This is a genomic window from Streptomyces sp. NPDC002144 (assembly GCF_053593695.1).
Map to the genome: position 1 here is coordinate 56,900 of NZ_JBSFDB010000021.1, position 112,982 is coordinate 169,881.

Annotated in this window: 98 protein-coding genes, 1 pseudogene and 1 riboswitch (2 of these 100 running past the window's edge); of the genes and pseudogenes, 36 read left to right on the top strand and 63 right to left on the bottom strand. The window is 70.3% G+C overall.

What is annotated here, in order from left to right:
* Positions 1–403, bottom strand: partial view of an ANTAR domain-containing protein gene (locus ACWCQ1_RS28705; RefSeq protein ID WP_358601436.1) — the 5' portion only. The gene continues 26 nt to the left of window position 1, outside the view; 403 of the gene's 429 nt are visible here — the first part of the coding sequence; its start codon is at positions 401–403; the stop codon falls past the left edge of the window.
* Between the two features lie 246 nt (positions 404–649).
* Between ACWCQ1_RS28705 and ACWCQ1_RS28710 the strand changes: the two genes are divergently transcribed.
* Positions 650–1,606 carry a helix-turn-helix transcriptional regulator gene (locus ACWCQ1_RS28710; protein WP_451027681.1) on the top strand — a complete coding sequence of 319 codons (957 nt, stop codon included), beginning with the start codon at positions 650–652 and terminating at the stop codon, positions 1,604–1,606.
* A 34-nt stretch (positions 1,607–1,640) separates the two neighbouring features.
* On the opposite strand, the gene ACWCQ1_RS28715 is transcribed toward ACWCQ1_RS28710, so the two are convergent.
* The 3 genes from ACWCQ1_RS28715 to ACWCQ1_RS28725 are packed head-to-tail and all read right to left on the bottom strand — an operon-like array spanning position 1,641 to position 3,176.
* Positions 1,641–2,606: a YihY/virulence factor BrkB family protein gene (locus ACWCQ1_RS28715; protein ID WP_358601430.1), complete on the bottom strand. Its 966-nt coding sequence runs from the start codon at positions 2,604–2,606 to the stop codon at positions 1,641–1,643.
* A 14-nt stretch (positions 2,607–2,620) separates the two neighbouring features.
* Positions 2,621–2,794, bottom strand: a complete 174-nt coding sequence (locus ACWCQ1_RS28720; protein ID WP_165954784.1) for a hypothetical protein — start codon at positions 2,792–2,794, stop codon at positions 2,621–2,623.
* Positions 2,795–2,819: 25 nt separating this feature from the next.
* A complete protein-coding gene (locus ACWCQ1_RS28725) occupies positions 2,820–3,176 on the bottom strand; it encodes a PRC-barrel domain-containing protein (RefSeq protein ID WP_133042636.1) in 357 nt (118 codons plus the stop codon).
* A gap of 260 nt (positions 3,177–3,436) precedes the next feature.
* On the opposite strand from ACWCQ1_RS28725, the gene msrA reads away from it, so the two are divergent.
* Positions 3,437–3,949 carry a peptide-methionine (S)-S-oxide reductase MsrA gene (gene msrA / locus ACWCQ1_RS28730; protein WP_133042546.1) on the top strand — a complete coding sequence of 171 codons (513 nt, stop codon included), beginning with the start codon at positions 3,437–3,439 and terminating at the stop codon, positions 3,947–3,949.
* Between the two features lie 85 nt (positions 3,950–4,034).
* Here msrA and ACWCQ1_RS28735 read toward each other — a convergent pair whose 3' ends face one another.
* The gene (locus tag ACWCQ1_RS28735; protein WP_451027682.1) at positions 4,035–5,141 is read right to left on the bottom strand and encodes an epoxide hydrolase family protein; all 1,107 of its coding nucleotides are present in this window, start codon (positions 5,139–5,141) and stop codon (positions 4,035–4,037) included.
* 120 nt (positions 5,142–5,261) lie between these two features.
* Entirely contained in the window at positions 5,262–6,128 is an 867-nt protein-coding gene (locus ACWCQ1_RS28740; RefSeq protein ID WP_451027683.1) for an SCO6745 family protein, read from the bottom strand.
* 203 nt (positions 6,129–6,331) lie between these two features.
* Between ACWCQ1_RS28740 and ACWCQ1_RS28745 the strand changes: the two genes are divergently transcribed.
* On the top strand, positions 6,332–8,680 hold the full coding sequence (locus ACWCQ1_RS28745; RefSeq protein ID WP_358601419.1) for a glycosyl hydrolase family 95 catalytic domain-containing protein: 2,349 nt from the start codon (positions 6,332–6,334) through the stop codon (positions 8,678–8,680).
* On the opposite strand, the gene ACWCQ1_RS28750 is transcribed toward ACWCQ1_RS28745, so the two are convergent.
* Complete coding sequence (locus ACWCQ1_RS28750) at positions 8,628–9,059, bottom strand: STAS domain-containing protein (RefSeq protein WP_451027684.1); 432 nt, start codon at positions 9,057–9,059, stop codon at positions 8,628–8,630. The genes ACWCQ1_RS28745 and ACWCQ1_RS28750 overlap by 53 nt on opposite strands.
* Complete coding sequence (locus ACWCQ1_RS28755) at positions 9,056–9,355, bottom strand: hypothetical protein (RefSeq protein ID WP_451027685.1); 300 nt, start codon at positions 9,353–9,355, stop codon at positions 9,056–9,058. Before ACWCQ1_RS28755 ends, ACWCQ1_RS28750 begins: the two co-directional genes overlap by 4 nt.
* Before the next feature lie 289 nt (positions 9,356–9,644).
* Between ACWCQ1_RS28755 and ACWCQ1_RS28760 the strand changes: the two genes are divergently transcribed.
* Both ACWCQ1_RS28760 and ACWCQ1_RS28765 read left to right on the top strand, forming a co-directional pair.
* Complete coding sequence (locus ACWCQ1_RS28760; protein WP_133042543.1) at positions 9,645–9,851, top strand: hypothetical protein; 207 nt, start codon at positions 9,645–9,647, stop codon at positions 9,849–9,851.
* A gap of 101 nt (positions 9,852–9,952) precedes the next feature.
* Entirely contained in the window at positions 9,953–10,378 is a 426-nt protein-coding gene (locus ACWCQ1_RS28765) for a DUF6003 family protein (RefSeq protein ID WP_358601410.1), read from the top strand.
* Positions 10,379–10,420: 42 nt separating this feature from the next.
* Here the strand turns inward: ACWCQ1_RS28765 and ACWCQ1_RS28770 are convergent, their stop codons facing one another.
* Together ACWCQ1_RS28770 and ACWCQ1_RS28775 are read right to left on the bottom strand one after the other, a co-directional pair.
* Complete coding sequence (locus ACWCQ1_RS28770; protein WP_451027736.1) at positions 10,421–11,953, bottom strand: MFS transporter; 1,533 nt, start codon at positions 11,951–11,953, stop codon at positions 10,421–10,423.
* Between the two features lie 145 nt (positions 11,954–12,098).
* Complete coding sequence (locus ACWCQ1_RS28775; protein ID WP_358601407.1) at positions 12,099–12,953, bottom strand: DMT family transporter; 855 nt, start codon at positions 12,951–12,953, stop codon at positions 12,099–12,101.
* A 148-nt stretch (positions 12,954–13,101) separates the two neighbouring features.
* Here ACWCQ1_RS28775 and ACWCQ1_RS28780 point away from each other — a divergent pair, with 148 nt between their 5' ends.
* Together ACWCQ1_RS28780 and ACWCQ1_RS28785 are read left to right on the top strand one after the other, a co-directional pair.
* Positions 13,102–13,641, top strand: coding sequence for an isochorismatase family cysteine hydrolase (locus ACWCQ1_RS28780; RefSeq protein ID WP_208778516.1), 540 nt, complete (start codon positions 13,102–13,104; stop codon positions 13,639–13,641).
* A 254-nt stretch (positions 13,642–13,895) separates the two neighbouring features.
* Positions 13,896–15,815 carry an N-acetylmuramoyl-L-alanine amidase gene (locus tag ACWCQ1_RS28785; RefSeq protein ID WP_358601403.1) on the top strand — a complete coding sequence of 640 codons (1,920 nt, stop codon included), beginning with the start codon at positions 13,896–13,898 and terminating at the stop codon, positions 15,813–15,815.
* A 120-nt stretch (positions 15,816–15,935) separates the two neighbouring features.
* Here the strand turns inward: ACWCQ1_RS28785 and ACWCQ1_RS28790 are convergent, their stop codons facing one another.
* From ACWCQ1_RS28790 to ACWCQ1_RS28810, 5 genes are read right to left on the bottom strand one after another with little or no spacing between them, the layout of a single operon-like run.
* The gene (locus tag ACWCQ1_RS28790) at positions 15,936–16,949 is read right to left on the bottom strand and encodes a Gfo/Idh/MocA family protein (RefSeq protein WP_451027686.1); all 1,014 of its coding nucleotides are present in this window, start codon (positions 16,947–16,949) and stop codon (positions 15,936–15,938) included.
* A complete protein-coding gene (locus ACWCQ1_RS28795) occupies positions 16,946–17,950 on the bottom strand; it encodes a Gfo/Idh/MocA family protein (RefSeq protein ID WP_358601397.1) in 1,005 nt (334 codons plus the stop codon). The genes ACWCQ1_RS28790 and ACWCQ1_RS28795 overlap by 4 nt, the downstream gene beginning before the upstream one ends.
* A gap of 14 nt (positions 17,951–17,964) precedes the next feature.
* Positions 17,965–18,792, bottom strand: coding sequence for a carbohydrate ABC transporter permease (locus tag ACWCQ1_RS28800; RefSeq protein WP_133042536.1), 828 nt, complete (start codon positions 18,790–18,792; stop codon positions 17,965–17,967).
* Positions 18,789–19,733: a carbohydrate ABC transporter permease gene (locus tag ACWCQ1_RS28805; RefSeq protein WP_358601393.1), complete on the bottom strand. Its 945-nt coding sequence runs from the start codon at positions 19,731–19,733 to the stop codon at positions 18,789–18,791. The genes ACWCQ1_RS28800 and ACWCQ1_RS28805 overlap by 4 nt, the downstream gene beginning before the upstream one ends.
* Positions 19,733–21,079 (bottom strand): ABC transporter substrate-binding protein, encoded by a 1,347-nt coding sequence (locus tag ACWCQ1_RS28810; protein WP_451027687.1) that lies wholly within the window; start codon positions 21,077–21,079, stop codon positions 19,733–19,735. The genes ACWCQ1_RS28805 and ACWCQ1_RS28810 overlap by 1 nt, the downstream gene beginning before the upstream one ends.
* Before the next feature lie 190 nt (positions 21,080–21,269).
* Between ACWCQ1_RS28810 and ACWCQ1_RS28815 the strand changes: the two genes are divergently transcribed.
* From ACWCQ1_RS28815 to ACWCQ1_RS28835, 5 genes are all read left to right on the top strand, one after another.
* Positions 21,270–22,697: an ROK family transcriptional regulator gene (locus tag ACWCQ1_RS28815; protein ID WP_358601387.1), complete on the top strand. Its 1,428-nt coding sequence runs from the start codon at positions 21,270–21,272 to the stop codon at positions 22,695–22,697.
* 108 nt (positions 22,698–22,805) lie between these two features.
* Positions 22,806–23,645 carry a hypothetical protein gene (locus ACWCQ1_RS28820; RefSeq protein ID WP_358601384.1) on the top strand — a complete coding sequence of 280 codons (840 nt, stop codon included), beginning with the start codon at positions 22,806–22,808 and terminating at the stop codon, positions 23,643–23,645.
* A 191-nt stretch (positions 23,646–23,836) separates the two neighbouring features.
* Complete coding sequence (locus ACWCQ1_RS28825) at positions 23,837–24,610, top strand: DUF5995 family protein (protein WP_133042531.1); 774 nt, start codon at positions 23,837–23,839, stop codon at positions 24,608–24,610.
* Positions 24,611–24,980: 370 nt separating this feature from the next.
* Positions 24,981–25,349 carry a BlaI/MecI/CopY family transcriptional regulator gene (locus tag ACWCQ1_RS28830; protein WP_133042530.1) on the top strand — a complete coding sequence of 123 codons (369 nt, stop codon included), beginning with the start codon at positions 24,981–24,983 and terminating at the stop codon, positions 25,347–25,349.
* Positions 25,346–26,254 (top strand): M56 family metallopeptidase, encoded by a 909-nt coding sequence (locus tag ACWCQ1_RS28835; RefSeq protein WP_358601380.1) that lies wholly within the window; start codon positions 25,346–25,348, stop codon positions 26,252–26,254. The genes ACWCQ1_RS28830 and ACWCQ1_RS28835 overlap by 4 nt, the downstream gene beginning before the upstream one ends.
* A gap of 300 nt (positions 26,255–26,554) precedes the next feature.
* On the opposite strand, the gene ACWCQ1_RS28840 is transcribed toward ACWCQ1_RS28835, so the two are convergent.
* From ACWCQ1_RS28840 to ACWCQ1_RS28900, 13 genes are all read right to left on the bottom strand, one after another.
* On the bottom strand, positions 26,555–28,831 hold the full coding sequence (locus tag ACWCQ1_RS28840; RefSeq protein ID WP_451027688.1) for a heavy metal translocating P-type ATPase: 2,277 nt from the start codon (positions 28,829–28,831) through the stop codon (positions 26,555–26,557).
* A 114-nt stretch (positions 28,832–28,945) separates the two neighbouring features.
* The gene (locus ACWCQ1_RS28845; protein ID WP_358601374.1) at positions 28,946–29,251 is read right to left on the bottom strand and encodes a heavy-metal-associated domain-containing protein; all 306 of its coding nucleotides are present in this window, start codon (positions 29,249–29,251) and stop codon (positions 28,946–28,948) included.
* Positions 29,252–29,511: 260 nt separating this feature from the next.
* A complete protein-coding gene (locus ACWCQ1_RS28850) occupies positions 29,512–30,381 on the bottom strand; it encodes a DUF5134 domain-containing protein (RefSeq protein WP_451027689.1) in 870 nt (289 codons plus the stop codon).
* 68 nt (positions 30,382–30,449) lie between these two features.
* A complete protein-coding gene (locus tag ACWCQ1_RS28855) occupies positions 30,450–31,877 on the bottom strand; it encodes a hypothetical protein (RefSeq protein ID WP_358601369.1) in 1,428 nt (475 codons plus the stop codon).
* 259 nt (positions 31,878–32,136) lie between these two features.
* Positions 32,137–33,348: a nitric oxide synthase oxygenase gene (locus ACWCQ1_RS28860; protein ID WP_451027690.1), complete on the bottom strand. Its 1,212-nt coding sequence runs from the start codon at positions 33,346–33,348 to the stop codon at positions 32,137–32,139.
* A gap of 174 nt (positions 33,349–33,522) precedes the next feature.
* A complete protein-coding gene (locus tag ACWCQ1_RS28865) occupies positions 33,523–34,224 on the bottom strand; it encodes a sterol desaturase family protein (RefSeq protein WP_133042522.1) in 702 nt (233 codons plus the stop codon).
* A complete protein-coding gene (locus ACWCQ1_RS28870) occupies positions 34,224–35,063 on the bottom strand; it encodes an SDR family oxidoreductase (RefSeq protein WP_451027691.1) in 840 nt (279 codons plus the stop codon). The genes ACWCQ1_RS28865 and ACWCQ1_RS28870 overlap by 1 nt, the downstream gene beginning before the upstream one ends.
* Positions 35,064–35,107: 44 nt before the next feature.
* Positions 35,108–35,659, bottom strand: coding sequence for a flavin reductase family protein (locus tag ACWCQ1_RS28875; RefSeq protein WP_207929701.1), 552 nt, complete (start codon positions 35,657–35,659; stop codon positions 35,108–35,110).
* Positions 35,656–36,153, bottom strand: a complete 498-nt coding sequence (locus ACWCQ1_RS28880) for a type II toxin-antitoxin system RatA family toxin (RefSeq protein WP_133042520.1) — start codon at positions 36,151–36,153, stop codon at positions 35,656–35,658. Before ACWCQ1_RS28880 ends, ACWCQ1_RS28875 begins: the two co-directional genes overlap by 4 nt.
* A 1-nt stretch (position 36,154) precedes the next feature.
* On the bottom strand, positions 36,155–37,417 hold the full coding sequence (locus tag ACWCQ1_RS28885; protein WP_133042519.1) for an aminotransferase class III-fold pyridoxal phosphate-dependent enzyme: 1,263 nt from the start codon (positions 37,415–37,417) through the stop codon (positions 36,155–36,157).
* Positions 37,414–38,502: an SDR family oxidoreductase gene (locus tag ACWCQ1_RS28890; RefSeq protein ID WP_358601353.1), complete on the bottom strand. Its 1,089-nt coding sequence runs from the start codon at positions 38,500–38,502 to the stop codon at positions 37,414–37,416. The genes ACWCQ1_RS28885 and ACWCQ1_RS28890 overlap by 4 nt, the downstream gene beginning before the upstream one ends.
* 86 nt (positions 38,503–38,588) lie before the next feature.
* The gene (locus ACWCQ1_RS28895) at positions 38,589–39,725 is read right to left on the bottom strand and encodes an acyl-CoA dehydrogenase family protein (protein ID WP_358601350.1); all 1,137 of its coding nucleotides are present in this window, start codon (positions 39,723–39,725) and stop codon (positions 38,589–38,591) included.
* A gap of 192 nt (positions 39,726–39,917) precedes the next feature.
* A complete protein-coding gene (locus ACWCQ1_RS28900) occupies positions 39,918–40,394 on the bottom strand; it encodes an SRPBCC family protein (protein WP_358601347.1) in 477 nt (158 codons plus the stop codon).
* Between the two features lie 277 nt (positions 40,395–40,671).
* Here ACWCQ1_RS28900 and ACWCQ1_RS28905 point away from each other — a divergent pair, with 277 nt between their 5' ends.
* Both ACWCQ1_RS28905 and ACWCQ1_RS28910 read left to right on the top strand, forming a co-directional pair.
* Positions 40,672–41,376, top strand: a complete 705-nt coding sequence (locus ACWCQ1_RS28905) for a response regulator transcription factor (protein WP_133042515.1) — start codon at positions 40,672–40,674, stop codon at positions 41,374–41,376.
* A gap of 38 nt (positions 41,377–41,414) precedes the next feature.
* Positions 41,415–42,899, top strand: coding sequence for a sensor histidine kinase (locus tag ACWCQ1_RS28910; RefSeq protein ID WP_133042514.1), 1,485 nt, complete (start codon positions 41,415–41,417; stop codon positions 42,897–42,899).
* 1 nt (position 42,900) lies between these two features.
* Here the strand turns inward: ACWCQ1_RS28910 and ACWCQ1_RS28915 are convergent, their stop codons facing one another.
* Complete coding sequence (locus ACWCQ1_RS28915; protein WP_358601342.1) at positions 42,901–44,130, bottom strand: glycosyltransferase; 1,230 nt, start codon at positions 44,128–44,130, stop codon at positions 42,901–42,903.
* Entirely contained in the window at positions 44,127–45,827 is a 1,701-nt protein-coding gene (locus ACWCQ1_RS28920; RefSeq protein WP_451027692.1) for an MFS transporter, read from the bottom strand. Before ACWCQ1_RS28920 ends, ACWCQ1_RS28915 begins: the two co-directional genes overlap by 4 nt.
* A gap of 196 nt (positions 45,828–46,023) precedes the next feature.
* Between ACWCQ1_RS28920 and ACWCQ1_RS28925 the strand changes: the two genes are divergently transcribed.
* The 3 genes from ACWCQ1_RS28925 (at position 46,024) to ACWCQ1_RS28935 (ending at position 48,989) form a co-directional block, all read left to right on the top strand.
* Complete coding sequence (locus tag ACWCQ1_RS28925) at positions 46,024–46,641, top strand: COG4315 family predicted lipoprotein (protein WP_165954780.1); 618 nt, start codon at positions 46,024–46,026, stop codon at positions 46,639–46,641.
* A gap of 139 nt (positions 46,642–46,780) precedes the next feature.
* Positions 46,781–47,233 carry a hypothetical protein gene (locus tag ACWCQ1_RS28930; protein WP_451027693.1) on the top strand — a complete coding sequence of 151 codons (453 nt, stop codon included), beginning with the start codon at positions 46,781–46,783 and terminating at the stop codon, positions 47,231–47,233.
* Between the two features lie 103 nt (positions 47,234–47,336).
* Positions 47,337–48,989 (top strand): multicopper oxidase family protein, encoded by a 1,653-nt coding sequence (locus ACWCQ1_RS28935; protein WP_451027694.1) that lies wholly within the window; start codon positions 47,337–47,339, stop codon positions 48,987–48,989.
* A 77-nt stretch (positions 48,990–49,066) separates the two neighbouring features.
* Here ACWCQ1_RS28935 and ACWCQ1_RS28940 read toward each other — a convergent pair whose 3' ends face one another.
* The 10 genes from ACWCQ1_RS28940 to ACWCQ1_RS28985 form a co-directional block, all read right to left on the bottom strand.
* Complete coding sequence (locus ACWCQ1_RS28940; RefSeq protein WP_133042508.1) at positions 49,067–50,107, bottom strand: NlpC/P60 family protein; 1,041 nt, start codon at positions 50,105–50,107, stop codon at positions 49,067–49,069.
* A gap of 133 nt (positions 50,108–50,240) precedes the next feature.
* Positions 50,241–50,612, bottom strand: a complete 372-nt coding sequence (locus tag ACWCQ1_RS28945; protein ID WP_133042507.1) for a BlaI/MecI/CopY family transcriptional regulator — start codon at positions 50,610–50,612, stop codon at positions 50,241–50,243.
* A gap of 107 nt (positions 50,613–50,719) precedes the next feature.
* A complete protein-coding gene (locus tag ACWCQ1_RS28950; protein ID WP_451027695.1) occupies positions 50,720–52,129 on the bottom strand; it encodes an NADH-quinone oxidoreductase subunit N in 1,410 nt (469 codons plus the stop codon).
* Positions 52,126–53,634: an NADH-quinone oxidoreductase subunit M gene (locus ACWCQ1_RS28955; RefSeq protein WP_207929712.1), complete on the bottom strand. Its 1,509-nt coding sequence runs from the start codon at positions 53,632–53,634 to the stop codon at positions 52,126–52,128. Before ACWCQ1_RS28955 ends, ACWCQ1_RS28950 begins: the two co-directional genes overlap by 4 nt.
* 5 nt (positions 53,635–53,639) lie before the next feature.
* Positions 53,640–55,508: an NADH-quinone oxidoreductase subunit 5 family protein gene (locus tag ACWCQ1_RS28960; RefSeq protein ID WP_451027696.1), complete on the bottom strand. Its 1,869-nt coding sequence runs from the start codon at positions 55,506–55,508 to the stop codon at positions 53,640–53,642.
* Positions 55,505–55,810, bottom strand: coding sequence for an NADH-quinone oxidoreductase subunit NuoK (gene nuoK / locus ACWCQ1_RS28965; protein ID WP_133042503.1), 306 nt, complete (start codon positions 55,808–55,810; stop codon positions 55,505–55,507). Before nuoK ends, ACWCQ1_RS28960 begins: the two co-directional genes overlap by 4 nt.
* Complete coding sequence (locus tag ACWCQ1_RS28970) at positions 55,807–56,313, bottom strand: NADH-quinone oxidoreductase subunit J (RefSeq protein WP_451027737.1); 507 nt, start codon at positions 56,311–56,313, stop codon at positions 55,807–55,809. The genes nuoK and ACWCQ1_RS28970 overlap by 4 nt, the downstream gene beginning before the upstream one ends.
* A gap of 76 nt (positions 56,314–56,389) precedes the next feature.
* Positions 56,390–57,334 (bottom strand): complex I subunit 1 family protein, encoded by a 945-nt coding sequence (locus tag ACWCQ1_RS28975; RefSeq protein WP_451027697.1) that lies wholly within the window; start codon positions 57,332–57,334, stop codon positions 56,390–56,392.
* The gene (locus tag ACWCQ1_RS28980) at positions 57,327–58,739 is read right to left on the bottom strand and encodes a hypothetical protein (RefSeq protein ID WP_451027698.1); all 1,413 of its coding nucleotides are present in this window, start codon (positions 58,737–58,739) and stop codon (positions 57,327–57,329) included. The genes ACWCQ1_RS28975 and ACWCQ1_RS28980 overlap by 8 nt, the downstream gene beginning before the upstream one ends.
* Positions 58,730–59,080, bottom strand: coding sequence for an NADH-quinone oxidoreductase subunit A (locus ACWCQ1_RS28985; RefSeq protein WP_133042499.1), 351 nt, complete (start codon positions 59,078–59,080; stop codon positions 58,730–58,732). The genes ACWCQ1_RS28980 and ACWCQ1_RS28985 overlap by 10 nt, the downstream gene beginning before the upstream one ends.
* Before the next feature lie 1,371 nt (positions 59,081–60,451).
* On the opposite strand from ACWCQ1_RS28985, the gene denD reads away from it, so the two are divergent.
* The 5 genes from denD (at position 60,452) to ACWCQ1_RS29010 (ending at position 64,153) form a co-directional block, all read left to right on the top strand.
* A complete protein-coding gene (gene denD, locus ACWCQ1_RS28990; protein ID WP_451027699.1) occupies positions 60,452–61,468 on the top strand; it encodes a D-erythronate dehydrogenase in 1,017 nt (338 codons plus the stop codon).
* Between the two features lie 116 nt (positions 61,469–61,584).
* Positions 61,585–62,331, top strand: a complete 747-nt coding sequence (locus ACWCQ1_RS28995; protein ID WP_451027700.1) for a phosphotransferase family protein — start codon at positions 61,585–61,587, stop codon at positions 62,329–62,331.
* Between the two features lie 118 nt (positions 62,332–62,449).
* Positions 62,450–62,941, top strand: coding sequence for a DUF2975 domain-containing protein (locus ACWCQ1_RS29000; RefSeq protein ID WP_133042458.1), 492 nt, complete (start codon positions 62,450–62,452; stop codon positions 62,939–62,941).
* Positions 62,941–63,162 carry a helix-turn-helix domain-containing protein gene (locus tag ACWCQ1_RS29005; protein WP_451027701.1) on the top strand — a complete coding sequence of 74 codons (222 nt, stop codon included), beginning with the start codon at positions 62,941–62,943 and terminating at the stop codon, positions 63,160–63,162. The genes ACWCQ1_RS29000 and ACWCQ1_RS29005 overlap by 1 nt, the downstream gene beginning before the upstream one ends.
* An 85-nt stretch (positions 63,163–63,247) precedes the next feature.
* Positions 63,248–64,153: an NAD-dependent protein deacetylase gene (locus ACWCQ1_RS29010; protein WP_358599394.1), complete on the top strand. Its 906-nt coding sequence runs from the start codon at positions 63,248–63,250 to the stop codon at positions 64,151–64,153.
* A 74-nt stretch (positions 64,154–64,227) separates the two neighbouring features.
* Here ACWCQ1_RS29010 and ACWCQ1_RS29015 read toward each other — a convergent pair whose 3' ends face one another.
* Positions 64,228–68,403, bottom strand: a complete 4,176-nt coding sequence (locus tag ACWCQ1_RS29015) for a beta-galactosidase (RefSeq protein WP_451027702.1) — start codon at positions 68,401–68,403, stop codon at positions 64,228–64,230.
* Between the two features lie 428 nt (positions 68,404–68,831).
* Here ACWCQ1_RS29015 and ACWCQ1_RS29020 point away from each other — a divergent pair, with 428 nt between their 5' ends.
* Both ACWCQ1_RS29020 and ACWCQ1_RS29025 read left to right on the top strand, forming a co-directional pair.
* The gene (locus tag ACWCQ1_RS29020) at positions 68,832–71,264 is read left to right on the top strand and encodes a SpoIIE family protein phosphatase (RefSeq protein ID WP_451027703.1); all 2,433 of its coding nucleotides are present in this window, start codon (positions 68,832–68,834) and stop codon (positions 71,262–71,264) included.
* An 84-nt stretch (positions 71,265–71,348) separates the two neighbouring features.
* Positions 71,349–71,591: a DUF5302 domain-containing protein gene (locus tag ACWCQ1_RS29025; RefSeq protein ID WP_133042453.1), complete on the top strand. Its 243-nt coding sequence runs from the start codon at positions 71,349–71,351 to the stop codon at positions 71,589–71,591.
* An 18-nt stretch (positions 71,592–71,609) separates the two neighbouring features.
* Here the strand turns inward: ACWCQ1_RS29025 and ACWCQ1_RS29030 are convergent, their stop codons facing one another.
* Positions 71,610–72,293, bottom strand: coding sequence for a class I SAM-dependent methyltransferase (locus tag ACWCQ1_RS29030; protein ID WP_133042452.1), 684 nt, complete (start codon positions 72,291–72,293; stop codon positions 71,610–71,612).
* A 140-nt stretch (positions 72,294–72,433) separates the two neighbouring features.
* A complete protein-coding gene (locus ACWCQ1_RS29035; RefSeq protein WP_133042451.1) occupies positions 72,434–72,970 on the bottom strand; it encodes a TetR/AcrR family transcriptional regulator in 537 nt (178 codons plus the stop codon).
* 76 nt (positions 72,971–73,046) lie between these two features.
* Here ACWCQ1_RS29035 and ACWCQ1_RS29040 point away from each other — a divergent pair, with 76 nt between their 5' ends.
* A complete protein-coding gene (locus ACWCQ1_RS29040; protein WP_358599404.1) occupies positions 73,047–74,096 on the top strand; it encodes an aldo/keto reductase in 1,050 nt (349 codons plus the stop codon).
* A gap of 156 nt (positions 74,097–74,252) precedes the next feature.
* Positions 74,253–75,272, top strand: coding sequence for an SDR family oxidoreductase (locus tag ACWCQ1_RS29045; protein WP_451027704.1), 1,020 nt, complete (start codon positions 74,253–74,255; stop codon positions 75,270–75,272).
* Positions 75,273–75,546: 274 nt separating this feature from the next.
* Here ACWCQ1_RS29045 and ACWCQ1_RS29050 read toward each other — a convergent pair whose 3' ends face one another.
* The gene (locus tag ACWCQ1_RS29050) at positions 75,547–75,993 is read right to left on the bottom strand and encodes a DUF2690 domain-containing protein (protein WP_451027705.1); all 447 of its coding nucleotides are present in this window, start codon (positions 75,991–75,993) and stop codon (positions 75,547–75,549) included.
* Positions 75,994–76,111: 118 nt separating this feature from the next.
* Here ACWCQ1_RS29050 and ACWCQ1_RS29055 point away from each other — a divergent pair, with 118 nt between their 5' ends.
* Entirely contained in the window at positions 76,112–79,168 is a 3,057-nt protein-coding gene (locus ACWCQ1_RS29055; RefSeq protein ID WP_451027706.1) for an AfsR/SARP family transcriptional regulator, read from the top strand.
* 106 nt (positions 79,169–79,274) lie between these two features.
* Here ACWCQ1_RS29055 and ACWCQ1_RS29060 read toward each other — a convergent pair whose 3' ends face one another.
* Complete coding sequence (locus ACWCQ1_RS29060; RefSeq protein WP_133042446.1) at positions 79,275–79,826, bottom strand: hypothetical protein; 552 nt, start codon at positions 79,824–79,826, stop codon at positions 79,275–79,277.
* A complete protein-coding gene (locus ACWCQ1_RS29065; RefSeq protein WP_451027707.1) occupies positions 79,823–80,407 on the bottom strand; it encodes an RNA polymerase sigma factor in 585 nt (194 codons plus the stop codon). The genes ACWCQ1_RS29060 and ACWCQ1_RS29065 overlap by 4 nt, the downstream gene beginning before the upstream one ends.
* 425 nt (positions 80,408–80,832) lie before the next feature.
* Between ACWCQ1_RS29065 and ACWCQ1_RS29070 the strand changes: the two genes are divergently transcribed.
* The 3 genes from ACWCQ1_RS29070 to ACWCQ1_RS29080 all read left to right on the top strand — a co-directional run bounded on the left by ACWCQ1_RS29070 (position 80,833) and on the right by ACWCQ1_RS29080 (position 83,840).
* Positions 80,833–82,629, top strand: a complete 1,797-nt coding sequence (locus ACWCQ1_RS29070) for a phosphatidylglycerol lysyltransferase domain-containing protein (protein ID WP_133042444.1) — start codon at positions 80,833–80,835, stop codon at positions 82,627–82,629.
* Between the two features lie 27 nt (positions 82,630–82,656).
* A riboswitch (cobalamin riboswitch) is annotated at positions 82,657–82,802 on the top strand.
* A 35-nt stretch (positions 82,803–82,837) separates the two neighbouring features.
* Positions 82,838–83,059: a CbtB domain-containing protein gene (locus ACWCQ1_RS29075; protein WP_016432160.1), complete on the top strand. Its 222-nt coding sequence runs from the start codon at positions 82,838–82,840 to the stop codon at positions 83,057–83,059.
* 22 nt (positions 83,060–83,081) lie between these two features.
* Positions 83,082–83,840 carry a CbtA family protein gene (locus tag ACWCQ1_RS29080; protein WP_358599424.1) on the top strand — a complete coding sequence of 253 codons (759 nt, stop codon included), beginning with the start codon at positions 83,082–83,084 and terminating at the stop codon, positions 83,838–83,840.
* A gap of 56 nt (positions 83,841–83,896) precedes the next feature.
* Here ACWCQ1_RS29080 and ACWCQ1_RS29085 read toward each other — a convergent pair whose 3' ends face one another.
* Positions 83,897–84,484, bottom strand: coding sequence for a histidine phosphatase family protein (locus tag ACWCQ1_RS29085; RefSeq protein ID WP_451027708.1), 588 nt, complete (start codon positions 84,482–84,484; stop codon positions 83,897–83,899).
* A gap of 146 nt (positions 84,485–84,630) precedes the next feature.
* Here ACWCQ1_RS29085 and ACWCQ1_RS29090 point away from each other — a divergent pair, with 146 nt between their 5' ends.
* Both ACWCQ1_RS29090 and ACWCQ1_RS29095 read left to right on the top strand, forming a co-directional pair.
* A complete protein-coding gene (locus ACWCQ1_RS29090) occupies positions 84,631–86,733 on the top strand; it encodes a SpoIIE family protein phosphatase (protein ID WP_451027709.1) in 2,103 nt (700 codons plus the stop codon).
* Between the two features lie 413 nt (positions 86,734–87,146).
* Positions 87,147–87,893, top strand: a complete 747-nt coding sequence (locus ACWCQ1_RS29095) for an MFS transporter (protein ID WP_451027710.1) — start codon at positions 87,147–87,149, stop codon at positions 87,891–87,893.
* A 143-nt stretch (positions 87,894–88,036) separates the two neighbouring features.
* On the opposite strand, the gene ACWCQ1_RS29100 is transcribed toward ACWCQ1_RS29095, so the two are convergent.
* Complete coding sequence (locus ACWCQ1_RS29100; protein WP_451027711.1) at positions 88,037–88,996, bottom strand: transglycosylase domain-containing protein; 960 nt, start codon at positions 88,994–88,996, stop codon at positions 88,037–88,039.
* 198 nt (positions 88,997–89,194) lie between these two features.
* The gene (locus tag ACWCQ1_RS29105; RefSeq protein WP_451027712.1) at positions 89,195–91,297 is read right to left on the bottom strand and encodes a transglycosylase domain-containing protein; all 2,103 of its coding nucleotides are present in this window, start codon (positions 91,295–91,297) and stop codon (positions 89,195–89,197) included.
* Positions 91,298–91,608: 311 nt separating this feature from the next.
* Here ACWCQ1_RS29105 and ACWCQ1_RS29110 point away from each other — a divergent pair, with 311 nt between their 5' ends.
* Positions 91,609–92,478, top strand: coding sequence for an alpha/beta fold hydrolase (locus ACWCQ1_RS29110; protein ID WP_358599436.1), 870 nt, complete (start codon positions 91,609–91,611; stop codon positions 92,476–92,478).
* Positions 92,479–92,964: 486 nt separating this feature from the next.
* On the opposite strand, the gene ACWCQ1_RS29115 is transcribed toward ACWCQ1_RS29110, so the two are convergent.
* From ACWCQ1_RS29115 to ACWCQ1_RS29155, 9 genes are all read right to left on the bottom strand, one after another.
* Entirely contained in the window at positions 92,965–93,807 is an 843-nt protein-coding gene (locus ACWCQ1_RS29115; protein ID WP_451027713.1) for a DUF6461 domain-containing protein, read from the bottom strand.
* 176 nt (positions 93,808–93,983) lie between these two features.
* Positions 93,984–95,573: an alpha/beta fold hydrolase gene (locus ACWCQ1_RS29120; RefSeq protein ID WP_358599691.1), complete on the bottom strand. Its 1,590-nt coding sequence runs from the start codon at positions 95,571–95,573 to the stop codon at positions 93,984–93,986.
* A gap of 15 nt (positions 95,574–95,588) precedes the next feature.
* Positions 95,589–96,932 carry an alpha/beta fold hydrolase gene (locus ACWCQ1_RS29125; RefSeq protein WP_451027714.1) on the bottom strand — a complete coding sequence of 448 codons (1,344 nt, stop codon included), beginning with the start codon at positions 96,930–96,932 and terminating at the stop codon, positions 95,589–95,591.
* Between the two features lie 815 nt (positions 96,933–97,747).
* Positions 97,748–98,128: a spore-associated protein gene (locus ACWCQ1_RS29130; RefSeq protein ID WP_451027715.1), complete on the bottom strand. Its 381-nt coding sequence runs from the start codon at positions 98,126–98,128 to the stop codon at positions 97,748–97,750.
* A 250-nt stretch (positions 98,129–98,378) separates the two neighbouring features.
* Positions 98,379–99,233: an alpha/beta hydrolase gene (locus ACWCQ1_RS29135; RefSeq protein ID WP_358599445.1), complete on the bottom strand. Its 855-nt coding sequence runs from the start codon at positions 99,231–99,233 to the stop codon at positions 98,379–98,381.
* A gap of 126 nt (positions 99,234–99,359) precedes the next feature.
* Positions 99,360–100,073 (bottom strand): ABC transporter ATP-binding protein, encoded by a 714-nt coding sequence (locus ACWCQ1_RS29140; protein WP_133042434.1) that lies wholly within the window; start codon positions 100,071–100,073, stop codon positions 99,360–99,362.
* Positions 100,074–100,404: 331 nt separating this feature from the next.
* Positions 100,405–101,220: an ABC transporter ATP-binding protein gene (locus ACWCQ1_RS29145; RefSeq protein WP_451027716.1), complete on the bottom strand. Its 816-nt coding sequence runs from the start codon at positions 101,218–101,220 to the stop codon at positions 100,405–100,407.
* Complete coding sequence (locus tag ACWCQ1_RS29150; protein WP_451027717.1) at positions 101,217–103,244, bottom strand: branched-chain amino acid ABC transporter permease; 2,028 nt, start codon at positions 103,242–103,244, stop codon at positions 101,217–101,219. The genes ACWCQ1_RS29145 and ACWCQ1_RS29150 overlap by 4 nt, the downstream gene beginning before the upstream one ends.
* A gap of 102 nt (positions 103,245–103,346) precedes the next feature.
* Positions 103,347–104,660 (bottom strand): ABC transporter substrate-binding protein, encoded by a 1,314-nt coding sequence (locus ACWCQ1_RS29155; RefSeq protein ID WP_358599454.1) that lies wholly within the window; start codon positions 104,658–104,660, stop codon positions 103,347–103,349.
* 261 nt (positions 104,661–104,921) lie between these two features.
* Between ACWCQ1_RS29155 and ACWCQ1_RS29160 the strand changes: the two genes are divergently transcribed.
* Entirely contained in the window at positions 104,922–105,671 is a 750-nt protein-coding gene (locus tag ACWCQ1_RS29160; RefSeq protein WP_451027718.1) for a hypothetical protein, read from the top strand.
* Positions 105,672–106,285: 614 nt separating this feature from the next.
* Here ACWCQ1_RS29160 and ACWCQ1_RS29165 read toward each other — a convergent pair.
* Positions 106,286–107,533, bottom strand: a complete 1,248-nt coding sequence (locus ACWCQ1_RS29165) for an MFS transporter (protein WP_451027719.1) — start codon at positions 107,531–107,533, stop codon at positions 106,286–106,288.
* Between the two features lie 154 nt (positions 107,534–107,687).
* Positions 107,688–108,896: a hypothetical protein gene (locus tag ACWCQ1_RS29170; protein ID WP_451027720.1), complete on the bottom strand. Its 1,209-nt coding sequence runs from the start codon at positions 108,894–108,896 to the stop codon at positions 107,688–107,690.
* 286 nt (positions 108,897–109,182) lie between these two features.
* Here ACWCQ1_RS29170 and ACWCQ1_RS29175 point away from each other — a divergent pair, with 286 nt between their 5' ends.
* The gene (locus ACWCQ1_RS29175) at positions 109,183–109,860 is read left to right on the top strand and encodes an HdeD family acid-resistance protein (RefSeq protein WP_133042429.1); all 678 of its coding nucleotides are present in this window, start codon (positions 109,183–109,185) and stop codon (positions 109,858–109,860) included.
* A 30-nt stretch (positions 109,861–109,890) separates the two neighbouring features.
* Here ACWCQ1_RS29175 and ACWCQ1_RS29180 read toward each other — a convergent pair whose 3' ends face one another.
* From ACWCQ1_RS29180 to ACWCQ1_RS29190, 3 genes and pseudogenes are all read right to left on the bottom strand, one after another.
* Positions 109,891–111,012, bottom strand: a complete 1,122-nt coding sequence (locus ACWCQ1_RS29180; RefSeq protein ID WP_451027721.1) for a PP2C family protein-serine/threonine phosphatase — start codon at positions 111,010–111,012, stop codon at positions 109,891–109,893.
* A gap of 261 nt (positions 111,013–111,273) precedes the next feature.
* A pseudogene (locus ACWCQ1_RS29185) lies at positions 111,274–111,387 on the bottom strand (IS5/IS1182 family transposase); the annotation flags it as partial.
* 107 nt (positions 111,388–111,494) lie between these two features.
* Positions 111,495–111,896 (bottom strand): SRPBCC family protein, encoded by a 402-nt coding sequence (locus ACWCQ1_RS29190; protein WP_358599472.1) that lies wholly within the window; start codon positions 111,894–111,896, stop codon positions 111,495–111,497.
* Between the two features lie 590 nt (positions 111,897–112,486).
* Here ACWCQ1_RS29190 and ACWCQ1_RS29195 point away from each other — a divergent pair.
* On the top strand, positions 112,487–112,982 hold the 5' portion of the coding sequence (locus ACWCQ1_RS29195) for an RNA polymerase sigma factor (RefSeq protein ID WP_451027722.1). The gene runs 62 nt beyond the window's last position; 496 of the gene's 558 nt are visible here — the first part of the coding sequence; its start codon is at positions 112,487–112,489; the stop codon falls past the right edge of the window.

Below are 112,982 nucleotides of genomic sequence, written 5' to 3' on the forward strand. Positions count from 1 at the left end.
CGCTCTCGCCGGACCACACCGCGGTGCTCGTGCGCGAGTGGGCTCCCGAACGAGGGAGGTGCCGTGCGCCCCTCCCGCCCTGCTCGGAACGGGAAGCGGGCCGCAGCCGCTGCCGTCGGGTCGTGATCACCGCGGTGTGGAGGGTGGTGCGGACCGCGTCGGGAAGCTCACCGTCCTCGGCCCACCGCAGGACGTGCTGGGCGATCTCCCTGAGCTTGATGTTGGTGTGCTGAGAGACGAACTGCAGCACCTCCCAGCCCTCCTGGGAACGCAGACGCGCCGCGGCCATCAGCACCCCGATCGCCTGGTCGACGGCGGCGTGCGAGACCAGCGCCTGCCGTAGCTGGTCGACCTCCTCCTGGAGTGCGGCGATCTTGTCGGCCGCATCATCTGCTGGGGCCATGTGAGGCTGCCTTCCCGTTCCCTGCTCACAGAGCCGCACCGGCGGCGAACGTCAGCACTGAGTCACTCCTCTCCACCCTCTGTTGCACTGATCACGGGTGCCAGCCGTATAACGAAGACTCATGGGGGCAGTAGCCAGAAAACGAAACCTGCCTGTTCCCGACGGCGCACGGTCGGGGCAGGCGCCCGCGAAACCGTCCTGACCTGCGGTGACGGGTCGTTTTACCAGTGAGGGGAGAAGGCCGACGTGCAGACGCTCACCTTCGACAGCGACGACCTCGGCCGGACCGAGGAGTTCCTCAGCCGCGCCTACGCGAAGATGCACATCGGCAACGGCAGCCAGGACAGCAGCCGCGCCCGGATCATCCGCAGCACCCTCGGCCCCGTCACGGTCGACGAGCTCGACCTCGACTTCGACATGAGCTACGCGGTCACGCCGCTGGGGCGGATCTGCCTCTGCCTGGTCCACGAGGGCACCATCCAGGACCACCGCTACCAGGGCGTCGAGGACGCCTTCGGCCCCGGTGACGTGGTGTCCTTCGCGCCGCCCGAGCTGCCGTACGCCGGACGCATCTGCAGCGCCCGCTACAACATCACGATGCTCGACCCGGACGTGCTGTCGCAGGTGGCCGCCGGCGGCGGGTCCGGTGGTGCGCCGGTACGGCTGACCGGTCACCGGCCGTTCTCCCCGGCCGCCGCGCAGCGGCTCGCGAACACGATCAGCTACCTGCGCGACCACGTCCTGGCGGACCCCGGGGGCGCCGAGCATCCGCTGATCGTCTCCACGGCGGCACAACACCTGGCAGCGACCGTGCTGGCCACCTTCCCCAACACCGCCGTCAGCGAGCCGACCCCCTCCGACCGCCTGGACGCCCACCCGGTGGCCCTGCGCCGGGCGCTGTCCTACATGGGCGACCACGCGGACGAGCCCCTCACGGTCGCCGACATCGCCGCTGCCGCCCATGTCACCGTCCGTGCGCTCCAGTACGCCTTCCGCCGCCACCTGGACACCACCCCCCTCGCGCATCTGCGCCGGATCCGCCTCGCCCACGCCCACCAGGAGCTCACCGACGCCGACCCCACCCGCGGAGCCACGGTCACGGACGTCGCGGCCCGCTGGGGCTTCCACCACCCCGGCCGCTTCGCGACCCTGTACCGCCAGGCCTACGGCCGCTCGCCGCAGCGGACGCTGCGGGACGGGTGACGCCCGCAGGGCCGGGGTCGGGCGGTCGGCGGGGTCAGGGTCCGGGCCCCGGGTCGGGGTGCACGGCCGACTTGATCCCGGCGCGCGCCGCTTCCAGCTGGGCGGCGAAGGCGATTCCGAGAAACAGGGCGATCCCGGTGACGTTCGCCCACAGCAGCAGGGCGATGAACGCGGTCAACGGGCCGTACACGGCGCCGAACGCCGCGCTCTTGCCGATGTACAGGGACAGCAGCAGGGTGGCCGCGATCCACAGCACGAGATGGACAGCGCTGCCGAAGGCGAGCCACGTGTAGCCCGGCTGCCGGCGGCGCGGCGACCACCGGAAGATCACCGCCGACGCGATCCACGCGAGCGCCAGCCCCACCGGTATCTCCAGTACGTCCCACCACCGGCCGTTCGCACCCGGTGCGCCCAGGACCTCGGCGATGGCCTCTCCGACCGCCTTGCCGGCCACGAGCACCACGAACCCGAGCACCAACGGCAGCCCGGCAGCCACAGCAAGCAGCAGGGCACGGCCGTACTTGTGCGGGAAGGGGCGGTCGCGTTCGATGCCGTAGATGCGGTTGGCGCCCCGCTCGATCTGCCCCATCGCCGAGGCGAGGTTCAGCAGGGCGAAGGCCAGTCCCAGCCACAGCGCGAGGGTGCTCCAGACACCGCCGTGCGCGGTGCGCCGCGTTCCGGCGAACGCCTCGTGCAGCACTTGGGCGCCGGTGCCGGGCACGATGTCACCGAGGGCGCGTTCGACGACCCTGCCCACCGCGTCGGTGTGCACGGACGTGGCCAGACCTACGAGGGCCAGCGTGAGGGGGAGCAGTCCGAGCACGATCTGGAAGGCCAACGCCCGGGCGTTGGTGAAACCGTCGGCGTAGCGGAACCGGGCGAAGGAGTCCAGCAGCAGGCGGCGACTGCCGTAGTGCCGCAGCGCGGTCAGTGCCTCGTCGCCGGAGAGTTCCTCCCCGATCATGTCCTTCGTCTGGGGGACATGGACGGCGGTTCCCATCGCGCACAGACTCGTCAGCGTGCGATGCGGTGCCTGCGTCCTCCGCGGCGGAAGCGCATGGCCCCGTACGCGAGGTCGGCGAGCAGCAGGACGGCGCCGATGATCAGCAGGTAGAAGAGCCCATGTGCGGCGAATCCGATGATGCCCAGAACGAGGGCCACGAGGATGAGGAGCAGGAACAGACTCATCGGCGCTCCCGGCGCTTTCAGGGGGTCAGCGGCGGGCGAGACGGCGTTCGCCGCCCGCCCCGGTCGAGTAGTCGAGCTCGTAGTGCGCGAAGATGTCCGGCTCGTCGGTGGCCGGCAGTTCGCCGTCGGTGTCGATGGTGGGGGCCTTCTTCACCACGTCCTTGGGTTGGGTGATCTTGAGGTACCCCGGGCCGACGGTCGCGCCGGACAACGGAACGAACACCAGGCGGCGACGGGTGGGCAGACCCACGGTGACCGTCGCGAAGAAGGGTAGGTCGGTGCCGGTGTCCACGTAGACCGCTTCCAGGGTGCCGATCTTGTGGCCACTGGGGTCGACCACGTCGTGTCCGCGCCATTCGCGGATGTCGCCTGCCTCGAACATCATCAGCCTCCGATGCTGGGGGTACCCCCGATCGTGGCATTGATGTCTGCGCGCCACCGCCCCGGACAAGGCCGTCGGTGCATCACCCGTCGGCGCTGTTCGCCGGCCCGCGCCTTGGGCCCTGCGGCTTCCGCGGTCGCGACAGCCCGCGAGGAATTGTTCACGTCCTCCGTGCGCTGTTGTATGCGCAAGGACGGGACGCCGACGGCATGGGCGATCAGCGCGAGTGACCGAGGCGACAGACAATGGGAGGAGCCGACATGGCGGCACAGACGCAGCGGGCCGTGCTGGCGGGCGGATGCTTCTGGGGAATGCAGGACCTGATCCGCCGGCTCCCGGGCGTGACCGCGACCCGGGTCGGATACACCGGGGGAGACGTGCCGAACGCGACGTACCGCAACCACGGCACCCACGCGGAGGCCATCGAGATCCTCTACGACCCCGAGGCGACCGACTACCGCACGCTCCTGGAGTTCTTCTTCCAGATCCACGACCCGAGCACCAAGAACCGCCAGGGCAACGACATCGGCCTCAGCTACCGCTCGGCGATCTACTACGTCGACGACGAGCAGAAGCGCATCGCCGAGGACACCATCGCCGACGTGGACGCCTCCGGCCTGTGGCCGGGCAAGGTCGTCACCGAGGTCGAGCCGGTCGGCCCCTTCTGGGAGGCCGAGCCCGAGCACCAGGACTACCTGGAGCGCTACCCCGACGGCTACACCTGCCACTTCCCCCGCCCGGGTTGGCGCCTGCCCGCCCGCACCGAAGGCTGAGCCCTCCGCCCGGTCGTCGGAAAGGGCCTCGTAAGACGGTCTGGCCACAGCGGTGTACGCACCGCTGTGGCCAGTCCACGCGGGTTCAGCGGCCGCCGGAGAGATCAATGGCGGTGCGTACGCCCGCGGCGTACCGTCCGGGCTGTTCCCATGCCGCGAAGTGGCCGCCCATGGGCTCCTCGGTCCAGGAGCGGACGTCGAAGAAGCGGGCCGCGAACTCGCGGGGAGCGTTGACGAGGTCCCGCGGGAAGATCGTGAAGGCGGTCGGGACCTCGATACGGCGGGTCGCCCTCGGCCCGCTGTCGACGTACGGCGTGAAGGAGGTGCCGATCGCGCCGCTGACCCAGTACGCCGTGATCCAGGTGAGCAGTTCGTCCCGGGTGAACACCTTCTCCACGTCGCCGTCGCAGTCCGTCCAGGAGCGCAGCTTCTCGAGGATCCAGGCGGCCAGGCCGGCCGGGGAGTCGCCCAGGGCGACGGCCAGGGTGTGGGGCTTGGTCGCCTGCACGTGCATGTAGCCGCCCTCCGCCTGCAGCCACGCATGCCCGCGGGCGACGTAGGCCCGCTCGGTGGCGGACAGGTCCTGCGGAGGATCGTCCCGGTAGCGGTGCTGGGACACGTCGGTCAGATGCAGGGCCGCGACCCGGTCGGGGTACTCGGTGGCCAGCACTTCGGCGACGTCACAGCCGACGTCCCCGGCCGAGACGACGTACCGCTCATATCCGAACTCGGACATGGCGTGCGCGACCGCATCGGCCATGCGTGCCGAGGAGATGCCCCGCTCCGCGACGGGCGCGGCGAAGGGGAAACCGGGCAGGGCCGGGACGACCACATGGACGTCCGACAGCAGCGGCAGGACCTTTTCGAACCGCAGGACCGAGTCGGGCCAGCCGTGCAACAGCAGGACGGCGACGGCGTCGTCGCGCGCCGCACGACGGTGAACCGCCCGTACGGGCGCGAGGTCGTGCGCGGCCGGCGCCCAGGGCTGTGCGAGCAGACGGGCTTCGTGCTCCCGCCAGTCATAGCCGTCGGCCCAGTGGTCGAGCAGGGAGTCGAGGTAGTCGGGATCCACGCCCCGCTGCCATCCGTGGCCCTTGGGCACGGCGACGCGCCGGCGGGCACGCAGGCGTGCGCGGAGGTCGTCCAGCAGCGATTGTTCGACGGGTGGGGGAGCGGCCGTAACGCCGGTCATTCCTGATCCTTCCTGCCGGTCACGACTCGTGCGGTTCCTCCCTCGCGACTACCGCGCTTCCCTCCAGCCACACCTGCGCTCCTGACCGGAACGCCGACGGCGACGTGACCGTCGCCCGGCTCAGACGGTGGTGCCGGTGAGCCCGACCGGATTGCCGGAAGGCAGCAGTCCCGACGTCCGTACCGCCGCGGCCAACGGCGTGAGCAACTCGGCGAGCCGCGCGGTGTCTTCCTGGCCGAGAGCCTGCCAGGGCTGTTCGGCGAGGGAATCGGTCTGCGCCTCGACGGCGTCATGGGCGGCCGTGCCTTCCGCGGTCAGCGCCCCGTCCTCCGTCAGCAGGCCGCGCTCCCACAGCTCCGCCTCGGCCGCGGCCCAGTCACTCAGATCCCACTTGCGGCCCTCGCGCAGCAGTGCGGCGTCGGAATCTCCCGTCGCCGCCTTCAGGGCCATGGCTGCGACGGGGGAGAGGCGATGGGCGACGAGCGTGGCGACATGTCCGTCACCGCGGTGTTCGCGCAAGGTGGTCAGGGCCTGCCAGAGGCGGGTGTGCGGCTGCCGGGGGCGGTCGAGGGCCTGGTTGGCGGCGGCCAGCGGTCGTCCGGCGGTGTCGGCGGCTTCGGCGGCGTTCCACGCCAGGTCCGCGGCCTCGGCCATGTGCGCCGAGGTGATGACGTCGGGGCCGAACAGGCGCGTCATGGCCGCCTCCATGGCGCGTTCGCGCGCTGCCAGGACGTCGGGTGGGGCGGCGTACCGCCAGGCGTCCGGGAGTGCCCTTGCCACGCGATCGGGATGGAAGACGTAGAAGCACGCGGTGACGACGGAGGCGGGTACGGCGCCGAGCGGAGCCGCCCGCAGGGCGAAGTAGCCCATCCAGAACCCGCGCATCCCGAGCTCGTCGGCGGCCCGGCGGGCTTCGGGTGCGAAGTACACGAGATCGTGAACCGGTTCAAGCCGTTCCCACATCGCCCGTGCCGCGGTCGTCCCCATGCCGCATCCTCCTGCCGGTCGATCCGAACACGCGTCCTTCAGTGCGCTGCCGACAGCAAGCATGGTTTATGACCGCGGTCATAACAAGCTCCGCTCCCCTTCAATACATCGGGCCTCTCCCGCTCTGTTGACACCCTCCAGTCGCAACCCTAAGTTCCATCGCGAGATAGATCCGATGAATCGCAGAGCCGTCTGGAGGCGCCGTGCCCCATCCCTCCGTGCCCGATCCGTCCAGACGCTCCGTCCTCGCCACCGGATCAGCCCTGGGCGGCGCGTTACTGACGACGGGTCTGGCCGTCCCCCGGGCGTCGGCCGACGAGAGCGGGGCAACGGCGTCCGCAACGCACCCCTCGCACACCTCCGACCCCTGGCGCTCCGTCCTCGAGGACGCGGACATGGTGTGGCAGCGGATGCCGACGGCCTGGTACGAAGGCCCCTTCCTCGGCAACGGCTTCCTCGGCTCCGGCGTCTACGCCGAGCCGGGCGCCACCGCGACGGCCGTGCGCTTCAACGTCCAGCACTCCGAAGTCCAGGACCACCGCCCCGAGTTCGGTTCCCTCTTCGGCCTGGCCCGGTTGCCCATCGGCCACTTCACCCTCGAGCCGGTGGGAGCGATCACCGGCATCGACTGGCGATTGTCCCTGCGCGACGCGGAGTTGACCGGCACACTGACCACCGACAAGGGCACCTTGACGCTGCGCGCCCTGGTCCACAACGACCGTTCGGTCCTGGCGGTGGACGTGACACCGAGCGAGGGCGAACGCGGCTTTCGCTGGGTCTTCCATCCCGCCGACGCGATCAGCCCACGAGCCGCCTTCAAACCGCTCCCGGGCGGCTACCAGGGCAACCCTCCCGCCCAGATCGCCGACCACGACGGAGTCAGCGCCGCCGTCCAGCCGCTGCTGTCGGGCGGGCAGCACGTCACAGCGTGGCGCCAGCGCTCCACCGGCCGGAGCCGGACGCTGTACGTACATGTCGCGCACTCCTATCCGCAGACCACGGCCCTGAACCGGGCGCTCAGGACGATCCGTACCACCGCCCGACTTCCCTACGACGCCCTCGCGCTCACCCACCGCGCCTGGTGGCACTCGTACTACCGCAAGAGCTTCCTGTCCATGCCCGACGCCCGCATCCAGCGCTTCTACTGGATCCAGCTGTACAAGGGCGCCTCCGCCGCCCGCCGCGACGCTCCCGTGATGGCCACCAGCGGCCCCTGGCTGGAGCCGACCCCGTGGCCCAACACCTGGTGGAACCTCAACGCCCAGCTCGAGTACTGGCTCATCCACGGCTCCAACCATCTCGAACTCGACGCCATCACACGGGCGTTGAGCGAGTACCGGGACAACCTCGCCGCCGAGGTGGCGCAGCCGTACCGCAGCGACTCGCTCGGCATCCCCCGCACCACCGATGCCCACCTGGTCAACGGGGCGGCCAGCCCGCTCATGGGATACGGCGTCGGCATCCCGGGCCAGGACCCGCCCACACCCGAAGTGGGCGATCTGACCTGGGCGTTGCACAACGTCTGGCTCAGCTACCGCCACACCATGGACACCTCCATCCTGCGAGACGTCCTCTTCCCCCTCCTCCGCAAGGCGGTCAACTACTACCTGCACTTCCTCGAGCCCGGCCCGGACGGCAGACTCCACCTGCCCGCCACCTTCTCCCCGGAGTACGGCGGCGACTCGCGGGACTGCAACTACGACCTGATGCTGCTGACCTGGGGCTGCCGCACCCTCGTCGAAACGGCCGAACTCCTGGGCGTCGACGACCCCTTGGTGCCCCGCTGGCGGGAGGTGCTGGCCAAACGGGTGGCGTATCCAACGGATGCGAACGGCTTCATGATCGGTGCGGACATCCCGTTCGCGAAGTCGCACCGCCACTACTCGCATCTGCTCGCGGTCTACCCGCTCTACGAGGTGACCGGCCGGAGTCCGGACGAACGCGCGCTGATCGAGAAGTCACTGGCCCACTGGGTCGGATTCGAAGGCGCGCTGCAGGGCTACACCTTCACGGGTGCGGCCTCCATGTCGGCGCTGCTGGGCAAGGGCGACGACGCCTTGCACTACCTCGACGAACTCATGACCCGTTTCATCCAGCCCAACACCATGTACCAGGAGTCGGGCCCGGTGATCGAGACGCCCCTGTCGGCGGCCCAGTCGCTGCACGACATGATCTGCCAGTCCTGGGGCGGCACCATCCGGGTCTTCCCCGCGCTGCCCGCCGCCTGGGCGGACCTGGTCGTGCACGACTTCCGCACCCAGGGCGCCTTCCTGCTCGGCGCCCGCCGCCAGTCCGGCACCACTCGCTGGGTGCGGCTGCACAGCGAGGCCGGCGCCCCCTGCGTCGTACGGCCCGGCATCGACGGGCCGGTCGAGGTGCGCGACGAACGGGGTCGCCCGCTCCGGTACACGCAAGCCGGCGACGGAGCGATCAGGATCGCGCTGCACAAGGGTGAGACCGCGCTCATCACCGCGCGCGGTGACCACCCCGACCTGACCCTCACTCCCGTACGACCGAATCAGGACGCACCGCGCTGGGGGCTGCCCGCGTAGGCACGCGTGCCTCGGCCCTTTCGTCAGCGGCGGCAGCGGTGTCAGCGGCGGGTGCGGTGAGGTGGTCCCGGACGTTGGTGATGTCGAGCATGCGGTCCAGGAACTCGGGCCGGTTGTCCAGGTGCAGGTGCGCACCGATGGCGTCGGCACGGCGGTGGATCATCAGCAGGGCGGACAGGCCCGAGGAGTCGATCCACGCCAGTCGGCTGCAGTCCAGCCGCAGATCGCGCAGTTGCTCACTGCGGGAGAGGTGATCGACCACGGTGTCCGTGAACTCGGCACTGGTGTCGTAGTCCAGTTCCCCGCGCACCTGCACGGTCAGCACGGGCGGTTCGTGCCGGACGGTGAGCGCGAAGGGGGTGGGGGGCAGGTTGGTCATACGTGGGTGTCGGGGTCGGGGACAGGGTCGGTGGAGGGATCGTACAGGGCGGCGATGCCCTGCCCCCTGAGTGCGACGGCGCGGGGGAAGTCGTGCAACTGGCCCGCGAGGAGCTCCAGACCGGTGACGAGGGAGTGGGCCGGTACGTGTCGTGCCTGGAGGATGCCGGCGGTCCAGGTCAGGAAGCCGGTGAAGACTTCGGGGTCGTCGAGGTAGAGGGCGGTGCCGAGGAAGTCGACGATGTGGGCGATGTCCTCGGCCGTGTGTTCCTGCCGTGCGGCGGTGTAGGCACGCATGGCGGGAAAGCGGGTCTCCAGGTCGATCAGGGTCTGTTTGACCTGTTGGGTGCGGGTCCGTGCGGCAACGCGGCGACACGAGACGCCACGTCCAGAAGCGCCTCTTCGTCGGCTCCGGTGACGAAGAAGACGTAGACGTTCCCGTATTCCTCCCCGTCATCCAAGACCTCCACCTCGCTCCGCTCTTCGAGGCGCGAGCCGACTTCACCGCACCTTCACATCCCGTCGGCGGGTCTTCCGCTGTGTGCCGGGCACCCGGGGTCCACGGAAGCCGACGGAGGGTGGCGTTGTGATCGTCGTGGCGGTGTTGGTGGTTCCTCTGCTGGGTGGGCTGTTGCTGGTCATGGACCGTGTCGAGGACTGGGTGACCGCGGCGCCCGGGCCCCCGCGGCACGCGCATGCGCGGCGTCATCTGAAGCTGATCCCCGGCGGGTCGCAGAAGTCTCGTGACGTGCCCGCGCCGGAGTCGGCACGGCGTGAGCCGGACGCGGCCTGAGGCCCCGGCACCCGCGTTCACCCGACACGGTGAGCCCGCGGTAATCCGGGCGCGGCGGGGTAATGGGACGTCGATCAGCCCCCGTTGAGAAGGAGCCGACGATGACTGATGACGCCTACCTGTTCCTGCTCGGCGACGTCTCCGCGCCGCTCGGGGTGACCCCCGCCGCCGTCGGTGACCTCGCCTGCATGGAGACGCCCGCCGTACGCGCGTGGCTGGAGGCACAGAAGAGCACGCCGACCTCTCCGCATCTGCGGCTGCTGCCGCCGGAGGAGACCGGGGCCATTCCGGAGGGGGCCGAGCGGCTGCCCGTCCCGCTCAGCGACGAGGAACTCAGCCGCGTCCGCCATCACTTGGCACCCGAGCCGCTGGCCCAGGTCGAGCAGGAGCTGCTCGCCTACCGCGACTGCTCCGACGGCCGCGACAACCTCATCGGACGCGCCCTCGCCGCCGGCGTCCCGCCGCACCGCATCGTCGAACTGACCGGAGTGGATCCCGCGACGGTCACGGAGGCTGCGCGCGGCTGAGGACACGGCCGCCTCGGCCGCAGCTGAACCGGCGTACCCGGATCAGTGGTGGACCGGCGTCGCCGTGGACGGCTGCTCCGTCTCGGCCTGGGCGGTGCCTCCGGGGTGGCGCAGCGCGCAGAAGTAGCCGATGCCCAGGGCGATGGCCATGCCGTAGAACACCCACTGGTTGGCCTCGGCGAAGTCCATGCGGATCGTCGACATCGCATCCCGCATCATCGTCGCCGCCGTACCCGAACCGGTGGGCTGTCGCGCGTCACCGTTGCCCGCGATCGATTCCGAGACGCCCTGCGCCACGGAGTGCGCGGCGGTCGAGGACAGGCCGCGGGCGGTGAGGCTGTGCACGACGTTGTCGGTCATGGCGTGGTTCAGCACGGTTCCGAAGACGGCGAGACCGATGCTGGCGGCGTAGTTGCGGACGGTCTGGGTGATGCCGGTGACCTCGCCGTAGGTGGCGTCGATGGAGCGGTTGACGGCGTCCGTCGAGGCCGGGGCGAGGATGAAGCCGATACCGGCGCCCGCGAGTGCCGCGTAGGGCCACTGGTCGTGCATGGACAGGTCGGTGAGTTTGCCCGCCCACAGGGCGAAGCCGACGGCGCCGACCACGCAACCGATCTTCATGGCCGGTCGTGCGCCCTGCTTGTCGAGGATGCGGCCGCCCCACTGGGAGGCGATCGCGAACCCGGCGAAGAAGTAGAGCAGGAACAGTGCGGCCTGGTTGGGGGACGCGCTGAGGGAGACCTGGGCGTAGACGGAGGCGAAGAAGAACAGCGGGACGAACGCCAGCATCGCGAAGAACAGCACCAGCGAGTCGACCGTGAAGGCGCGGTCGCGGAAGACCGCCAGGTTGATCAGCGGATGACGGGTTCTCAGCTCGTAGAGACAGAACACGGCCAGTACGGCCAGACCGCCGATGATGCACCCCCAGGTCGCGGCGCTGTCCCAGCCCCACGCCGACGCCTGCTGGAAGCCGAGCACGCTCAGACCCATGCCGGCTGCGACCAGTACGGCGCCGATCACATCGAGTGTCTCGTCGCGGCGGCGGTCCGAGATATGGGCGAGGGCGGTCAGGATCAGGGCGACGACGGCGACCGGCACGTTGACCCAGAAGATCGCGCGCCAGGTCCAGGACGTCAGCCACCCGCCGAGCAGCGGGCCCAGCGCGGTCAGGGCGCCGGTCAGCCCGAAGAACAGGGCGAGGGCCCGGCCGCGGCGCTGGACGGGGAAGACCGCCACGACCACCGCCAGCGCCGCCGGAAAGAGCAGCGCGGCGCCCAGCCCTTGCGTGGCCCGGAAGACGATCAGCCAGCTCAGCGCGTAGTCGCCCTTGGGGACACAGCCGCACAGCACCGAGGAGACGACGAAGACCAGGGTGCCGATGACCACGACACGGCGGGGGCCGAACAGGTCGGCGAGGCGTCCGCCGAGGGCGAAGAAGGCGGCCAGGGCCAGCAGATAGGCGTTGACCACCCACCGCATACCCGACGCGGTCAGGTGCAGCTCGTAGACGATGTCGGGTGCCGCGATGGACACGATCGTCTGGTCGATGAAGGTCATCGCCACCGCGAACATCATGGCGGCGAGAGCCAGTGACTGGGAGGGCGCGGGAGCGGCGTGAGCTGCCCTGCTCCCGGCGCGTTCGGTGTTTCTACCGATCACCCGACCAGGATGCGCCCACGCTCCCGATACCGCATCCGATACGGTCTCGACCTGCGGATATTCACTGTTCCAGGACGACGAGCGCCTGTACCGCGCGGCTCAGCACCACCACGCCCGTGACGATCAGCAGGGCGCCCAGCGCGGCCGGCGCCAGCCACCAGCCCGTGCGGATCTCCTCGTCGAACAGCACGACGCCGAGCGCGAGGCTCACCGTCGCGTCGCCGATGGTCAGCGCCGGCTGGGACGCGGCCAGCGGGCCGACCTGCAGGGCGTTCTCCAGCAGGAGCACCGCCATGACTCCGGCCAGGGCGAAGCCGTAGGTCTGCCAGGAGGTGAGGAAGGCCGTGAGGCCGTGGTCGGCGAAGGTGCCCGTCGCCGATTTGAGCAGGGCGGCCGTGACGGCGTTGGCGATCGCGGCGGCGGCCCCCAGAAGGGCGGCCCGCACCGCTGCGGGGCGGCCTTGGCCGGACAGCAGGACGGCGACGGCCACCGCGCCCAGGCAGGGGCCGAGGCCGAGGATCCATCGCGCGGGTGAGGCCTGGTCGGTGGCCCCGTGCGGGGCGGCCGAGGCGAGGACCAGCGCCAGGCCCGCCACCACGGCGCTCACCCCCCACCAGCCCCAGGCCGGCAGCCGTCGGTGCATCAGCGGCGCGGCGATCATGAGGGCGAAGGGCAGCTCCAGGATGAACAGCGGCTGGACCAGGGCCAGGGGGCCGTTGACCAGGGCCAGGCTCTGGAAGAGCGCGGCGCCGATCACGCCGGCCATGCCGATCACCCAGGCGGGCCGCCGGACCAGTTCCCCCAGCAGACGCAGCCCCCGTTTGTCGGCGGTGGAGGCCGCCTTGCGCTGGAAGGCGGTGCCCATGGCATTGCTCGCGGCGCCCGCGACGGCGAAGACAGCGGCGAACTCGATCATGCGGCGCCTCGGCTGGGAGGTACAGGGCTCTGTCCGGTTTCCCCTTCTGACCTCAAGCAGCCCTCAGCCTACGAGGCGGCCGGTGCCCGGGCATGCGGGATCTTGCCGAAGTCTGCATGGCTTCCCCCAGCGGGGCACTCTGGTGGGTATGGGCAAGAGCGCACTGATCGTCATCGACATGATCAACACCTATGATCACGCCGACGCCGACCTGCTGCTGCCCTCGGTCACGGAGGTCGTACCGCGGGTGGCCGCGCTGCTGGAGCGAGCCCGCGACAACGACGTACCCGTCATCTACGTCAACGACAACTTCGGCGAATGGCGCTCGCACCACGGCGAACTCCTCGACAAGGCCCTGTCCGGTCCGCACGCGGCACTCGTGGAACCGCTCGTGCCCGACGACCGCTCCCTCTTCGTCGTCAAGGCACGCCACTCGGTCTTCTTCGAGACCCCGTTGAACTATCTGCTCTCCCAACAGGGCATCGACCACCTGGTGTTGTGCGGGCAGGTCACCGAGCAGTGCATCCTCTACTCGGCGCTGGACGCCCACATCCGCCACTTCGACGTGACCGTTCCCCGGGACGCGGTGGCCCACATCCACGGCGACCTCGCCCAGGCCGCGCTGCGCATGATGGAACGCAACATGGGCGCCCAGGTGCGTGACGGCGACGATCTGTGGCGCGGCTGAGCACAGCCCGCCCGCTGCGCGTTCCTGAACCGTGATGGCGGCAGGACCCTGTGTAGTGGTGAACTGCCCTTCCCGGGACCTAGGTTGACGCGAGTTCCCCCTGAGGTGGATCATCCCCTTCGCAGAAGCCGACGGACAGCGGCGCAGAGTTCGTGCAGTGGTGCGCGCACTCGTCGTCGGTCGACCACCTGACGCACCGTCATATGTGCTGTCCGCCCGGCCATTTCGATCTCTCTCAGGTCCGGGGGACCTTCATGACCACAAGCAGTACCAGGCGCGGACACGCGTCGAAACGCCGTCGCGTGAGCCTGCTGGCCGCCGTCGCGGCGCTCGTCGTCGGGGGCGGAATCGCGGTACCGGTGACGGCACTGGCCACCGGTGCGGCCGCGCCCGCGGCGACCGGTCTGCAGCAGGACTTCAAGGACGCCGCAGACACGTATCACGTCCCGCGCCAGCTGCTGCTCGCGGTGGCGTACCAGGAGTCCGCCTGGGAAACCCACCCCGGGCAGCACAGCACGGACGGCGGCTACGGGCCGATGCACCTGACCGACGTCACCCCCGCCATGATGGCCGGCGGCGACGCGGGCGCGGCGGGCCGCGGCGATCTGACCAAGCTGGCCGCCGACCCGGCCCTGCACACCGTGCAGGCCGCCGCGAAGCTGACCGGCCTGTCGGCGCGGAAGCTGCGCACCGACCCGTCCGCCAACATCCGCGGGGGCGCGGCCCTGCTCGCCTCGTACCAGAAGGCCGCGACCGGCTCCACCTCCGCACAGCCCGGCAACTGGTACGCGGCCGTGGCCCGTTACAGCCAGTCCACCCGGCGCCAGGGCGCCGAGGCCTTCGCCGACCGCGTCTTCGCCACCATGAAGAAGGGCGCGCACCGCACCACGACGGACGGCACACGCGTCTCCCTGACGGCCGACACCGATGTCCGCCCGGCCACCGGCCAGTTGGCGTCGCTGCACCTGAAGGCCGCGGCGGACACCACCACCGAGTGCCCCACCACCGTCGCCTGCACCTTCGTCCCGGCGTCGCCGTCCAACGGCCAGGTCTCCAACCGTCCCGCCAACGGCATCCGGATCGACACCATCGTCATCCACGACACCGAGAGCTCCTACGACGCCGCCATCACCACCTTCGAGCAGGCGGGCGGGGCCGCGGCGCACTACGTGATGCGCTCCTCCGACGGCGCGGTCACGCAGATGGTTCCCACGAAGGACCTCGCCTTCCACGCGGGCAACTACTCCACCAACATGCACTCGATCGGCATCGAGCACGAGGGCTACGCCGCCCACGGCGCGACCTGGTACACCGAGGCGCAGTACGAGGCCACGGCCGACCTGGTGAAGTACCTCGCCGCCCGCTTCGGCATACCGCTGGACCGCCAGCACATCATCGGCCACGACAACGTCGCCGGCCCCAAGTCCTCCCTCGTCTCCGGCATGCACTGGGACCCGGGCCCGGGCTGGGACTGGAACCACTTCATGAACCTGCTCGGGGTGCACACCGGGCGCCACGGCGTCGGTCCCGTCGGCTCGGTCGTCACCATCGCCCCGCGCTTCGACGACAACCTGCAGACCGTCCAGATCTGCCCCTCCGACGACCCGACCGGCGCCACCACCGCCTGCACCGAGACGCAGCAGAAGGCGAACTTCGTCTACCTGCGCACCGAGCCCAGCGACACCGCCCCGCTCTTCGGCGACCAGGCCATCCACCCCGGCGCGGCCGGCACCGACCGCATCAACGACTGGGGCAGCACGGCCGTGGCCGGTCAGCAGTTCGTCGTCGCCGACCAGGACGGCGACTGGACCGCCATCTGGTACAGCGGCGCCAAGGTGTGGTTCTACAACCCGGACGGCTGCAACACCGCGCCGGCCCAGGGCGTGAAGGTGATCACGGCAGCGGGCAGCTCCCCGGTGGCGGTGTACGGCTCCAGCTACCCCGACGCCTCCGAGTACCCCTCGGGTCTGTCGCCCTCCACGCAGGCCCCGCTGAGCATGTACACCGTCCCCGCCGGCCAGGCCTACGTGGCGACCACCGCACCGTCCCTCACGGACGACTTCTTCCCCTCCAGCGGGCGGGTCGTCACCGGCGCCAAGGCGATGTACACCATCCAGTACAACCACCGCGTCGCCCTCGTGTACGCGGCGGGCGTCACGGCCACGGACGCCTGACACCCGGCTGAGAGCACACGGACGGACAACCGCGGTGCCCAGGAGGTTCCCGCCTCCTGGGCACCGGTCGTTCCCGGGCCTGCGGCAGGACCTGTCACCATGCGATCAAAGAGGCCGCCATCAGCCCGGCAGCGCCACCGGCTGGCCCGTGCGCAGTGACTCGTACGCCGCCAGTACCACCCGCAGGGACCGCAGGCCCGCCTCCCCGTCCGGGGCCGGGCGTCGGCCGGTGCGGGCGGTGTCGAGGAAGGCGTCCAGCATCGCCGTGTCCAGGTCGTCGCCGCCCGGTTCCCAGCGGGCGCGGGCGGTGGTGGTGTCGAAGCCGTCCAACAGCCGGGGGAAGGCGTCGAGTTCGACGATCGCCCGCTCGCCCACGCAGGTCAGCGTCAGACCGCCCCAGGTCGGATGGTCCCGCGGGTGGCTCCAGCTGCAGTCCACGGCGGCCACCGTGCCGCCGGGGTAGCGGATGGTGACCAGTCCCGCGGTCTCCACGTCCAGGCCGAGGCCGGCGTCCAGGACGGCGTTGGCCTGGGCGTAGACCTCCGCGGCCTGTTCGCCGTCCAGGAGCACGTCCAGCAGGTCGGCGATGTGCACGGTGTGATCCATCAGCGCGCCGCCACCCGCGAGTTCGCGGCTGCCGAACCAAGGGCTCGAACGGGCGGGATTGCGGCCGTTGTTGGTGCCGTGGACGCTGATCAGCCGGCCCAGCGAGCCGTCTGCCACGGCCCGGCGCAGCGCGGCGAAGGCGGAGCCGAAACGGACCGGATAGGCGGTCATCAGGCCGACCCCGGCACGGGCGCAGGCGTCGATGACGGCGCGGGCGTCGGCCTCGGTGGTGGCCAGCGGCTTCTCGCACAGCACATGGGCACCGGCCGCGGCGGCGCGTTCGACGAGGGCGCGGTGGCGGGCGTTCTCGCTGGTGACGACGACCGCGTCGAGCGGCTGGGCGAACACCTCGTCCCAGGTGGCGGCGTACGGCACGCCGAGCCGCTCGGCGAGGACCGGGCCGCGGTCCGGGGCGCCGGGTGGGGCGTCGGGGTCGGCGGCGATGAGATCGACGTCCTCGCGGTCGCGCAGCAGGGTGAGGTACGTGGCGGCGTGGACGTGGGCGAAGGACAGAACGGCGACTTTCACGCGGGGCTCCCCTCGAGACTCACGGCCCGCCGGGTGCGCGCGGACTCGGCGGCGGCTTCGGCGATGCGGACGGCCGCCACACCGTCCCCCGCGGTCACCCGCGGCTCGGGCCCGCGCCCGGTGAAGGCGGCGGCGAACTCGGCTATCTGAAGGGCGTACGGGGACTGGCCGAAGTCGCCCGACGGGATGCCGTCGGCGCCGGCTGCGTCCCGGTCGCTGCCGGTGACCCGCAGACCGGGGGAGGCCAGTGAGTCGTGGCTGAGGGTGCCACCGGTACCGGCGACGTGGAACGTGGTGCGGAACGGGGTGGCGGGCGGCGCCCACACACCCACCACCTGGGTGATCACCCCGCTCTCATGGGTGAGGACGGCGGTACCGACGGCCACGGCCCCGTCGGGGGCGGGGGAGCTGAGATGGCCGCGCTGGTCGGCGTGGACCCGGACCACCTCGCCGAACAGCCAGCGCGCGATGTCGAAGTCATGGATCATCTGGTCGACGAGAATCCCTCCGGAGCGCTCCGGGTCGGCGAACCAGGGGCTCCAGGTGGGGTAACGGCCGGTGCGGGTGAACCGGGCCACCGCGACGCGGCCCAGCGCACCGCCCGCGACCAGTTCGCGCAGCCGGGCGTAGGCGGGGAAGAACCGCACCACGTGCCCGGGGTAGAGGCGCAGTCGCGCGGACCGGGCGGTGCCGGCGATCAGTTCGGCGTCGGCGGTGGTGAGGGCCAGCGGCTTCTCGCACAGCACGTGCGCGCCGGCGGCCAGCGCGGCGAGCGCGATCTCGCGGTGCGTGTCGGTCGGGCTGCACACGTCCACCACGTTCGCCCCGGCGATCGCCTCCTGTTGTGTGCCGACGGCGGTGGCGCCGAAGTCGCGGGCCAGCCCGGGGGCGTGGCCGTCGGGGGCGTAGATGCGCACACGGGCGCCGAGCGCGATCCAGGCGGGCAGATGGGTACGGGCGATGCCACCCGCGCCGATCAGCGCCACGTCGAGTTCTGCCATCTGCTGCGAGCCTCCTAGCCCTTGAGGGCGCCGCTGAGCACGCCGTTGATGAAGTGCCGCTGGAAGAAGAGGTAGACCAGGACGACAGGCGTGATGACGATGAGCGTCGCCGCGGCCAGCAGGGGCACGTCGACGTCGAACTGCCCGGTGAAGAAGCCCAGTCCGGCCGGGGCCGTCCGTCTGCTCGGGTCCTGGATCAGGATCAGCGGCAGCAGGAACTGGTTCCAGCTCCAGACGAAGTACAGCACGCCGAGCGTGGTGACGGCGGGCCGGGAACTGGGCATGAGCACCCGCCACAACGTCGTCCAGGACGAGGCCCCGTCCAGCCGGGCGGCCTCGATGAGGCTGCGCGGCATGGTCGCGAAGTGCGCCCGCATCCAGAACACGCCGAAGGGCATGAAGGCGGCGATCTCCGCCAGCGCCAGCCCCGGCACGGTGTTGGTCAGCCCGAGTGCCCGCAGGTCGTAGTAGAGCGGGATGACGGTGACCTCGGTCGGGATGGACAGGCCGAGCAGCAGGTAGGCGTAGAGCTTTCCGCCGCCGGGGACGTCCATGGTGGCCAGCGCGTACCCGGCGAGCGTGGCGCACAGCACGGCCGCCGGGACGACCGCGAGCGCGATCACCGTGCTGGAGCGCAGCAGCGGCCCGAACCCGGCGCGGGACCAGGCGTGTACGAAGTTCTCCAGATGGATGCCGTGGGTCGGCAGCGCCAGCCCGGTCAGCGGTGTCCCGGCGGGCTGCACCGAGGCCAGCAGGAGCGACAGGAAGGGTACGAGGACGGCGGCGCAGAAGAGTGCCAGGACGGCCGGTGCGGCGAGCCCTCTCGCCCTGTGGGTCGTCACGGGGCCTCCCGGGCAAGGCGGTTGATGACGAGGACGGCGACGGAGATGACCGCCGTCAGGACCACCGCGAGCGCGCTGGCCAGGCCCACCTGCCCGCCGCCGAAGGCGAGCCGGTAGATGAGGATGCCGGGCACGACGGTGCTGTTGCCGGGGCCGCCGCCGGTGGTGATGTAGATGAGGTCGAAGCTGGACAGGGCCGCGATCACGGTGATGGACAGGGCGACGGCGATCTCCGGTCGCAGCAGGGGCACCGTGATGGACCAGAACTCCCGCACCGGGCCCGCGCCGTCGACCCGGGCGGCCTCGTGGATCTCCTGGTCGATGCGCTGCGTGCCGGAAAGGAACAGCACCATGCACAGTCCGGCCACCACCCAGGTGCCGATCAGCCCCACGGCCGGAAGCGACCAGCTGAAGCTGCCCAGCCACGAGTCGGCGAACCGGCCCAGGCCCACCGCGCGCAGCACCTGGTTGAGGGTGCCGTCCTCGGCGTACACCCAGCGCCAGATGATGGCGACCGCGACCAACGGCACGACCTGCGGCAGGAACAGCAGCGTACGGACGGCCACCGTGCCGCGGCGGCCGGAGCGGCGGGCGACGATGGCCGCCGAGACCAGGCCGACGCAGATGGGCAGGACGGAGAAGAACAGGATGAGCGCGCCGGCGTGCCAGGCCGCCGCGCGCAGCTGTGGATCGCTGACGACCTTGCGGTAGTTGGCGATCCCGGTGAAGGACGGCAGGGTCACACCGTCCCAGTCGAACAGGGACAGGTAGGCGGTGTGCAGGGCGGGCAGGACGGCGAAGAGCGTGTACGGCAGCAGGGCGGGCAGCACGTACAGCAGGGCCGTGGCACGGCGCCGTCGCCGGGCGCCGGGCCGCCGGCCGGCCCGGGTGCGGGCCTGGCCGGTGGCCGCGGGCCCGGGACGGTGGGTGGTGACGGCCATCAGCTGTGGTACTGGTCGAAGTCGGACTGGAGGTTGGCCAGGAACTTCTCCACGCTCACCTTGCCGCCGGCCAGCAGCTGCAGCTGTGTGGTGAGGGTGTCGGGCATGGTCGGGCTGGAGGCGTTCTGGACGAACGGCTCGAGACCGGAGTCCTTCGCGATGCCCTGCCAGCTGGTGGCGACGTCGCCGAGCAGTCCGCTCTGCTGCGGCATGGAGGAGGCGTCGGGGGCCATGAAGCCGGACTTGGCGATGATGGGCGCGGCTTCGGTGCTTGCGCAGAAGTCCAGGAAGGCGGTGGCCGCGGCGGCGTGTTTGGTGTTGCTGGAGACGCAGTAGTAGACGCCTGCGCCGGTGGTGTGCAGGGTGCCGCCCTTGTCGGCGGGTGGCGCGTTGAACATGCCCGCGTTGTCGCCGAGGCCCTTGGCGACAGCGGCCGCGGCCCAGTTGCCGCTGATGCGGAAGACGCCGGTGCCCTTGGCGAAGGCCGCGGTGGCGTCGTTGTCGCTGACGCCGTTGACCTTCGGTGTCACATAGCCCTTGTCCACCCAGCGTTTGAGGGTCGCGGTCGCGGCGACGGCATCCGCTCCGGTGATCTTGGCTCCCTTGTGGCCGTAGGCCCAGGCCTGGCGGTCGGCGGGCTTCATGTAGACGGAAAGGAGCACGTTGAAGGGGTGGTTGAGGCCGCCGTCGAGGTTGCCGGCGACGAGGGCGGTCTCCCCGGCCGCCTTGGCCTTGGCGAACATCGCCTCCAGGTCGGCGATCGAGGCCGCCGGTAGGGTGATGCCGAGCTTCTTGGCCTTGGCCTTGTTGTAGTAGACGCCCTCGAAGGACAGCCCACCGGACACGCCGTACAGGGCGCCGGTTCCGGTGGTCCGGCCGTCGGCGGTGAACGTGATCTGGTCGAGGCCGGGGAACTTGCCGGGCCAGCTGTACGCCTTGCTGTAGGCGCCGACATCGAGCAGGAGCCGTCCCTTGACCAGGTTGTTCATGCCCGAGACGAACTGGGCGATGTCGGGGGCGCTGTCCGCGGACATCGTGGTGTTGATGCTCTTGAGGTAGTCGTCCCAGCCCGTGTACTGGCGCTTGAAGGTGATGTTGGGGTACTTGGCGTGGAAGGCCGCCATCAGGCCGGGCGTCATGGTGGTGTCGTCCGCGTCGGCGATGACCAGGGTGATCTTCTCGGTCGGGACCGCGGTGGCGGCGGGACCGGACGCGCTGCTGCTCGCGGACGACTTGGCCCCGGGGGTGAGGGAACTGCCGCACGCGGCGAGCAGGGTGGTGCCGGCGGCGGCGAGGAAGACGCGTCTGGGCAGATGGGTCGGGGGATGCGGGCGGGTGTGGCTCATGGCGGTGTCTCCTGGAACGGCGGAGAGGATTGCCGGGGCGCCGGGTGGGGCCGGTCCGGGGCGGAGGCCGTGGGAAGGCGGAAGCTGCGCAGGGTCGAGCACTGCACAAGGCTTTTAATAAAGCAGTTGCGTTTTATAATCGGCATGGCGCCGTGGGGCGTCAAGAGTCACGAGGTATGAGGAGGTGGCAGTGGCGCAACCGGACCCGGAGGCCGTCTGGCCGCTGAGCGGAGCCGCGCAGCCGGCGGCACCGAGCGCACCGGCCGTGGTCGCGGTGGCGGATCTGCGGGCGACCAACGCCGCGGCCGTGCTCGCCGTCGTACGTGCGGCGGACCCGCACCCGCGCCTGTCCGAACTGGCCAGGGCCACCAACCTCTCCCGCCCCACGGTCGAGGCGATCACCGAGGAACTCGCCGACTGCGGACTGATCGAGGTCGCACCCGCCCTGTCCGCCCGCGGCCAGCGCTCGCCCGGCCGCCCGGCGCGCCGTTTCCGCTTCCGGGCGCACGCCGGATTCGTCGTCGGCGTCGACGTCCGTCCCCGGTCCGTCACCGTCTGTCTGGCCGATCTCGACGGCGAACCGGTCGCGGTGCGGCGCCGGAGGGTCCGCGCCGACCTCACCGGCGCGGACCGGGCCCGCGCGGTCACGGAAGTGATCGAGGAAGCCATGGCCGAGGCCGGAGCCGACGCGGCCCGGGTCTGGGCCGCGACCGTCGGCACCCCCGGTCTCGTCGACCGCGCCAACGCCCGCGTCCGCCAGGCCGACAACCTCCCCACCTGGGCCGACACCGACATCGCCGGCATCCTCCGCGACCACCTGCACTGCCCGGTCGCCGTGGAGAACGACGCCAACCTCGCCGCCCTCGGCGAACAGTGGCGAGGAGTCGGCCGAGCCTCGCCCTCGGTGCGGGTCGAGGAGGAGGACGAAGGCGAACGACCGGCCGTCGAGTCACCACCTGAAGAACGTCGGCCCACGACGGCGGCCGAGCGCCCCGCGGAACCCTCGACGCGCCGGCAAGAGGAGGAACCGCCGGCCGACCTACCCCGTGAGTCAACCGGCGCCATGGTCGACGAGATGGTGTTCGTGCTGCTCGGCGAGCGCCTCGGCGCCGGAGTCATCACCGGCGGCCGACTGCTGCGAGGTCACCACGGAGCAGCCGGAGAGATCGGCTTCATCCGCTTCCCGGGCCCGCCCGACACCTCCGACTCCCTCGGCTCACCGGACACCCCCGGGCTGGAACCGCTGCCCGCGGCCGTCGTCACGGCCGCCGCGACGGGAGAGGCGGACGCCGTCAACGCCGTCGAGTCGTACGGCCGACGGCTCGCCGAAGGCATCGCCCCGGTGCTCCTCGCCCTGGACCCCGCCCTGGTCGTCATCGGCACCAGCCAGTTCCCCACCCCCGAGACCGCTGCCGCCGCCGACATCCTGCTGGCGGCCGCCCGCCGCCACGCACACACGCTCCTGGTCGACCCGCCGCACTGGCAGCTGTCCGCCCTCGGCGACGACGGCGTCCTGACCGGCGCGGTCCGCTTCGCCCTCTCCTCCGTCGAGGTCGTCCTGCGCACCCGTCCGACAAGCCTGGTCGCGCGGGTACGACAGGACGGTGCACCAGGGTGACCCCGGGCACGGCCCTGCCACCCATGGGTGGCCGAGAGCGCGGGTGCGGATATTCGCGCACCGCTCGGGTAGGACAGTGGTCCAGCGGTCCGCTCGAAGGGACGTGACGTGCAGGGACTGGTCCGCGTGTCGGTCGGCGGGGAGATCGTCGTGGCCAAATACGGGGATCTCATCGACGACGTACTGGAGGAGCCGCTGTACTGCCCCCGCTGCGGTCGCACGACGGGGCTGACCCTGGTGGCTCGCGGACGCGAGGCGTACCTGGAGTGCGCGGAGGGCCACGAATGGACCGACCCCGAGGTGGCCGCCTGCGGGGTACGGCAACTGCTCCACCTGGGGGCGCAGGGCGCGGAGGGCCGATTTCCGGGCGCGGCGGTCAAGATCGACATGCTGCCGCGGATCACCGAGGACCGCACCCTCTATCCGCCCCCGCCCGACGCGCCCGAGCGTCAACTGCGCTGGGAGGGCCGGGTGGTGACCACGACCGGCATCGCACCGCTCACCGACTGCCTCCACTGGGCGCGGCGACTGTGCGTCTGGGCGGTACCGACCGACGGAGACGTCTACGAGTGGCTGTACCCGCCCGCGGGCGGCAACGCCGTCGACGCGCACATGACGGTCGTCCTCGTGGCCCTGGCCCTCTACGCGGCAAGCGCCGAAGCGGATGTGCCGCGATGCGAGCAGGTGCCGCTGAGCCAGGCACTGGACCTGCTGTCGAGTGACGCCCTGCGCCGGGTACGGCCCGCGGGTGTGGGCGGTCGGCTGCGGGTGACCGACGTCCACCGGCTCGCGACCGCGTCCCCGGAGACCTTCGAGCGGTGGCGCAGGGCTGCCCACCGAGTTCTCGACGTGAACCTCGACGACCGGGACCCGGTTCTCCTGGTGGACCGCAACAGGTATCTGCCCACCATGGCTGACGACCTGACCTGGTACGCCGAACAGCCCTGACGGTGTCGGTGCTGCGACACCGGCACACGCGTTTCTGCATTCCGACGAGCCGCCCCGGCGAAGTCCCGCGCGCGAACGCCCCTATGAGGCCCAAGAGTTCTCGTCTCGTTGCCTGCAGGACAGGGACCCACCACTGTGTGGCGTGGTACGACAGGTCTGCCGAACCAGGGGACAGCAGACGGGGGTTGAGCATGGCGGCGGAGAACATCGACGATGTCGTGAACGGACTTGCCGACATCGTGCGGGACGCGGGCCGTGCCGGTGACCGGATCGGGTACTTCGCGGCGCTGTACCGGCAGGTGACCGTTGAGGTCCGTTCAGCCATCCACGCCGGGCAGTTCGAGGACGGCGCCCGCATGGACCGCTTCGACACGCACTTCGGCAACCGCTACTTCGAGGCGTACGACGCCTGGCGCCGGGACCGGAGCGGGCCGCGTTGCTGGCGCGAGGCGTTCGGGCTGCTCAAGGACGACGACACCATCATCGTCCAGCACCTCGTGCTCGGCGTGAACGCGCACATCAACCTCGACCTGGCCGTCGCCGCCGCGCGGACCAGCCCCGGCGAGGACATCCACGCGCTGCGGCACGACTTCCTGCTGATCAACGACATCCTGGGGCGGGTGGTGCTGGCCGTGCAGGACTCGGTCGACGCCCTGTCGCCCTTCATGTCGTTGCTGGACAAGGTCGGAGGCCGCACCGACGAGCGGATCCTGGATTTCAGCATCCGCCAGTCCCGCGAGGAGGCGTGGTACAACGCCGTACTGCTGGCTGGGCAGAACGACCAGGAACGCGAGGCCACCATCGAGCGGCTCGACATCCGGGCGGCCGTGCTGGCACGGCTGATCGCGCGACCGGGTGGTCTCGTCCGGCCGGCTCTCGAGCTGATCCGGCGCACCGAAAGCGATGACGTACCGGCCGTCATCACACACCTCGACCAGGCCATGGAGCACGCTTCGGCCGGGTGACAGGCCCCTTCACGCGGATCCGTATCCCGCGGGCTGTGTCCGTGCGGTCCTCCCCGCCCTTCCGCGTGTCGGACCCGTACGCGGTCGGCGCGCGGTACCGGCCTCGCGCTAGCGACCGGCGTTCCCGCCCTGTTCGCCCGCTGACGGCCCCAGCAACAGCCCCCGCTCTCTCCGCTCTGAGAGGCGGGGCTTTGCCGTGTTTGACCTACGCATGCCCTTGTGAGTGCGTCGTCGGGTCGGAGGAGCCCCGTCGTGCCCGATGCGGGGCGCCTCCTCTCCTCACGACCGCGCAGAGCGCCCGACCTCGCCGTCTACGATGAACTCGCGCCGGTACCGGAGGCCTCGCGCTCCGGAAGCGAAGGGAGCGGTTGTGCGTCAACTGGGTGAGCTGGAGGCGGAGATCATGGACCGTCTCTGGCTCTGGGGGCGTCCGGCCACCGCGCGCGAGGTGCGCACGGACATCAACAGGCTGCGGCCGATCGCCTACAGCACGGTCAAGACCGTGGCCGACATCCTGTACCGCAAGGGCATGCTCACCCGGCACAAAGAAGGCCGGGCCTGGGTGTACACGCCCACCTGCACTCGCCAGCAGTACACGGCGTCCCTGATGCACGAAGCGCTGGGCAGCAACCCGGACCCGGCCGGGACCCTGGTCAGTTTCCTGGAAGAGATGACGCCGGACGAGACGCAGGCGCTACGCTCGGCTCTCCGAAGGGCGAACAGGCGGAGTGGGGCATGATCACAGCCGTGGCGCTGGCCGGATACGCGGTGCTCGTGGGCGCCGTGGCGCCACCCCTTCTGACACGGGCGCAATGGACTCACCATGCGCCGACCGCCGCGGTTCTGGCCTGGCAGGCGCTCATGGCCACGTTCGTCGTCGCCACCGCCCTGGCCGTCTACCACCTGGCGCTCACCGAGCAGCACGTGCACGACGGGCTGGTCGGACTGCTCACCGCCTGCGGCCTGGCCGCCGACGCGCCCGCGAGCGATGGACCGCCCAGCCTCGGTGACGTGCTGGTGCTCGCCGCTCCTGTGACTGTCCTCCTGCTGCCGGTGGGCTGGCTCGTCCGCTGCGCCTGGCGGGCCCGATGTGCCCGCTGGCGCCAGTTGGACATGCTCGCTCTCGTCGGCAGGCCGTCCCCGAAGTACGGTGTCACGATCGTCGAATACGAGGTCCCGGCCGTGTACTGCCTCCCGGGCCGCCGCTCCCGTGTGGTGGTCACCAGCGGTGCACTGGACACCCTCTCCGAAGTCCAGCTGCGCGCCGTCCTCGAACACGAACGGGCTCATATCACCGGACGGCACCATGTGCCGAAGGTCCTGGTCGACGCCTTTTCCCGGGCGTTTCGGGGTCTTCCGCTGGCCCAGCACGCCAAGGAGCAGACGCATCTGCTGCTGGAAATGATCGCGGACGACCGTGCCCTGCGGTTCCACTCCAGGGATGCGCTGGCCAGCGCCATGTACGAGGTCGCGGCGGGGCGGGCACCACATGGGGCCCTGGGGGCCGGCGGATCGGGTGCCCTCATCCGGCTGCGCCGTATTCTCACGCCGCAGCCCAGGCCGAACCGTGCGACATGGCTGGGCATCCTGGCGGCAACGATCGTGGCTCCCTTGCTGCCGCTGCTGCTGGCATGCGGGCCCTGACTCACCTGCCAGGGCCCGCACATCCCGGCAATTGCGCTCTCGCGCAGCAGGATCACCTCACCGGAAACCCCCGACCGCCTTCCTGAAAAGACGCCGGGGAGCCAGCGCAACGAGCGGAGGCTTCCGGCGTTCCATGAGGTGCCGCATTCACTCTACTATTTAATTACTAAGCAGACTAGTTGTGGCGCGGATTGCGCGGACCCGGGTCCCTTCTCGCACCCGGACGGGCCCGGGTGACAGAACACGGCGAGGCGCCCGGTCGTGATCCGGGCGCCTGTGCCAACAGGGTTTCGCCGAGGCCTACTTGAAGGCGCGCAGCCGCAGACTGTTGGTGACGACGAACACCGAGGAGAACGCCATCGCGGCTCCGGCGATCATCGGGTTGAGCATGCCGAGGGCGGCCAGAGGGATCGCGGCGACGTTGTAACCGAAGGCCCAGAAGAGGTTGCCCTTGATGGTGGCCAGGGTCTTACGGGACAGGCGGATGGCGTCCGCGGCCACGCGCAGGTCGCCGCGGACGAGGGTCAGGTCGCCGGCCTCGATCGCCGCGTCCGTGCCGGTGCCCATCGCCAGTCCCAGGTCGGCGGTTGCCAGAGCGGCCGCGTCGTTGACACCGTCGCCGACCATCGCGACCGAACGGCCCTCTGCCTGCAGGCGCCTCACGACGTCCACCTTGTCCTGGGGCAGGACCTCGGCGATCACCTGGTCGATGCCGACCGTGCGGGCGACCGACTCGGCGACGAGTTGGTTGTCGCCGGTCAGCAGAACGGGCTCGAGGCCCAGTCGGCGCAGTCCGGCGACGGCTTCCGCGCTGGTCTCCTTGATCGCGTCGGCCACGGTGAGCACACCACGGGCTTCGCCGTCCCAGGCCACCGCGACCGCGGTACGGCCCTCGGCCTCCGCCGCGGCCTTCGCCTGGGCGAGTTCGCGGGGCAGTTCGATGGCCCACTCCTTGAGGAGCCTCTCGCGTCCGACGAGGACCGCGTGTCCGTCGACGACGCCCTGGACACCGAGTCCGGCGACGTTCTCGAAGTTCTCCGGGACCGGCAGGCCGCCTGCCTGCTCGATCGCCCCTGTGGCGATGGCCTGGGCGATGGGGTGCTCGGAGGCGTGCTCCAACGCACCCGCGAGGCGGAGTAGTTCCTCCTTGTCCGCTCCCTTGGCGAGGTGGACGTCCTGCAGGGTCATCCGGCCGGTGGTCACGGTGCCGGTCTTGTCCAGGACGACGGTGTCGACGCGGCGGGTGGATTCCAGGACCTCGGGGCCCTTGATGAGGATGCCGAGTTGGGCGCCGCGGCCGGTGCCGACCATGAGTGCGGTCGGGGTGGCCAGGCCCAGGGCACAGGGGCAGGCGATGATCAAAACCGCGACTGCGGCGGTGAAGGCGGCCGTTGTCTCGCCGGTGACGAGGATCCAGGTCAGCAGGGTGCCGAGGGCGAGGAGGATGACGATGGGGACGAAGACGGCGGAGATGCGGTCGGCGAGGCGCTGCACGGCCGCCTTGCCGTTCTGCGCGTCCTCGACGAGCTTCGCCATCCGGGCGAGTTGGGTGTCGGCGCCGACGCGGGTGGCCTCGACGACGAGTCGCCCTCCGGCGTTCACGGTGGCGCCGGTGACCGGGTCGCCGACGGCGACGTCGACCGGCAGGGACTCCCCGGTGAGCATGGAGGCGTCCACCGCGGAGGCGCCCTCGACGACGGTTCCGTCGGTGGCGATCTTCTCGCCGGGGCGTACGACGAACCGGTCGCCGACCGCCAACTGGCCGACGGGAATGCGTATCTCCTTGCCGCCGCGCAGCACGGCCACGTCCTTGGCGCCCAGCTCCATGAGCGCACGCAGGGCCGCGCCCGCCTTCCGCTTGGACTTCGCCTCCAGGTACCGGCCGGCGAGGATGAACGCCGTCACACCGGCTGCGGCCTCCAGGTAGATGCTGGAAGAGCCGTCGGTGCGGGAGACGGTGAGGTCGAATCCGTGCCGCATCCCCGTCATGCCGGCCGTCCCGAAGAACAGTGCCCACAGCGACCAGCCGAACGCGGCCAGTGTGCCGACGGACACCAGGGTGTCCATGGTCGCGGCGCCGTGCCGGGCGTTGGTGAAGGCCGCCTTGTGGAAGGGGAGGGCCCCCCACACCACGACCGGGGCGGCCAGGGTCAGTGACAGCCACTGCCAGTCGTCGAACTGCAGGGCCGGGATCATCGCCATCAGCACCACGGGCGCGGAGAGCGCAACCGAGACGTACAGACGCTGGCGCAGGGACAGCAGTTCACCGTCCGGCGTGGCCTCGGCCTCGGTGGCACCCCGCTTCTCGGTGGCCGGGGGTGGGGGCTCCTCGGCGGTGTAGCCGGTCTTCTCGACGGTGGCGATGAGGTCGGCGACGTCGACGCCTTCCGGGTAGGAGACCTTCGCCTTCTCGGTGGCGAAGTTGACCGTGGCGGTGACGCCGTCCATGCGGTTGAGCTTCTTCTCGATGCGGGCCGCGCACGAGGCGCACGTCATGCCGCCGATGGAGAGCTCGACTTGGGAGGCGGGTTCGGATGCTGTGGGGGACTGCGTCTTCTCGGGAGCCGTGCTGGTCATGCGTATCTCCAGGGGGAGGCCGGGACGCGCGGCGTCCGTATCAGCGGAGCGATGCGTCCCGGCGCGGGGAGGGAGTGCGCGTCGTGCCCCGGGGCAGGGTGCCCCGAGGGGTCGTCAGGCCTGGCCGACGAGTTCGTAGCCGGCCTCGTCGACGGCGGCGCGGACGGCCGATTCGTCGAGCGGGGCGGCGGAGGTGACGGTCACCTGGCCGGACTTGGCGACGGCCTGGACCGCGGTCACGCCGTCCAGGGCGGAGATCTCCTTGGAGACGGCGCCCTCGCAGTGGCCGCAGGTCATGCCGGACACCTGGTAGACGGTGGTGACGCCGGTGGCCTGGATGTCGTGGACGTCGGTCGTGCCGGAGCCGCTGGACGAGCCGCCGCAGCAGGAGCCGGAGGTGGAGGTCGTCTGTTCGGTCATGGCTTCATCCTCGGTGTGTACGCGTGGGATCGGTGTGTGGGAGGGCGGCGTTCCCGTCCTCCCGACACGACGAACACTATACCCCCTAGGGGTATCTAGCCATCCCCTGTCTCCGCCCGCATGGAGCTGTTCATGCCGAGTTCTCGTCACTAAGATTTTTAGTGACGCTATGGGTGACCCGGTTCGTGCCGGTGGCATCGGCGGACCGTCCCTATCCATCGCGAGCGCCGGCCGATCGCTTGAAGTCGGTGCGTCCGTCGTCACGTCGCCATCATCAGCAGCATCCCGGACATGGTCGCGCCCATGCCGACATGGGCCGCCAGGGCGGCCTGCGGCGCGGCGCCGACTTTCCGGCGGCGGCCGTGAGCGGTGCCCTCGCCTGTGCGGGCCTTGTCCCACACCGAGAGCGTGAGCGACGCGAGGAAGACGAGAAGCGTGTCCGGTACGGCAAGCAGCCAGCGGCTCCAGGTCCGGCCGGCGGCGAGGTCCTTGTCGGTCCCCCGTACCCGGGCCCAGACGGACGCGCCGATCATCAGGGCGAAGTACACGGCGAGCGCCACGATCACCCAGCGCCACAGGGGCGTCGACGACGAGGCTGACACGGCGGCGGAGTCCATGCCGGGCATGTTCATCCCCGGCATGTTCTCCATGCCGGCCATACCCTGCATCCCTTCCATGCCCGAGGTCCTGGTGTTCGCGGCGACGTCCTGCATGCCCGGCATGTTCTCCATCCCCGGCATGGCGGCCATCGAGGAGCCCAGAGCCAGCGCCGGGCCGGACGACGTGGGCGTCATGGCAAGCGTCATGACCACCATGCCGAAGCTTCCGGCGATGAGATGCACCCAGTGGCGGCCGTGCTTCCACCCGCACGTACGGGTGTGCTTGACCGCCAGCGCCGCACCGCCGAGGCCCACCAGAGTGAATGCCACCACCCACCACATGCCGTGGCCCGCATACCAGGCGACCGTCGCAGGCAGGGCCATGAGGGCCATGCACAGGCCCATGAGCAGTTCACCACCCGCCGCGAACCGGGTCTCGCCTCTGGTGGTCACCACCCGGACGGCGCTGACCGCGGCCACGAGGGCGGCGACTGCCGCGATGGACCAACTGAGAGCCAGGCTTCCCATCATCACCTTCCCCATCAACTGCAAGCCTTCAACTGCTATGGCCCTTAGTACGAACGGGTTGTTGTAGGTGTTCAGTCGGCCGTGGGTGCCGTCCTGGGTTTGCGACCGGACCGGGCGACGGCGACGAGGAGCGCCGCGGCCATTCCGTACAGCACCACGGTCGCAGCTGTCCGTCCCGCGCCGTACGTCTGAGTCGGCGGCACGTATACGGGACGCGTCGCCGTGCGGGCCCGCGCGGAACCCTGCTGCACCGCGACCCAGCTCTCCGCCGACCGGTCGCGAGCGTCCCTGAAGGTCGCGTACAGGAACCAGCGGCCGTCGGCGTGCAGCCGGACCGTACCGTGTCCGGTGCCGGCGGAGTCGGAGGTGAGCCGTCCTGTGACCTCTTCTCCGGCGCGCCGGGCGACCAGGCCGGTGGGGCGCAGCCCTGGTTCCTCGGAGGAGACGGTGACGTCGACCTGGTGCTCCCTGACGAAGGTGCTCCACCGTGCCTCGCCCAGGTCGGTGCCCTGCCCGGGATCGTGGGCGAGGGCTCGTGTCGGGGCCGGCAGGGGAAGGGCGAGCAGGACGGCGACGCCCACCGTCGCCGCCCGGACCCCGCGCTGCCAGCCGTCCGGCACCCCTTCGGCGACCAGGACGATCAGGGCGGAGCCGCCGACGCCCAGCAGGAGCGACGGCGCGATCTGCCCCGCGGGGACCGCCGTGCCGTGCGGCAGCACCGGCAACAGGGGGACGTAGATCGCGTGCACGGCCGCCGGGACGACGAGGGTCAGCCACCAGGGGGACGGACGCCATCGCCGTACCAGGTCGGCGGCGAGGGTCACCACGACCACGGGTGGGACGATCGGCGTGGAACGACCCAGGAGCGCCAGGAAGGCGACCGTCAGCAGCCGCGCGGCTGTCAGCAGCAGCGCCGCGCGGACGGACGCGCCGGGCAGGGAGTCGAAACGGCGGATGAGCAGGACGGCCAGCGTCACGGCGGCGCTGACAACGGGGAGGTACCACACGGCCGAAAACTGCGGCACGTCGGAGTCGTACTCCATGACCGGCACCAAGGCTGCGCCCAGGACCAGGGCTTCTGTGGCCGCGAGTGCGAATCCCCGCCTTTGCTCCAGTGCGACCGCCCGCAGCAGAGTGACGGTCAGGGTGATCGTCGCGACGATCGCCAGGAGATGCGGCGGACTCCACAGGACGGCGTCGCGCCCGAAGGCGGTGTGCCATGCCGTGTCGGCGGGGGCCGCGATGCCTATGGACACGCCCGAGACGGTTGCCCAGCGCAGGACCGGCTCCCTCGGAATCCCTTTCACACCCCTCTCGCGGGCGCGCGGCCAGGCCCACAGGGCCAGTGCGCCGAGGGTGACCAGGAGCGAGCCGTAGAGCAGTACGTGGGGTGCGCTCCAGAAGGTGTCCCGGCCGATGTCAGTATGCAGCGAGTCGTCCCAGTAGGTGCTGAACAGCGCGAGTGCACCACTCGACACCGCGGTCAGGAGGCGGCCCATGCCACTGTCCTCTCTTCGGGGAAGTCACGTGACGTGCCGACTCCACGCATACCCCCTCGGGGTATCCTTGGGCAAGAACTCGCGGATGCTTCTGAGCCGAAGTCGTTGACACCCCGTGGCCGGAGCCAAGGTCGCACAGCGAGGGGCCACGGCGTGGGCAAGCCGGGCGGCGAGGGCGGGGCCGGGCCGGAAGTGATCCCGGATCAGGTCCTTGCCAAGGCCCCCGCCGACGACAGTGATGTCTGTGATCACTTGCCCCTCATCGTTGCCGGTCGTGGCCGTAGGGGCAGCGGCCCCTGCCCCGGTCCCGGGCGTCGTCGTCGAGATGGAAGTTGGGGTTCTGGTCGGCTTCGTCGTAGTAGCGGTGGAAGACCGGTGTGATGCCGCCCGAGACGGGTGGGACGATCCAGGTCCAGTCGGCCGGGACCGTCCGGCCCGCCCGCTCCTCTTTCTCCAGATGGGTCAGGAAGCGGCGGGATTCCGTGTGATGGTCGCTGATGCGCACGCCTGCCTCGCTGAAGGAGTGCAGGACGGCGACGTTCAGTTCGACCAGGGCGCGGTCGCGCCACAGGGTGGCTTCGTCGCTCGTGTCGAGGCCGAGGCCGGCGGCGACGAGGGAGAGCAGGTTGTAGCGGTCTTCGTCGACGAGGTTGCGGGCGCCGATCTCGGTGCCCATGTACCAGCCGTTGAAGGGGGCGAGAGGGTAGTCGACGCCGCCGATGCGCAGGCGCATGTTGGAGATGGCGGGCAACGCGTGCCAGCGCAGGTCGAGTTCTGCGAACCAGGGGTGGTCGGGATGGCGGAGGGGGACTTCGAGGACGGCGTCTGCGGGAAGGTCGAACAGCTGCGGCTTGGTGTCGTGGGTGGCGATGACCAGGGGCAGGACGTCGAAGGGACCACCGGGGCCGTTCCAGCCCATGCGCTGGACCAGGTCGGTGAAGTCCGTGTAGGCGGCGTCGCCGACGACGCTGCCGTCAGGACGGCGGTATCCGGCGTACCGGATGAGCTGGTCGTTCCACACGCGAGGACCGGGGCGGTCGGGGGTGTCGGGGGCGAAGACGGAGATGGTGGGGCGGATGCGCCCGCCGTTGGTGCCGCGGCGCAGGTGGGTGATCAGGTGTTCGTGGATCTCCTCGGGCGTGGTCGCCTCCCGCCGGTCCAGGACCTGCAGGCTGTTCCAGTACAGGCGGCCGATGCAGCGGCTGCTGTTGCGCCAGGCCACACGTGCGCCGAAGGTGAGCTCTTCGGTGGTGTGGCGGTAGGTGCCGGTCTCGTCGAACTGCCGCTGTACCTGCCGCAGGCGCGTGTGCAGGGGGACCGTCTGTTCCGGGTGTTCGCGGTGGTGCTGCCGCACGAAGTCCAGCGCCTCGGTGAGGTCCGCCTGGCTCGGCGGCGTGGACGGGACAGGAAGGGAGGTGTGGGTGTCCGGGGTGGAGGCGATGCGTGCTGCGAGGGTATCGGATGAGTTCATGGCCTGGTCCTCGTGAGGGGGCGGCGCGGCCCGTGACGGCTGGGGCGGGAGGAGCGGCCGGTGACCGTCCGCGGCGCGTGGGCGCCCGCGCCGGCCACCGGGGCCGGGGCAGCGACGACGGGTCGTGGCCCCGGTGGTGGCGACGGCGCCCACGCGGCTTGGGAGGGCGGACGGTCAGGCACCGCCGGATGATGCGCCCGCCGCCCGCCCGGCCTTGGGCGTACGGGCGATGGAAGTGCCGAACAGTTCGTCCCAGTACGGGGCGCTGATACCGAAGCCACGGGAGTCGTCGCGGAAGTGGTGGCGCATGTGGTACTCCCGCAGAGTGCGCAGCAGGCGGTTCTTGGGCCTGCCGTGGTGAAGGTAGAGATGGAACAGGTCGTAGGCCAGGTAGCCGACGACGTAGCCGGCGCCGAAGACCGGCGGGACGTCCAGCAGTCCGCTGGAGACGTAGAACGTCGCCGCGACCATAGGGATGCTCAGCAGCGGGCTGAGGATGGAGCGGCGCATGTCCTGCGGGTAGTCGTGGTGGACGCCGTGCAGGACGTAGTGGAGCTTGGCGCCGAAGCCGCGTGGCGGCTCGTAGTGCAGGACGATGCGGTGGCCCCAGTACTCGGACAGGGTCCAGGTGACGTACCCGGCCAGCGCCCAGCCCGCCATGGCCCAACCGCCGGTTCGGCCCACGGAGAGTGCCGTGGCCGCCGCGGCGACGGGGGTGAACATCGCGACGGTGGTGACGGGGTGGACGTGGATGAGGCGGTCCACCAGGGAGATGCCGGTGACGGAAGGGGCGTTGCCGCGGCGGACGGCGCCCTTGGTGGTGGAGCCCCTGACGATGTTGTTGACGAGGGACGCTCGCTTGGTGGGCGTGGCCATCAGGCGGCCTCCCTCGGCAGGGTGTGGCCCAGGCGGGCCTCGTAGGAGGTGCGGGCCTGGAAGTCGGTGGTGCGCAGCAACTGGTCGGCCTTGAGGAAGCGGCCCATGGCGTCCCGCCAGGGCTGGGGAAGCAGATAGAGCGAGCGGGTGACGGGATTGGTCCAGCCGGGGACGTAGACGTTGTAGCGGGGGCGGCGCGCGGTGCGCAGGACGGCGGCGGCGATGTCCTGCGGGGTGAGCAGCGGTACGAAGCGGCCCTTGCCGACGCCGGAGGTCAGCTCGGTCTGGGCGGGGATGGGCAGGATGATCGACAGGTCCACGCCGGAGCCGCGCAGTTCGGCGCGGGCCGCCTCGGAGAGGCCCACCACACCGTGCTTGGCGGCGGAGTAGGTGGCGCAGCCGGGCAGGCCGACCATGCCGACGGCGGAGACCATGTTGATGATGTGCCCGTGGCCCCGCTCGCGCATCGGACCCATCGCCGTCTTCATGCCGTTGATGGTGCCGAGCAGGTTGACCTCGATCTGGTGCAGGGTGGCGTCGTCGCTCTCGTGCTCCAGCCGGCTGACGATCATTTCACCGGCGTTGTTGACGAGGATGTCGACCGGGCCGAGTTCGGCTTCGACGGTCTTCCAGAACTGCTTGACCGACATGGGATCGGTGACGTCCAGCGGGTAGGCGTGTGCGCCGATCTCGCCGGCCACCTTGGCCGCGTACTCGATGGTGCGGGCGCCGATGGCGACCTTCGCGCCCTTGGCGATGAACATCTCGGCGGTGGCCCGGCCGATGCCTCGGCTGCCGCCGGTGATGGCCACGACCTGGTTGGTGAGGTTCCTGGGCATGTTTCCTCCCGGGGAATGGGACGAGGGGGCGGATACGGCAGTGGTCAGGACAGGGCGCGGAAGCGGCGTCCGTGCCAGAGCAGGGGGCGGATGCGGGAAGCGCCGAGAGAGCGGATCCGGCCGGTGACGATCGTGTGGTCGCCGCCGGGATAGGTGTCCTGGACGTCGCAGGCGAGCCAGGCCGCCGAGTCCTCAAGAAGGAGGGCTCCGGACTCGCGGCGCGACGGTGCGGCGGCGAAGCGGTTGTGCTGGCCGGTGCCGGGGTCGGCGAACGCCCTGGCGACATCGGCCTGGTCCTCGCGCAGCACGTTCACGGCGAAGGTCCCGTGACTGAGGATGTACTCGAGTGTGCGGCTGCGGTTGGCGATGCAGACCAGGATCAGCGGCGGATCCACGGACAGGGAGCAGACGGCGCTCGCCGTCATTCCGGCCGGTCCGTGGGCACCGTCGGTGGTGATGACGCTCACCGCGGCCGGCAGTTGGGCGAAGACCTCGCGGCACGTCCGGTCGGTCGTCCGCTGGGTCAAGGGCGGGGCGTCCGCGGGCCGTTCGGCCTCGGCCACGTGGATCAGGGGGTAGCTGGGGGCGCTGGTCACGGCCGTCGGCCCCCGTCGGGGGCGCCGGCGCCGGCCGGTACCGTCTCCGGCTCGTCCAGCCGGACGCGCGGGCCGAACAGTCCCCGGGCGATCAGGCCCATCGTGTCGAGGAGCGTCCGGGCGGCGATGGGGTCGATGAGCGAGGCGAGGGTGGGGATGCCGAGGTCGAAGACGGCGGTGAAGCGGGCCGTGGTGCCGGGGGAGTCCTCCGACACGTACCAGCCGCCCTCGAAGCGTTCGAAATCGCCGTCGAGCTGGGTGAACTCGATGCTGAGGGCGGCGGGGTCGATGGTGTCGCGCTCGGACCAGCACAGGACGCCGTTGCGGAAGTTGGCCTGCCAGTGGGAGTCGACGGTGCAGTGGTCGATCTCGACGACCCGCACCTCGCGGATGGCGTCGGTGAACTTCGGGTAGGCGCCGAAGTCGCGCAGTCGCTCGAAGACGGCCAGGGGGTTGAGGTCGGGTATGCGGACGTCGAGGGTCACTTCGGGCATGTCAGTGCAGTCCCTTCGTCAGGGCGGTGACCGCGGTGGTGAAGGCGGCCGAGATCCAGTCCAGGTCGGAGGGCGTGAGCACGGCGGGCGGAGTCAGCCGTACGACCCGGTGGGCGTTGAGGGAGTGGTTGACCAGCAGGCCGGCCTCCAGCAGGTGCAGCACGAGCTCGCCGGCGAGCTGCTCGTCGCGCATCTCTATGCCGAGCAGCAGGCCACGGCCGCGTATCTCGCGGACCGTGTCGCCCAGCGGCGCGAGCACGTCCCGGAGCAGGAGGAGCAGGTCCTCGCCCAGCAGCCGGGCCCGGTGCACCAGATCCTCGTCCGCGATGGTCCGGACTGCCGCCTGTGCGGCGGCCATGGCGACGGGCGCTCCGGCGAAGGTGGAGGTGTGCAGGTACGGGTCACGGTCGAACGGGGCGTAGGCCTCGGCGGTGGCGACTGCCGCCGCCACGGGGATGACCCCGCCGCTGAGGTTCTTGCCCACCAGCAGGACGTCCGGCCGCAGGTCGTGTTCGTCCGCGCCCCACCAGCTGCCGAGCCTGCCGAGACCGGTCTGGATCTCGTCGAGCACGAAGAACGCTCCATGCCCGGCGCACAGTTGCTGTACGTCGCGGAGGTAGCCGGGCGGCGGCAGGACGACTCCTCCTTCGCCCTGTACGGGTTCGACGACCACGCAGGCGGGCGGTCCGTCGGCGAGGGCGGCGGCCAGTGCCTCGGTGTCGCCGTACGGGACGTGCTCGGAATCCAGCAGGGGGCGGAACGGCGCCTGGTACAGCTCCTTGGCCGTCAGCGCCAGCGCTCCGGTGGTCTTGCCGTGGTAGCCGCCGATGGTCGAGATCAGCCGCTGCCTGCCGTGGGCCCGGGCCAGCTTGACGGCCGTCTCCGTCGCCTCGGCACCGGAGTTGACGAAGTGGACGTAGTCCAGGCCGGGCGGCGTCACCTCCGCCAGTGCCGAGGCGGCCTGGGCGGCCACCGGCTCCAGCAGCAGACGTGTCGCCAGCGGGTGGCGGGTCACTTGGTCGACCACCGCCTCGACGACACGGGGGTGGCAGTGGCCGAGCAGGAAGACGCCGTAGCCGCCGCAGTCCACGTACTCCTTGCCGTCGGCTCCGAAGACGCGGGAACCGTAGGAGGTGACCTCCATCGCACCGCCGGTCAGGGAGGCGAGACGTGCCCGGCCCCGGCCGAGGTGCTTGCGGCACGCGGCGAGGATTTCGGACGCGGAGGGTTGTGCCGCGGCGGGGGAGATGGTCGGCGCGGTCATGCGGGCACTCCGGCGGCCACGGGCCGCGTGACGGCGGGCGCGTCGCCCAGCTTCTTGACCAGGGCGAGATGCAGGAGCGTCCGGCGCAGTGCCGCCTCCAGCTCCTCACGGGTCAACTGCGGCGGATCGCCGGGGAGTTCGCCGAGCGAGGTCGGGAAGGTGGGCGCATCGGCGAACAGCGCGGTCATGGCGAGCATGTCGTCGAAGCGGCGCAGTGCTCGCTTGGGGAGCCCTCCGGCCAGGAACACCGGCCGGATCAGGCGGTCGACCATGTCGGTGCCGACGATCCGCGGGATCAGGGTGCTCAGGCCCAGCTCGGTGCAGACACCGGAGACGACCTGGAGGACGTGTTCGGTGCGCAGGGCCTCCCGGCCGGCGGTGATCCACACCTCGCCGTCGCGGCGGTCGGCGGCGATGAGCGCCGCGATCGCGCGGGCCACGACGTCCTGCGGCACGAAGTCGATCAGCGAGGTGGCAGGGAGCGGAACCAGCGGCATCAGGCCGCGCAGCAGCATCAGCAGGATGTTGTGCAGCCCCTGGAAGGCGGCGATCTGCCCGGTGCGGGAGTCGCCGATGACGATGGAGGGCCGGACGATGACCGCCGGGACGCCGGAGGCACGTACGACCTCCTCGCCGGCGCGCTTGGAATCCAGGTAGTCCTCCGGCCGGGCGCCTGCCTCGCCCATGTCGCGCCCCATACGCGAGCGGGTGAGCTCGTGGCGGGCCACGAACGCGGTCGACACGTGGTGGAGGACGGCGCCGGCGTCGGCCGCGAACTCGACGACCGCGCGCGTCCCGGCCTCGTTCAGGGCATGTGTGGCCTCCGGCCCCTGGGTGAAGTCGGTGACCGCAGCGCAGTGCACGACGACATCCACGCGACGGGCGAGCTCGGTGTACGTCGCGCGGTCCAGACCCAGGCGGGGCGCGGTCAGGTCGCCGCAGACCTGCTGCGCGGCCGCGGGGCACGCGCAGCGGTGGATCAGGGCGATGACCTCGCAGAAGGAGGGGAGTTCGGCGAGCAGGGCGCTGCCGACCACGCCCGAGGCTCCGGTGAGCAGGACGGTGGGTGGGGTGGAAGAAGTCACTTGTCTGTACCTCGCGGTGTCGTAGGCGGGGACGGCAGCGCGGCAGGAGCCGCGACCGGTCAGGGCCCGCTGTCGGAAAGAGGTGGTCAGGCGGGGATGCGCAAGGGTTCGCCGGCGCCGAAGTAACCGGCCAGCGCTTCGTGCATCCGGGACCGGGAGGGCGGATGGAAGGCCAGGGCGCGGCAGGCCGAGTTGAGGTAGGCGACGTCGTCGCCGGAGACGAAGGCCATGCCGCCGAGAACCTCGACGCACACGTCCAGGACCCGGACGATGAGGTCCTGTGTCGCGTACCGGCACACCAGCGCCTGGGCGAGGATCTCGTCGTCGATCGGCCCGTCGGTCGCGCGGGCGGCCAGACCGCGCAGCATGAGGGCCGCGGACTCGACCGCTGTGACGGCCTGGGCGCCGGCGGTGGCCGGCATGCCGGGCTTGACCAGGACCCTTTCCACCAGAGCCGAGGCCGCACCGAGGTAACTGGCCGTCATGAGTGCTTCGAACCAGAGGAATCCGACCGTGTTGAGGCGGTCGAGCCCGCCGTCGGTGCCCACGTCGGTACGGACCAGCAGATCGCCGGGGACCTCCACGTCATCCAGGACGACCTCGTCGCTCTCCGCGCCCGCCAGCACGGGGCTCTTCCAGAACGGCCGTACGGACAGACCCGGTGTCTTCGCCGGGACGACGGCGACGGCCAGGCGCGGTGTGCCGTCCTCGTCGGGGAAGGGCAAGGAGGCGGTGAGCAGGTCCATGGACCAGGCAAGACTGCAGGGCTTCTTCGAGCCGGTCAGCCAGATCTTGTCGCCGTCCACCCGGGCGCTGATCGCCGGGTTGAGGATGCCCTGCCCGGTGCGCCCCTCGGCGAACCCGGAGGCCAGGAGCAGGTTGTCCTTGGCGATGGCGGCCAGCAGCATCCACTCCATCCCGCTGCTCTGCGCGGCGGTCTCCACCAGGGAGGCGACCGAGAAGTGGTGCATGGTGGTGGCCACCGCCAGGGACGGCGAGCGAGAACCCACCGCGCGCTGGACGCGCACCGCGGTGAGCAGGTCGGCTCCCTTGCCGCCGTGCTCGGCGGGCACCAGGAGACCCGGACCGCCCGCGGTGCGGAAGTGGTCGAGTCCCGGGTTGCCGGGCGTCTCCCAGGTCGACAGCGGGGCGGCGGCCAAGGCTTCGTCCAGGCCCGGGAGGAGGTCGGTGAGAGTGGCGCGTTCGTGTTCCAGAAAATGCATTTCCGCGAGCCTTACGTCGTCGAGGGAAGATCGCCGGAATGTCTGGAGCGGGCGGAACCGGCCGAGGCCCTGTCCCGCTGGCTGCCCCCAAACCTAGGAAGCGGTGTTGCAAGAGGCCTTCAGGTGGCCGACAGAGGTGCTTAAGAGCTGCGACACGGATCATGCAGGGGAACTGCACGTCGCCTGAACTTGTCAGGAGAACTTCGGCTGCTCGGCTTCCGCCTCGGCCTTCAGCGCTGCCAGGGTGCGTTCGATGTTGCGCCGGCTGTGCTCGGCGCGGTCCAGTACGCCGGTCGTGACCAGGCACAGCAGGACCATGGCTGGGCCGCGCAGGTCGCGGGTGCTCTCGGTGACCCGGCTTCCCCGGGGCGTCGGGACGATGTCGTAGCGCCACACCGAGACCGGCTCGCCGAGGCAGGAGACGCGGAACACCAGCCGGTCGTGCGGTACCGCTTCCAGCACGGTGGTCGTCGTACGCCACCGCCACAGGCCGTTGTGGTTCCAGGCCCGGAAGGTCATGCCGGGGGAGAGGCGAACCGTGGCGGCGCGGGCCGGAACGCGGGTCTCGACGACGAACCGCTCCCAGCGGGCCAGGTCGGTGAGAATGCCGTACACCGTGGTCGGATCGGCAGCGATCTCGATGCTGCCCACCAGAGTCGCCTCGCGCACGACGCTCCTTTCGATGCCGGCTGTATGCGCTCGTCGGGACCGGGCCCGAGGGGGGCGGGTTCGCCTGCGGCGTCACGTGATCTCCGGTGGGGAGACCTGCCGGCCTGCGGGTGCGCGCAGGGATCATCCATGACGTTACTGAGCCGAACTGCAGGCCATTGCCAGGCGGTGTTCAAGAGATGTGCAACTCCATTGCACTACGAGCCTGCTTAGGACTTGGTTAGACTTGAAGTAGGCATTTGAATATGCAACTTGATCAGAATGTTCCGGGGGGATCATGCGTGTTCTGCTGGTCGAAGACGACGAACATGTCGCCGACGCCCTGACCGTGGCGATGCGTCAATTCGGTCATGACATCCTGACCGCGCCCACGGCGGCCGAGGCGCTGACCAAACTGGAGGGCTGCGAGCTGGTCCTTCTCGACCTCGGCCTGCCGGACCTGGACGGCGTCGAGGTCTGCAAGCGCATACGCTCCCGCTCCGCCGTACCGGTCATCGTGCTCACCGCCCGCGCCGACGAGATCGACAAGGTTCTGGGGTTGCAGGCCGGGGCCGACGACTACGTCGTCAAGCCGTACTCCGTGCACGAGCTGCGGGCGCGCATGGAGGCGGTCCTGCGCCGGACCTGCCGCTGTGGCGTCGGCTCGCACGACCATGCCCCGTCGTGCACCGCCGAGCGCCGGGACGTCATTGTCGTGGGGCCGCTCAGCCTCGACCTGCGCAGCCGCAGCGTCAGCCTGAGCGGCAAGCCCGTCCAACTCACCCGCAAGGAGTTCGAGTTGCTCGCCATGCTGGTGGAGAAACCGGACACCTTGCACACGCGGGAGGACATCATCGCTCGTGTGTGGGACGAGAACTGGTTCGGCTCGACACGCACCCTCGACGTCCACATCGGCACCTTGCGCCGCAAGCTCGGCTCGTACGACTGGATCGAGACGCAGCGCGGCGTGGGATTCCGCCTCGGTTCCCCGTCGACCACCTGACAGCGCCCGGGCAGCAAGCCTCGTAAGAAAGGGCGCACATGCAGCGTCGCCTGCTGATCGTCTACCTCACGCTCACCGCCGTGATCCTGCTGGCCACGGAGATCCCGCTCGGCCTGAACCTGGCCATGAACAACTACCACCACCTGGTGATCCGGCAGGTCTCCAATGCCTTCTCGCTCGCCTCGGCGGCCGAGGCGACCGGCGGCGCCGCTCCGGACGCGGCCTGGAAGGCGCGGGCAAAGGCCTACAGCGAAAAGAACGACGCCGTGGTCCTGCTCTTCGACGACCAGGGCCGCAGGATCTACTCCACCCGGCCCGGCACGAAGATCAGCGATCCGGAGTGGCGGCGGACCCTGCTCGGCGCGCTCGTCGGAGAGAGCACCGTGCCGCTGGACTACTCCTTCAACATCAGCGCCCGTCCGCTGTTCGTGGCCGAGCCGGTGCTGAAGCGGGGGCGGCCGGTGGGATCGGTCGCGACCATCTCGCCGACGACGTCGCTGCGTTCGCAGGTCACCCAGGACGCGTTGCTGCTGCTGGGAGTGGGGGTCGTCGGGCTGCTGGCCGCGGCCGCCGTGGGGATACCGCTCGTACGATGGAGCCTGCGGCCGGCCCGGCAGTTGCAGGCGGCGGTCCGCCAGATCGCCCATGGGCAGTACTCGGTGCGTGCCACCGCGGACCGTGGTCCGCCCGAGTTGCGGGAACTGGCCGAAGCGGTGAACGGCATGACGGACCGCCTGGTCTCGGTACTGGAGGCGCAGCGCTGTTTCGTGGCCGACGCCTCGCACCAGATGCGCAACCCGCTGACCGCGCTGCGCGTGCGGGTCGAGGCCCTGGAGGCCGTCGTCCCGGAGGACGGGCAGGAGAACCTGGCCGTCGCGGTCGCCGAGGCGGACCGCCTGAGCCGCATCCTGGACGAACTCCTGGTACTGGCGAACGCCGCCACCGCCGACGGCGGATCGAGCACCATCGACGTCCGGGCCGTCGTGGAGTCGCGGGCGAGAGCGCTGAGCAGCCGGGCGGAGGAAGCGGACGTCACGATCGCGGTCCAGGGGCGCGGCGCGCCCGCCAAATGCCTTCCCGGGGCACTGGACCAGGTGCTCGACGTCCTGTTGGACAACGCCCTCGGATTCTCGCCGCCAGGCGGCCGGGTGACCGTGCGCATCCGCTCCGACGACGCCTCGGTGTACGTGGAGGTCGAGGACGAGGGGCCCGGAATGTCGGCGCAGGAGAAGGAACGGGCGACCGACCGGTTCTGGCGCGGGCGTCAGCCCGGCCGGCGTAGCGGCTCCGGCCTGGGACTGGCCATCGCCAAGGCGCTGCTCAAGGCCGGCGGGGCGGAGCTGGAACTGGACGACGCCGAACCACGCGGTCTGGTCGCCCGCGCCGTCCTCCCACGCGTCGTGCCCGCGACCGCGCTGCCCGGCCGTGACCGGAGGGGCGCGCGCCCTGACGAGCCCGCCCGGAAGCGGAATCCGACCCGTCAGGGCGATGCAGGATGCGGGGGCGGTGAGAGCGGGAGGTGAGTCAGACCTGCGCGGCGACCAACTTCGCCAACTCGTCGGCGGCCGCTTGGGCACCGCCGGCGGCCCTGAGCTGTTCCGCCACGCGTACGGCCTGCTGCTTCTTCCCCACCGTCTGCCGTACCGCCTCTCGCAGGCGCCGTGGATTCAGCCGCCCGGCGGGCACGCGCGTTCCGGCACCCGCGAGTTCGACCCGCCGCGCGACCTCCAACTGGTCGCGGCCGAACGGCACGATGCATACCGGCACCCCGGCCAGCAGGGATTTCTGGGTGATGCCCATGCCGCCGTGACACACCACGGCCGCGGCCTTGCGCAGCACCAGGCTGTGGGGCACGAAGCGGTGCAGGTGCGCGTTGGCGGGGGTGTTGAAGCGGGCCGGGTCGATGGACGCGGTGGTGACCACGACGTCGTACGGCTCGTCGGCCAGGGCGTCGAGGGCCGCCTGGATCAGCTTGGCGTCGTCCTGGAACACCGTGGAGACGGTCACCAGGATCACCGGCCGGTTGAGGGAGGCCAGCCACTCCGGCTCATCGGCGTCGGAGGCGGGATCCCAGCTGCTGGGGCCCACGAAGTGCACCGACGACGGGAGCAGAGGGCGTGGGTACTCCAACGGCTGGGCGGTGTACGACAGGATGAGCGGTGCCGTCATGTACAGGTCCGGTACATGTTTCACCGCGGCGAGCCCGAGATCGCGCCGCAGCTTGTTCACCGCCCTCGGCGCGGCGAACAGCGGCAGGGCGCTCTGCCGCAGTATCCCGTCGCGCAGCCGGCCCGGCCAGCCGGCCGCAGGCTTCAGGCCGAGCCCGAACGGTGGCGCGTCCGGGGTGGTCAGCGGCAGCAGGAAGGTGGCCAACTGCGCCCATGGCAGGCCGGACGCCTCCGCAACGGCGGCGGCGCCCCAGCAGTTGTTGTCCAGGGCGATGACGTCCGGCCGCCACTTCGCGATGGCGTCCTGCATGTCGGTGACCTCGTGCCGGGCCCGGTCCACGTACATCGCCACCGAGCGGCGCATCGCCCCGATCGGGGTGACGGCCTTCCAGGTGTCGTCCTCCCGCTTCTCGATCTCGGGGTGGACGGCCGCCGCGCCGAAGCCGAGCCCGCGCAGCGTCTCGAGAGTGGACTCCTCGGCGAACACGACCAGTTCGTGTCCGCGTTCCCGCAGCTCGAGCAACGTCGGGATCAGCGGGTACACGTGCCCGCTGCCCGGTGCGGTGTAGACGAGAAATCGGCTCATGGCAGGTCTTCCTCTTCTTCGGTCGGATGGCCGGGGGTGCGCTCGTCGGCGGCGCGTCGTCCACCGGAGGGATGCCGCTCAGTCGGCGGGTACGCCGACGTCCTCCGCTCCGGCGCGTCGGCGCTCTGGTCGGGGAAGTCACGTCGCCGCATCAGGGCGAAACCGAGAAGGCCGCCCACGATGGCGACGATCCCGCCGACCCGCATGACCAGGTCGAGCCCGGCGATGAAGGCATCGTTGGCGGTCTTGGCGACGAGGGCGCGCTGTTCGGGTGGCACGGCGCCGGCCACCTCGGTGAGCCGGCCGGCGGAGACCATGTGCGTCAGCTTGGCCGTTTCCTGTGCGGGCAACCGGCCCGCGGCGTCGATGGCGCCCGAGAAGTCGTGCGCCATCCGGCTGTGGGCCATGGACCCGAAGGCGGCGATGCCCAGGGCGACGCCGCCCTGCTGGAAGGTCTCGCTGATGCCGGACGCCATGCCGGCCCGCGACAGCGGCACCAGGGACACGGCCGCCGAGGCACGCACAGGGTTGAACACGCCCATGCCGAAGCCGGCGAGCAGCATGCCGGGCAGCAGGGCGGTCCATGCGGAGTCCGCGGTGATGTCGCGGGCGGCCAGCATGCCCAGCCCGAGCGCGACACACCCGATCCCGACCAGAAGCCGGGCCGGCATCCGATCGGAGAACGTGCCCGCCACGGCCGCCGCGACGAACAGCGCGAGCGTGAGCGGCAGGTAGCGCACTCCGGTGCCGTACGCCGAGAAGCCGAGGATGTACTGCATGTACAGCACCTGGAGCAGGATGGCCACGTTCAGCGCCGCGTTGGCCGCAACGGTCGCGATTCCGAGGCCGTTGAAGGAGCGGTTGCGGAACAGGTCCAGGTCCAGCATCGGCTCCGGCGTGCGCCGTTCGATCAGGACGAACAACGGCAGCAGGGCGGCCGCGCCCACGAAAAGGGCGACGATGAGCGGGTCCGTCCAGCCCTGTGCCTCGCCGCGGATCAGGGCGAAGACGAGCATGGTGAGCGCGACCGAGAAGACGATGAGACCGAGCCAGTCGATCCGCTTGCTGTTCGAGTCGCGGGACTCGGCGGCCCGGGCCAGCATGACCGCCATCACCAGGAAGCCGATGGGTACGTTCAGCAGGAAGATCCACCGCCAGCTGACGGTGGTGAGCGCGCCGCCGATCAACGGCCCGAGTGCGACGGCCAGTCCCGTGACGCCGCCCGAGATGCCGAAGGCGATGCCGCGCTGCTTGCCCTGGAAATGGTTGGCGATCAGCGCGGGTGAGACGGCGTACATCACCGCACCGCCGACGCCCTGCACGGCCCGGGCGGCGTTGAGCATCCCCGTGCCGGTGGCCAGGCCGCACGTCAGCGAAGCCAGAGCGAAGATCCCGAGCCCGATGACGAAGACGCGACGTCGCCCGAGCCGGTCGGCCAAGGTGCCGGCCGCGAGCAGGAACGCCGCCAGCGTCAGGGCGTAGGAGTCGATGACCCACTGAAGGTCGAAGAAGCTGGAGTCCAGTGAGCGCTGCATGTCGGGCAGGGCCACGTTCACGACCGTCACGTCGAGCAGCAGCATGAACGTCGCCACTGAGACGGCGCCGAGCATCCACCACTTGTTGGGGCGCACAAAGGAGTTGCGGGGCGGCGGGTCGGGCGCGGGCTTGGTCGTCGTACCGATGTCACTGTCGGCCATCTCGGGACTCCGGAGGGGGGAAGAACGCGGAGGAGACGTGGACACAGCTGGGCGTGTTCACGTGGCCGAGACTAGGGAGTCGACTGACAGCGGCAGACCAGCTCAACTGCAGGGGAACTTCAAGAATTTGAACGGCTACGAGTCTACGTACGTACTAAGGACGTCAGTAGATAAGAAGACGTCAAGGGAGAACCCAGTGTCCCGCCACCGTATCGCTCTCGCCCTGGCCGCAGGCGCGGCCTCGACGCTGCTGCTCGCCGCCTGCGGCTCGTCCACCGGCAGCTCTGCCGACACGGGTGGCGCCGCGCCCGCGGCCGGGGTCGGGTCCACCGCGCCGGCGGACGGCGGCACCACCGCTGCGGCCGGCAACGGCGGGAGCGGCGGCATGGTCAGTACGAACATGCTGATGGCCAAGCAGATGTCCGGCATGGGGGCGGTAGTCACCGACGCCAAGGGCTGGACGCTGTACCGCTACGCCAAGGACCAGGTGAACATGTCGATGTGCACGGACAGTTGTGCCCAGACCTGGATGCCGGTGATGGCCGACGGCAGTGTCCAGGGGATGGGCGTGCAGGCCAAGATCGGCACGGTGACCCGGAACGACGGCATGAAGCAGGTCACCCTGGCCGGCTGGCCGCTGTACCGCTACATGGGTGACAGCAAGGCCGGGGAGATGAACGGACAGGGCAAGAACGGCGCATGGTCCCTCGTCACACCGGCCGGCAAGATGATGGCCATGTCGGACGGCGCGTCTTCCTCGTCCGGGAACGGCTCGGGCGCGAGCCCCAGCATGTCAGGCATGCCCGGGATGTAAGGGCCGGTCGGCGTACCGCGCCGTCGAGGTGGGCCACGCCGCACCAGGAGTTCGCGCCCGTACTCTGGAAGCAGATGCACGAGATACCCCTCCCGGGTATAGTGGCGGTCATGGTCGAAACAGGTGGACGCAGAAGGCGATGACAGCAGCGACGAACCGACGCATCGCTGCCCCCGGCGGCGCAGTGCGCTGGACGTGGGCCGCTGTCGTCGCGCTCCTGGCCACACTCGCCGTACTCGCGCACCATGACATGACCGCCGCCGCCATGCGTGGCCCCGCCATGAGCGCGATGCCCGGCATGGACCACACTTCGGCGGCCATGACGTCGACGGCCGCCGAAACCGACCACAGCGAGGCCCTGCAGAGCGAAGCCCCGGCCACGGACGGCGACGGCGGCGCCTGCTCGGGCCCCGCGATGCAGCACTGCTCGTCCGGAGACGTGGGCGCGCCCCAGTTGCTCGTGCCGCCTTCCTCCGTGCCTCGGGTCGGTCATGGCGACGCCGCGGACGCCCTGCCCGCCGGCCACGGCCCTCCCACCGCATCGCACCGTGCGCCCCCTGACCTCGCCGTCCTCTCCCGGCTGTTGATCTAGGCCGTACCCCGAGGGCTCATCCGCTGCGTTCGCCATCCGTATGCGAGCGGTGCCGCCCTGACGTACCCCCGATCAACGGCACATCGTGAAGAGGACTCCCATCATGAACAGCATCAACCGCCGCTCCGTCCTGCTGGCCGGAATCGGCGCCGCCGGTGCGGGCGCGCTCGCCGCGTGCAGCAGTGGCTCCGGCAACTCCGGCTCGGGCGCCCTGGTCAACCCCTCCGGCTCGGCGGTCGCCGCGGCCGAGAAGAAGCGCAGGAGCACGGGCCGGACCCGGAACGTGACCCTCACCGCCGCCCGCGCCGCGCTCGACCTCGGGGGTGGGATCATGGCGGACAGCTGGGCCTTCAGCGGCCGGACGCCGGGCAAGGAACTGCGTCTGTCCGTCGGCGACACCCTCGCCGCCGAGCTGTCCAACCAGCTCCCGGACAAGACCACCACCTCCATCCACTGGCACGGCATCGCCCTGCGCAGCGACATGGACGGTGTGCCCCCGGCGACCCAGGCCGCCGTGCGCCCCGGCAGCAACTTCACCTACCGGTTCATCGCCGACGCCCCCGGCACGTACTTCTTCCACCCGCACGTGGGCGTCCAGCTCGACCGGGGCCTGTATGCCCCGCTGATCGTCGAGGACCCCAAGGAGCCGCTGGCGTACGACGACGAGTGGGTGGTCGTCCTCGACGACTGGGTCGACGGCGTCACCGGCACCCCCGACGAGGTCTTCGCGGAGCTCAAGCAGGGCATGGGCGGCATGGACATGGGCGGGATGGACATGGGCGGCTCCAGTCCCAGCCCGAGCAGCTCCTCCGGCGACATGGGGGACATGGGCGGGATGGACATGAGCAGCATGAGCATGAACGGCGGGACCTCCGATACGGCGAGCGCCTCGCCGTCCGCCTCCGGGGGCATGTCGATGAAGTTCATGCTCATGGGCGCCGAGAGCAGGCTGCTCGGTGGTGACGCCGGCGACGTCAACTACCCGTACCACCTGGTCAACGGCCGCGTCCCGGCCGACCCGGACATCTACACCGGCAAGCCGGGCAAGCGTGTGCGGCTGCGCATCATCAACGCGGGCGGCGACACGGCATACCGGGTGGCGCTCGGTGGTCACCAGCTGACCATCACCCACACCGACGGCTTCCCGGTCCGGCACCAGCAGGTGGACGCCCTGCTGGTCGGTATGGGCGAGCGGTACGACGTGCTGGTCACCCTCGCTGACGGCGTCTTCCCGCTGGTCGCCCTCGCCGAGGGCAAGGACGCGAGCGGCATGGCACTGGTCCGTACCGGCCCCGGCGGCGCGCCGAAGCCTACGGTCCGTCCGAAGGAGCTGGACGGCATGGTCATGGCCGCCTCGCAGCTGACGGCGGCGGACGACGTCCGGCTCGACTCCAAGAAGGCCGACCGGGTACACCGCATCGAGCTGACCGGAAGCATGGGCAAGTACGACTGGGGCATCAACGGCAAGCGGTTCGACATGAACAACCCGACCGCGAACCCCATCCTGGTGAAGCAGGGCGAGCGGGTCCGGCTGGACTTCGTCAACAAGACCACCATGTGGCACCCGATGCACCTGCACGGTCACACCTACCAGCTCGGCACCGACGGCCCGCGCAAGGACACCACCATCGTGCTGCCGAAGAAGACGGTGTCCGTGTTCTTCGACGCGGACAATCCCGGCCAGTGGATGATGCACTGCCACAACGCCTACCACGGCGAGTCGGGGATGATGGCGCTGGTGGCCTACCGGGCCTGAGACACGTCCCCATGGGCTCCTCCCTCCGCACCGCTTGCGCCGTGCGGAGGGAGGAGCCCGGCGGGGGAGGGGTGGTGTCAGACGCGGACGCCGAACATGAAGGGTCCGCCGATGGTGTCCATCGACTCGTAGCGCACGTTGGTGCCGGTGCGCGGGGCGTGCAGGATCTGGCCGTTGCCGGCGTACAGACCCACATGGTGCAGGTCGTTGAAGAAGAAGACCAGGTCGCCGACCTTGAGGTCGCCGACCGAGGTGATCCGGGTGCCTATGGTGGCCTGCGCCTGCGAGGTGCGCGGTATGGAGACACCTGCCTGCGCGTAGGCCCAGGACGTCAGCCCCGAGCAGTCGAAGGAGGACGGGCCGGTGGCGCCCCATACGTAGGGCGTGCCGATCCTGCCCTGGGCGGCCTGGAAGGCGGCGGCGGCCCGGCCGGAGGCGGAAGGGGTGCTGCCGAGGTTCACGCGCTCGGTGGAAGACCGGTTGGCGCGGTCCTCCTCGGCGGCGAGCTGAGCCTTCTCCCGGGTGGTGAGGCTGTTGAGGAGCTTCTGTGAGGCGGCGAGTCTGCCCTGGACTTCCTTCTTCTTCTTGCCCAGTTCGGTGCGGGTGGCCGCGAGGTCCTTGAGTTTCTCGGTGGCCTCGGCGCGCTGCTGGGCCAGTCCGCGTTCTTTCTCCTGGATCTGCTTCAGCGTCGCGACCTGCTTGCCGCTCACCTGGTCGAGGGCGGACGCCTTGTCGAGGTAGTCGTCCGGGTCGGAGGAGAGAAGGAGCTGCACGGAGGGATCGATGCCGCCGCTGCGGTACTGGGCGGTGGCCATGGCGCCGATGCTGTCGCGCAGCGCGTTTAGCTCGTCCTGGCCGCGGGCGACCCTGTCCTGGAGGGCGGAGATCTCCTTCTGCAGTTTGTCCTGCTTCTCCTTGGCTCCGTCGTACTCCTCGGTGGCCTTCTCGGCCTCCTCGGACAGAGCGTCGACTCTGGCCTTGACTTCGTTCTTGCTCGGCTTGACGCTCGGCGCGGCGGTGGCGGCCTGGGCGCTGAACGCGACGGCAGCGGCGGCGGCCGAGGTGAGCACGGTCACGCGGGTGCGACTGGGTTGCTTCGGTCGACGATGCGTTGTCATCCTCTGACGACTCCTCCGAGATGCGCTGCCACGTGTGATCATGTTCAATGCAACTTAGTAGATTCGTAGATTGGCTGGCAAGCCGCACTGGTGAGGTGAGGCGCGTGGACGACCGAGAAGGATGGGGCGCCCGTCAATCCTCCGTGCGTTTACCCGCGTTGCGCAGGGCCTTGCGGAGTGCGGCGAGTTCGCCGGGCGCCATCTTGTTGATGAAGTGGGTGAGTGCCACGGGGCGGTCCTCGCTGGCCTCGAGGGCGTCCTCCATGAGGGCGGCTGCGTACTCCTCACGGGTGCGCACGGGCTCGTACAGCCAGGCCCGGCCCTCCTTCTCCTCGCGCAGCAGCCAGCCCTTGGTGTGGAGGATGTTGGCCACGGTCATCACCGTCGTGTACGCGACGGGCCGGGTCCGGTTGATGTCGTCGACCACCTCGCGCACGGTCGCCGGCCGCCGCCATCTCCAGAGGCGGTCCATGATTTCCGCCTCCAGCTCCCCGAGCCGCCGCATGACCGTGTCTCCCTCTCCGCTGTGGATTCCACTGTGGATTCCAGGCCAATCGTAGAGTGCGGGAGCGTTGCCGGGAGTGTGAAGGATGCGTACGGCCGACCTCGGCCTCAGCGGGTGAGACTGCCCTCCAGCAGTGCGAGTACCGGTCCACCGGCCAGGCCGAGTACCACGGAGGCCGTTGCCGCCCCGTACGCCGTGAGCGCGGCCGTCCGCCGGATCGGGAGCGGGCTCAGGTCCCGTCCGGCCGTGACCGCCGGCGCGATCCAGCGCAGGTAGTAGAAGAGCGAGACCACCGTGTTGACCGCGGCGATGACTGCGAGCCAGGCGTAGCCTCCGTCGATGACCGCGCTGAACGCCTCCAGCTTGCCGAGGAAGACCGCCGTGGGCGGGGTGCCGACGAGGCCGAGCAGGCAGACGATCAGGGCTCCGGCGAGGGCGGGCTGTCGGCGGGCGAGTCCCCGGTAGTCGTCGAGGGTGTGGAGTGCGGGCAGGGCGCAGACGACCGCGAAGGCGCCGAGGTTGGTGAGCGCGTACCCGGCCAGGTAGAAGAGCAGGGCCTGTTGGGCGAGGTCAGCGCGGCCCGCCACGGCCACCGGCATGAGGAGATAGCCGACCTGGCTGACCGTGGAGTAGGCGAGGAGCCGTTTGACGTCCTGCTGGAAGAAGGCCGCGAGGTTGCCCAGCGTCATGGACGCGGCGGAGAGGACGGCCACCAGAGCCGGCCAGGGTACGTCCGCCCCGGCGAGGGCTTGGGCGCCGAGCCGGTAAAGGGCGGCGAATGCCCCGATCTTGGGCAGGGTGGTGAGGAACGCGGCGACCGGCGCGGCGCTGCCCTGGACGGCGTCCGGTACCCAGAAGTGGCCCGGCACACCTCCGGCCTTGAACAGCAGCCCGGCGAGGATCGCGACGACCCCGACAGCCGGCAACCCACCCGGTGCGTCCGCCAGTCCGGTGCGGAGCATCGGGTAGGCCGTCGTACGCCCGGCTGCGAACAGCAGGGTGATGCCGGCGAGCAACAGGATTCCGAGGAGTGCGCCGATCACGTAGTACTTCAGCGCGGCCTCGGTGCCCTGGGCGTCCTTGCGGAAGCCGGCGAGGACGTACGACGGGACGCTGGCGAGAAGGTAGGCGGCGGCGAGGAGGAGCAGGTCGTTGGCGCCGGCGAGCATCAGGGCGCCCAGGGCGGCGAGTTGGACAAGGACGTAGAACTCGCTCTCGCGCGGGTTCGCGCGCAGTGGTGCGGCGCTGAGCGCCAGGATCAGCAGCGTGCCGCCGAGGATGACGATCCGGCTGGTGGTGGTGACCGGGTCGATGGCGAAGGCCCCGTCGAAGGCGGTACCGAACGAGGCCACCGTGGCGGCCACGATCCCCGCCGCGGCGGCGGCGCCGGCCAGTGCTCCGACCAGCCACTGCCGGGAGCGCGGCAGCCAGGAGCCGAGGAGCAGGCCGATGACGGCCGAGGCGGCCAGAAGGACCTCCGGGAGGAGGTCGAGGGGGTTCTCGTTCATCTCGGTCATCGGGCGAGCAGCTCCAGCACGGCCCGGGAGGCGGGCTCGACGACGTCGAGCAGGAAACGCGGGGCGAGCCCCAGGACCACGGCCAGCGCGAGGAGGGGAGTGATGGCGGCGGCCTCGTTGGCGCGGATGTCGGGGAAGGGGTGATCCGCCCCGGGCGCGGCGACCGGGAGCCGCAGCGGCCCCAGGAAGATCTGCTGCAGCGCCCGGAGGAAGAGGCCGGCGGTTAGCAGGATCCCGAGGACGGCCAGGGCCGTCGCCACCGGCCGCGGTCCCAGGCTGCCGGTGAGGATCTGGAACTCGGCGATGAAACCCGAGAAGCCGGGCAGGCCCAAGGAGGCGAATGCGGCCACGCCCGTCAACGCGGCGAACACCGGGGCCCGTTCGGCGACACCCGAGTACGCGGCCATGTCATAGGTCCGGCCGCGCTCGTAGAGCACGCCGGACAGCAGGAATAGGGCTCCGGTGAGCAGACCGTGGCTGACCATCTGCACGACGCCACCGGTCACGGCCAGGCGCCGCGCCTGCTCCGGGCCGTCGCCGGCCGCGCCGGCGGCACCGATGGCCAGGATGATGTAGCCCATGTGGTTGACCGAGGTGTAGGCGATCATCCGCTTGAAGTCGGTCTGGGCGAGAGCGACGAGTGCGCCGTACAGCACCGACACGACACCGACCGCGACGAACACGAGCGCGTAGTCGCGCCAGGCGCCCGGAAGCATCGGCAGGGCGATGCGCAAAAAGCCGTACGTGCCCATCTTCAGCAGCACTCCGGCCAGGATCGCCGAACCGGCGGCGGGGGCTTCGGTGTGGGCGGGCGGCAGCCAGGTGTGGAAGGGGACGGTCGGCGTCTTCACGGCCAGCCCCAGGGACACGGCGAGGAGGACCAGGGCGCCGTACACCGAGCGGCCCGCCAGGGGGTTCTGCCGGGTGAGGTCGGCGATGTCGAAGGTGTGCGGGGTGGCGGCGAGGTACAGGCCGATGAAGCCGAGCAGGAGGGCGAGCGACCCGATGAAGGTGTAGAGGAAGAACTTCAGCGCGGCGCGCGCCGCACCCTTGTGTCCCCATCCGGCGATGACGAAGTACATCGCGACGATCGACAGGTCGAAGAAGACGAAGAACAGGATCAGGTCGAGCGCCACGAACAGCCCGAGACACGTGGTCTGCAGCAAGAGGAACAGCGCGGCGAACTCCCGCACACGCCGGGTCTGCCGCAGCGCGTAGACGGCACAGGCCAGGAACAGCACGCAGCTCAGGGCGAGGAGCGGCAGCGACAGCCCGTCGACCCCGACGTGGTAGCTCACGCCCGCGCTCGGCATCCACCGTGCCCGGACCTCGTACTGCGTGCCGCCCGCTGTGCGGTAGCCGGCCCACACCGCGACGGTGAGGGCCAGTTCGGCGGCGGTTGTCGCCGTCCACGCCCACAGGAAGAGTCCGCGTGGGGCCGTGCGCGGGATGCACAGCAGCACGGCCGCCACGGCGGTAGGCAGGAGGACGAGGACGGTGAGCACGGCGGTCACCTCACGAGGACGAAGACGACGGCGAGGACGGTGAAGGCCGCGACGGCCTGCGCGAGGTACTGGTGCAGTTGCCCGGTCTGCGGGCGGCGGGCCCACCGGCCGAGGGTTCCGGTGGCGGAGGCGATCCCCTCCACGGCACCGTCGACCACGCCCTGTTCGGTTCGGCGGTCGGTGAGACGGGCCAGCCGGACGGCACCGCGGGCGGCGCCCTCGACGCCGCGGTCGAGGACCTTGTCGTCGAAGGCGGCCAGCGCGCGGGCGAGCCGGTCGACGGGGCGTACGAAGAGGGCGCGTGCCGCGACCTCGAGGTGGAGCCAGCCGCCGAACGCGTCCCGCACAGCGGCCGGGAGCGGGACGGTGCGCGCTCCCCAGCTCCATGCGGCGAGTGACGCGGCCAGCCCCAGGCCGCCGGAGAGGGCGAACTCCCATACCTGCGGGGCGGGTTGGCTGCCGTCGGACAGCACACGTTCCAGCGCGTCCCGGAGCGGTGGGAAGGCCGGCACGGTCAGCGCGGCGCAGGCGACAGCCAGCACCGTCCAGGGCAGCCAGCCGGCCACCGGAATGCGGGCCGTTGCCGTCGCCGGCTCAGGCGCGTGGTCGTCGGGCGCGGGCTGCCAGACGAACCACAGCACCTTGACGCTGTACGCGGCGGAGACGACAGCGGCAGCCAGCCCCGTCACGTACAGTCCGGGGCCGTCATCGAGGGCGGCGGCGAGGACGACGTCCTTGGCGGCCCACAGCGACAGCGGTGGGACGCCCGCCAGCGTCAGTGCCGCGACGGTGAAGGCGATCCCGGCCGTACGGTGCCGACGCGCCGCGCCCCGCAACGCCGGAAGCGCCTTGGTCCCCAGCAGGGTCAGCCAGGCGCCGGCGATCAGGAAGGCCAGGCTCTTGGCCGCGGCGTGGGCCATCAGTTGCAGCGTGCCGCCGGTCAGGCCGGACGCGCCGGCGGCCAGCACCATGAATCCGATCTGGGCGCAACTGGACGCCGCGAGCAGCTGTTTGAGATCGCTCTGTGCCACCGCGACCAGACCTAGGGCGAGCGCGGTGGTCGCGCCGGCCCACGCCACGACGGGGCCGCCCCAGCCGGCGGCGTCGAGCAGTGGCTGGAGCCGCAGCAGCAGATAGGCCCCTGCCACGACCATCGTCGCGGAATGCAGCAGCGCGGAGACCGGGCTGGGGCCCTGCATCGCGCGGGAGAGCCAGAAGCTGAAAGGGAGTTGGGCCGATTTGCCGAGCGCCGCAGCGACCACCCCGGCGGTGATCAGGTCCAGCCAGGGGCCTTCGGCCTGCCCCAGCCGGCCCAGGGCGAGTGACGCGGAGGGGCCGCCTGCCAGCGCGGCTCCCGCGGCGAGGTACAGGCCGAGATCGGCGGATCGGGTGGTGACGAAGGCCGTGTTCGCCGCGTGCACCCGCTCCGGGTCCCGCCACCAGTAGCCGATCAGCGCCCAGGATGTCGCGCCCATGAGCTCCCAAGCCATCAGCAGGACCAGGAGGTTGGCGGCCGTGACCGTCGCGAGCATGGAGCCGCTGAAGAGCAGCATCAGCCCGAAGAAGCGGGCCCGTGCCTCTCCCGGGCCGATGTCCCAGACACTGAAGACCAACACCGCGAGGGTGACGGCGGTGACGGTCACCACCAGCAGCCCCGACAGACCGTCGACCGTGAGTCGCAGGGGCAGACCGTCGAGCAGCGGTGCTTCGGCACTCGGGTGGTCGAAGGCGGTGAGGCAGGCGAGGACGAGGCCGACGACGGCTGCGGCGAGGGCCACGACGGGGGCCGCGCGGTCGGCGGCCCGACCCAGGATCGCGAGGAGGCCGCCGACCGCCACGGGGAGGGCGACGAGCGCCCAGAGCACCGCGCTCACTCCTTCAACTCCGCCGCCATGTCGGTCATGTCGACCTCGCGGGTCCGGAAGAGGGCGGTGACGACCGCGAAACCGATCGCCATCTCGACGGCCATGACGGTCACCGCGATGACGATCAGTACTTGTCCGTCGGCGGCAGCAGGGGCGATGTAGTGCCAGATGGCCGCTGCCGCGACGATCAGGCCGCCCAGCATGAGTTCGAGCCCCATCATCAGCATCACGATGGACTGCTGGGTGAGCGCACCGAACAGGCCGATGCTGAACAAGGCGGCCGCGAGCAGCAGGAGGAGTTCCAGGGTCACCGGCCAACCCCTCCGGCGGTGGAATCCGCGGCGCGTCCGGCGGAGAGGTCGTCGCCGAGGCGGTCGTAGCGTCCGCGTCGCGTGGCCAGGACGACCGTACCGACGATGGTGGCGAACAGTGCCATGCCCAAGGTCATCATGGTGAGCATCTGCGGCCCCATGAGCGACATGCCCAGCGCGTTCGTGGGATCGTCCGGGGGTTCGCCCCTGCGCTCGGGCCATGGGGTGACCAGGATCCCGGTGGCCAGGGCGGCGAAGACGGCCGCACAGATCAGGGCCGCCCCCTTGGCGTTGTGGACCATGGTCATGGGCATCAGCCCGGCCGGGTTCATCATGTACATCACCATGAAGACCGCCATGATGGCCATCTCGATGGTCATCATCAGCACGATCACGACTCCGAGGTAGTCCAGGCCGAGCAGCACAACCTCACCGCCCGCGCACAGCAGCGAAGCGAGCAGCGAGTACGTCGCCCTGGCCATGGAGTCGAAGCGGAACACCATCACACCGGACGCGACGGCGAGCACGGCCAGCACCCAGAAGATCACGTCTGTCAGCACGAGCGGCAGCCTCCGGTCCTCATCCGTTGAGCACGACGACGGCGACGACGAGCGCCTGGACCAGGACGAGCGGCACCAGCACCAGCCAGGCCAGCTCCATGTAGCGGTCCATGCGCAGCGCCGGGATCAGGCGGCGGCTCCCGACCAGCGCACCGAGAACCGCGGCGGTCTTGATGAGCGTCCACAGCCAGGCCGGCAGCAGGGGGCCGTGTCCGCCGCCCAGGAAGAGCGGCACGCTGAACGCGGCGGTGACGACCAGCAGCATCCACCGGCCACCGAGCAGCATCAGCCGGTCCACGCCCGAGAGTTCGGCGGTCACACCTCCCGCGACGTCCGTTCCCGTCGGCTGGTCGAACGGCCCCCAGAACGACATGGCCAGCGCACTCGCCAGATACACGACGAACGCCACGGGCATCCACACCCCGAACCACAGTCCGTCCTGGGCCGCGACCACGCCCCCCACCCGCAGGGACCCGGCCCCCAGCGCGGCGGTGGTGATGGCGAACATGTGCGGCAGCTCGTACGCCAGGCCCTGCGCGAGGAACCGGTACCCGCCGACCATCGACAGCACCGAGTTCGGCCCCCACCCGGCGAGCCACACCGCGGCCCACGCGAGTGCCTCCATCGCGTTGAACCACACGATGCCGACATCCGGATCGCTGACCGAGGTGAAGCCCAACGGCAGCACGACGCCCGCGAGTACGGCGGCGAGGGGGACGAGCACGACACCGATCCGCCGCAGCAGGGCGTCCGCCGCGTTCGTACGCCGTGGCTGCTGCACCAGCAGGCGCAGGCCCTCGCGCAGCGGATCCACGGATCGTAGGAGGAGAGCGCGGACCGGCGCCCCACGCCCCTGCCGCGCCGCGGCCTCGAGCGCCGCGTCGAAGCCGGCTGTGACGACCGCCGCGCCCGCCAGGGCCGCCGGGAGGATCAGGGTCGCCCACAGAGGCGCGGGCTCAGCCATGGCCCCTCTCCCGCGCCGGTACGGCGACCAGTTCGTCGATGTCCGGATCGAGGCTCGCGACGATGATTCGGGCCGCCGCGAACTCGGCCTCGCCCAGCAACTCGGGGAGCGCCGCGAGCAGTGCGGCCGACGGCGGTCGGCCACCGTCCACCCGGCCGCGCGGTCCCGTCACCTCGTCGCGGCCCAGGCCCTGACGGTCACCGAACCCGTCGACGGCACGCGCCGCTTCGTCGAGCCACACGCGGAAGCGGTCGTGGACGTCCCCGTCGGCCACGAGTGCCGGCCCCGAAATCCCCCACTCGTGCGCCCGGGAGGCGGGCAACGGGCCCATTCCCGTTGTGAGCCAGCGCAGGGTACGCGAGCGGGACATGCGGCGGACAAGTTGCTTCAGGTCATCTCCGACGCGGTCCACGGTCGCGCCTGCCAGGACCTCGTCCCGCAGTCGGCGGGCGCGTGCCGCGGGGTCCCGCCACCCCGTCACGGCCAGCAGCCGGCCGAGACTGTCGAGGTGCGCGGCGCATCGCCGGCGGGCGGCCTCGTCGCGCGTCACCTCCTCTCCGCGAGAGGCCCTCAGCCAAGGGGCGCTCCAGAACGGATCCTCGTGCGTCCGGGTGGACACGTACTCGACATCCACCTGCTGCACGACATCGCCTTGAAGGGCGGTGCGCAGGATCAAGCCGGTGGGCCAGTTGGCGAGGGCTGGTCCCAGGGGAACGTGGAGACGGTCGAGCCGAAGCCCGTCGCGGTCGTCGGCGCGGTCGGCCATGGGCAGCCCGGCGACTGTCATGTCGCTCATGTCGTGCCCGGCGTGACCGTGCGCATGGTTCTGGTGGTCACCGGCGGCATGGTCCTCGGTGGATGTCTGGTGAGCGGTTTGCTGCTCCGACTGGTGCCGGCCTGGTGATGCGGTGGGGGAGCCGTGGTGAGGATCGGGGTCCGACGGCTCTCCGCCGTGACCGTGGTGGCGATGGCCATCGGCGTCGTGGCAGGAAGCAGGATCGTCCTGCCCGTCGTGGTGGCCGTGGTCCATGGCCCCGGTGGGCAGCGAGTCCGCCGAGGAACCGTCCTGCGCGGAGGCCGACCGACCCTCTTGCGCGACAGCTCGAAGCCGCGCGGCGGCCGCTTCCAGCTCCGCACGTACCTCGTCCGAACTGTGAAGGTGGACACGCCCCTTGGGATGCGGCGCCTGCCTCCAGACAGCCTCCAGCCACTCGGCGTCGCGGGGTCCGTGTGCCCCGGCCACGAGCAGCAGGTTGGCGGCGGCCGGGCTTTCGACCACCGGCCAGCCGAGGCGGCGCACTTCCGCCTCTACGGCCAGGCGGATCGCCGTCGCCCCGGGCCGGGCGACGCAGAGCACGCCCGGACGGGACACGGCCGCGCGTCGCAGCGCGTGTCTCAGGCCCATCGGAACGCGCCCTCGCGCCAGGCGTAGCCGACCGCCGTGAACAGGATCCCCAGGAACAGGAACATCTCGACGACGGCCCCAGTGCCGACCTCGGCCACCACCTTCGCCCACGGGTACATGAAGAGCATCTCCATGTCGAAGGCCAGGAAGATCATGGTGATGGGGTACCAGCGCACGTGGAACCGGGAGAACGCGTGTTCGCGCGGTTCAAGCCCTCCACTGAACGAACCAGCCTCCAACGGCCTGCGCTCGACAGCGAGCCAAGCGCCCCATCCGTACAGTCCCGCGACGCCTCCGGCCACCACACCGAGCAGGACCAGTACCGGTTCCCACGCACTCATATCTGCCATGCTCCTCAGCAGGACTGGGTTGCATGGGAGCACCCGTGAGCGATGGACGAGTGCGCGCGGAAAACGACCGACAACGCCAGGTGAGCAGGGATGTGCGTGAACATCGGTTCAGAGATGTCGGTCGTCGACATGAAGCCTCTCCGCTAAGGGAATTGGCAGAAGCGTTCCAGAGAGAACACTAGTTGTCGCAGGGCGCTGCCGACAGGGGACGCCAGCATCTGGTGCCACCTCGTTCGACCGGCCGAGTGCCCAAGTACGGTCCGCCCCTTACGCGCGTCGTCTTCGCGCCGTGCCGTCACCAGGCAGGTGGTGCCCAACCGGCGGCGGACTCCTCTCGCTGACGGCCCCTTACGGATGCTCGCACCACTGCCGGTTCCAACGGCGGTACCAGGGGCGTCACGTCGTAGTGCACGGCGTCTTGTGGCGTCAGTCCGGTCTGGCACGCCGGACACGGCCGCGGTGTGCCGCTCCGCGCACGCAGCAACGGCCAGTAGACGAAGGCGGCGTCGATCATCGCCGGAGATCACATCCGGTGATCCGGAATTCTCGGGGCGGGTATCGAGCAGGTGTCGGCGCAGTCCCGGAGACTGGCCGGTGTGGCGACCGTGGGTGCTGCCGGCCGTGGCGCGCACAGCGATTCGTCGCGGCGGACGCGGAGGCGTCCGGGCCGTGGGGCGATTCGGGGTGTTCAGCCTCTACGCGGTCGTGGCTCTCGTCGTCGGTTCCGCACTCATCAACCGCCGCGACGCCTGACCGGGCGTCATCCTCCACCGGCTGCGCCGCCAGCAGGAGAAGGAAGAGGCCGGCCGGACCGAATAGGCGCGTGAGGGCGGGCTCACCCCCGTCCCCGCCCTCACCGACAGGCTGCGGCCCCGCTCCGAGAGGGCCGCAGCCTGCTTTCGGCGGCCGGTCCGCGGACCTTGTCGTCCTTCGCGATCGTCTCCTCGACCGCGACGTGGATGTGCGGCCCTGGGAAAGATGTGGCACCACGAAGGTGTCCGGGGCCGCCTCGCAGGCGGGGCTGCGGCCGACGGCGATGCGGATACCGATCGACGAGGTGACGTCGGCACCTGTCGTCGACAGCAGAACGATGCGGGTGGCCGGCGCCGACGGGATGGGCCTCCGCGGGGCCGATCGGCAGCGTAGGGAGCAGAGGCACCTCCTACGCGGCACCAACAACCCAGGCGTGGAGATACCCAAAGCAACGGCAGCGGCCGAGGCCACGGACGTTCTCCGGGAGACGGACATCTCCTCTCGTCGTCCTCCGCGCCTGCCGGCAGACGGGGTGGGTGTCTGGTCCGGCTCTGGACGGGGCAGGGTGGACGTTGACGTGAGACCTGGTGCGGAGGGGAGGCGGGGCCGGTGCGGGTGGTCGTCACGGGTGCGTCCGGTTTTCTGGGAGGCATGCTGGCTGAACGTCTGGTGCGGACGCGGGCGCTGGGCGGTGTAATGATCGACCGGCTGGTACTGGCCGACCAGGTGACGCAGTCCAACAGCGCGCTGGCGGCCGACCCGCTGGTGGATGTGGTCCGCGGCGACCTGGCCGCGTGCTGCCAGGAACTGTTCGCCCAGCCGGTGGATCTGGTCTTCCACCTCGCGGCCGCGGTGTCTGCGGCTTGCGAGGCGGACTTCGAGCTGGGCCTGCACGCCAACGTGGACGCGACGCGGGCCGTTCTCGACGCGGCCCGCGCGCAGGCGGCGGGGGGCGGGCCCGTGGTGCGGCTGGTGTTCGCCAGCAGCATCGCCGTCTACGGCTCCAGTCCCGATCTGCCGCTGCCCGCGGTGGTGAGTGAAACCACGCTTCCGCTGCCGCAGTCGAGCTACGGCACACAGAAACTCATGTGCGAGCATCTGATCACGGACATGACCCGCCGCGGCCTGCTGGACGGCCGGGTCGTACGGCTGATGACGGTGGCGATCCGCCCGGGTGCCCCCAACGCGGCCGCCTCCAGCTTCATCTCCGCCCTCGTCCGCGAACCACTCGCCTCCCGGCCGACGATCTGTCCGGTCGACCCGGCCCTGAGCGTGGCGGTTGCCTCCCCGCGCCGCACCATCCAGGCGCTGACGCATATCGCCGAGGCCGAACGCGGCACCGGCCCCGGCCACCTCAGCGGTGTGCTGCCGGTCAACCTGCCCGCGCTGACCGTCTCCGTGGCCGAGATCCTTGCCGCGCTGCGGGAGGTGGCCGGGGGAGACGTGGCGGACCTGGTGAGCCTGGCACCCGATCCGGCCATCGAAGCCATCGTCGGCTCGTGGCCGGCCGTCTTCGACTCCCGGCGCGCTGCCGCACTGGGACTGCGGCCTGATCCGAGTTTCCTGAGTGTGGTCAGGGAGTACGTCGCCGATCACCGGGACGCCGTAACCGCAGCCTTGCGGTGATCACCCGGACCTCTGTCGTGCGCGAGGCCGCGAGGGCAGACGGGTGCCGCCAGCCCCGTCGTCGCACTTGAGAAATCCGGCGACGGCGTCGATCATCCCCGGGATACTGGTCGCCCATGGATGAGGTCGAGGTCGTCGTCGCCCATTCCGAGCGGGCGACCCTGCGCGTCGGCGATGTGTTTCTGAAGGTGGACGCCGATCAAGCGCGCATCGACGTCGAGGTCGAGGCGATGTCCCTCGCGCCAGTGCCAACCCCGCGGGTCCTGTGGCGCAAGCCGCCCGTGCTCGCGCTCGCCGCGCTGACAGGGACGACGCTCGGACGCCTCGGCGGGCCGTCGACCGGTTCTCCGACGGCATGGGCCGCGGCGGGCGCCGCCATCCGGAGGGTGCACGATGCGCCACTGCCGCCCAGGCTCGGCCGGGCCGGCCGAAGCGTCGCCGCGCTGGTGGCGGAGCTGGACGACGAGTGCGAGTGGCTCGTGACGAACGGCGTCCTGCCCGCGGACCTGGTCACCCGCAACCGCCGGGTCGCCGAGGCCGCGCTCCGGCCGTGGACTCCGGCGTTCACGCACGGCGACCTGCAGATCGCGCACGTCTTCGTCGACGGCGACGAGGTCACGGGCATCATCGACTGGTCCGAGGCGGGCCGGGGTGATGCCCTGTACGACCTCGCCACCTTCACGCTGGGACACGAGGAGCACCTGGACGACCTCATCGCCGGCTACGGCACCGACGTCGACCTCGACGTGATCCACGCGTGGTGGTCGCTGCGAAGCCTGCTGGCCATCCGCTGGCTTCTGCAGCATGGTTTCGACGCGTTCGCGCCCGGTTGCGAGGTCGACGTACTGAGATCCCACATGTGAGGCCGCACGGACCCGGAAGCAACCCGGAAGCCGTGTGAGCCAGGAGTCATCCCTTCCCCCTTGCCCGATCTATCGATATTCGATAGTTTCCCATCGTCATTCGATGGAAGGATGGGTCGTGGGAAAGCTGACGGTGGCGGCGCTGCGCGCCGTGCTCGTGCTGGTGCTCATCGGCACCGTGTTCATTCAGGTACTGATGGTGTGGACGTTGGTCAGCGGGAACGACCCCGAGGACGGCTCGCTCCCGCTGACCGCGTTTCGCGTCGCCACGATCGTGGGCATGGTGTCGGTCCAGGTCGCCGTCGTCTGCGTCGGGCGGTTGGTGACGATGGTGCGACGCGGCACCGTGTTCTCCCATGCCGCCTTCCGGTACGTGGACGGCGTGATCGGCGCGATCGTGGCGGCAGCCCTCGTGTGGTTCACGGTCACGGCCATCAACGCACCCGGCCAGCGCGACGACCCGGGCGTCACCCTCATCATGGGCGGCGTCGGCGTGGCCATCCTCGGCGTCGCGCTCATCGTGCTCGTGTTGCGGATGCTGCTCGCCCAGGCCGTCGCACGCGACGTGGAGGCGGCGCAGATGCAGGCCGAGTTGGACGAGGTGATCTGATGCCGATCGCCGTCGACATCGACGTGATGCTGGCCAAGCGGAAGATGTCCGTGGGCGAGCTCGCGGACCGCGTGGGCATCTCACCCGCCAATCTGGCGGTCCTCAAGAACGGCCGCGCCAGGGCCGTGCGCTTCACGACGCTGGCCGCGCTCTGCGAAGTGCTCGAGTGCCAGCCGGGTGACCTGTTGCGCTGGGAGGCCGAGGACATGGCCAGCGGATGAACCGGCGCTCGTTCCGGCGACTCGGTAGGGGGCGGCGGGTGTGCTCGGCCGCGGATCGTCGGCCCGGCTTCCGTACCCTGGCGCTATGCGCATGCGCCCCACCCTGAGTTGGACTCCCTCCGAGGACCTGCCGCCGAGTACGACGGATCTGCGGCCGGTCGTCGACGCCCTGCGAGCCGGCGGCGTGCTGGTGCTCAGCGGTGCGGGCATGTCCACGGAGTCCGGCATCCCCGACTACCGCGGTGAGGGCGGGAGCCTGAGCCGGCACACGCCGATGCTGTACCAGGACTTCACCGGCAGCGTCCAGGCACGGCGCCGGTACTGGGCGCGCAGTCACCTCGGCTGGCGCGCCTTCGGACGGGCCCGTCCCAACGCGGGGCACCGTGCGGTCGCCGAGTTCGGGCGGCAGGGGCTGCTGTCGGGAGTGATCACCCAGAACGTGGACGGGTTGCACCAGGCCGCGGGAAGCGAGGGCGTGGTGGAACTTCACGGAAGCCTGGAGCGGGTGGTGTGCCTGGACTGTGGCGCCCTCAGCCCCCGACGTGAACTGGCCGCTCGGCTGGCGGAGGCCAATCCGGACTTCGCGCCGGTGGCCGCGGGCATCAACCCGGACGGTGACGCCGACCTCAGCGACGACCAGGTCGGGGACTTCCGCACAGTGCCCTGCGTGCGCTGCGGCGGCGTCCTCAAACCGGACGTGGTGTTCTTCGGTGAGGCCGTGGCGCGGGAGCGGGTCGAGCGGTGCCGGGAGCTGGTCCGCGCCGCGGACACACTGCTCGTCCTGGGTTCCTCGCTGACGGTGATGTCGGGGTTCCGGTTCGTACGTCAGGCCGCCGAGGCGGGGAAACCGGTGCTGATCATCAACCGGGACGTGACGCGGGGTGACCGGTATGCCGTCGCTCGGGTCGAGCTCCCGCTGGGACGGGCCCTCGCCACGGTGACCGGCCGACTGGGTCGTTCCGACGACAGCCTGGCTGCGCCTTCGATCTGACGTGCTGCACCGGTCGTGCCGTCGTGCGCTGGCCGGGCCGCTTCCCGGGCCGGCGCCCGGGAAGCGGCTGCGCGCTAGTCGCAGGTCAGGGTCGGCATCGCCCAGTCACCGTGGTCGTTGCCGTTTCCGTCTCCGGCGTCACCGACCCTGAGGTCGATCACCTGGGCGCCGCTGACGTCGACGTCGATGGGCACCGCGGCCTGTTTGCCGCGGATCGTCGGCGTCGTCACCAACGTCTTGCCGTCGGCGATCACGGAGAATGTCACCGTTCCCGCGCCGCCGGTCTCGTCGTCGACCCCGACGTCCGCCGTGAACCGGGAGCAGTTGCCGGCGAGATAGAGCTGGACGTCGCTGACCGAGTTGGTGCCCAGACCCTTGGTGTAGCCGGCTGCGGCGATGGTGATCGGTCGGCCGTCGCCGGCCGCCTGCTCGCCGACGCTGCTGTCGCGTTCCACCGGACCCCAGCCGTTGGTGGACGACAGGAACGTCAGGTCGCTCACCGCGCTCTTGCCGGACGGCGGGGCGGGCGGGATTCCGCCGACGATCCGCTCGTCACCGCCGACGGCCTGGCGTCCGTTCTGCCGGTAGTGCACCGTCGCCGTGATCGCCGAGGCGGACGGCAGCGTCCCGGTCGGTGGCTGGACCTTCCAGGTGAAGGTGGCCGATCCGCCCGGTGGTACACGCTTGACGGACGTGGGGCTCGTGGCGCTGACACTCCAGCCGTCGGGCGCGGCGAGCGAGCCCGTCAGCTCGGACGCGGACGACCGGTCCTTCGGTACCCGTACCGTCGCCTCGGCCGTGAAGGCCTGGGCCGGCTGAGCGGTGTCGGGCACGTTCAGGGTGACGTCCGCTCCCGGACGCCTCGGCATCGCGTACGTACGGGCGTCGTAGCGCGGGCTGTCGTTCTGTGCGACGCGCAGCGACGAGGCGTAGCTGCCGTAGTCGGTGAGTGACACCTTGCCGAGCCCGCCGGTGCTGCCGTCCAGGTTCCACACGGCGATGGCGATGCTGTTGCGGCCGTTGGGATTGAGGATTCCGTTGGGTACGGGGAAGGTGTGCTGCGGGCCGAGGTAGTTGACGTAATTGCCGACCTGCCAGCCGTTCACGAAGATCGTCGCACGGTACTTGCGTGACGGGTCGTCGGTGAACGTCAGCCCGAGGGAGGTGTCCTGGCCGTGCGGCAGGTCGAGGCCGACGTCGGTCCGGTACCAGGAGACCCCGGGACGGGTGTCGGTGGCCGGCAGGGAGACCCGGTCCCAGTTCTTGTCCGGGTAGCCCGGCAGGGACCAGCCGGCCCGCTCGCCGTACAGGCCGCCCGTCGAGAGCGGTCCGCGCACCGTGTCCTGCGGGTCCTCGCCGCCGCGTACGCCCTGCAGCCGCCAGGTGACGGAGGTCAGGGGTGCTCCGACGAGGGATGCGCTGGTCAGGCCGCGTGCGGTCTTGTTGCCGTTGGTGGAGTTGTAGTCCTCCTCGTGTCCCATGTTCACGGTGAGCACGGAGAGGACGTTGTCGCCGTGGGACCTCACCGAACCGTCCGGGAAGGTGAAGTCGGCGCTGCCGGTGGTGGAGCTGCCCAGGAAGGTGCCGTTCAGCCAGGCGGAGAAGGCCTGCGCGCCGCCGCCTGAGTCCGACACCAGGTGGATGCCGGTTTCCTTGCCGGTGGCGTGGAAGCGGCCGCGGTACCAGGTGTTGCCGGTGTGGAAGCCGTAGTCGTCGGCGTAGAGGACGGGCAGCGAGTTGACGCCGGAGACGCTGTTGGTGGTGGTCTTGTCGGCCACCTGCCAGCTGGAGTCGTCGAAGGCGGGGGCCGCTTCGGGGGACTCCTCGGTGTGCTTCCAGTTCGTCAGGTCCGGCAGGTGTACCGCGGCGGCCACCGGGATCTTCCCGGTGAGGCTTCCGGTGTCGGTGGCCTTGGTCTTCAGTTCCCTGCCGTTCCAGGTGACGTGGGTGGCGGAGGTGAACACCTCGATGTTCTTGTCGTCGGCGTTGTCGCCGGTCAGCGCCACGGTGCGGCCGCCGCCGAGGCTGGTCGCGGTGCGCAGCAGATGGGTGCCGCGGACGAGTACCGGTCCGTTGGCCGTGTTCTGGCGCCAGAACGTCTTGGCCGTGGCCTTGTCGCCGACGAGCAGGAGCAGCGGGGGCTTTCCGCCGCCGCTGATGCTGATGCGGATCAGGCCCTTGTGGGTGTAGTTCAGGCGCAGGTCACCGGTGGCCTCGTCCCAGGTGGTGGTGGCCGTGCCGCCGCTGGTGGTCACGGTGGGCCTGGAGGAGTAGCGCAGCACGGTCTCTCCGTCGCTGCCCGGGTCGCCGTAGAGCACGGCGACATCGCGGTCGCCGATGGCCGCACTGGTCATGATCTCGGAGGTGGAGTACTGCAGCTGCGCGTGCCCGAGCTGATAGTGGGCGACGATCACGTGGGAGTCCCGGCCGTCGAGCGTGATCGCGGTGCCCGGCTGCTGGGGCACGACCGGGTAGGTCGGCTGAGCGGCTGCGGTGCCCGTCGGTACGTCGATGGCGTCGATGGCCACGTAGTTGTCGGTGGAGGCCGAGCTGTGGCTGCCGGCGACGACGATCTTCAGGGTGTGCGATCCGGCGGGCAGACCGGTCTTCTGGAAGATCACGGCCTGGTTCTCGCCGCCGGAGTCGTCGACCGTCGCCACCTTGGTGCCGTCGAGGTAGACGTCGGCGTAGCCGTGGTTGTTGGTCTTCGACCCGATCCAGCGGATCGCGGTGCCGTCGAAGGGGACGGTGAGGGAGTCGCCGGCCTTGTTGGAGAACGACTCGGTGTGCTTGTAGTCGCCCCCGGTGTAGCTCTGGTTGGCGACGTGCGACCACGAACCGGTGTACTGAAGCGCGGAGTCGGCATCGTCCCAGGTGTAGGTGGTGTCCGCGGCCGGCTGGGCGTTGAAGTCCAGCGAGATGTGGGTCGTGTCGACCGCCGTGGACGTGGAGTTCCCGTGCCGCAGCACATGGAACTGCGTCTTGGTGTCGGGGTTCATCCGGGCCGTGTCGACGACCGCGGAGTCGTCCGGCGGCGTGGTCCTGATCGCCTCGGTCTTGGTCAGCGGTGCGACCGACTGGGTGAAGTACCCGATCAGCTTGTCCTCGTCGTACTTGGGGTCGAGCTGGCGGGTCTCACGGATCGCCGCTCCGTAGTCGTACGACGTGTAGTTCTCCGGCATGCCCAGCCAGCCCCAGTTGGTGCCGCCGTAGGTCATGTAGAAGCTCTGCGCGGTGGCGCCGACGGCTATGTTCTGCTTGTAGAACACGTTGGCGAACTGGTCGTTGATCAGCTGGGCGCACTTGTCGTAGCCCGGCCCGCCCCAGGGGTCGAAGGCGCCGCCCTGGAACTCCGGGGAGTACAGCGGCTTGCCGGCCGGGTGGTCGTAGCTGATGTCGGGGACGCCGTTCCACTTCGTGGGGTTGGAGCAGTCGAAGCCCTGCGGGTAGGAGTCCGGGCCGTCGACGTCCAGGGCGCCGGCACCGGAGTTGAAGGTGCCGTTGTTGTTGCCGGTCAGCGGCACGGTGATGCCGTCGGCGCGGGCCTTGTCCTCCAGGTGCTGCATGTAGGAGCGGGCGGCGGCGGAGCCGTTGTAGTACTCGTTCTCGACCTGGTAGGCGATGACCGAGCCGGTGCCGTTGGTCAGCTGGTGGCGGGCGATGATCCGGTCGATCTGCGTCAGCCATTCGTCCGCGTACTTCAGGAACCGCGGGTCGTCGCTGCGGTTGTTCCCGGCCTTGGTGGTCAGCCAGCCGGGCAGACCGCCGCTGTCGACCTCCGCGTTGATGTACGGCGCCGGGCGTGCGATGACGTAGAGCCCGGCCTCCTGGGCCATGTCGAGCAGCTTGTCGACATCGCGCACCCCGCTGAAGTCGTACACACCCGGCTTGGGGGAGTGGTAGCCCCAGTCGAAGTACAGCGAGGTGGAGTTGAAGCCGGCGGCCTTCATCTTCTGGAAGATGTCCCGCCACAGGTCCGGGCTCGGGAGCCGGAAGTAGTGGAACTCGCCGGACCACAGGTAGGTGCGCTTTCCGTCGACGAGGAACGAGTAGCCGTCAAGACTCACGGTGTGTGCCTGCGGACCGGCGGCAGGGGCGGTGGCCATCGCCTTCCCGCCACTGTCCTGCGCCACGGCGGGCGCGGTCAGTCCCGCGGCCAGGGCGATGGTCGCCGCGGTCGAGAGGACCGCCTTCCACCACCGGCCGCGGCCGGGTCTCGCAGCTCTTGAACCGATTCGATTACTCCGCACTGCGGCCTCCATACCGCCTGAGCAATCAGCATCAAACAGACTCAGGCAAAGTCGAACAGTAGAGCCGCGCAAGGAGCAACACAATGGGTCGGAAGCACACGGTCGAGACGGCAGGGGCCAGCGTGAAACCGGCACGAGGGCAGGCCAGTTGACGACACGTCACGACCTCGGGATCAGGCCTGGTGACGCACTGTGCGGACGGTCGCCGTCATGGGGTTGCCCGCGAAGACGCGCACGCCCTCAGCGCCGTCGTCACGCACAGGCTCGGGGTGATGTCCTTCCCCGACGGTCCGCCGCCTACGTCGGGCGGGTTGAGCACGGGGTGCCTTGGCGGGATGCTGGAGGCAGTGCCCGTCATCGGTGACGTAGCGCCGAGCCGCGGTGCTGTTCGTGCTGCGGCGCGAGAGGAACGATGCCGGACACCGCCCATGGACCAGGAACCCGACACGAGCGCAGCGGCGAGGGACTCGGGAACGCCCGAGGACTTCGCCGTCGTCATCGACGCCCGCGGGGCCGTCATGGCCTGGAGCGCCGGAGCGAGCAGACTGCTCGGGTACGAGGCCGAGGAGGTCGTCGGCCGTCCCGCCGCCTCCCTGCTCGCCGCGAAGCTGCCTTTCGCGATGCGCCGCCGCATGGCCGCAGGGGAACCGTGGACGAGCGATCTGGCGCTGCACAAACGCGACGGAGACCGCGTCAAGGTGCAGCTGCGGGGCTTGCCGCTGGCACACTCCGCCGACGGAACCCCCTGGGTCGTCGCCCCGGCGGCGACGACGTACCCCGTCGCGCCGGCCGACGCGGAGACGGCCGAACTGTGGGACCTCACGCTCGCCCAGCTCCCCCTGCCCGTGGCCGTCTACGACCGCGAGGCCCGGTTCGTGGCCTGCAACCAGGTGATGAGCCGGGCCATGGGACTCACACAGGAGGAGATGAGGGGCCTGACCCTGTGGGAGATCTACCCCGCCCCGCCCCTGGACGAGATCGACCGCCTCCAGCGCCAGGTCGTGCGCACCGGCAAGCTGATCTTCCGCGAGGAGCAGCCGTTCCGGGCCTCCGGCGAGGTCCGCGATCACGCCTGGTCGGTCTATCTCTCCCCCCTCAAGGACCGGGCGGGCGAGGTGCTCGGGGTGTCGGCCGTGGTGATCGACATCACCGAGCAGTACTGGGCCCGACGCCGTCTGGCGGTGCTGAACGAGGCCGGCGCCCGCGTCGGCAGCACCCTGGACGTGACCCGGACAGCCGAAGAGCTGGCCGAGGTGGCGGTGGACGGATTCGCCGACTTCGTCACCGTCGACCTGCTGGAGTCGGTCGTCCAGGGACACGAGCCGCAGCCGATACCGCCTGACGCACCGGTGCAGTGCCGCCGGACCGCACAGCGGTCGGTGCTCTCCGGGTGCCCGGAATCCGTGGTCCGGGCGGGCGACGTCGATTTCTACCCTCCCGGAACACCACCGGCACAGGCCCTCATCACCGGCCAGGGCGCCTACTACCGTGCGAGTGACCCGAAGCTGCGCGAGTGGACGACGGGCTCCCCGGCCCGCGCCGAGAGCATGCGCCGGTTCAAAATGCACTCGGTGATGATGGTGCCGCTGCGCGCACGGGGCATCACCCTGGGCGTGATGCACCTGCTGCGGCACCGGACGGCGGACACGTTCGGCGAGGACGATCTGCTGCTCGCCGAGGAGATCGCCGCCCGGGCCGCGGTGAGCATCGACAACGCCCGCCGCTACACCCGCGAACGCCGCACCGCGCTCGCCCTCCAGCGCAGCCTCCTGCCCGCGAGGCTGCCCCGCGCCGAGGCCATGGACCTCGCCTACCGGTACTTTCCCGCCGGTTCGGGGGAGGAGATCGGCGGCGACTGGTTCGATGTCATCGCGCTGTCCGGCGGGCGGGCCGCGCTGGTGGTCGGGGACGTCGTGGGCCACGGCGTGCACGCCTCTGCCACCATGGGCCGCCTGCGCACCGCGGTACGGACCCTCGCGGACGCCGACTTCGCGCCCGACGAACTGCTCACCCGGCTGGACGACCTGGTCATCCGCCTCGACCGGGAGGAAGGCCCCGACGCGCGACGCGACACCGACGGGGCCTCGGGAGAGGTCGGTGCCACCTGCCTCTACGCCGTCTACGACCCCGTCGCCGGCGTCTGCGATCTGGCCCGGGCCGGACACCCGCCACCCGTCCTGGTCACAGCCGACGGCACCGTACAGCTCCTGGACCTGCCCGCCGGGCCACCGCTCGGCCTGGGCGGACTGCCCTTCGAGGCCGCCCGGATCGACATGAGCGAGGGAAGCGTCCTCGCCTTCTACACCGACGGCCTGATCGAGACCCCCGGTCGCGACCTCGACGTAGGACTGGAGCTGCTGACCGAGGCACTGCGCCGCCCGGCCGCCGACCTGGAGGAAACCTGCGACGAGGTGATGCGCAAGGTACGGCCCGACCCGCCGGCCGACGACATCGTCCTGCTGCTGGCCCGCACCTCCGGACTCGGGACGGACCGGGTCCGCACCTGGCAGCTGCCCGCCGACCCCGCCGCCGTGGCCGGCGCCCGCCGGATGGCGAGCGAACAGCTGACCGCCTGGGGCCTTGCCGAACTCGACTTCTCCACCGAGCTGATCGTCAGCGAACTGGTCACCAACGCCATCCGCTACGGCAGCGAGCCCATCGAGCTACGGCTGATCCGAGCCGACGTACTGATCTGCGAAGTCTCCGACTCCAGCAGCACCGCGCCTCATCTGCGGCGGGCCCGGGTCTTCGACGAGGGCGGACGCGGACTGCTGCTCGTTGCGCAGGTGGCCGAGCGCTGGGGCAGCCGCCACACGTCCACCGGCAAGACCATCTGGGCCGAACAACCGCTGCCCGGCTGAGCGTCCCGGAGCCGTCGCCGGCGCCGCGCACCCTCCCGGCATGGCAAGCTGTGCTCGCAACAGCCCGAGCCTCAGGAGGACACGATGACCGCAGAGTCCGCATCCCAGCAAGGTTCGGAGCCGGCTGACGCCGAGACGTCCGCTCCTGCTCCCGCAGGCGACGGCCAGGACGACATCAAGCGCAAGTTCCGCGAGGCCCTGGCACGCAAGCGCGGTGCGCAGGCGGACTCCGCTGACGCCGCCACGAACGGCGACACGTCGAAGATCCGCGGCGCGCACGGCCCGGCCGCGCACCAGCGGTCGTTCCGGCGCAAGAGCGGCGGCTGAGCGACTGACGTACCCGGCTCAGCGCAGCCGGCGTACGCGCAGCACCAGATCGTCGGTGTGGTGCGCGCCGGCGCCGCCGTCGGGCACCACACGGGGCCGCTGCTCGTGCACCTCCACCTCCCAGTCGTCGTCGAGGAGGTCGACGACCATCGAGGGCCACACGTAGTCAGCCGGGTCGAAGCCGCTTTCGTGGTCCTGCTGGGTCTCCATCCCCGCGTGGTGCACGACCAGCAGAATGCCGCCCGGCGCGACGGCGGCGAGCAGTGCTCGCTCCGCCGCGGCGTCAGGGGTGCGCAGCAGGGCCGGGTACTGCGCCGAAACCAGGTCGAAGGAGGCCCGCGGGAGCATCGCGTCGGTCAGCGCGGCGTGCACCCAGTGAACGGCGAGGCCGGCGTCCCGTGCGTGCCCGGCCGCCCGCTGCAGTGCCACGCCGGAGACCTCGAGCGCGGTCACCTCCCAGCCGCGGCGCGCGAGCCAGACGGCGTCCGCGCCCTCCCCGCAGCCGACGTCGAGTACCCGGCCGGGGGTGAGACCCGCGACCTCGGCCACGAGCGCACCGTTGGGCCGGCCGCTCCACAACTGCTGCCGGTCCGAGTACCGGTTGTCCCATTCCGCCCGCACCGCCGGGTCCCCGAGATATCCGTCGGCAGGCCAGGGGGCGTCGGACGCGGATGGTGCTTCTGCGATGTCGTTGTCGGTCACGGACCCACCGTCGCCCAACCGGGTCCTGGCCTGCCACTTCTGTTGCCGGTCCGGCAAAACGGCAGTCTGTCGCGCCGCGTCCGCGCGTTCACGTCCTGGTGGCACGGTTCCACAGGGCGGGCGCTGTCGTGTGTGGGTGCCTACCGGTGCGTGCTCAGGCCGTCGAGGATGAGCCCGAGCATGTGGGGGGCGCGGTCTTCAGGGGTGGACGCGGCGCGCCACAGTGCCCCGGTGAGTTGGAGGAAATCGCCGGGGTCGGCGTCCTGGCGGATGGCGCCGTCCTTCTTGCCGGCGTCCAGGAGTTGGGTGAGGGCGGCGATGACGGGGCCGTAGCTCTCCTCGGCGATCGCCTGGTGCGCCCCGGCGCTGAGGGCGTCACCCAGGCCGTGCTTCTTGCGCATGGCTTCGACCAGGTCGGTCGTCCAGTGGCGCAGCGCTTCCAGTGGCGGCAGCTCGGCCAGCAGGTCCGGCACGGTGCCGGTGATGCGTGCGACCTCGTCCTGGTAGACGGCCAGGACCAGGGCCTCGCGGGTCGGGAAGTTGCGGTACAGCGTGCCCGCCCCCACTCCGGCGCGCTGGGCCACCTGGTTCATCGAGGCGTTGCCGTCCTCGCTGAACGCCTCGCGGGCGGCCGCGAGGATGCGTGCCCGGTTCTCGCGAGCGTCTGAACGGACCACGGGACCTCACCTTGCTAAGTGGAGAACTCTCCACTACGGTATTCGGAGAGCTCTCCACTTACTTTAGAGGGGCGTCATGCACTACATCAAGCTCGGCACCACAGGCATGGACGTGTCACCGATAGCGATCGGCGCGATGACCTACGGCGAGCCCGACCGCGGGCACCCCGTCTGGTCGAAGGGCGAGCAGGATGCCCGACCGCTCATCCGGCACGCGGTGGAGGCGGGGATCAACTTCTTCGACACCGCGAACATGTACTCCAACGGTTCCAGCGAGGAAATTCTCGGCCGTGCGCTGAAGGACTACGCCGACCGCGACGCCGTGGTCGTCGCCACCAAGCTGCGCCACCCGATGCGCCTCGGCCCGAACGGACGGGGACTGTCGCGCAAAGCGATCATGACGGAGGTCGACCACTCCCTGCGCCGTCTGGGAACCGACTACATCGACCTCTACCAGATCCACCGCAACGACCACTCCACGCCCTGGGAGGAGACGCTCGAAGCACTCAACGACCTCGTGAAGGCCGGCAAGGTCCGCTACCTCGGTGCCTCGTCCATGCACGCATGGGAGTTCGCCAAGGCCCTGCACCTGCAGAAGCAGAACGGCTGGGCGCGCTTCGTGTCGATGCAGAACCACTACAACCTCCTCGCCCGCGAGGAAGAGCGCGAGATGATCCCGCTGTGCCTGGACGAAGGTGTCGGCACGGTCATCTGGTCGCCCCTGGCGCGCGGACGCCTGGCCCGCGCGTGGGACGACGCCCGCGCCACGGCACGCTCCGAGACGGACGGCGCGTACGCGGACCTCCTCTACTCGCCCGAACAGGAGGTATCCAACAAGGCGATCGTCGACGCGGTGGGCCAGGTGGCACAGACTCACGGCGTCAGCCGCGCACAGATCGCGCTCGCCTGGCTGCGACACCGACCGGTCGTCACCGCACCGCTCGTCGGCGCCGGCTCGATCCGGCAGATCGACGAGGCCGTGGCCTCCCTGGAAGTCGAGCTCACCGACGACGACATGCGCGCCCTGGAGGCCCCGTACACGCCGCGGAACGACTGGCAGGGCGTCTCGGACGAAGCCGAGATGGAGGCCATCCGCCGGCGTGTCCCCGGAATGGCCCTGGCATGAGGCCCATCGTCCGCTCCGGCGCTGCCGCCGACGCCGGAGCCCTCCTCACCCTCCTCGGCCCGCCCGTGTCCTGGCCCGCCGAGCTCATCACCGCCGCCCCCTGGCAGGACCCGCAGTACTCACCCCTCTACAACGTCGCGAGCCGAGGAGACACAGATGACATCGGTACTGGTCACCGGAGGAACAGGATTCATCGGCAGCTGGTGTGCCCTGACCCTGCTCGAAGCCGGACACACCGTACGCACCACGGTCCGCGACCTGCGGCGTGAACCGGCACTGCGCTCCTGGCTCCACGCGGCCGGGCCGTTCGACGACGACCGCCTCACGGTCGTACGCGCCGACCTCGAACACACCGAGGGCTGGGACGACGCCGTCGCCGACTGCGACTACGTCCTGCACGTCGCCTCCCCGACCCTGCGGCAGACCCCGGCGAACGACGACGACCTGGTCGTCCCGGCACGGGAGGGCGTCGTACGCGTGCTGCGCGCCGCCCGCGACGCCAAGGTCCGCCGGGTCGTCCTCACGAGCGCCTTCGGCGCCATCGGGGTCGGGCACCCCCCGCGCTCGACCCCGTTCACCGAGGAGGACTGGACCGACCTCGACAGCGACATCCCGCCCTACCAGCGCTCCAAGACCCTGGCCGAACGTGCCGCCTGGCGGTTCGTCGAGGAGGAAGGTGATGGTCTGGAGATGGCGGCCGTGCATCCCGTGGGTGTCTTCGGTCCCCTGCTCGGCCCCGACGACCCGCCGTCCCTGCGTCTGGTGCGCAGAATGCTCGAGGGACGGGTCCCGGCGTGCCCGCCCTTCGCGATGGGCTACGTGGACGTGCGCGACGTCGCCGACCTGCACATGCGCGCGATGACCGATCCGGCAGCCGCCGGGGAACGCTTCCTTGCCGTCGCCGGACACAGCCTCCGCGTCGTCGAGATAGCCCGCATACTGCGCGACCGCCTCGGCGAGCGCGCCGCGAAGGCCCCGACCCGCGAACTGCCCGTCTGGCTCGCCCGCGCGCTGGGCGTCGTCAACCCGGAACTGCGACTGCTCAGGCACCAGCTCGGCCGCGATCTCAACGCCACCGGCGCCAAGGCCGAGCGACTCCTGGGGTGGCGGGCCCGCCCGATCGAGGACACCATCGCCGAGACCGCCGAGAGCCTCCTTGCGCACGGCATCGCGTGATGACCGGGACGGCGGGCGAGTTCAAAGCGTACCCAGGACGAGTCCGGCCATCGCGGGGCCATGGACCACAGCACCGACGGCTCCCCGTGACGTCGTCAAGCTCCCGAACTGCTCGAATCTGCCTCTTCGCCGCCGCGCATCACCGCATGGTTCCCCTGAGACGGACAGGGCGGTGCATGGGCAGCGCGACCCCCGTCCGCTCGGCCCATGCACCGCCTCGTCGGCGACGGGGCCGGCTCGCTCAGCGGGCCGGCGCCTCACCGCACTCGCAGGGTCAGTAGGACCCGGTCGATCCCGTCCAGACCTGCGCGCCGCCGTCGTACCCGCCCTTCGCGAGCGACTTCACATCGATGTCGTTGACCATCTTGGTGTAGCAGCTCGTCGAGCCATTGGGCACGGAGCAGGGGTACTCCTTGCCGTCGCTGGTGCGATGGACGATCGCCCACGGCTTGGACTGGTCCTGCGGGACGTAGGGCGCGCGGGAGATGCGTGCCCAGGCCGCCCGGCAGCTCGGGCTGTAGCGCAGTTCCAGATAGGCGGGACCGAGCCAGTGAGCGCCGTTGGACGGCGTGATGGCGTCGCTCTGGCAGTACGCGGCCGGGTCCTTGCCCTCGCAGGAGGATCCGTAACATCCCGCGGCGTTCGCGGGCGTGGCGAGCGCGGTACCCGACGCGGCGAGGACCAGGACGGTCACCGAAGCGGCCCAGTTGCGAACCTTCATTGACTGACTCCTCGTCACGATCTCTGCCACGTACAGCTGTTGGCCCGGCCGTCTGTGCGACGACCGTTAATGTGAGGATCTGGATGTCGTCTTGCGAAAACCTTGTGACGGAGGATTGTTGAAGCTCCTTGTGCTCGGCCCATTGGAACTGCGCCTCGAGCGGGGGGCGCTGGACCTGGGGCAGCCCCGGCGGCGAGCGGTCCTCGCCGCGCTCGCGGCGGACTGCGGGCGCCCGGTGTCCATGGAGACGCTGGTCGACCGCCTGTGGGACGGCGATCCGCCCGACGGTGCGCGGTCGGTCGTCTACTCGCACATCAGCCGCTTACGCAGGCTCCTGGAGGAAGCCGCGGCCGGTGAGGACGCCGGGGCGGCGGGGCAGCCGTCGATCCGCCTGGGCAAGGTGTCCGGCGGGTACGTCCTGGAGGCGGACGAGGACGCGGTCGACCTGAGGCGGTTCCGTTCCCTCGTCGCGCGCGGGCGTGGGCCGGCCTGCCCGGACGCCGAGCGCACCGGACTGCTGGAAGAGGCGCTGCGGCTGTGGAGGGGCGTGCCGCTGGAGGGGCTGTCCGGCGCCTGGGCCGAACGGATACGTACCGGCTGGGACCAGGAGCGTATCGAAGCGGCACTGGCCTGGGCACGGGCCTGTCTGCGTCGGCGCAGCCCGGAGAGGGTGCCTGAACTGCTGCGGCCCCTGCTGGCCGACCATCCCCTGAACGAGCAACTGGCCGCGCTCCTGATGAGATCGCTGGCGGACGCCGGCTCGGCCGCCGACGCCCTGCACGTCTACACCGGGATCCGTGAACACCTGGCCGACGAGCTCAACCTGCAGCCCGGGCCCGAACTCCGCTGTCTGTATGAGGAGTTGTCCACCGGTGCCGCGCCGCCACCGCAGCAACGGCCCGCCTCTCAGCAGACCGCGCCTCCCGTTCCCGCCCAACTCCCCATGAACGTCCGGCCCTTCATCGGGCGGGACGAACAGCTCACCGACCTGACCCGGGCCCTGGTACCGGCCGACGGCGGCGAAGGGGCCACGGCGGCGGTCGTCTCCGCCGTCTCCGGCACCGCGGGAGTCGGCAAGACCGCGCTCGCCGTGCACTGGGCACACCAGTCCAGAGAGGCATTTCCCGACGGACAGTTGTACGTCGACCTCAGGGGCTACGATCCGCAGACCCCGCTGTCCGCGGCCCAGGCCCTCGTCGGCTTCCTCACCGCCCTCGGTGTGCCCTTGCAGGAGATCCCGCTGCGCCTGGAGGACCGCGCAGCGCGCTATCGGACGGCTCTCGACGGCCGGCGGCTGCTGGTGATCCTCGACAACGCCGCGTCAGCCGCGCAGGTAAGACCGCTCCTGCCGGGCAGCCCGAACTGCCGGGTGCTGATCACGAGCCGGGACTCGCTGAGCGCGCTCGTCGCCGTGCACGGCGCGCACCGCGTGGTGCTCGACGCGCTGGACCTGACCGACTCCCTCGCCCTGCTGCGCGCGTTGACCGGCGAGCGCGTCGACGCGGAGCGCGCCAGTGCCGAGGATCTCGCGCAGCAGTGCGCACGCCTGCCCCTGGCCCTGCGGGTGGCGGCGGAGCTGGTGCTGTCCCGGCCCGCCGAGCCGCTCGCCCACCTGGTGGCCGAACTCCACGACCACCAGCGGCGGCTGGACCTGCTGGACTCGGGCGACGATCCCCGGGCCGCCGTACGGGCCGTGTTCTCCTGGTCCTACGCCCGACTCGCCGACCTGCCGGCCCGGCTGTTCAGACTGCTGGGTCTGCACCCAGGGCCCGACGCCGACCTCCACGACCTGGCCGCGCTGGCCGGAGAGTCCGTGGACGCCGTACGACGGGCCCTCGACGGACTCGTCCGCGCCCACCTGGTGAACCGCACCATCGGCGGTCGGTACGGAATGCACGACCTGCTGCGGGTGTACGCGGCGGAACTGGCCGCCCAGCACGATCCGGAAACCGAGCGGGACGCCGCCCTGACCCGGCTGCTCGACCACTGCCTGGCGGCGTCCGCGGCGGCCATGGACGTCCTCTATCCCGCGGAACGCCACTTGCGTCCGGACGTCGAACGACCCGCCACCGGTCTGCCGCCGCTGCGGACCGCGGAGGAGGCCCGGGCCTGGCTCGCCGCCGCGCAGCCCACCCTGGTCGCGCTGTGCTCGCGCACCGAGGAACCCGGCCCGTCCCGCCACACCGTGCGCATCGCCACCACACTGCACCGCCATTACGAACGCACCGGCCACTACACGGACGCGCTGACCGTCCACACCCATGCGCTACGAGCCGCACGCTCGGTGGGGGACACCCGCGGGGAGGCCGACGTCCTGGCCTGCCTCGGCGCCGTCCACCGCCGAATCGGCGATTACGACAGCGCCCAGCACCTCCATGACACCGCGCTCGCGCTGTGCCGCCGTAGCGGCTACACGGCGGGCGAGGCACGCCATCTGACGAACGTCGGAGTCCTCCTCGAACTGCGCGGCCGTTACCGGGAGGCCGCCGAGCAGCACGAGCGGGCTGTCGTGCTCTTCCGCTCGGTCGGCGACGCGCAGGGTGAGGCCGACGTGCTGAACAACCTCGGTATCGTCCTGGAGTTGGTCGAGGACTTCACCGCCGCGGTCGAACGATACAAGCGCGCCCTGGCGTTGTACCGGTCCATGGACCACCCCTTCGGAGAGGCGAGTGCCCTCGGTAACCTCGGCATCCTGCTCGTGCGGCTGGGCGACCACACGGCGGCGGCGGGGCACCTGGAGCGTGCCCTGACCCTGTTCCGACGGCTGGGGAACACCTCGGGAACAGGGCACGCGCTGTCCAACCTCGGAAACGCGCTCGGCGGCCTGGGCCGGCACGCGGAAGCGGCCGGGCATCAGCGCGAGGCCCTGGAGCTGTTCCGCCGGATCGGCGAGCGTTACGGCGAGACCGGCGCCCTCAACGGCCTGGGCGAGGCCCTGCACGGCCTCGGACGCCCCGCCGAGGCCCTCGACGCCCACGCACAGGCCCTCGAGGTGGCGCGCGAGATCGAGGAGCAGGAAGAACAGGCCCGCGCCCACGTCGGTACGGCCGCCGTGCTGCGAGCAGGTGAGGACGTGGCCGGAGAAGTCACCCACCTCCGCGAAGCCCTGACGCTCTACACGGCGCTGGACTCCCCACGGGCCCAGGAAGTCGCCAAGCTCCTCGGCGACCACTGACGCAGCCTCGGTGCAGCGGCATGGTGTTGTCCCGGCCTGGCTGTTCAACAGGCCGGGACAACTGGCGCTTCGGCCTGTGCCTGCTGCGCGGAATCGCCCCGTGGGGTCAGTCGATCGGTTCCAGCTCGCAAGGGGACGCCTTGCCCTTGAGGAAGGTGTAGGCGGCTCCGTGCGGGGTGTTCTCGATCCGTACCGTGTCGCCACGGCGCAGGGTGTGGTGCCACGGCTCGGACTTCTGAGTGTCCTTCGGCGCACCGGGACCGGGATCGGCCCTGATGATCTGGTTGCCGGCAAGCTCGCTCACGGGCGTCGCACAGCGCTTGCCCGTGGGCACTTCGTTGACCTGGGCGTACACTCCTGCCTTGGTCAACTCCCGTACCAGGTCGCGCTGTTGCGGTCCGCTGAGCGTGATGTCCTCCAGGGTCAGGGTGACGGTACCGTCGGGGTGCGTGTCGACCGCGTAGGCCGGTGCGGTCCCCGATCCGGGCAGGGCCACTGCTAGGGCCGCCGCCGCGCCGCAGGCGGCCAGAGCCAAAGCGGCACGGCGCGGGGTCACCACGCGGCGGTGCGCGGTGGCCGCCGGTCCGGCCGTGGCCGCCCGCAGCACCACCTCACGCTTGAGTTCGTCCAACAGCCGGTCCTCGAACATGGCGTTCATGCGTTTCCCCTGAGGTACGAAAGTGTTGTGGTGTCCGAGCCGGATGTACCGTCCGGCTGCCGGGCGCGCTTGGCGGCGGCGCGCAGCGTCTTGCGGGCGCGGTGCAGTCGTACGCGCACCGCGACCGGGCCTATGCCGAGGGCCGTGGCGGCTTCTCCCGTGGTCAGCTGATCGACGACGACGAGTTCGATGACCGCCCGCTCGCCCTCCGGGAGTCCGGCCAACGCCTCACGGTGTTCGCGCGCGGCGGCTTCGGCGTCGATGCGCTCCTCCAGCCGGCTGACGTCGTCCGGCTCCAGGAGGCGGCGCCCCGCGATGCGGCTGGTGGCCTGCGACTCGCGGGCCGCCCGCCGCCACTCGACGGACACCACGTTGCGCGCGATGCCGTAGAGCCAGGCCGTCTCGCTGCCGCGGCCCGGTCGGTAGGAGTCCGCGGAGTCGAGGACGGCCAGGAAGATGTCGCCCGTCAGATCCGCGACCAGGTGTGGATCGGTGATGCGCCGTGCCACGAACCGGGCCACACCGTCTATGTGGCGCCGGTAGAACTCCTCGAACGCGGCAGGATCTCTCGCTGCGTGCACGCGACCGCCCCTCTTTACTCATCGAGCACAGACCGGGCGGTCCTTCCGCCCGGCGACCTTCACTCATTACTTGTCGAGGGGAGGATGAGTGTTACGAGGCGGGTGGGCTGGTCTCGCTGCCGGAGCGCAGGGGAAGTGGCGGTAGAAGGACTCCAATGCGCCGAGGCAGCGCAGGAGAGGGCCGTCCTCCTCCCCAACGCTGAGGCGCGGCGACCGGTTCCGGAAGTCGCCGGAAGGCCGTGTCCAACAGGTCGACCAGGCGCGCCTCTCGCAGGGGGCCGTGCATCGGTAAGGCCGCACGCCCCCGCTTCACACCGTTTCCGTACCCGGGCCGGTCCCCCTACCGGCCTCCCGGAATACACTACAAAGTGTAAGGTCAGCCTTCGTCCCCGTACGCTCCTCCGCCTTCAAGGTGATCGGCCACCATGACCTCACAACTGTCGGCCCCGATACCCACGCGTCCCTCCGCCGCGAAACGCACACCGGGCACCGAGCCGAGCCGGCTGCGCCGCCGGGCCGCAGACGCCACCGTCTGGTACCTGCGGCTGATCGCCGTACTGAACATAGCGGCGGTGATGTCCCTGCCGTTCCGGCAGGAGGTCAACGAGCACAACAACGGCCGTATCACCCTCCATCTGCACCGGCAGCACGCCCATCACTCCGGGCAGTTCTTCACGCCGTACCTGGCCACCGCGGGCCTGGTCTCGGCAGCCCTGGCGATCTTCTTCGTGCTGGTGATGCGCCGCCGCAAGCGGGCCGCATGGGTGGTCAATCTCGTCCTGTCCGCCCCCCTGTTCGCCCTCTACGTCCTCGCGCTCACACAGCACGAGTACCGCGCCCACGCCTTCAACTGGCTCTCCGCCACCCTGACCGGCCTGTTCGTCGCCGCACTGCTGATCAGCCGCCGTGAGTTCAACGCCGTGGGAGACCCCTCCAACCCGAAGCTGGCACTGGCCGTCGGTGTGGGCGGCCTGGCGGTCACCGGAGGCTTGGGCACCCTCCTCGTCCACGCGACGAACAAACTCCCCGGCGCCACCCTCGCCGACGAGATCGCCTACGCCCTCCTGCGCGGCGTGAGCGTCGGCCCCCTCGCCGACACCGTCACCGCGGTCCACGCCCCCCGCTGGACCGACATCATCATCAACATCCTGCTCGCGGCGGCTTTCTGCCTGGTCCTGTACGCCCTTTTCCGCTCCCCGCGCGGCCGCCGACTGCTCGGCCCCGAGGACGAGGAACGACTCCACGCCCTGCTCGACAAGCACGGAGCCCGCGACTCCCTCGGCTACTTCGCCCTGCGCCGCGACAAGGCGGCGATCTTCTCCCCGACCGGCAAGGCGGCCGTCACCTATCGTGTCGTCGGCGGCGTCAGCCTGGCGTCCGGTGACCCGATCGGCGACCCGGAGGCCTGGCCCGGCGCGATCGACGCGTGGCTGACCGAAGCGCGCCAGCACGCCTGGACGCCCGCGGTGATGGGCGCGAGCGAGGAGGCGGGCACCATCTACGCCCGCCACGGTCTGGACGCCCTGGAACTCGGCGACGAGGCGATCGTCGACATCGCCGACTTCACCCTCGAAGGCCGCGCCATGCGCGTCGTACGGCAGGCGCACAACCGGGTGCGCCGGGCCGGTTACACGGTCCAGATCCGCCGCCACCAGGACATCCCGGCCGAAGAGATGGCGACGCTCATCGAGGCTGCCGACCGCTGGCGCGACGGCGCCACCGAACGCGGCTTCTCCATGGCCCTCGGCCGCCTCGGCGACCCGTCGGACGGCCGCTGCGTGATGCTGGTGTGCCGCGACGCGGACGACGTCCCCCGGGCCCTGCTGAGCTTCGTCCCCTGGGGCGAGCACGGCCTCTCCCTCGACCTGATGCGCCGCGATCGCGACTGCGAGAACGGTCTGATGGAGTTCATGGTGGTCGAACTCCTCCTCAGAGGAGCCGAGCTGGGCATCCAGCGCGTCTCCCTGAACTTCGCGATGTTCCGCTCGGTCTTCGAACGCGGCTCCCGTCTCGGCGCGGGCCCGGTGCTCCGCCTCTGGCACGCCACCCTCACGTTCTTCTCCCGCTGGTGGCAGATCGAGTCCTTGTACCGCGCGAACGCCAAGTACCGCCCCATCTGGGAACCGCGCTACCTGCTCTTCGCTCGCAGCAGTGACATCCCCCGGATCGGCCTGGCGAGCGCCCGCGCGGAGGGGTTCCTCACGCTGCCCTGGCAGAACTGAACGAACTGCCAGGGCGGTCTTGGCCAGGTCCTCGACACACGGTACGGTCGGCGGGATATCGACGACGGCAAGACGGAAGCCGGTGGGAATCCGGAACGGTCGCGCCACTGTGTGCCCCGCCTCCCAGGAGGTGGCGGCGAGTCAGACCCGTAGCCGTCGTCCTGTGCACCACCGAGATGGGACGCGAACTCCCAGAGGAGGCCCTGCCATGGCGCAGCATGTCGCCCAGCCGACCGCCACCACCCCCGCTCTCCCCGCCAAGCTGCCGATCGGCGCGATCGTCCCGTGGGCGGTCTTCTTCGGCATCCTGATGCTGGTCCTGCTGTACTTCGTCGGCGCCGAGCAGGGCGCCACCTCCGTCGTCTCCGGCTCGGACGTCCACGAGTGGGTCCACGACGCCCGTCATCTGCTCGGCTTCCCCTGCCACTGACGCAAGGGACGCCGACACCCTCATGAATTCCGCAACCGTACGGAACCTTCTTGTACGGGGCATGCTCGCCGGCCTTGCCGCCGGCGTGCTCGCCCTGGTCGTGGCCTACTTCCTCGGTGAACCGAACGTCGACAAGGCGATCGGTTTCGAGGATGCCCACTCCCACGAGCACGAGATGGTGATCGTCTCCCGCTCCCTGCAGTCCACCGCGGGCCTGGCCACCGGCGTCCTCGTCTACGGCGTGGCGTTCGGCGGTGTCGCCGCTCTGGCCTACTGTTTCGCGCTCGGCCGGATGGGCCGCTTCGGTCCGCGGGCGATCGCGCTGCTGTTGTCCGGCAGCGCGCTGCTGGCGGTCTACGTCGTGCCGTTCCTGAAGTACCCGGCCAACCCGCCCGCCGTCGGCGACCCCGACACCATCGGCAGGCGGACCGCCCTGTACTTCCTGATGATGCTGCTCAGCGTCCTGATCGCGATCGCGGCGACCATCCTGGGCAAGCGCCTCGCGCCCGGCCTGGGCACCTGGTGGGCGACCGTGATCGCGGTGGCCGCCTTCGCCCTTGTGATCGGGCTCGCCTACGCGTTCCTGCCCGCCGTCAACGAGGTGCCGAAGGACTTCCCGGCCACCGTGCTGTGGCGCTTCCGGCTCTCCGCGCTGGCCATCCAGCTCACGCTGTGGACCGGATTCGGCCTGCTCTTCGGCGAGTTGGCCGAACGCCTGCTCAACCCCAAGCCCGTGACAGCCACCGCCGCGGGCCGACGGACGGTCGCCGCGCCCAACTGACCGAACCGCCGCAGATGCGAGGGCCCACGGAATGCACCACTCTCCAGGGCCCTCCGTCAGCGGGATCTGGTCGCCTGAAGCGGGTGCCCGAGCCGCAGGTTCCAGCGTTCGGAGCGTCCGGTGATCTCGGTCGCCGTCAGTGGAGGAACGTCCGCGCGCCAGAAGGCCCGCGGGGGCGCCCCCAGCACGTGCACCACCACGGCCCGTACGACGTCGGGCTCCACCAGGGCGATCGTGTGGCCGTCCGTGCGGGACGCCGTGTCCAGCCACTGCCCGATCCGCAGGCACAGGTCCCGCACCGACTCTCCGCCGTGAGGCGCGGAGTCCGGGTCGCCGAGCCACAGCGCGACCGCCTCCGGCTCGGACCGGCTCACGTCGTCGAGGGTGAGCCCCTGCCAGCGGCCCACGCGCAGGCCCGTGAGCTCGTCCGGCGAGTCGTCCGCACTCAGCCCGAGTGCCGTGGCGGTCTCCCGGCAGCGCACGCTGGGAGAGGTGACGACGCGAACGGCCGGGCGCATGGTTCCGGCTGCCGTGCGGGCCTGCGCCGCGCCGTCGTCGTCGAGCGAGGTCCTACCGTCGTCGAAGCGCGCCTGGCGCATCGACGGGCCCAGGGCAGGCGAAATGAGGGTCACACGACTGGTCACGTGGTCCGCGGCTCCTGTCTCTACCGGATAGGCCACATACGATCACGCAGAACCGGACCAGGCCAACAGCCGTATATGCCCCGTAAAAGGTGAAAAAATATGGGTTCTGGGCAGACGGTGAGGATGGAGATGGGCGGCGAAGGGTTTTGACCGGTCCGGATGATCCGCGTACGGACACCGGCCCCCTGGATGCCGCGTTGGCGGAGACGGTCCGCCGTACCGGCGCGTCCATCGGCGCCCTCTACCTGCTCGCGCCGGACGGGCCGCTGCTGCGTCTCGACGCGGTGTGCGGGGCGCCGGTCGAGTTCGCCGCACCCTGGGCGAAGGTCCCGCTCGCCTCTCCGGCGCCGGTCGCCGAGGCCGTGCGCGAGGAGCGGATGGTGTGGGTGGCCAGCCAGGAGGAGATGGCCCGCTCCTATCCGCGCACCGCGATGGTGCTTCCCTACCCGATGTCGCTGGTCGCCGCGCCCGTCACCGGCGTGCGGCAGTGGGGGTGCCTGCTGTTGATGTGGCCGGCAGCGCGTCCGCCCCACATGACCCCGCGCGAGCGCGGCAACATCACGTCCAGTTGCCGGCGTCTTGCCCGCCTGCTGGAGGAAACCGCCGAGCAGGCCGCGGGCGCCCGCACCGGAGGGCCGCGCGCAGTGCCGGTGGGAATCGGCCGCCGGTACGCGCCCCCGGAACTGGCCCTCGCCGATTTCGTCGAGCGGCTGCCCGGCGGAAGCTGCGCGCTGGACCTGGAGGGCCGCTTCACCTACGTCAGCTCCGGCGCCGCCGACCTCCTGGGCCGTGAGGCGGCGCGACTGCTGGGGACGCAGCCGTGGCAGTCCCTGCGCTGGCTCGACGATCCCTTCTACGAGGACCGCTACCGTGCTGCGGTCATCAGCCGGGAGCCCGTTTCCTTCACCGCGTGCCGTCCGCCGGAGCAGTGGCTCGAGATTCACCTGTACCCCGACGAGAGCGGCATCAGCGCCCGTATCCTGCCCAGCCGCGTGCACGAGCGGGCCTCGCCCCCGTCCGGTCCGCCGGCCATGCCGGCCCGTGCGGGACAGCTGTATCAGCTCACCCATCTCGCCGCCGCGCTGACCGAGGTCGTCGGCGTCCAGGACGTCGTCGATCTGGTCGCCGACCAGATCATGCCCGCTTTCGGCGCCCAGGGGCTGGTCCTGTCCACCGCCGAGGCGGGCCGACTGCGGATCACCGGCCACCGCGGGTACGCCGACCACACCATCGAACGACTGGACGGGCTCCCCCTCGACACCACCTTCACCCCCGCGGGTCAGGCCCTCACCACCGGAATGCCCGCGTTCTTCGCCGACGCGGAGGAGATGCGGCGTACCCATCCCGACGCGCCGCCGGCCAGCGGGAAGCAGGCCTGGGCCTTCCTCCCGCTGATCATCTCCGGCCGACCGGTCGGCGTCTGCGTCCTGTCGTACGACCATCCCCACACCTTTCCGGCCGAGGAACGAGCCGTTCTGACCTCCCTGGCGGGTCTCATCGCCCAGGCATTCGACCGCGCCCGCCTCTACGACACCAAGCACGAGCTCGCCCACGGCCTCCAGCAGGCGCTGCTGCCCCGCAGCCTCCCCTCGATCGACGGACTGCGGGTGTCCGCCCGCTACCTGCCGGCCACCCGCGGTATGGACATCGGCGGAGACTTCTACGACCTCATCCGCCTCGGCGACACCGCGGCCGCCGCCGTCATCGGCGACGTCCAGGGCCACAACGTCGCCGCCGCTGCCCTGATGGGCCAGGTACGCACGGGCGTCCACGCCCACGCGGCGCTCGGCACGCCCCCGGACCAGGTCCTGCAGCGCGCCAACGAGCTCCTGACCGACCTCGATCCCGACCTGTTCACCAGCTGCCTCTACGCCCATCTCGACTTCTCCCGCCGCCGCATCACCCTGGCCAGCGCCGGCCACCCCCCACCGATCCTGCGCCTTCCCGACGGCAAGACCGGGCCGCTGGAGGTCCCGCCCGGACCGCTCCTGGGGATCGACCCCGCGGCCACCTTCCCGTTGACCGAGATCCCGCTTGTCGAGGGAACACTGCTGGCCCTGTACACCGACGGCCTCGTCGAAGCACCGGGCGTGGACCTCGACGACTCGCTCGCCCGCCTCGCGCACGATCTCGCCGAGGCCGACCTCGGAGATCTCGACGTGCTCATCGACACCGTGCTCAGCAGGGCCGACACCAACGGGCAGCGCCTCGACGATGTGGCGCTTCTCGTGCTGCAGAACATCCTCTGACCTGTCGGCGGCGCGGCACCGGTCGCAATGCTTTGGCGTTGCCGCCGAGCAGGGTGGGGTCGATCTCGATGTCGAAGAAGATCGCCCCGCCGCCCCGCAGGTGGACCAGCCGGCGCGAGACCGGCAGGGGAGAGCTGCACTTGGCCGTAGTGATCCGGGGGGGCGTTCGGCCGGGGCTGACCACAGCCGCGTCGGTGCAGCCCTGGCACACCGACGGTGGCCGGGGAACGCATCCTCGGCCCGGCGTTGCGGGAAATCGACATCGGGGACGGCATCGATGGAAGGAATCCACCATCTCCCGGCTCTGGCTGCAGCGCCCCTTCTCCCGCCCTCACGCGGAGTCGTGGTCGGCCCCCGACGCCCCGCCGACCGGGGCCGGACCGGCGTGTCGACGACGGTGGAGAGGAACCCCGATGACTGCTGAGCGCGTGCTGACGCCGACTCCCACGGCGTACCGACGGCGGTGGCCGGCGCTCACCGCCCTGCTGCTCGGTGAGGCGATGAACCTGCTGCACGCGACCATCGTGCAGGTCGCCGCTCCGAAGATCCACGCCGACCTGGGCGGGTCGGTGTCCGACATCCAGTGGTTCACCACCGCGTACACCCTGCCGTTCGCGGTACTGCTGATCACCGGCGGGCGGTTGGGTGACATCGCCGGCCGCAAGCGGCTGTTCGTGATCGGTGTCACCGGATTCACGGTCGCGTCCGCCGCCGGTGCCGAGGCGCCCACGGTGGGGCTTCTGATCGCCTTCCGCGTGGTGCAGGGAGCCGCGGCGGCGGTGATCATTCCCCAGGCCATCGGCCTGATCAAGACGACGTTCTCCGGTCCCGAGATGTCCAAGGCACTGGGCAGCAGCGGTCCGGTGATGGGTCTGGCCGCCGTGTGCGGGCCGGTGCTCGGCGGTGTGCTCACCCATGCCGACCTGTGCGGCTCCTCGTGGCGCGCGGCGTTCCTGGTGTCCGGCGGCGTCGAGCGGCGCGCCGTGGCGCGAGGACAGGACATCTACGCGGTCACCGCGCCGCTCGCCGTGGAAGCGGTCGACCGCATTCTCACGGGACGGAACAGGACCGTCGGTGTCGCTTCGGCCGGCGAGATGTTCGACGCGCGCGACTTCCTCGACGCGCTGTCCGCACACATCTCGCTGGAAGTGCGTCCCTAGCCATTCCCTAGCGAGCCGCACATGCTTCGGATTCGTCCTCGAAGAAGGCGATGGCCAACCCCTTTCCGGTCAAGAGTCGTGGCTGCGGTGAGTCTCGTAGAGACGCCGCCAGGCCACCGCCCCAGGGCTTCACGCGGACGACCTCACGGGGAGAGGTCGAGCGGGCCGTCGGCGTAGGCACGGGCCTGGGGGGAGGGCAGGTCACCTACGGCGACCAGGCGTCCGAGCACTTGGGCGCGGCGTTCGCGCGCGAGCTGCGGATCGTGGAGCGGATCGTACAGCGATGGCGCCTGGACCAGTCCGGCCAGGAGGGCGGCCTGAGGCCAGGTGAGCCGGTTCGGGGTGGTGTCGAAGTAGCCGCGGGCGGCGGCCTCCAGTCCGTAGAAGCCGTGTCCGAAGTAGGCGACCGAGAGATACATCTGAAGGATCTCGGATTTCGGGTAGTCGTGGGCGAGCTTCAGGCCGAGCGCCACCTGCTCGACCTGGTCGGTGCGCGTCCGACCCCCGTTGGTGTACAGCATCTTCGCGAGCTGTTGTTCGAGGGTCGCGCCGCCTCCGTCCCCTCCCCGGCCCTCCAGCCACACCACGACCGCCCGTGCGACACCGACCGGATCGATGCCCGGGTTGCGCCAGAAGCGGGAGTCCTCGGTGGCGACCAGGGCCTCGGCCACCTTGGGCGGCGTCGGTACGGCCCGGGCGTTGATCCCCCGTTCGGCGTCCAGCGCGCGCACGCGCTGGTCCGCGTCGCCCACGTTGGGGGTGAGCGCCAGCAAAGCACCCCCGCACAGGGCGCACAGCACCGCCGCCGACAGCGTCATGACGAGCCCCGCCCGCAGACAGCGCCGCAGCCACCCGGGCACGACCCGACGGCTGACCACCTCGGCCCCCGCCACGGCGGACACCACCACAGCGGCGGCGAAGCCGAGAACCCCGGCTTCGCCGAGCCCGTAACCGAACCAACGGTCACCGAGGATGAGCAGGGCCGCCGCTCCCGCACCGGCGCAGAACGCAAGGCAACGGCGCAGCCACCGAGTACGTCCCGTCTTCCGCGAGGGCGGAAGGAGCGTACGGCCGTCGACCACACGGACCCGGGTATCGTCCATGGCGCCTGTCACCAGCCGCGGCATCGCGACGACACGGCGGTCGTCGCGGGGCCGTCGCGGAATTGCTCGGTCATGGAACACAGGGTGCTGCGCGATCGTAAGAGCAGCTTGAGCCCTCCCTGAAAGGCGCGACAAAGCCGCGTATGCCCGAAATAAGCATGCCTTCCTGCTGCCGCCGCACTCGCGAGGAGGTGGTGGCTACGGCTTGTCGGCGGCGAGCTCGACGGTGGGCAGTGCGGGCGAGGAGGTGCCGGCGAGCGCGCCGGCCATCGCATCGCGCCAGATGGGACCCGGGGTGTCGGCGCCGAAGACCTCCTGGTGGAAGACACCGCCGATGGTGATGTCCGTCATGGAGACGTTGTGGGACGGACCCCCGACCCAGACCGCGCCCGCCAGGTTCGAGGTGTAGCCGACGAACCACGCGGCCCAACGATTGTCGGTCGTACCGGTCTTGCCCGCGCTGTCGCGGTCCTTCAGACCCGCCTGCTGACCGGTGCCGTCCTCGACCACGCCCTTGAGCAGCGTGTTGATCGTGGCGGCCGTCGTCGGCGACATCGCCTGGTCGCACGAGGTCCGTGGCACCGGCAGGGACTTGCCGCCCGCGTCGGTGATCGACTCGATGGCCACCGGCGTGCAGTAGACGCCGTTGTTGGCGAAGGCCGCGTACGCGGACGCCATGGTGAGCGGGCTCACCACCTGCGTGCCCAGCGTGATGGAGGGGACCTGTTCGAGCGGAGCGCCGTTCGCCTGCCGTACACCGAGCCGCTGCTCCATGTGGACCACCGGACAGATCCCGATGTTGCTGATGAGCTGGACGAAGTAGGTGTTGACCGACAGGGCCATCGCCTTCTTCAGGTTCATCGGGCCGACTTCGGACTTGTCCTCGTTCGACAGCGGCGGGGCGCTTGGATCACCCACCCAGGGCCTGCCGCAGGTGCTGACCGGGCTCGGGTAGTTCATCGAATACGGCGCAGGCAGCACGGTGTTGGGATCGGTGCCGCCGTCGATGGCCGCCGCGGCGACGATCGGCTTGAAGGTCGAGCCCGACTGGAAACCGGTTCCGCCGCCCATGCCATGGTCGACACTGAGGTTGATCTGCGTCTCGTTCTTGCCGAAGCCGTACGGGCGGGACTGGCCCATGGCCAGGATCTTGCCGGTGCCGGGCTGGACGAGCGTGACGGCCGTAGCGACGGAGTCGGTCGCGTAGACGTGCTGGGTGATGGACGCCTGGACGGCAGCCTGCGCCTTGGGGTCCAGGGTGGTCGTGATGGTCAGACCGCCGGTGTCCCACCGCCTGGCCCGTTCTTGCTTGGTCTTGCCGAAGACGGGGCTTTGAAGGAACGCCTCGCGGACGTAGTCGCAGAAGAAGCCGGCACCCTGGACGGCGGTGATGCAGCCGTTCTTGGGCGCGGTGACCTTCAACCCGAGGGGTTGCTTCTTGGCGGCGTCGGCCTGTGCCTGGGTGATGTCATGGACGTCGGCCATACGCTGCAGGACGGTGTCGCGGCGGTCGCGGGCGGCCTGGGGGTGTTCAACGGGGTCGTACAGCGTGGTGCCGTTCACGACGCCGGCCAGGAGGGCGGCCTCCGGGAGCGTCAGGTCCTCCGCGTGGGTGCTGAAGTAACGCTCGGAGGCCGCCTCGATGCCGAAGGACTGCTCCCCGAACGGCACGATGTTGAGATAGTTCTCCAGGATCTTTTTCTTACCGAGTTCCTTCTCGGCCTGGATCGCGTACTTCAGTTCCCGGACCTTGCGGCCCAGGGTCGGAGAGGTGGCCTGGGCCACGGCGGTCGGGTCGTTGCCCGCCTCCTCGATGAAGACGTTCTTGACGTACTGCTGGGTCAACGTGGACGCGCCCTGTTCGGCGCCGCCCGCCTGGGTGTCCTTGACGACCGCCCGCAGCACCCCCTTGGGATCGATGGGGCCGTGCTGCCAGAAGCGGGCGTCCTCGATGGCGACGATGGCCTTCTGCATGACCGGGCTGATCCGGCTGAGGGGCACGACGGTCCGGTCGCGGGAGTAGACGGTCGCGATGAGGTGGCCGTCCGCGTCCAGGATGTGCGAGGCCTGGCTCAGCGGCGGGCTCTTGAGGTCGCCGGGCAGGTCGTCGAAATCGGTTGCCGCCTCCTTGGCCGACAGACCGAGCGCACCGGTGGCCGGCAGCGCGATGCCGGCCAGCAGCAGGCCCGCCAGTGCGCTGATGCCGAGAAACTTCACCGTCTGGGCGGCCCTCGTTCCCGACGACGAAGCTGACGACATCGATCCCCCGGAACGGGACCCACCGGAACGCACGAAACCCATGGCGCGCAGGGTACGTCGCGATCCTGTGACGCCCGCCAGCTGACCAGCAGGACGAGGTTTTCGCCCGTCACGAGACCGGAGCGCCACCACAGCACTCAGGCCGGTGAGTGAGTTGGTGCATGAGGCGGTTGCGTCTGGGGACCCGCGAGGGGCCCCGCGGGGTGTGGGTAGGGCTGGGGCAGTTCTGGGCTCGCGGGCGAGGGGGCTGCGCGTGGGGTCTGGTGGTGCGGTAGTGACGCGGCGCGGGAACAGGGGAGCGCTGGGCCCGTGGTGCCATGAGCGGCGGATCAGTGACGAGGGAGGTTCTGGCGTTGTTCGAGGGCTTTGAGAGTGGGCGGGTTGAGGTCGACGGGGCGTCGATATTCGTCCGCCACGGCGGGCAGGGGCCGCCGGTGGTGTTGTTGCACGGTCATCCCCGCACCTCTGCGACCTGGCATCGCGTCGCGCCGCTCCTGGTCCGACGCGGTTTCACCGTCGTCTGTCCCGACCTGCGCGGCTACGGCCGGTCCACCGGTCCGGTCCCTACGGCAGACCACACGGGATACTCCAAACGGGCAGTCGCCTCTGACGTCGTGGAGGTGATGCGCCGCCTGGGCCATTCCCGGTTCGCACTCGCCGGACACGACCGCGGAGGCAGTGTCGCGCTGCGTCTCGCACTCGATCACCCTGGCGCCGTGGCGCGGGTGGCGCTGATCGACTGTCTGCCTTTGAGTGAGCATCTGTCGCGTATCACGGCCGAGTTCGCCACCCAGTGGTGGCACTGGTTCTTCTTCGCCCAGCCGGACATCCCGGAGCGGGTGATCAACGCCGATCCGGACAGCTGGTATCGCGGCGATCCCCGGAGCATGGGACAGGAGAATTACGACGAGTGGCGTTCGGCCACGAGAAACCCCGACGTGGTGCGCGCGATGCTGGAGGACTACCGGGCCGGCCTGACCGTCGACCGGCGGCACGAGGAGGACGACCGCGCGGCCGGGACACGGATACAGTGCCCGGCGCTGATTCTCTGGTCGCTCCGGGACGACCTGGAGGAGCTGTACGGGGATCCGGTGAAGATCTGGCGGCAGTGGGCCGTGGACGTACGCGGCCACGGCATCGACGCCGGCCACCACGTGGCCGAAGAGGCCCCCGAGGCGCTCGCTTCCAGCCTGGCGGACTTCTTCGACGGACGTAGTGAGTAATAAATCGGACTTTTGTTCGTCTGCTGCCTTCATCGAACATACCCCACCAGATCGTGCCAAGTTTCGGTGCCAGCATGGGGATCACGGGCATGGAGGCGCAGTGGGACGGGCGATTGCTACGCGGCAGGGGATTGGTACCCGCTGCCGATGATCACGATGTGACTCCACCACGGCGCGGGCCCACCGGGATGCCGAAGCCTGCTGCAGCGGAGGAGCAGCGCAGACCAACGGGAGACGGCGTCCTCCGACAGGCTCGCCGCATGCGAGAGCGCATGCCGTGCCCCAGGCGACGACCGCGGCGATGTCATTGGCTGCAAGCACCGGCTTCCCGAAGGGCGCCAGGACTGGGCTGTGGGGAGCGAGGGTGCCCAGTCTGTGGAGGAGATCAGTTCTGGCGGTGTCCCACAGGAACGGGGAACTACGGGTACAACGCCCACTTGTGGAGGACGACGAGCGCGTAGGTGCGCCCCCCGGCGGGTTCGCTCGCTATCCGCCTGCGTCGTGCTCCGAATGATCCATGGTCGGCGGTGCGTCGTAGGTGATGACGACCGGTGCGTTCGCCTCCGCCCGTGCGCGGTCCGACGCCGTCGCGATCTCGTCGTAGGTCCATTCCCTGTGCAGGCGCTCCCCGTGGGCATCGGTGATGTCGATCACCACTCCGGTCCATTCCTCGGCGGGCTGTTCGGGAACGAGCCCCAGCTCGTACGCGGCGTCCTGGAGAAGCGACTCGGTGATGCGTATGCCGGTGAGTCTCTCGGTCAGGGCGAGGACCGCTGCTTTCCGGTCGACGTCCGGGGCGCTCTCGTCATGCTCTCCGTCGGGGGTCAGGGGGAAGCCGACTTCCCGTAGCAGGGGAAGCAGTTCATCGGGGGTGTTGCCGTCCCGCGCCGAGGGGACCTCGAACGTCGTACGCAGCTCGCCGTCCTCGTACCAGTGGAAGAGATCGATGGGCTTGCCGCCGTTGGTCGAGTGGGCCACGACTCGGCCGCCCCGCGAGAGCGTCTCCACGCAAGCGTGGGTGATGCCCAGGCCGCCGTCGAAGCCGAGGACGAGTGTCCAGTCGTCCATCTCGCCGCGAGTGCTGAAGGCGCCCGCGACGTAGGACTCGTCCCAGTAGTCGTAGCCCACATCGGCGCGGTGGGCGTCGTCCGCCTCGAGCAGCCCGGCCGTTCCCGCTCCGGTGCCGACGGGCTCCGCCTCCATCGCGCGCAGGACCTCGCGCGGGGTCCTGCCTCGTATCGATGTCAGGGTGTATCCGCTCCCCATCATGTGGCGGAAGAGTGGCGAGGTGCGGATCCAGGCGTAGTCGTGCGCGGTCACCAGGTTCATATCGCGCAGTGTGCCTGATGCCTATGACAACGACCCGGTGCCAGCCGGGTTGTACAGCTGGACCTGGGGCCGCGTGCGAAGAGGGCGTCGGTAGGTTCGCTCGCGCCGTTGCTTCGCCTCCGGAGGTCGGCCCTGGATCGTTTTCGGACCCCGATCACCTCGGTGTGGAGCGGGACTTACGTCCCGATCTCGAAGGTGGGCGGTTTGACGTTCGCGAGGCATCGTGTGGTGGGCGCGGTCGGTGTGTCGAAGAACGAGGCGGTGATGGTTTGCGCGCACGGTGACTCGGCGTACGTCACATGGGCGACGTAGGGGATCGTGACGGCGGTGGAGCGGCTCAGCGTGCGGGCCACGTACGCGCCGTTGCTCGGCGCGGTCTGAGCGTCGAACCCGCCCGACAGCACGAGGGTCGGGATGTCGCTGCGCGTCACGTTCCGGATCGAGGGCGGCGCCGCGGGGATGTCCCAGGCCCGGCAGTCCGCGTGCAGGAAGGGCAGTTGCGGAGCGTTGGCCAGCAAGGAGCGGGGGAACGACGGGAACACGCGTCGTCCGGCCCGGATCACGTCGGCCTGGCTCTCGTAGGGCGTCCATTCGCTGCAGAAGACACCGTAGGCGAGCCCGTAGGAAACCCTGCCCATGGCCTGGGGGCTGAGCTTGCCGCCCGCCCACTGTTCGGCGATCCGTTCCGGGTGGCCGTGGGCCAGTTCGTCGATGGAGCGGGGCACTCCGGCCGCGACGTGGGTGGCCGAGGTCAGCCAGGTGACCAGGGCCGCGCCGTCCAGTACGACCTTCACCGGGGCGGGCCGGCCCGGGACGGTGACGGTGGTCGTGACCGGGTGTGCGTCGAGCTTGAGGACGAGGCGTTCGAAGGTGGCCTTGAGGTGCGGGTAGCGGCGGTTGCAGGCGGGCTCGTCGGCGCAGGCCTTGAACAGGCCGTCGAAGCCCTCTCGGGCCGCCTTCCAGGTCACGCCTCCGCCTGCCAGAGACGGCGGCAGGACGCCGTCGATGCCGACCGACCGGATGCCCTGCGGGTGCAGGCGCATATAGAGGAGGGCCAGGTCGGTGCCGTACGAGATGCCGAAGACGTTCCACTGCCTGATGCCCAGCGCCTTGCGCAGGTCGGCGTAGTCCGCGGAGCTCTCGGTGCCGTTGTAGGCGCCGAGGTCGGCTCCGCGGCGCACCAATCGTTCACGGCATGTCCGCGTCGCCTCGACGTGCAGGCGTCCGGTGGACGGCGCGTTGTAGACGAGGCCGACGGCCTTGGCGTTGAACTCGTCGATGTTCGGGCAGGTGAGTGCCGGGTCGGCCGAGTAGGTGCCCCGCTGGGACATGAAGATCACGTCCCGGTCGCGGTTCAGGCCGCCGTTGAGCGCCATCGGGATCTCCGAGACCGCGTCGTCGCCGGGGCCGCCGGCGAACCACACGATCGGGTCGGAGGCGGGTCTGCGCTTGGCCGCCGGCACGATCGCGACTCCGAGGGTGATCTTCCGGCCCCTGGGCCGGTTCCGGTTCTCGGGCACGGTGAGCGTTCCGCAGTGGGCCGTCTTCAGTGCGGGAATCGGGTCCGCGGTCCTCGGGCAGGGCCCGGGCACGAAGCGGGCGTGGCCCGCTGTGCGGACGGCCGTGCCGAGCGGTGTCGCGGCCCCGGGGGTGGCCGAGGCCGGGGCCACGGCGAGGCCGGTGAGGAGGACGCCGGCCGTCGCCCCGGCGAGTGCGGCCGGGCGCCGTCGCACAGTGCGTCGGAACGGGGAGGGAGGAGGGGACATCATGCGGTCTCCGGTTCAGGGAGTGATGGTGAACGGTTTCGGCGCGAGTCCCGCCACACAACCGGTGTCGGGCGTGCTCGGATGCGCCAGGAAGGAGGCCAGGACGCGCTGCGCGCAGGACGACTGGGGGACCACCCAGTGGCCGACGCCGGGAATCCGCACCACGGTCGAGCGCGACAGGGTACGGGCCGCGTACGCCCCCCAGCTCGCCCCGGTCTTCGCGTCGAACGTCCCGGAGACGACAAGCGCGGGCACCTTGCTGACGGTGGTCACCCGCTGGACGGCGGTGCGGTCCGGAACGTTCCAGACCCGGCACACCTCGTACTGGAAGGGGAGTTGCGGTGCCTGGGCCAGGACCGTGTCGGGCCATCCGGGAAAGTTCCGGCGCCCCGCCTGGAGCACGTCCCGCTGCGAGAATCCCGGCACCCACTCGCTGCACGCCACCGAGTTCGTCAGGCCGTAGGCGAACTCGCCGACGGCGGGTGTCGCGCCGGCGGCACGCGCCCGGGCGAAGCGCTGCGGATTGCCGTGCGCGAGTTCGTCGAGTGCGGCGGGGACGTCGACGGCCGGCAGCGCGCCACCGTCGGCGACCAGCAGGTTCACCAGCGCGCCCCCGTCGAGGACGACCTTCACCGGGCTTCCTCCGCCGGGCGGCTGGGCCATCACCGTCAGGGGGTGCGCCTCCAGTCGGCGCACCTGCTCCGTCAGGGTGTGTCGGACGTCGGGGTAGCGGCTCTTGCAGCGCGGCTGGGCCGCGCAGGCGCGGAAGATCGCGTCGATCCCCTCCGCCGCGCTGTCCCAGGTCCACGGCAGGCTCACGATCTGCGGAGGCGCGACCGAGTCGATCGCCATCGACCGGATCCCGGCAGGCTGCCGGCGCAGGTAGGTGAGGGCCAGATCGGTGCCGTAGGAGTACCCGTAGACGTTCCACTGTCTGATACCCAGCGCCCTGCGCAGGTCGGCGAAGTCTGCGGCGTTCTCGGTCGTGTTGTAGGCGCTCAGCTCGACCCCGGCGGCCGTGAGACGGTCCCGGCACTGTTTCGTCGCCCGCACCAGGAGCCGCCCCGTGGACGGCGCGTCATAGCGCCGCCCCACGGCTCCCGCGTAGAACCGGTCGATCTCCGGGCAGGCGAGGTTCGGCTGCGAATGGAGCCCGCCGCGCTGGGTCATGACGATGAGATCGCGGTCCCGGTTCACCTGGGAGTCGATCAGGAAGGGAATCGCCCCGATCGCGTCGCCCCCGGGACCGCCCTCCATGAACACCACCGGGTCCTTGGCCGGCTTCGCCGACGTGGCCGGAACGATGACCACGGTCAGCCGGATGGTCCGCCCGCCGTGGCGGGCGCGGTTCTCGGGCACCTCGAGGTATCCGCACCGGCCGGAGACCGGCTCGGGAGCGGTCGGGCAGGGGCCGGGTACGAACCGCGCCGGAGTTCCTGGCGAAGGATTGTGGACGGGGACTGATGTGGCACTGCCGGCGGCCGGGCCGGCCAGCCCCATGAGGGCCAGACCGGTTGCGGCGAGCGCCGTCCCGGTGCGCGCGCCTCTGGGGTGGCGCCTGTGCGGGCCGCGCACCCATGGTCGTCCGGTCCTTCCGCCGCTCCTCCGTACGGACGGCAGGCACCCCGGATCGATGTCCGCTTCCGCCATGTGATTCCGTCTCTCTTACGTCGCGAGGCCGCCCCGTACGGGACGGCACACGTGGTCTGGCCCGTCGGCGCGTGGCTGCGCGGGCATGCGTGGCCAGCCTGTGCGAGCAGGGAGACGTCCACCACTCGAGTGCGCCACTCGGGGGCTCGTGGCGTCCTTGAACGCGGTCGTCCTGCGTCGAGTCCGCCGCAGATCCGGGGAGACCTCCGACTCGGAGTGCCGCGGTCCGCACCGAGGGCTTTGGGACCAGGTCGTCGACCGGTCGGGTGGTGACGCCGTGGACGTATGCCGCTGCGACGGTCGCCGGCCTGCGTGCTCGGCAGCCCTTCCCCAGGGCCGTTGCGCACAGCGGACCGTTGGTGTCGCCCTGGCAGAGTCCTTGCGGAGCTGCCAGGGCGAATCGGACCACTGTCAATTCCCGCACGGCTGCGGCTCGTTGCGTGTGACGCGGCAATTCCGCGGTTTCTCACCGGCTGCACAGGAACGTGTCATGGCAGGACCCGGCGCGGGAACGGGAACGGCGGTCAGCGGGTGAACGTGACCCGGCTCTCCTTCAGGGCGCTGCAGTTGGAGTTGTTCACCTGCACGTTGATGTTGCTGATGTTGCCGCCCCAGCTGACGCAGTGTGCCTTGCCGTAGACGTAGGTCGGTCCCGCGTATGACGTGTACTGGCCGGAGTCGTCGTCGCCCTGGTCGGTGTCGGGGACGTAGATCCACGCGGACATGTCGACGGCGGTACCGGGGGTGTTGCGGATGGTCGTGACGCAGTTCTTGCCGTTCGAGGAGTTGTACGTCAGGTAGACAGTGCCCAGCGAGCCGACGGGTGCCGAATTCACGGTCTTGTAGCCGCTCCCACAGACCTTCTGCGGTGTGGTGTTGGGCGCGGCGGAGGCCGGTGCCGCCATGGCGGTGACGGTCCCGAGCGACAGGGCCGCTAACGCGGAGGCGACCAGGACAGAGCGTTTTGCTAACACATTTCCCCCTTGCGGTCTTTGGTGCTGTTTGCTCTCACCTCGTATGACCCATGAGGCATTGGCATGGTTGTGCCTCATACGCAAGAGATGTGACCCGTGATCCGCTTTGGCGTCCGCTGAGGGCCCGTGTTGTCTGCGAAACCCTCGACCGCGACCTGCTGCCCTGTCTCCAGCGCCGGGGTCAGCGGGCGAGGACGCGGTTCAGCCAGGCCAGCAGGTCGCTGACGATCTCCTGTCTGTTGATCTCGTGGAACAACTCGTGCCGGGCTTCGGGATAACTGAGATAGGTCACGTCGATGAGGCCGGCCTCGCCGTAGCGATCGACGAGCAGGTTGCTGCGTGAGAGTTCGGCGTTCAGCGGGTCGTGATCCCCGACCAGGACGCAGATCGGCAGATCCGCCGGGATGCCCTTGGGCTGGGCAAGTGACGCCGAGGCGATGGTGATGTCAGCCATGCCCTGGGCGTCGAGGCTGAAGCCGCACATGGGATCGGCGAGGTAGGCGTCGACGGCCGCTTCGTCCCGGCTGAGCCAGTCGAACGGCGTGCGGATGGGCTGGAACGCCTCGTTGAGCGCGAGCAACGGGTCTCCTCCCTCCGCGGCCTCCTGCGCCTGTGCCGCGAGCATGACGTCGACCGCAGTGGTACCGGCGAGGGCGAGTGCGTCGATCAGGTGGGCGTGGTCCAGGACGTACTGCTGCGAGGCGAAGGAACCGAGGCTGTGTCCGAGCAGTACCAGGGGCAGGCCGGGGTGCTGCTCGCGGATGGCCTCTGAGAGGGTGACCATGTCACTGACGAGTCGGTTCCAGCCGTCGTTCCCGAGGTGACCGGGCTCGGCGTGCCTGCTCAGTCCGTGTCCGCGGTGATCGTTGGCATAGACGGCGTAGCCCTGAGCGGTCAGTGCTGCCGCGAGTGGGGCGTAACGGCCGGCGTGCTCTCCCATGCCGTGGGCGATCTGGACGACGGCTCGCGGGGGCGTCTCCGGCGTCCATTCGTGCACGTGGATCTGGACGCCGTCTTCGCTTTCGAAGGTGAACATCGGGTTCCTTGTCTTGGGTGTGCGGGCAGCCCTGAGGGTCCGGCCGAGTTGGAGAGGGTGGGCCGGCCCGAGCGGTTCAGGCTCACGGCGGTCGTGGTGTAAGGCGGTTGTGGCCGCCGGGCCGGTTCAGGCGTGCTGCTCGCCGAGGTAGCCGGCGATGATCCGGGACTGGTCGGCCCGGAGTTCCCGGGCCGAGGCGTGCGCGGTGATCTCGCCGTGGGAGAGGACGTAGCCGCGGTCGGCGATGTCGAGGGCGAGGCCGACGTGCTGTTCGACGAGCAGCACCCCGCAGCCGGTGTCGTCGGCATAGCGCCTGACGATGGGCAGCAACTCCTCGACGATGATGGGTGCCAGGCCGAGGCTGAGCTCGTCGAGCAGGAGCAGCCTGGGGCCGCGGGCCAGCGCTCGCCCCATGGCGAGCATCTGCTGCTCGCCGCCGGAGAGCAGTCCTGCCTTGCGGTCCTGGAGGCGGGACAGGGCGGGGAAGTAACGCTGGGCGGCCGCCTGGTCGAGGCGCTCGCCCCGGTGACCGAGGCGCAGGTGTTCCGCCACCGTGAGGCCGGAGAAGATGCCTCGTCCTTCCGGAACGTGGGCGATGCCGAGGCGGGCGCGGGTCGCCGCCGGGATCCTGCCGAGGTCCGTTCCGTTGAAGGTGATCGTGCCGGCAAGGGGGCGCAGCAGCGCGGAGACGGTCTTGAGCGTGGTGGTCTTCCCCGCTCCGTTGGCTCCGAGGAGGGCGACGACCTCTCCCGCGCCCACGTCGAGGTCGATCCCGCGGATGACAGCGGCTCCGTCGTATCCGGCGGTGAGTCCGGCTACCTTCAGGACTGGGGTGCTCATCGGGATTCCTCCGTGGATACCCCCGCCGTCAGGCGGGGGAGGAAACGGACTCCTGCGGAGCAGGGCAGGGAAAGCCGATGCGCCGCCAGGGCGGATCGGCGTTCATGGCCAACCACCCGCAGGTAGGTGGTAGTTTGTGTGGCGTCCGGTCGGCGATGACCAAGCTGGCCGGGCCTACCGCCGGGCTGGCGGGATGTCAGGTCTGTGGAGCTGGCGTAAGACTGCTGGGCGTACCCACGTCCCTTGCCGTTAGTTCGGGGCAGCTGCTGTCTGAGAAGCAGAAAGCTCAACCCGCGAGGGAAGAATCTCCCTGCTTCAGCTGGGCGAGAAGTCAAGGTGTCTCCGGTGTGCTGGTGAGGGCCTCGGCGGAGCCACCGGCCGAAGTGCCGGACGCGGTGGCGGGCTGGACGGCGGATGCCCCGAGGTAGGCGGTCACGACGGCGGGGTCGGTTCGGACCTGTGCCGGTGTCCCGGAGGCGATCACCTTGCCGAACTCCAGGACGACGACGTGGTCGCAGATGCCCATCACGAGGCTCATGTCGTGGTCGATGAGGAGCATCGCGGTGCCGGCCTCGGCGACCGCGCGCAGTCTGCGTCCGAGTTCGGCGCTCTCCGTCGTGTCCAGGCCGGCCGCGGGTTCGTCGAGACAGATGATGCGGGGGTGGGCTGCCAAGGCCCGTGCCACACCGACGAGTTTGCGTCTGCCCTGGGACAGTTCGTGTGCCGAGGCGTCGGCCAGGTCCTCGAGTCCCAGGGCCGCGAGGGCTTGCGGGACAGCGGGGCTCGGGGACGGGCGGCGGCCGAAGGTCTCGCCGAGCGTGGTCCACCACGTCGAAGGGTCCGCCGTGACCTGGAGGTTCTCCGCGACCGTGAGGTCTTCGAAGAGTTCGCTGCTCTGGAAGGTGCGGGCGAGCCCTCGGCGGGCTCGTACGTGGGGCGCCCGTCCGGTCAGGTCCTTGCCGTCCAGTTCCACCCTTCCTCGGGCGGCGACGAGACCGGTGACCGCGTCCACGAAGGTGGTCTTGCCGGCCCCGTTGGGGCCGATGAGCCCCACGAGTTGGCCCTCGCCGACCTCCAGGGAGACATCGCTGAGCGCGTGGACGCCGCCGTAGCTGACGCCCAACTGCTGGACAGAGAGCACGTTCACGGTGCGACCTCCTTGGCGTCGGCAGTGGTGCGGCCGAGGTGGATCTCCGGGGAGCCGACGGCGGATGGGGTCTCGGCCGGTGGTCCCGTCGTGGCTGCCGCGCGTCTCGCCCGCTTCGCCGTCCTCCGGCGGTGGGCGGCGCCCGCGATGCCGTCGGGGTTGGCGATCAGCGTCACGATCAGGGAGACGCCGCCGAAGAGCAGGGCCCAAGTCCCCTTGATCCCGAACCACTTGTCCAGCGCATGGGGCAGCAGCGCCTCGGTGGACATCAGCCCCGCGATCACGGCTCCGGACACCATGGTGATGCCGCCGATGTAGGCGAAACCGATCAGGCCGAGGGCGGCAAGGGCGGTGAACCGGGCGGCGCTGACCGAGCCGAAGTTGTAGCCGTAGAGGGTGCCGGCGGCGCTGGCGATGAAGGAACTGATCGTGAACGCGGCGATCTTCACGGCCCGCACGTCGACACCGGCTGCCGCGGCGGCGCGCTCGTTGGAGCGGACGGCGAGCATCCGCCGGCCGAGTCCGGTGCGCCTGAGATGGGCGACGTACAGTCCGAGGGCGACGGTGACGGCCAGGACGAGGAAGCCGAACATGGGGCTGGGTTCGTTGCCGTCCAGGCCGCGGAAGTCCGCTTTCGGACCGAGGTCGATCCCGAACAGGCGCGGCGGGGGTACGGACACTCCGGCCGTTCCGCCGAACGAGGTGTTGTTGAACAGCGCCTGTTCCATGGCCAGGGCCGCGGCCAGGGTGACGACGGCCAGGCTTACCCCCCGCACCCGCAGGGCGGAGACGCCCGCGGCCACTCCGAGCAGTGTGGCCAGCACCATCGCGCCGAGGGCGGAGAACGGGAACGGAATCCCCCACCGGACCGAGAGGTGGGAGAGGACGAAGCCCGCGGTTCCGGAGAGCGCGAGCTGCATCACGGAGATCTGTCCGACGTAGCCGGTGATCACGACGTACGACAGGACGATGACCATGCCGATCATCGAGTTCGTGAGTGCCTGGCGGAAGTCGAACGGGAGCACCACCAGTGCGGCGGCGGCGACCGCGGCGGATATCAGAGCGGGACGCAGCAGTCGCTCGGGCAGGGGCACCGCGGGCAGCCGCTGTTCGACGAGTTCACCGCGGCGCGGCAGACCGGCACCCCGCACGTACAGGGCGACGACCATCAGAGCGAAGACGAGGAGCTGCTGGAGGCCGGGCATGGCGTTGCCGTTGTCGGTCGGGAACCAGCTCTGCGTGGACAGGTAGTAGACGACCGACTGGAGCACTCCGATGAGGATGCCCGCGGTGCAGGCGATCCACAGCGAGGTGAACCCGGCGAAGAGGGCGGCGGCCAGGGCCGGGACCACCTGCAGGGGGAGCGTCACGGAGTCGACCTGCACGATGGGCGCGGCCAGGACACCGAGCAGCCCGGCGACCAGGGCGGCCAGGAGTGTGTTGGCCATCGAGACGCTGTTGGGCGACAGGCCCGCCAGCAGAGCGGCCTGTTCGTTCTCCGAGGCCGCGCGGGTGGCCAGGCCGAAGCGGCTCCAGCGGTACAGGGCCGCGAGGACCAGGGCGATCACGACGACCAGTCCGGCCAGGACGAAGCGGTCGGAGGGTGTGGTGATGCCCAGCATGGTGACGGTGCCGTTCGGAAGGATGCTCGGTGCCTGCTGCGGCTGTACCCCGAAGACCAGGAGCACGGTGGCCTGCAGGGTGAGCAGGACGCCGAGGGAGGCCGCGAGTTTGGCCAGGGGCGAGACGGTGCGCAGTGGCTTGAAGACCGCTACCTCGGTGAGCACTCCGACGGCGAGCGCGACCGCGAGGGCGCCGGCGAGAGCGGGCCCGACGGGCAGCGTGGGCCCGAAGAAACCGTTGGTCAGGGCCCAGAAGGCATAGGCCGAGGCCATGGCGACGGCGCCGGTGGACAGGTTGATGATGCCCGAGCCCCGATAGGTGACCACCACGCCGAGCGCGATGCCGGCGATCAGTGCCCCCTGGCCGAGGCCGAGCACGGCGAAGAGCAGGATCTGTTCCAATTCATGACTCCTGTCATGAGTCCGCAGGTCCGCGGGTCCGCGCTGCTGAGGCTGCTTCCTGGGTGGGCGTGCAGCCTCGGCGGCGGCGCGGGCGGGCGGGGCTCACTGGGGCGGGCGGATCCAGTCGGTCAGGGGCTTGAACTGGCCCTTGCCCTCGTACTGGTAGAACCTCGCCTGGTCGTTGCAGACGGCGGGGGCGTCCGGGTACTTGCCGCACTTGACCTCGGCGGCGCCCATGATGACCGGCCCGGGGAACTTCTTGAGCTGCTCGGTCACGGACGCGGGGGTGATCTTGTCCGGGCCGATGGTGTTGAGCACCTTCGCGTACGTCAGGATCGTGCTCCAGCCCAGCGGCGCGAAGACCTTGGACTGGTTGTCCTTGCCAAGCCCGGCCTGCACTGAGGCTTTCAGGAACGCCTGGGAGTCGGCGGCCGAGGAGTCCATCGGCAGCGTCTGGGCGACGCCGTACGTCCAGGTGGGCAGGTCCCCTCCGAGCCCCTGGGCGACATCGGGGGACATGCACAGCGGCGTGGAGACGACCGGTTTGGTGACATTGAGCTGCTTCAGTGCCTTGGCGATTCCCACGCATCCGCCACCGATGGAGATGGGCACCACGACGTCCGCGGTGTTCGCCCCGGCCGCGGTGACCGGGCCGATCAGATCGGTGGACTGCGCGTCGAATCCGACGGACTTCACCTTCAGGCCGGCCGCTTCCAGGCCCTTCACCGCCGCACCGGAGGCGATCTTGTCGCCGGGCGTGTTCGTGTGGATCACCGCCGCGGTCTTCGCCTTCAGTACGTCACGGGCGTACGTGCCCCAGGTGCCGAAGATGTGCGGCAGGTCGCCGAACGTGCTGAAGGTGTTCTTCGCGGTGGGCATGGTCGGGCCCGTCGCCACTCCGACCAGCACGGGCTTCTTCCCGGCGATCACGGAGTTGAAGGAGGCGTCACCGAGGTAGAGATTGCCGACGCCGATGGCGGAGACCTCCTTGTCGCCCAGCAGTTGCTGGCCGCACTTCTGTCCCTCCTCCTCGGCGGACACCACCGTGCAGACGTTCAGCTTCAGCGGGTGCCCGCCGATGCCGCCCAGTCTGTCGTTGACGTACTTCACCGCGGCACGGGCACCGAGGGTGGCTTCGGGGTTGCCGCCGGGGCCGCCTTCGACGTTCACCCAGCCCAGGGTGACCGGGGCGAGGGCGGCGTCGGCCTTGCCCGCCTTTCCGCCGACGTAGCCGAGGTAGTCGGTCACGACGTCACTCGCCGAGCGGGAGTCCGCAGTCGCGGAGGAGCCGCCTCCGGAGGCGGCGGACGACGAGGGTGCGCTGGTGCCCGATCCGCCGCATGCGGCGACGCCCAGCAGGGGCGCCATGGCGGCGGAGACGAGGCCGAGTCTGAGGGGGCGTGAGGTTGCGGGCATGCGGGATCCTCCAGGATCGGAAAACGGCAGGGCGGTGCCCGGCACGGCATGCGGGGAGAGTGCGGAAGTCAGAGGAGGGCAGGAGGGCGCACCGGGATGACCGGTGCCTCGGTCCAGCCCGAGGTACTTCGAAAGGCCAGGTGATCGGCGCTTTCGAGTTTCGTAACTTTCTTACGGATCGGGAATCTAGGTGTACGCTGGCGCCCTGTCAACGCCCCGGTTCACACCGAATTAACGATTATGCAATGGGAGGGGAAGGACATGACGGAGCACGCCGTGAGACGCAGGCTCCCTCGGCGCTCACCCGAAGAGACCCGGGCCCTCATGCTGGAAGCGGCCACCAAACTCGTCTGCGCCGGCGCCAATGACACGAGCGAGGAGGCTGTCTCCGCAGCCCTTGCGCACATCCGCGTCAAGCGGGTCACCGAGGAAGCCACCCGCATCATGCGGGAGAGGCTGGGCGACGACACGGCACCGGCGATCACGACCGGATCCATCTACCAGATCTGGCCCGCCCAAGCCGACTTCCAGGCAGATCTCCTCTTCCACCTCACCAGCCGACAGGCCGAACTGGTCCCGGGGCTGCCGGAGAGCATCCGCCGTTTCAAGGAGGCGGTCGACAGCGGCACGACCTGGCAGGAGGCTCTCAACGACGTCCTGACGGACAACCACGAGAACCATCGAGTGGACCCGGTCTACCGCGTGCTGCTGGGCTTCTACGCCAGCGCCGCCAACCCACGCGTCCGCGACGCCCTGGGGCACTACGGCGAGTCCTTCACCGAGGTCGCCTGTGAGGCGTACCAGGCGCTGCTGGACGCCTACGGGCTGCGCATGCGCGCGCCCTACAAGGTCGAACACCTCGCCACCACCATCGCCGCCCTGCTCGACGGCTTCCACATGCGCTGGATCGCCGGACACCCCAACCTGGAGGACCCGGAAGGACAGGACCGCTGGTCCCTCGCCACCCGCGCCGCCGTGACGGTGTTCGACCAGTTCACCGAACCGGCGTAGGTGGTTGCGCACGTCGGCTGGCGTAATCGCCCGACAGCCCGGGGTCCTGGCTGTCACGGACGGCAATCGCCGGCCGCGTGCACGAGATCGGCGGCGGCCGTCGGCCTGCCTGAGAGCTCGGGGCTGGTCGCCGAGGAACAGGCGAGTTCGACATGAAGGGCGGCAGCGATGGCGCCGTTGTTCGGTCAGGGCGGCCGGCCCGGCGCGGTGCCATGGCTCCCGCCTCGGTCTCGGTGCGCCGGAGGCGGTACCGGTCCAGGCGGCTCGAATCGGCGAGTGCGGCCGCTTCGTGCGAGCCGGTGATGGTGGACCGCAGCGTGTCCAGCAGCGCGCGCGGACGTCCGCCTCTCCGCGTCCTGGCAGACGCGCGCGAGCGCCGGAGTACACCGTCGCTGGATACATGGACCGGACGGCAGCCGTGCTTCGCCGCAGCCATCGCCAGGCGGACAGCGCCTTCTGCGGTGACCACCCAGTCGGATCCGTCGCTCGTCGCATCGACGACGAGGTGCGGGGGCGACCTCAACCACGACTGCTTCGAGACGCCCGGGTCCCGCTCGACGATGAGGCCACACATCGGCATGGCCGTTCATCCGGCATCCGCCTGCGTGTCGAGCTCAGCCAGGCACCGGATCTTCGGAGACGGGCAGCGGTTGTGCAGAATTCGGGGCCAGTGCGCGGATGGAGGGGGTGGCGACCATGGTGAGGGTCGCCAGGAGGATGAGCGCGGCGGCCGCGAACAGCGTGGCATGGAGGCCGAGGAGGAGTACGGCGGGGCCGGCGGCGAACTGGGCGAGCGGAAGCGCGAGGTAGGAGCCGAGGTCGTCGTAGGCGTAGACGCGGGCAAGGCGGTCCTCGGGGATCTGCTCGTTGAGGGTCGAGTACCAGGCGACGCCGGCCTGTTCGACGCCCACGCCCGCCACGAAGTTGGCCACGACCAGCGGCCAGGTGTGCGGGGCGAGCACCAGCAGCAGCGGGGTCGTCGCTGTCAGCCCCATCAGCGCGCAGCCGACCAGGATCGCGCGCCGGGGCCGCCATCTCAGCGCCAGTACGCCACCGGCGACCGCGCCGAGGGAGGATGCGGCGAGGGCCAGGCCCCACCCGGTCCGGCCGATCGGGGTGGTGTCGGCGACGGCCGGGCCAAGGACGGTGAACGAGGCGGTCAGACCGGCGTTGAGGAAGCAGAAGGCAACCACGATCACCCACACCCAGCTGCGAGAGGTGAACTCCCGCCAGCCAACACGCAGTTCATGAATCACACCGGGGCTGGGCGCGGGCGGCGCGGCCGGGACGCGGACCAGCGTGAAGGACGCGGCGGCGAGCGCGAAGCTGAGGGCGTCGAGGGCAAGGCCCCAGCCGGGTCCGACCGCGGCGACCAGTACGCCGCCCAGGGAGGCGCCCGCGATGGTCGCGGTATTGCCCGCGATCCGGGAGAGCGCGAGGGCGGCGCGGCGGGACTCGGTCGGGACGGTCTGGGGCAGCAGGGCCTGGGCGGCGGGCTGGTAGCAGGAACTGGACGCCCCGTTGACCGCGGCGAGCAGCATGAGCTGGGGGATGGCCGCACTGTGCGCGAGGATCAGGGCGGCGGTCAGCGCTTGGCTCGAGGCGCTGACCAGGCTGGTGCCGACCAGCAGCGGGCCGCGCGGGAGGCGATCCGCCAACACCCCGCCGTACAGCAGGAAGAGAATGCCGGTGAGGGAGCGGGCGCCGACCACCAGTCCGAGCGAGCCGACCGAGCCGGTGGCGTCGAGCACGGCGAAGGCCAGGGCGATCGGTGCCACTCCGTTGCCGAGCAGGTTCGCCGTCGTACCGGTGAAGAGGTGACGGAACGGGCGGTGACGCAGAGGCGCCAGGGCGGCAGACATGCGCCCGATCGTCGAGTTGGGCGGCGCACCCGTCAACGTGTTTTTCGACCGCAGGATGAGTGCGGCTGCCCGCTGCACACCTTGAGGAAGGCTACGGGTCGGGAGATGGCGGCTGGGACGGCGGTAGTTGCTGATCTGGCCTGCAATGCACGCGTCACAGCGTCGCGGGGGAGACGGTGATCAGGTAGATGCCGTAGAAGAGTGAGACGCCGGCCATTGCGGCGAGCAGGATCACGAGAGTGCGCAGGCGGCTGCGCGCCAGATGGAGGGCGAGCGGGAGCAGCAGGGGGAAGGCAGGCAGAAGGAACCGCGGCTTGCTCGTGAAGAAGTGGGTACCGCCGACGGTGATCACGACGAGTGCCGCGCAGTACGCGAGCAGGGGCGCGGGCATCCTGTTCACGACGCAGAAGACAAAGAGCAGCAGTGAGCCGAGGACGATCGCGGCGGTCACGTAGGCGACCAGGGTGTCGTGCCCGATGATCAGGTGCTTGATCATGTGGGCGGTGTAGTGGCCGAAGTCGAACCGTGAGCCCCACAGGCTCTGCACCCGCAGGTAGCCGAGAGGGCTGTGGGTGCGAAGGCCCACCCAGCCGATGTAGCCGAGCCATCCGAGGGGAGCCAGGGCGGCGGCCGCCCAGGCGCGTGGAACGGTGGGCTCACCGGCGCGGCGCAGCTGCCAGAGATGAGCGACGGCTCCGATGACGACGGCGGCCGCCACGGCGATGCCGTTGGGACGGCACAAGCCGGCCAGCACCGCCAGCATCCCCGCGGCCGGCCAGCGGCGAGTCAGTACCGCATACAGCGCCCAGGCGGCGAAGGCCGTCATGAGGGGCTCGGTGTACGCCATCGTCAGGATGATCGCGTGCGGCTGCAGCGCCCACAGTGCGACGAGGATGATGCCGACGCGTCGGCTGTGCAGCAGCTCGCCCACCGCGTACACACCCCAGGCCGCGACCAGAGCGGCACTCCACGCGATGAGCAGCGCCGCGTTGATCGGGCCGATCGGCAGCACCGTGCTCACTGCGTGGATCAGGCCCGGGAAGAGAGGGAAGAACGCGAGGTCGTTGTAGACCTTGTGGCCTCCGGGGGAGTGGGTGATCATGCCGTAGCCGTACTGGGAGATGTGCCTGTACCAGTGGCCGTCCCATTCCAGGCCGAGTACAGTACGCGGGTGCTTGCCCAGGTGCAGCGACCACAGGGCCGCAAGGATCACACCGGCGAGCCGTAGGGAGGCGAACAAGGCCAGGGCGGGCAGCGCATTCCTCGGCTCGGGACGATGCCGCCACTGCCGAGACGGTTGACGGAGCCTCGGTACGTACCGCCGGGTGAGCGTGTCGCTCGCCGTCGTGAGGCTGTCGCCCATTTCGCCCTCCTTCTCTGCCCAGCAGGAGGGAGTGGCCGGAGGCAAGGTTCCACTGATGGAAAATCTCTTACTTCATGAAAGATGGGGACGTTCGCCGCACCTGCGGATGATGCTGGAGTACAAGTGCGTGTACGAAGCCCAGGGCGATCCTGTCCCGCAGGACGTTCAGCCAGCAGGTGAGCAGCGGGTAGGCAGAGATCTTCGTCTTTGCCGGGCGGCACGGCGCTGAGCGGAGGAGGATGGAGGGACCGGTCCGACCCATTTGTTCTTGGGAGGAGAGTGCGTCATGACATCACCCTCCGATCCGTCGCTCAGCGGTACCCAGTTCGGCAAAGAACCACAGGACGACTCCGGCATCGAACGCTTCGGCGCGTTGGCGAACATGGGCTGGCAGATCCTGCTCGTCACGGGCCTGGCCGCCATCGCCCTGGGGGTCGTCTTCCTCGCGTGGCCGGGCGAGACGCTCCGGGTCGTCGGTGTGCTGTTCGGCGTCTACCTGTTGGTCACGGGTGCGTTCCAGTTGGCCGCCGCCTTCGGCACACACGTTCCGGGACATCTTCGGGCCCTGCACTTCATCACGGGTGCGCTCTCCATCCTGCTGGGGCTGATCTGCTTCAGGGGTGCGATGGAGTCGATTCTGCTGCTCGCCCTGTGGATCGGCTTCGGCTGGCTGGTGCGGGGCATCATGGTGACGGCCACGGCGGCCTCCGCCCCGGCCATGCCCGCGCGAGGCTGGATGCTGTTCTCCGGAATCATCGGCATGCTGGCAGGCATCGCGCTCATCGTCGCGCCGTTCGCCTCGATCGCCGCACTCACCCTGACCGTGGGCATCATGGCCATCGTGCTCGGAGTGGTCGAGGTGTTCCACGCGATCCGGATGCGCATCGAAGTCGGCCGCCTCGCTCCCGGTACCGCCGCCGAGCGACGGCCTCTCTTCCGCTCTCAGCCGCATCCCCAGCACTGACACGCAACGGCTTCCTGCGGCACACCGACGTCAGGTTGTCAGACGACGGATCGCGACCACCGCCGCGTCGTCATTGAGGTGGTCATGGACGTGCGCCAGCAGGTCGTCCTGGAGGAGGCGCAGCAGTTCGTCGGGGTCCTCCTTGGCCCACTGCGGCGCCCGTTCGGTGAGGGGATAGAAAACCCCCTTGGCGTTGCGGGCTTCGATGACACCGTCGGTGTACAGCAGTAGCAGGTCGCCGACGTCGAACGAGAACGTCTGCACGTCGTAGGCATCAAGGCCGAAGACACCGCCGAGCCCGATCGGCAGATGGCTCGCCTCGGCCACCAGCGGGGTGAGGCGGTCTCCGCGCAACAGCAACGGCGGCGGGTGGCCGCACGTGATCAGGTGGACTACCGGATCGTGGTCGGGGATGTCGAGCAGTATGGCGGTGGCGAAGTCCTCATTGGTGTCCGGCTCCGACGGGAGCCGCCACTGACTGGTGTCCCAGCGCAAGGCGGCGTCCAGGTGGATGGCGAGACGGGGAAGGGTGGCCTGCCGATGAGCGGCCGCACGGAATGCGCCGAGCAGCAGCGCTGCGTTGTTGATCGCGGCCAGGCCGTTACCGCGCACATCACCGATCAGCAGCCGAGTACTGCACTCGGCGGTTCGCGCGACCGCGTACAGGTCCCCACCCAGATCGGCTTCCTCCTCGGCGGGCAGGTACAGGCCGGCGATCTGGAGCGCACCCGTCTGCGCGGGCAGTGGCCGCAAGAGCACACTCTGCGCCGCCTCGGCCACCGATTGCACCCGATGCAACTGCCGCTCACGTCGATCCCGCACCACGCACACAGCGACACACACGACGGAGACAACGACCAGAGCAGCGATCTGGGCCTGAACGTTGGCGGTGGTCACGACCCCCCTGAGCAGACCGATCAGCACCTGCGCCAGCACTGCCAGGGCACCCATCAGCGCGGTCACCCGTGCACCGGCGAAAGCCACCGTGATGGCGGGCGCCGCGACGAGCAGCGGACCAAGATGGATGTCCGGCGGGGCCAGCACATCCACCACACACACGGTGACGATCAACGCAAGGGGGATCACGACCAGCACGGGGACGTGACCCGGCCGCCAGAAACGCTTGAAATCCAGCCGCTGCCGAAAGCCCATGCTTCAAGCCTTCCACCACCCGCCCATCCGAGTATGCGCCACTCCGCGAATCATCACCGTGCGAGACCGCAATGATCGCCTCGCATTACATTTCAGGAAGCCTCGAGGGCGGCGGGGAGAACGGGGCTGCTGCCGTCAGGACCTGCTGAAGGGCCGGCACCGGCGCCATGCGGCGGTTCCTGGGCCATCTCGCCGGGGCAGCGGTCGGCCTGGCGAGGTTGAAACGGTCGCAGCCAAGGCGCGCGCATCGTTGACCGAATGGAGCGCGGCGTCCTCGCGAAAACGGCTGCGTGGCTGGAGCACGAGCGGCGGACCGAGGTGCTGGATGATGCGACCGGCCGCCCACTTCGAGATGCCGAACAGCGGCGGGAGCTGCACGCTCTGGACTGCGATCGGTGCAAGGGCGAACCTGTGCACCGGCGTCCGGGACACGGTGCCGAACTCCTCAGCAAGTACGCCTTTCTGGCGCAACGGCGGTGTGGCTAGGTGGTGTGCAGGGGTTCCTTGAAGGACTTGCGGAATACCGGCCCAGCCAGCGGAATGATCGAAGACTTCACCTTTGAGGTGAACGAGGTGGGGTGCCGTTCAAGTCTGACGTCTATGCGGGTGCCGTTGTCCGTGGGCGTCATGTGAAACTGCCAGCCGCCCGAGCCGAAAGGTACCGAGTCATGCGTGGTGACGGTGACCGTGTTCTTCGACGGGTCCCATTCGTAGCGGGCGCGTTCCCACGACTTGTCGTTTCCCTCGGTCACCTCCGCCCACATATCTCCCCGCTCGTGGACCTGGAAGTGCTCGGCATCGATGGAGGGCCACTCCTCGACGCGGGAGGGGCTGAAATTCGTCAACACTGCCATGACCTCGGCTGGGCTCATCGAGGAGTTCACGTGGAAGTGTAGGGATGGCATGACCTGCTCCCTGGTCCGAGAAGGCCGTCTCTGGCGGCAGCCTTCGGTGCGCATCTGCTGGGCTGCCTGGCTCGCCCCGCCGACGCAGCACGCTCCACCTCTCAGGATGCACCTCCGTGCGAAGCCACGCACCAGCAGGTTCCTGGCGCATTGCCATGCGATCAATACGGCGGCCCTGCGGGACCGGGCGGACGATCAAGCGGCTCAAGGACTGAAAAGGAACCACAGGTACAGGCCGTGTCCGTCGAGAACTACCTGACCCAGCTCGATCAACTCGCGCGCGAACCCATCAGTCAGCACGCCTGCGGGCAGCGTTCCTCCATACACGGCATTGCACAACCCGCTCGCGTTCCGGGAGGTCGAAATCAGAGGGCACGTGCTCGCCGCCACGTGCAGTCCGGCGCCGTCGGCCGCTGTGGGCAGCGGCGCTCTCGACCCGCTTGAGCAACGCCGACGCCGTACCGTCGTCGACCTGGCCGCATCGCTCACGCTTCCCAGCGAACGCTCCAGGCCCACCGCGACAAGTACAGGGTGAGGCCGCTGCCCATGCGGCGACGACGGGAGGTCCGGTGGAAACGGACGAGGATCTACTCGCCCGCTCGACAAGGGAGCCGGAGGCGTTCGAGCTTTTGGTGCTACGGCATTCGGCGGCGCTGCACGGCTATCTGTCGCGCCGTGCACCAGGAGTCGCGGACGATCTGCTGGCGGAGGTGTGGCTGCAGGCGTTCGCCGGCCGCGGTACGTACGACGTGGCCCGCGGTACGGCGCGTACCTGGCTGTTCGGGGTGGCCAGAAACGTGCTCGCCGCGCACTGGCGCCGACGCGAACAGGACGGGCGAGCGCTCCCTGGAGGCGAGGAGAGCAGTGATCCATGGCTCGCGGTCGACCAGCGGCTGGATGCCGCAGCGGTCGCGCCGCTGATCCGCGAGACCCTGGGCGAACTGCCGCACGTGGAGCGCGAACTGCTGTTGCTCGTCGCCTGGGAACAGCTCACGCCCACCGAGGCCGCCACCGTGGTCGGCATCCCCGCAGGCACGGCCCGTTCCCGGCTGCACCGCGCCCGCA

Excerpts from the sequence above, each read along its gene's own strand:
- ACWCQ1_RS28980 (WP_451027698.1), bottom strand. The coding sequence starts at position 58,739 with ATGGGCCTGAGACACGCGCTGCGACGCGCGGCCGTGTCCCGTCCGGGC.
- ACWCQ1_RS28725 (WP_133042636.1), bottom strand. The coding sequence starts at position 3,176 with ATGTTCGAGGCAGGCGACATCCGCGAATGGCGCGGACACGACGTGGTC.
- ACWCQ1_RS28905 (WP_133042515.1), top strand. The coding sequence starts at position 40,672 with ATGCGTGTTCTGCTGGTCGAAGACGACGAACATGTCGCCGACGCCCTG.
- ACWCQ1_RS29040 (WP_358599404.1), top strand. The coding sequence starts at position 73,047 with ATGCACTACATCAAGCTCGGCACCACAGGCATGGACGTGTCACCGATA.
- ACWCQ1_RS28850 (WP_451027689.1), bottom strand. The coding sequence starts at position 30,381 with ATGATGGGAAGCCTGGCTCTCAGTTGGTCCATCGCGGCAGTCGCCGCC.
- ACWCQ1_RS28855 (WP_358601369.1), bottom strand. The coding sequence starts at position 31,877 with ATGGGCCGCCTCCTGACCGCGGTGTCGAGTGGTGCACTCGCGCTGTTC.
- ACWCQ1_RS28885 (WP_133042519.1), bottom strand. The coding sequence starts at position 37,417 with ATGACCGCGCCGACCATCTCCCCCGCCGCGGCACAACCCTCCGCGTCC.
- ACWCQ1_RS29105 (WP_451027712.1), bottom strand. The coding sequence starts at position 91,297 with ATGGGTTTCGTGCGTTCCGGTGGGTCCCGTTCCGGGGGATCGATGTCG.
- ACWCQ1_RS29100 (WP_451027711.1), bottom strand. The coding sequence starts at position 88,996 with ATGGACGATACCCGGGTCCGTGTGGTCGACGGCCGTACGCTCCTTCCG.
- ACWCQ1_RS28720 (WP_165954784.1), bottom strand. The coding sequence starts at position 2,794 with ATGAGTCTGTTCCTGCTCCTCATCCTCGTGGCCCTCGTTCTGGGCATC.
- ACWCQ1_RS28935 (WP_451027694.1), top strand. The coding sequence starts at position 47,337 with ATGAACAGCATCAACCGCCGCTCCGTCCTGCTGGCCGGAATCGGCGCC.
- ACWCQ1_RS28910 (WP_133042514.1), top strand. The coding sequence starts at position 41,415 with ATGCAGCGTCGCCTGCTGATCGTCTACCTCACGCTCACCGCCGTGATC.
- ACWCQ1_RS28755 (WP_451027685.1), bottom strand. The coding sequence starts at position 9,355 with ATGCGTGCCTACACCGCCGCACGGCAGGAACACACGGCCGAGGACATC.
- ACWCQ1_RS29095 (WP_451027710.1), top strand. The coding sequence starts at position 87,147 with ATGACTGCTGAGCGCGTGCTGACGCCGACTCCCACGGCGTACCGACGG.
- ACWCQ1_RS28840 (WP_451027688.1), bottom strand. The coding sequence starts at position 28,831 with ATGACCAGCACGGCTCCCGAGAAGACGCAGTCCCCCACAGCATCCGAA.
- ACWCQ1_RS28870 (WP_451027691.1), bottom strand. The coding sequence starts at position 35,063 with ATGCCCAGGAACCTCACCAACCAGGTCGTGGCCATCACCGGCGGCAGC.
- ACWCQ1_RS28950 (WP_451027695.1), bottom strand. The coding sequence starts at position 52,129 with ATGACCGAGATGAACGAGAACCCCCTCGACCTCCTCCCGGAGGTCCTT.
- ACWCQ1_RS28940 (WP_133042508.1), bottom strand. The coding sequence starts at position 50,107 with ATGACAACGCATCGTCGACCGAAGCAACCCAGTCGCACCCGCGTGACC.
- ACWCQ1_RS29080 (WP_358599424.1), top strand. The coding sequence starts at position 83,082 with ATGAATTCCGCAACCGTACGGAACCTTCTTGTACGGGGCATGCTCGCC.
- ACWCQ1_RS29060 (WP_133042446.1), bottom strand. The coding sequence starts at position 79,826 with ATGAACGCCATGTTCGAGGACCGGCTGTTGGACGAACTCAAGCGTGAG.
- ACWCQ1_RS29050 (WP_451027705.1), bottom strand. The coding sequence starts at position 75,993 with ATGAAGGTTCGCAACTGGGCCGCTTCGGTGACCGTCCTGGTCCTCGCC.
- ACWCQ1_RS29130 (WP_451027715.1), bottom strand. The coding sequence starts at position 98,128 with ATGGCGGCACCGGCCTCCGCCGCGCCCAACACCACACCGCAGAAGGTC.
- ACWCQ1_RS29160 (WP_451027718.1), top strand. The coding sequence starts at position 104,922 with ATGACGGAGCACGCCGTGAGACGCAGGCTCCCTCGGCGCTCACCCGAA.
- ACWCQ1_RS28930 (WP_451027693.1), top strand. The coding sequence starts at position 46,781 with ATGACAGCAGCGACGAACCGACGCATCGCTGCCCCCGGCGGCGCAGTG.
- ACWCQ1_RS29045 (WP_451027704.1), top strand. The coding sequence starts at position 74,253 with ATGACATCGGTACTGGTCACCGGAGGAACAGGATTCATCGGCAGCTGG.
- ACWCQ1_RS28945 (WP_133042507.1), bottom strand. The coding sequence starts at position 50,612 with ATGCGGCGGCTCGGGGAGCTGGAGGCGGAAATCATGGACCGCCTCTGG.
- ACWCQ1_RS28715 (WP_358601430.1), bottom strand. The coding sequence starts at position 2,606 with ATGGGAACCGCCGTCCATGTCCCCCAGACGAAGGACATGATCGGGGAG.
- ACWCQ1_RS28915 (WP_358601342.1), bottom strand. The coding sequence starts at position 44,130 with ATGAGCCGATTTCTCGTCTACACCGCACCGGGCAGCGGGCACGTGTAC.
- ACWCQ1_RS29070 (WP_133042444.1), top strand. The coding sequence starts at position 80,833 with ATGACCTCACAACTGTCGGCCCCGATACCCACGCGTCCCTCCGCCGCG.
- ACWCQ1_RS28740 (WP_451027683.1), bottom strand. The coding sequence starts at position 6,128 with ATGGGGACGACCGCGGCACGGGCGATGTGGGAACGGCTTGAACCGGTT.
- ACWCQ1_RS28835 (WP_358601380.1), top strand. The coding sequence starts at position 25,346 with ATGATCACAGCCGTGGCGCTGGCCGGATACGCGGTGCTCGTGGGCGCC.
- ACWCQ1_RS28970 (WP_451027737.1), bottom strand. The coding sequence starts at position 56,313 with ATGGTGTTCCGCTTCGACTCCATGGCCAGGGCGACGTACTCGCTGCTC.
- msrA (WP_133042546.1), top strand. The coding sequence starts at position 3,437 with ATGGCGGCACAGACGCAGCGGGCCGTGCTGGCGGGCGGATGCTTCTGG.
- ACWCQ1_RS28975 (WP_451027697.1), bottom strand. The coding sequence starts at position 57,334 with ATGGCTGAGCCCGCGCCTCTGTGGGCGACCCTGATCCTCCCGGCGGCC.
- ACWCQ1_RS29180 (WP_451027721.1), bottom strand. The coding sequence starts at position 111,012 with ATGGGCTTTCGGCAGCGGCTGGATTTCAAGCGTTTCTGGCGGCCGGGT.
- ACWCQ1_RS28750 (WP_451027684.1), bottom strand. The coding sequence starts at position 9,059 with ATGACCAACCTGCCCCCCACCCCCTTCGCGCTCACCGTCCGGCACGAA.
- ACWCQ1_RS28895 (WP_358601350.1), bottom strand. The coding sequence starts at position 39,725 with ATGCATTTTCTGGAACACGAACGCGCCACTCTCACCGACCTCCTCCCG.
- ACWCQ1_RS28995 (WP_451027700.1), top strand. The coding sequence starts at position 61,585 with ATGGATGAGGTCGAGGTCGTCGTCGCCCATTCCGAGCGGGCGACCCTG.
- ACWCQ1_RS28795 (WP_358601397.1), bottom strand. The coding sequence starts at position 17,950 with ATGGCAGAACTCGACGTGGCGCTGATCGGCGCGGGTGGCATCGCCCGT.
- ACWCQ1_RS28780 (WP_208778516.1), top strand. The coding sequence starts at position 13,102 with ATGGGCAAGAGCGCACTGATCGTCATCGACATGATCAACACCTATGAT.
- ACWCQ1_RS29025 (WP_133042453.1), top strand. The coding sequence starts at position 71,349 with ATGACCGCAGAGTCCGCATCCCAGCAAGGTTCGGAGCCGGCTGACGCC.
- ACWCQ1_RS29005 (WP_451027701.1), top strand. The coding sequence starts at position 62,941 with ATGCCGATCGCCGTCGACATCGACGTGATGCTGGCCAAGCGGAAGATG.
- ACWCQ1_RS29140 (WP_133042434.1), bottom strand. The coding sequence starts at position 100,073 with ATGAGCACCCCAGTCCTGAAGGTAGCCGGACTCACCGCCGGATACGAC.
- ACWCQ1_RS28920 (WP_451027692.1), bottom strand. The coding sequence starts at position 45,827 with ATGGCCGACAGTGACATCGGTACGACGACCAAGCCCGCGCCCGACCCG.
- ACWCQ1_RS29010 (WP_358599394.1), top strand. The coding sequence starts at position 63,248 with ATGCGCATGCGCCCCACCCTGAGTTGGACTCCCTCCGAGGACCTGCCG.
- ACWCQ1_RS28735 (WP_451027682.1), bottom strand. The coding sequence starts at position 5,141 with ATGACCGGCGTTACGGCCGCTCCCCCACCCGTCGAACAATCGCTGCTG.
- ACWCQ1_RS28770 (WP_451027736.1), bottom strand. The coding sequence starts at position 11,953 with ATGATGTTCGCGGTGGCGATGACCTTCATCGACCAGACGATCGTGTCC.
- ACWCQ1_RS29020 (WP_451027703.1), top strand. The coding sequence starts at position 68,832 with ATGGACCAGGAACCCGACACGAGCGCAGCGGCGAGGGACTCGGGAACG.
- ACWCQ1_RS29170 (WP_451027720.1), bottom strand. The coding sequence starts at position 108,896 with ATGGGCGACAGCCTCACGACGGCGAGCGACACGCTCACCCGGCGGTAC.
- ACWCQ1_RS29115 (WP_451027713.1), bottom strand. The coding sequence starts at position 93,807 with ATGAACCTGGTGACCGCGCACGACTACGCCTGGATCCGCACCTCGCCA.
- ACWCQ1_RS29155 (WP_358599454.1), bottom strand. The coding sequence starts at position 104,660 with ATGCCCGCAACCTCACGCCCCCTCAGACTCGGCCTCGTCTCCGCCGCC.
- ACWCQ1_RS28845 (WP_358601374.1), bottom strand. The coding sequence starts at position 29,251 with ATGACCGAACAGACGACCTCCACCTCCGGCTCCTGCTGCGGCGGCTCG.
- ACWCQ1_RS28825 (WP_133042531.1), top strand. The coding sequence starts at position 23,837 with ATGGCGGCGGAGAACATCGACGATGTCGTGAACGGACTTGCCGACATC.
- ACWCQ1_RS28765 (WP_358601410.1), top strand. The coding sequence starts at position 9,953 with ATGACTGATGACGCCTACCTGTTCCTGCTCGGCGACGTCTCCGCGCCG.
- ACWCQ1_RS28865 (WP_133042522.1), bottom strand. The coding sequence starts at position 34,224 with ATGGCCACGCCCACCAAGCGAGCGTCCCTCGTCAACAACATCGTCAGG.
- ACWCQ1_RS29175 (WP_133042429.1), top strand. The coding sequence starts at position 109,183 with ATGACATCACCCTCCGATCCGTCGCTCAGCGGTACCCAGTTCGGCAAA.
- ACWCQ1_RS29120 (WP_358599691.1), bottom strand. The coding sequence starts at position 95,573 with ATGTCCCCTCCTCCCTCCCCGTTCCGACGCACTGTGCGACGGCGCCCG.
- ACWCQ1_RS29075 (WP_016432160.1), top strand. The coding sequence starts at position 82,838 with ATGGCGCAGCATGTCGCCCAGCCGACCGCCACCACCCCCGCTCTCCCC.
- ACWCQ1_RS29135 (WP_358599445.1), bottom strand. The coding sequence starts at position 99,233 with ATGTTCACCTTCGAAAGCGAAGACGGCGTCCAGATCCACGTGCACGAA.
- ACWCQ1_RS28860 (WP_451027690.1), bottom strand. The coding sequence starts at position 33,348 with ATGAACTCATCCGATACCCTCGCAGCACGCATCGCCTCCACCCCGGAC.
- ACWCQ1_RS28810 (WP_451027687.1), bottom strand. The coding sequence starts at position 21,079 with ATGAGCCACACCCGCCCGCATCCCCCGACCCATCTGCCCAGACGCGTC.
- ACWCQ1_RS29165 (WP_451027719.1), bottom strand. The coding sequence starts at position 107,533 with ATGTCTGCCGCCCTGGCGCCTCTGCGTCACCGCCCGTTCCGTCACCTC.
- ACWCQ1_RS28985 (WP_133042499.1), bottom strand. The coding sequence starts at position 59,080 with ATGAGTGCGTGGGAACCGGTACTGGTCCTGCTCGGTGTGGTGGCCGGA.
- ACWCQ1_RS28805 (WP_358601393.1), bottom strand. The coding sequence starts at position 19,733 with ATGGCCGTCACCACCCACCGTCCCGGGCCCGCGGCCACCGGCCAGGCC.
- ACWCQ1_RS28880 (WP_133042520.1), bottom strand. The coding sequence starts at position 36,153 with ATGCCCGAAGTGACCCTCGACGTCCGCATACCCGACCTCAACCCCCTG.
- ACWCQ1_RS28775 (WP_358601407.1), bottom strand. The coding sequence starts at position 12,953 with ATGATCGAGTTCGCCGCTGTCTTCGCCGTCGCGGGCGCCGCGAGCAAT.
- ACWCQ1_RS28785 (WP_358601403.1), top strand. The coding sequence starts at position 13,896 with ATGACCACAAGCAGTACCAGGCGCGGACACGCGTCGAAACGCCGTCGC.